Genomic DNA, 102,391 nt, shown 5'->3' with positions numbered 1-102,391 from the left:
AAGGTTGGCTGAGCTGCGGGGAGGTATCGGAGGAATGTTTCTGGATCACCGTCCAAGGCCGGGAAGACCCAGGACGGTGAAGATTTCCAAAACCCGATATCCAGTGGATCGTAAGGCTGCTCCGCTTAAGTGAACAGCATTACGGCGAGTGCCGGGCTTTTTCTTGTATATGGTGGAGGGCCAGGGATTCGAACCCTGGGAACGCTATTAACGTTCGCCGGTTTTCAAGACCGGTGCATTCAACCGCTCTGCCAACCCTCCAGGTCGACATGAAATGCGTCGGCTCGCCGAAACATTCCTTTGCAACCTTGCAGGCTGCGGGCGGCATCTTACCGGAACGCAACACACTGTCAAACACTCTGACTTGGCAGTACCCAAGGCTCTGTTAAGATGCTTCTCGACCTTGGTCACGGACCAACAGCATTTACTAGGAGTGTCGCCATGCGCGAACAAGATTACGCACATAGCCCTTCACGGGTTGAACAAACCGCAGTCAGCAGCGTTCTGCGCAACACATACGGTTTGCTGGCCCTCACCCTGGCATTCAGCGGCATCGTGGCTTTCATGGCGCAGCGCGCCAATGTCCCCTACCCGAACATCTTCGTGGTACTGATAGGCTTCTACGGTCTGTTCTTCCTGACCGCCAAGCTGCGTGATTCCGGCTGGGGCCTGCTGTCGACGTTCGCCCTCACCGGCTTCATGGGTTACACCCTGGGCCCGATTCTCAACCGTTACCTGGGTATGGCCAACGGCGCCGAAGTCGTCAGCTCCGCATTCATGATGACGGCCGTTGTGTTCTGCGGCCTCTCGGCTTACGTGCTGACCACCCGCAAGGACATGAGCTTCCTGAGCGGTTTCATCACCGCCGGCTTCTTCGTTCTGCTCGGCGCGATCCTGGCCAGCTTCTTCTTCCAGATCAGCGGCCTGCAACTGGCGATCAGCGCTGGCTTCGTGCTGTTCTCATCGGCCTGTATCCTGTTCCAGACCAGCGCGATCATTCATGGTGGTGAGCGCAACTACATCATGGCGACCATCAGCCTGTACGTATCGATCTACAACCTGTTCGTCAGCCTGTTGCAGATCTTCGGCATCATGGGCGGCGACGACTGATCGTCACCCGCAAACAAGAACCCGCCTTTATGGCGGGTTTTTTATGGCCTGGAAAAATTACTGCTGGGCCTTTTGGCGCATGCCCTTGAGCGTATTGAAGGGCGCCTCGACCACGAACTTGTTGGACAGCCAAGAAGGCACGCTGCCACCTGGGTCAGTATGCGCTTCGTACACCACCTCAACCATGCCGTCGGGCTTGGGCGTCATCGTCCAGTGGCCTTCGACACTGGCAACGCGTACATAGCCCTTTTCCTCAGGGCGGTAATCAGGCACGCCGTGAAGGGTGCGGATCACGCTGCCATCGGCGCCCTGCTCGGTGGTGACCTCGATGATCGAATCCCGAGGCGTCACCGGCCATGGCGTGTTGAAGCGGGTGTAAGTCCAGCTCTTGCCACCTTCGTGCTTGAGCAACCGCTGCTCCTGACACTCGTGGATCCAGGCACAGGAAGCCACCACGTCCTCCTGCAACGCCCTGAGCTTGGCCACGTCGGTCTTGATCAGGGTTACGCCGCGGTAAGCCTTGTAGGGAGAGCCGGCCACTTCGCTGAGGTAGACCTTGATGCCCTCCTCGTCTTTGGCCAAGCGCCAGTCCTCGGCATGGGCGGCAGAGGCGATGCACAGCGCCGTACTTGCTAGCAATAAACGGGTCAACGACATTTTATTCTCCGGAGTTTGCCTGTAGAGCGTCAGACAGCCGTTGCCGTAGCACCTTCCAGCCAGGCCAGCAGGCGGATGGCTTCTTCACGGCTATTACCGCAGACAGCGAAATCCGCTGAAAATGCGGCGCACACGGCGGGTCGATCCTCGCGCCCGAAGATCGAACAACGGTTGTCCTCGGCCAGATTCACGCAGCGCTCGCCAGCAGCCTTGCCATTGGGCATGCCGGGAATGAAGGAACTGATCGACGGGGAGATGCAGCAGGCGCCACAACCAGGACGGCATTGCATGGAACGGACCTCGAACAAGAAGCATGCAGCAGACGGCGGCGATTCTAGCCTGCCGCTTCACCGGCCGGCAGCCCCTCAGTCAGTTCAGGTCGAAGCGAATCCTGAAGCGCGATCCCTCTCCCGGTGTGCTGTCGACTTCCAGTTCGGCACCGAGCACATCCACCGCCAGCTGATGGGTGATGTGCAAGCCCAGGCCGGTACCACCCTGGCCGCGCCGGGTGGTGAAGAACGGGTCGAATATCTTGCCCAGCAGTTCCTCGTCCATGCCCCGACCGTCGTCGATGATCTCGATGACGCATTGCCCTCGTTCGTCATCGACCTGGCCACGCACGATGACCAAGCCTTTCACACCAGGGTCGAAGGCATGAACCAGCGCATTGTCGACGAGGTTCTGCACGACTTGCCCGAGGGGCCCCGGGTAGCTGTCCAGCACTATGTCCGGGGCAACCTCCACCGCGATCCGGTGGTCGTTCTGACGTAATTTCGGTTGCAGCAGCAATACCACCTCATCCACCAGCTCGCGCAGGCCGAAGCGACGCCGTTCCGTACTGGCGCGGTCGGTAGCCAGTTGCTTGAATGCACGGGTCAGCTGCGACATCCGCTCCAGACTGATCAGAATGATGCTCAGGCCATCATCGGTACGCTGCACGAAACGCTCCAGGGTAGTGCGCTTCAGCCCTTCGCGCATCGCCACCTGAAACTCCTGGCTGGCTCGCTCCAGGGTCGACGCTGCCACGCTGGCGGCGCCAATTGGCGTATTCAATTCATGGGCGACGCCGGCGACCATGGTACCGAGGGACGACAGCTTTTCAGCCTGCAACAAGGCGCGGCGTGTGCGCTGCAATTGTTCGACGGTACGCTGCAGCTGCTCGTTGCTGGCTGCCAGCGCCCTGCTGCTCACATGCAACCCGTGCTCGGCCCGCAAGCGTTCAGCTTCATCGATGGCTCGCCTTACGCTGATCAGAAGCCCGACTCCTTGCAGCACGCTGAAGAACAGTAGAACGCGCCACACCACATCCCAGCGCAATTCGCTCAAATTCCGGGCAGGCAAGTGAGACAGCAACAGCCAATGGTCCGCGGCGTTCGAGGTTGCCGAAGCGGCATCGCTCGGCCGGAAGTGACTGTAGGCCCAGAAGCCTGCCGCATCGATGAACGAGCCGCGCTGTTCGTTCTGCAAGCGCCGCCAGCTTGATGGCTGGTGGCTGGCAAGGGTCAGATCGGGCTTGCCAAGCAAGAAGCCCCAGGCGTGCTCCGGGCTCTCGCCCAGCATCCAGTAGCCTTCGTGATCGAGCAGTTGTAACGATCCTCCATATGCCACGGATGTTTCGCGCAAACGCTCCAACATCCGTTCGGCACGGTAGTCGAGGATCAGGATGCCGCGCCGCTCACCGCGCTCGCTGAACACCGGCACCGCCGCGCGCAGGATTGGCACCAGGGTCTCGACGGAACCATCAGGCCGGTAATGACGTTCCAGGTCGAAACGCGACAGGTACGACTCGCCTTTGTAGAGATGCATGGTTTCCACGAAGTAATAGGCAGCCGAGTCATTCTGCAAATCAGCCAACTCGACCTGGCGCGCCTTTCCCGACACGTTGTCGATGCGCACCCGCTCCATTCCGTGTTCATCGAGCCAGCGAATATGCTGGTAGTTACCACGGCTATTTGAAAACTCGGCGAACAGCTCACTCAATGCAGCGTAGCTATCATCGGAGGCATGCCTCACGGCCCGGTTCAGCAGGGGCTGCTGACTGAGGAACTGCAAATCACCGCGCAAGCTCGACAGATGCCGTTCCAGAACCGCCACGCCCTCGTTCAAGCTGTCGGTCTGCGCCTCGAGCAGCGGTTCCAGCCGGTCATTGAGCATGCGATCGTAGAGCAACAAGCTGAGCACGATGATCAGCAGGGACCACGGCAGGAACAGCACCAGCAGGTTACGCGGCAGCGGCCTGGACAGCGCCGTTCGCCAACCGGCGATGCGGCGACCCATCACCGTTGCGAACGCTCGCCCAGCCAGCCTAACAGCCGCTCCAGCGGCATTGGCCTGGCGTACAGATAGCCCTGGGCCTCCAGGCAATCATGGCGTTTCAGCCATTCGGCCTGTTGCTGGTTTTCTACCCCTTCGGCAATCACTGTCATACCGACCCGTCGGGCAATGTGGATGATCGCTTCAGCGATCGCCTGGCCATCGTCCTCGGCACGCAGTTCCTCGACGAAACTGCGGTCGATCTTCAAGCGATCCGCCGGTAACTGGCGCAGGTAGCTGAGCGACGAGAAGCCGGTGCCGAAGTCGTCGATGGCCACCTTGACGCCCATGGCACGCAGCGCCAGCAGTTGCTCGCAAACCTGCTCGAACGAGCGCATGGCCACCGACTCGGTGATCTCCAGCTCGACCTGAGCCGCACTCACGCCAGCGGCCTCCAGATGCAGGGTGAACCGCTCGATGAAATCGCGCTGCAGCAGTTGCGTCGCCGATACATTGATCGCCACGCGGATGTCGCGATAGCCGGCTTCAGCCAGGCGTCGGGCCGCCTGCAAGCCCAGGCGCATGAGCAGGTCGCCCAGCGGCAGGATGTAGCCAGTGGCCTCGGCCAGTGGAATGAACTCGAGCGGCGCAATGGCTTTGCCGTCGGCTTGGTACCATCGGGCCAAAGCCTCTACGCCGGTGACCACGCCAGTGCGCAGATCCACCTGGGGTTGCAGTTCGATGCTGATCAGGTCGCTGGCCACTGCGTCGCGCAGCGCCAGCAGCAGCCGAAACGACTCGGCATGGGCGCTCTGCAGTTGGCGGTCGTGCACCACATGCTGATCGTGGCCCAGCTGCTTGGCCTGCTTGAGGGTCAGCCGCGCATCCTGCAGGGCAACGCTGGCGGTGTCCTCGAAATCGCGCAAATACAGGGTGACGCTGCTCAGGCTGTGCACTTGGCCCAGCTCGTAAGGCCGGTTGGGGCGCCGGAACAAGGCCACGATATCTTCGGCACGCACCTGATCCTCCGGGCCCAGCACAGCGAACAGGTCATCGCGCACGCGGGCGATCAGCACGTTGCCGTCGAACGCATCACGCAGGCGGTTGGCCACCAAACCGAGGATGAAATCCCCGTAGCCGGTACCGAAAGCGGTGTTGGCGCCGGAGAAGTTGTCGATATCGAGCAGCACCAGCACCCGCTCGTTCTTGTTCGGGCTGCTCAGGGTCATGTCGAGCATGCGGATCAGCGCATTGCGATTGGGGATCTTCAGCAAATCGTCCTGGTAGGCCATCTCTTCGAGGCGGCTGAACAGCGCCACGTTGTAGAGCCCTCGGCTGATGCTGGCGCTGAACACTTCGAGCAGTTCCAGCTCGGTGTCGTCCAGCGTGCGCTCGGTGGCCACGTAGCAGGCGTAGTCCGCGCCCGCCTGAAAGCGTGGGAAGAACAGCACCGTGCAATCATCGAAACGCAACGTGGCCTGTTTTTGCAGAGAGCAGCGCAGCGCACTGGCCACCGCGTCGTCGCCAAGACCATTGAGATTGCCGTCGATGGAGCCGTAAAAGCGGCCACTGGCACTGATCACATAGGCGTCGGGAAGCTCGCCGGGGCTGGCATCATGGGCCTTTACGCAGACGATGCCTTCAGCCTGCAGATCGAGCAGCGAGGCGATTTCGGAAAGAATCTTGGCCGACAGTTCACGGGTGTTCTTCGAGCAGAACAGCGCATTGCTGGACTCGACGATCATCTGCAGGCCGCGGCGTGCCCGCGCGGTAGCCCTGAGTTGCGAGTAGCTGCGCAGCCCGGCGGTGAGCACGGTGCGCAGGCGTTCGGCGCTGAGTTCGCTCTTGGACCAGTAGTCGTTGATGTCGTAGTCGCGCATCACGCTCTGCACCGGCGCCATGCCCGGTTCGCCGGTCAGCAGCACGATACGGATCTCGGCGTTGCCGATGACTTCGCGCAGGGTCTTGACCAGGCGCAGGCCGGCGTCTTCGGTTTCCATCACCACATCGAGCAGTACCAGGGCGAAATCCTGCTGCTCGGCCAGCAACATGGCGGCTTCGCGGTTGCTGAACGCCTGCTGGATCTCGACACGCCGGCCGAGGATATCCATCTCGCTGATCGCAAAGGCGGTTGCGCGCTGGAAGTCAGGATCATCATCAACGGTCAGGATGCGCCACGCCGGATGGCTGTTGTCACCAACCGGCTCGTCATCTGAAAACACCACGGAATCATCCATGAACACACTCACCTATCACGCGGAAATAGAGAACCACGATCTTGCGTACGCAAGTATAGCCAGCGCCGCAAAGACACAATGTCCATGATGGCATTTCGTATATGGCACGAATCGCACCACTCGTCGGTCTGAGCACTGAGCGAACATGACCGGACGACAGCAGACAAGGAGAGGCAATGGGGTATTGGCTGGTCATCGACCTGGAAGCCACCACCGAAGAAGGCGGCTGGCCGGTGGAGCATATGGAGGTCATCGAGATCGGTGCCAGCCTGGTCAACGCCAGCGGCCACGAGATCGATCATTTCCAGCGTTTCGTGCGGCCCATGCGCCGCCCCCTGCTCACCCGCTTCTGCCGGCAACTCACTCACATCAGCCAGGCGGAGGTGGATGGCGCCGTCACCTTGCCGGTGCTGTGGCCGCAATTCGAGCGCTGGCTGCAGCCCCATCACCCTCGGCTGCAGGGTTGGTGCAGTTGGGGCGATTATGATCGCCAGCAGCTCGAACAAGACTGGCAGCGCCATGACCTCGCCAGCAGCCTGCAGGCGCTGCCGCATCTCAACCTCAAGCGCCGCTTCGCCGAAGAACGGCAGCTGCCCCGCCCCGTTGGCCTGAACGCGGCGCTACAACTGGCCGGTTTCAACTTCAGCGGCCAGCAGCACCGCGCCCTGCACGATGCACGCAATACCGCTCGTCTGCTGCCCCTGGTGATGACCGAGCGAAGCGGCGCGCGCAATACGTGACGCCGTCCAACGCCTTGGGCATACTTGCCAGCCCTTTATTCTGCCGCTCACGAGGATGCACATGTTCAAGGTCAACGAGTATTTCGACGGCACCGTCAAATCCATCGCGTTCGGCATGGCAGAAGGCCCGGCCACCATTGGCGTGATGGCGGCGGGCGAGTATGAATTCGGCACCGGCCAGCTGGAGATCATGCACGTGATCGCCGGCGCCCTGACCGTCAAGCTGCCGGGCAGCGACAACTGGGAAACCTTCACCGCCGGCAGCCGTTTCACCGTGCCGGCCGACAGCAAGTTCCAGCTCAAGGTCGAACAGGACACCGCGTACCTGTGCGAATACCGCTGATAGCTCCTGCAACAAGAAGAAGCCCGGCCAAGTGCCGGGCTTCTTGCATTAATGAGGCCTACTCGCGCCCCGTCAGACGCGCAGCTCCATGCCTTCCTTGAGAAAGCGTGGCGCGATATAGCGTTCGAAGTGCGCCTCGGACAGCAGGAAGAACTCGCGGTCGATGGCATCGCGCAGATCGGGCAACTCCCAATCGCGAAATTCGGGTAGCAACACGATGCCGTATGCCTCGAGTTGGGAAATCACCCGCGCGCCGCGTGCCAACAATTGATAAGCCCAACAGTACGCCGACTGCTGAGGAACGAAGCGAATCTGCCGCTGTTGCAGCTGCTTGAGCAGCAGCGCCTCGTCGAACACCTCCAGCTTGGCGGTCATCACCTGTACCAGCAGCATTTCCAGGCGCAGCCACACCGACTGTTTTTCCTCGTCGCTGTAGCCGTTCCAGTTGATCACCTCGTGGTGGAAGCGCTTGCAGCCACGGCATACGGAATCCCCGAAAACCGTGGAGCACAGGCCTATGCAAGGCGTCTTGATACGTTGATTGGGCATGCGTTGAATCGATACACCGGACAATGAAGGATGCATCTTAGCCCTTTGTCTAATGGGGATCACCCCAGAGGCCGATGGGTCTTTCACTTAACTTCGCGCGAAGATTCGGCTAGAATCAGCGCGCCTTGCGAAAGGCGCCAATGTCCGTTGGAAGCTGTTTTCAAAGCGTCACGAGCACAGTCGATCCTGCAGCACGATAGTTGGCGTGGTCACCCTCAGGCCATGCCAGCCCTCATCAGACCCCGTTCTGCAGGCGTAAAACTTTGAAAGCAGCTTCCGGATGGAAGTATCGAAACCATCGTGCTCAGCCCATGAGGCTGCGCGACGGATGTGTTTGATGCATTCCTGCATGCGTCCCGGACTTCCCATTTGGGACCACTGATGAGGGTAATAACTGTGCTTGAAGCCTACCGCAAACACGTAGCAGAGCGTGCCGCCCAGGGTATCGTGCCCCAGCCGCTAAACGCCGAACAAACTGCCGGTCTCGTCGACCTGCTGAAGAACCCGCCGGCCGGCGAAGAAGAATTCCTCCTCGATCTGATCACCAATCGCGTGCCCCCAGGCGTCGACGAAGCGGCTTACGTGAAGGCCGGCTTCCTGTCCGCCATCGCCAAAGGTGAAGCCACTTCCCAGCTGCTCGACAAGAAGCGCGCCACCGAACTGCTCGGCACCATGCAGGGCGGCTACAACATCGCCACCCTGGTCGAGCTGCTCGATAGCGCCGAATTGGGCGCCATTGCCGCCGAACAGCTCAAGCACACCCTGCTGATGTTCGACGCCTTCCACGACGTGGCCGAAAAGGCCAAGGCCGGTAACGCCAATGCCGAGGCCGTGCTGGAATCCTGGGCTGCCGGTGAGTGGTTCACCAAGCGTCCGGCGATTGCCGAGAAGTACAGCCTGAGCGTCTTCAAGGTACCGGGCGAAACCAACACCGACGACCTATCGCCGGCTCCGGACGCCTGGTCGCGCCCTGACATCCCGCTGCACGCTCTGGCCATGCTGAAAATGGCCCGCGACGGCATCGTTCCCGAGCAGCCTGGCTCCATCGGCCCGCTGAAGCAGATCGAAGAAGTACGCGCCAAAGGTTTCCCGGTCGCCTACGTCGGTGACGTGGTCGGTACCGGCTCCTCGCGTAAGTCCGCCACCAACTCGGTGCTGTGGTTCTTCGGCGACGACATTCCTTATGTGCCGAACAAGCGCGCCGGTGGCTTCTGCTTCGGCTCCAAGATCGCTCCGATCTTCTACAACACCATGGAAGATGCCGGCGCCCTGCCGATCGAGTTCGACGTGTCGAACATCGAAATGGGCGACGTGATCGACGTCTATCCGCACGCTGGCAAGGTCTGCAAGCACGGCACCGACGAAGTCATCACCACCTTCGAACTGAAGACGCCGGTTCTGCTCGATGAAGTTCGCGCTGGCGGCCGTATTCCGCTGATCGTCGGCCGTGGCCTGACCGACAAGGCTCGTGCCGAGCTGGGCATGGGCCCGACCGACCTGTTCGCATTGCCGGAAGCGCCGGTCGACACTGGCAAGGGCTACACCCTGGCGCAGAAGATGGTCGGCAAGGCCTGTGGCCTGCCGGAAGGCAAAGGCGTTCGCCCGGGCACCTACTGCGAACCGAAGATGACCACCGTCGGCTCCCAGGACACCACTGGCCCGATGACCCGCGACGAGCTGAAAGACCTGGCGTGCCTGGGCTTCTCCGCTGATCTGGTCATGCAGTCGTTCTGCCACACCGCGGCCTATCCGAAGCCGATCGACGTCACCACCCACCACACCCTGCCGGACTTCATCCGCACCCGTGGCGGCGTGTCCCTGCGCCCTGGCGACGGCATCATCCACAGCTGGCTGAACCGCATGCTGCTGCCCGACACAGTCGGCACCGGTGGCGACTCGCACACCCGTTTCCCGATCGGCATCAGCTTCCCGGCCGGTTCCGGCCTGGTCGCCTTCGCCGCTGCCACCGGCGTCATGCCGCTGGACATGCCCGAGTCGATCCTGGTTCGCTTCAAGGGCAAGCTGCAGCCTGGCATCACCCTGCGTGACCTGGTTCATGCCATCCCTTACTACGCCATCCAGAAGGGCCTGCTGACCGTCGAGAAGAAAGGCAAGAAGAACGCCTTCTCCGGCCGCATCCTGGAAATCGAAGGCCTGGACGAGCTGACCGTCGAGCAGGCGTTCGAGCTCTCCGACGCCTCGGCCGAGCGCTCCGCTGCCGGTTGCACCATCAAGCTGCCGGAAAAGGCCATCGCCGAGTACCTGAAGTCGAACATCACCCTGCTGCGCTGGATGATCAGCGAAGGCTACGGTGATGCACGCACCATGGAGCGTCGCGCGCAGGCCATGGAAGCCTGGCTGGCCAACCCGGAACTGCTGTCCGCCGACGCCGATGCCGAGTACGCCGAAATCATCGAAATCGACCTGGCCGACGTCAAGGAGCCTGTGCTCTGCGCGCCGAACGACCCAGACGACGCGCGTTTGCTGTCGACCGTTCAGGGCGAGAAGATCGACGAAGTGTTCATCGGCTCGTGCATGACCAACATCGGTCACTTCCGCGCTGCCGGCAAGCTGCTCGACAAGGTCAAGGGTTCCATTCCGACCCGTCTGTGGCTGTCGCCGCCGACCAAGATGGACGCTCACCAGCTGACCGAAGAAGGCTACTACGGCATCTACGGCAAGGCCGGTGCCCGCATGGAAATGCCGGGTTGCTCGCTGTGCATGGGTAACCAGGCACGTGTGGCGGCGAACTCCACCGTGGTATCGACCTCGACGCGTAACTTCCCGAACCGTCTGGGCGATGGCGCCAACGTGTACCTGGCATCGGCCGAACTGGCCGCTGTCGCTTCGATCATCGGCAAACTGCCGACCGTCGAGGAGTACATGGAGTACGCGAAGAACATCGACAGCATGGCTGCCGACGTTTACCGCTACCTGAGCTTCGACCAGATCGCCGAGTTCCGCGAAGCCGCGGCGAGCGCGAACATCCCGGTCGTTCAAGCCTAAGGCGTCACCCGCGTCAAAAGGAGCCCCGCCCAGTGCGGGGTTTTTTTATGGCTCTTCGCAATACGCCGGGCACCGAATGACATGGGAGCGGCTTCAGCCGCGAGCCCTTCACAGGCTGTGGCGGATGCCCGGCCCGCTCCCCACAAGGACACATTTCCCCTGAGAATTAGCGCGAACTGTACCGGATACAGCTGTGCTGGCCGTCCCGCTGTAGGGGACATGCAGCCGTGGGCTGTATCTGACAGGTAGCCACGGCCCTCGGTTAGGGTTGCATATCGCCGCCACCTGCCGAGACCCGCCCCATGCGCAACGCCGAACACGCCCTGCTGACCGACGCCGACCGCCGCGCCATCGCCTATAACGACTCCCTGGAGCAGCGCCGGGTCTATCCCCACGAGAGCGCCATCGCCGCCCTGGATGCCTTCGACCAGCCTCTGCCAACCACGGGAGAAGATGCCGGACAGGTGCTGCACGCACTCGATGAACTCGGCTCGCCCGCCACCGTTACCAGTAACGGGCCGCGCTATTTCGGCTTCGTGATCGGCGCCACCCTGCCTGCCGCCGCAGCCGCCGAACGGATGGTGCTGGCCTGGGATCAATGCGCGTCATCCGCGGACGGCTCGCCCATCGCCGACAAACTGGAAAAGGTCGCCGCCCACTGGGTCTGCGAGGCACTCGGCCTGCCAGGCGAAAGCGCCGTCGGCTTCGGCACCAGCGCCACCGCCTGCACCCTCGCCTGCCTGGCAGCCGCACGTCGCACGTTGCTGGCCAGGCAGGGCTGGGATTTCGACCAAGACGGCTTGATCGGCGCCCCGGAAATCCGCGTGGTGATTTCCGAAACCGCCCATATCACCGTGAAGAAGGCGCTGCGCGTGCTGGGTTTCGGCATGCGCCGGCTGCTTCTGGCACCGGTGGATCAGTACGGTCGCATCGATCCGGCCCGGCTCCCCGAACTGGACGAGCGTACCGTGCTGATTCTGCAGGCTGGCGAGGTCAATACCGGCGAGTTCGACCGCTTCGCCGAACTGATCCCCAGGGCCAAGGCCGCTGGTGCCTGGGTGCATGTCGATGGCGCCTTTGGGCTGTGGGCGCGGGCGTCGTCCTCGGCCGGGCTGGCCGACGGCGTGGACCTGGCGGACAGCTGGACCACCGATGGCCACAAGTGGCTGAACACCCCCTACGACAGCGCCATGGCCATCTGCCGTGACGGTGACGCCCTGGCCGCTGCGATGAACAGCGACGCCGCGTACGCCATGGCCTCGAAGGACTCGCAAAAGAACCTGACCCTGGAGTTCTCGCGTCGCGCGAGGGGCGTGGCGATCTGGGCAGCGCTGGCCAACCTGGGCCGCGATGGCCTGGCCGAGATGATCGACCGGCACATCCGCCAGGCCGGGCGCCTCGCCAAGGCGCTTCGTGCCGGTGGATACCAGGTGCTCAACCGGGTGCGCCTCAACCAGGTGCTGGTACGCGCCGATTCGGACGAACAGACCACGGAGATTCTCCAGGCCGCCCAGGCGTCTGGTGAAGCCTGGTTCGGGTCAACCGTCTGGCAGGGGCGGCCGGCCTTTCGCCTGAGCGTCAGTTCCTGGCGCACCACGGACGCCGATATCGACGCCTTGATCGCCCTGCTCCTGCGCCTGAAAGACGCCTGAGCCTCAACGGTCAGCTTTCAAGACCTGCTGCAGCAGCTTGAAGGACGCATCGACCCGGGCCTCGAGCGGCACGTTGCGGTTGGCCAGCAGCACCACGCCGATGCGCTCGTCCGGCACGAAGGCAGCGTAACCGCCAAAGCCGTTGGTCGAGCCGGTCTTGCCGAACAGCACGCCCTGCTCGCTCGTTTCAGGCTCAGGCAGACGGGTAGCCGGTTGCGCCTCAAGCGCCATCGAAGGCGCGTTGCCCGCCAGCAGTTGCTCACGGGAAACGGGCCAGGGATAGCGCTCCCACACCATCGCCTGGGTGAAGCGCTCGGTGCGAGTCACGCCCTGATGCGTCGTCTTTATCGCGGCAGCCAGTGGCGCTGGTACCTGGGTTTCGCCCAGGTTGATATCGACGAAACGCAGCATGTCGTCGATGTTGGACTTCAGGCCATAAGCCTCGGCATCCAGCACGCCAGGGCTGACGCGAATGGCCTTGTTGTCCTGCCGCGCATAGCCATAGGCGTAATTCGGCATCTGCGCCGCAGGCACCTGAACATGGGTATGGTTCAGCGCCAGCGGAGCGAGCACCTGATCGTGCAACGCCTTGGCATAGGACTCGCCGAACGCCTGGGCGGACACCCGCCCCAGCAGGCCGATGCTGACATTGGAATAGGAGCGCTCGTGACCGGCGCCCGTGGTCGGTTTCCATTGCCGCAGCCAGTTCAGCAGGCCGTTGTCATCCTTGACCTGATCCGGCACCTGCAACGGCATACCGCTGCTCTGGTGGGTGGCCAGATCCATCAGGCTCAGCTCACCTGCGGGGCTTCCCTGCAGCGACGGCATGCGGGCAGCGAGCCGGTCATCGAGCGACAGCAGCGAGCGCTGCCGAGCCAGCGCCGCCAGGGTGACGTTGAAGGTCTTGCTCAACGAGCCCAGCTCGAACAGTGTCTCGCGGGAAACCGCCCTGGCCGCCTCACGGTTCGCCAGGCCTTTGGTGAACACGTAGTGCTTGCCTTGCCAGGTCACGCCAACCGCGAGGCCAGGTATGTCGTACTCGGCCATCAGTGGCGCGAAGAGCGTGTCGGCCTCGGCCTGAAATTGCTGCTCGGTCAGGGCCGCGGCCGGCAGTGTCACGACGAGGCCGGCGGCGAGCAGGCCCAGAGCGATAGTGCGGTGAGTCATCGGGTAAGTTCTCTGTCCTGTTTATGGCGGCAACGGACCTGTCGCCGCCAAGGAGATGGGTCAAGATTCGAGTGGCGGCCAAGCATATCGTTCGAGGCGACCAGCAGACACTGCAGGAAAAGCTTTTGCAGGCACTCGACAAAGCCTGCGCCTGCCCTTATTGTCCGGCCAGGCCACCCCATGTGGCCAACGTCGCTCGGACGGTTCCGGGCGCTTACGTCTCTCGAGGAAAGCATGGCTGACCAGGCTTCGCGCCGCTTTGCGCGCATCGATCGTCTCCCCCCTTACGTTTTCAACATCACCGCTGAATTGAAGATGGCCGCCCGCCGCCGTGGCGAGGACATCATCGACCTGAGCATGGGCAACCCCGACGGCGCCACACCGCCGCATATCGTGGAGAAGCTGGTGCAGGTCGCCCAGCGTGAAGACACCCATGGCTATTCCACCTCCCGAGGCATCCCGCGCCTGCGCCGGGCCATTTCGCACTGGTACAAGGATCGCTACGAGGTCGACATCGACCCCGAAAGCGAAGCCATCGTCACCATCGGCTCCAAGGAAGGCCTGGCGCACCTGATGCTGGCCACCCTGGATCACGGCGACACGGTGCTGGTACCCAACCCCAGCTACCCGATCCACATCTACGGTGCAGTGATCGCCGGCGCCCAGGTGCGTTCGGTGCCGCTGGTGCCGGGCGTGGATTTCTTCATCGAGCTGGAACGGGCGATCCGCGAGAGCATCCCCAAGCCGAAGATGATGATTCTCGGCTTTCCGTCCAACCCGACCGCGCAGTGCGTGGAGCTCGACTTCTTCGAGCGCGTGGTGGCCTTGGCCAAGCAGTACAACGTGCTGGTGATCCACGACCTGGCCTACGCCGACATCGTCTACGACGGCTGGAAAGCCCCGTCGATCATGCAGGTACCGGGCGCCAAGGACATCGCCGTGGAGTTCTTCACCCTGTCCAAGAGCTACAACATGGCCGGCTGGCGGATCGGCTTCATGGTCGGCAACCCTGAGCTGGTCGGCGCCCTGGCGCGGATCAAGAGCTACCACGACTACGGCACCTTCACGCCGCTGCAGGTCGCGGCCATCGCTGCCCTGGAGGGCGACCAGCAGTGCGTGCGCGACATCGCCGAGCAATACCGCCAGCGCCGCAACGTGCTGGTCAAGGGCCTGCACGAGCTGGGCTGGATGGTCGAGAACCCCAAGGCCTCGATGTACGTGTGGGCGAAGATTCCCGACGCCTACGCTCATCTCGGCTCCCTGGAATTCGCCAAGAAGCTGCTGGCCGAGGCCAGGGTCTGCGTGTCGCCGGGCATCGGCTTTGGCGACTATGGCGACGATCACGTGCGCTTCGCGCTGATCGAGAACCAGGATCGCATTCGTCAGGCGGTGCGCGGCATCAAGGCGATGTTCCGTGCCGACGGGCTGATCGACGCGCCTGCAGTGAAAACCCCGCGCAAGGCCAGCGAAGCGGGCTGACCGCCACGGCGCGGCACCGCAAGGGTGCCGCGCCGCGTTATGATCGGCGCTCACCCCGCAGACGAGCGCGCCATGCAGGACCTCGGCAACTACCCCCACATTCGCCAGTCGGCCATCCGTTCGCTGTTCGAGATCTTCGAGCAATCCAGCGAAGGCACCATCATCGTCGACCGCGACGCCCATATCGTCTGGATGAACGAGCGCTACGCCCAGCGCTTCGGCCTGCAAAGCGCCAGCGAAGCCATCGGCCGCCCGTGCGAAAGCGTGATCCCCGGCAGCCTGTTGCGCGATGTGGTGAACAGCGGCAGGCCGATCCTGCTGGACATGATGGACACGCCCCGCGAACCGCTGGTGGTCATGCGCCTGCCCATCCATGACGACGCCGGCCAGGTGATCGGCGCCATCGGCTTCGCCCTGTTCGACGAACTGCAATCGCTGTCACCCCTGCTGGCCCGCTATCAACGCATGCAGCAGGAACTGGCCTCGACCCGCTCGCAGCTCAAGTCGCGCCAGGCCAAATACAGCTTCGCGCAGTTCATCGGTACCAGCGCCCGCAGCCTGGAGGTCAAGCGCCTGGCACGGCGCAGCGCGACCAGCGACTCGGCGGTATTGCTGCTGGGCGAGACCGGCACTGGCAAGGAACTGCTGGCCCACGCCATTCACAATGCCTCGCCACGGGCCAGCAAGCCGTTCGTCAGCCTGAACACCGCGGCGATCCCGGAAACCCTGCTGGAAGCCGAGTTCTTCGGCACCGCGCCGGGCGCCTTCACCGGCGCCGACCGCAAGGGCCGCGCCGGCAAGTTGCAGATCGCCCACGGCGGCACGCTGTTTCTCGACGAGATCGGCGACATGCCCCTGCCCTTGCAGAGCAAACTCTTGCGGGTGCTGCAGGAAAAGGAGTTCGAGCCGGTGGGCTCCAATGAGGTGCTGCGCAGCGATGTTCGGCTGATCGCTGCCACGTCAATCGATCTGGAAGCGGCGGTGCGCAAGGGCATCTTTCGCGCCGACCTGTACTACCGGCTCAACGTGCTGACCCTCGACGTGCCGCCGTTGCGCGAGCGCCTGGAGGACTTGCCGGCGCTGTGCGAGGCGATCTTCGATGCGCTGCAGGGCCGCCACGAGCTTCACCCCGAAGCCATGGCCCTGCTCGGTCGCCACGCCTGGCCGGGCAACGTGCGTGAGCTGCACAACGTACTGGAGCGGGCCTGCGTGCTCAGCGACGACACCATGCTCGACGCCGCGGCTATCGCCACCGCGATCGGCACCCTGCATCCGTTGCCAGAAAACCAGGACATCGTTGCGCAAACCGATGAAGTCGAAGACTTCCATCAGGCCCGCGCCAATTTCGAACGGGAGTTGATCCGCAGGGCGCTGGCTGTCACCGCGGGCGATGTGCCGCAAGCTGCGCAGCGCCTGGGCTTGGGGCGCTCCACCCTGTACCGGAAAATGCTTGAGCTGGGTCTTTCGTCCTGATTTCGGGACTCGTCCCATTTCAGGGATTGACGTGAATACCACGCTGGCCGGGGTCAACTCACTGTTTCCGTCCTGAAGTTGGGACAAGGGAAGCCGTGTACTAGCACCAGGTTAATAAAACCTTTTAAATTCAGTAATTTAAAAACTGGCACAGAACTCGCTATAGCCAGACTGCGGGCTTACCCGCCGCCGACAACAAAAACAAAAGCGCCCACAGCGCCTGAGCGAGTTACTCGAAGGCTAACGGCAGCCTGTCGATTCGCCGCGTTGCAGGGTCAGGAGATCGTCGATGAGTGTCATCATCGCCCTCGCTGCACTGGCTTTACTGATGCTGGCTGCCTACCGCGGCTACAGCGTCATTCTGTTCGCCCCCATCGCTGCGCTCGGCGCGGTACTGCTCACCGATCCCAGCGCCGTGGCACCCGCGTTCACCGGGGTGTTCATGGAGAAGATGGTCGGTTTCATCAAGCTTTACTTCCCGGTATTCCTGCTCGGCGCCGTGTTCGGCAAGCTGATCGAGCTGTCCGGCTTCTCACGCTCGATCGTCGCCGCCGCCATTCGCCTGCTGGGTACCGGCCAGGCGATGCTGGTGATCGTGCTGGTGTGCGCCCTGCTCACCTACGGCGGCGTATCACTGTTCGTGGTGGTGTTCGCGGTCTATCCGTTCGCCGCCGAGATGTTTCGCCAGAGCAACATTCCCAAGCGGCTGATTCCGGCGACCATCGCCCTCGGCGCGTTCAGCTTCACCATGGACGCCCTGCCCGGCACCCCGCAGATCCAGAACATCATCCCCACCACCTTCTTCAACACCACCGCCTGGGCCGCACCCTGGCTGGGCCTGATTGGCAGCCTGTTCGTGCTCGGCGTCGGCATGCTCTACCTGCGCCGCCAGCTGGGCAAGGCCTTGCGGGCTGGCGAGGGCTACGGCACCGAGCTGCGCAACGAGCCGGAAACCCCGGACGACATCAAGCTGCCCAGCCCATGGTTGGCCATCGCGCCGCTGATTCTGGTGGGCGTGGCCAACCTGCTGTTCACCCACTGGATTCCCGAGTTCTACGGCAAGACCCACAGCCTGCAATTGGCCGGCATGGCCGCGCCGCTGCAGACCGACGTCAGCAAGCTCACCGCCATCTGGGCCGTACAGGCCGCGCTGCTGCTGGGCATCCTGATGGTGCTGGTCAGCGCCTTCGGGGTGATCCGCGACAAGCTCGCCGAAGGCACCAAGAGCGCTGTCGGCGGCTCACTGCTGGCAGCGATGAACACCGCGTCGGAATACGGCTTCGGTGCGGTGATCGCCTCGCTGCCAGGCTTCCTGATCCTCGCCGATGCGCTCAAGGGCATCCCCGATCCGCTGGTCAACGAGGCGGTCACGGTCACCTTGCTGGCCGGCATCACCGGCTCGGCCTCGGGCGGCATGAGCATCGCCCTGGCGGCCATGTCCGACACCTTCATCGCCGCGGCCAACGCCGCCAACATTCCGCTGGAAGTCATGCACCGAGTCGCCTCCATGGCCAGCGGCGGCATGGATACCCTGCCCCACAACGGCGCGGTGATCACCCTGCTGGCGGTCACCGGGCTGACCCACCGCGAAGCCTACAAGGACATCTTCGGGATCACGATCATCAAGACCCTCGCGGTGTTTTTCGTGATCGGCGTCTTCTACACCACCGGCATCGTTTAGTCTGGTTGCGATCAGCTGCGCGTCGGCCCTGCAGGGCTCTAGCTCGCAAGATCGTTACGAGGCTCCTAACCCAACAGCGAAGCAATGCTTACTGCTAGTAAGGAGTTGTTATGAACCTCAAAGGCAAGACCGCACTGGTCACCGGCTCCACCAGCGGCATCGGCCTGGGTATCGCCCAGGTGCTGGCCGAAGCCGGCGCCGATCTGTTGCTCAATGGTTTCGGTGACGCTCAGGTGGCCATCGACAGCGTGGCCGCATCTGGCGGCAAGGTGCTTCACCACCCCGCGGACATGAGCGACCCAGAGCAGATCGAGGCAATGATCGCCTACGCCGAGCGCGAGTTCGGCACCATCGACATTCTGGTCAACAACGCCGGCATCCAGCATGTCTCGCCGGTGGAGGATTTTGCCCCGGAACGCTGGGACGCGATCATCGCCATCAACCTGTCCTCGGCCTTCCACACCACCCGCCTGGCGCTGCCCGGCATGCGCCAGCGCAATTGGGGGCGCATCATCAATATCGCCTCGGCCCACGGCCTGACCGCCTCCGCCGGCAAGAGCGCTTACGTGGCGGCCAAGCATGGGCTGGTCGGCCTGAGCAAATCGGTTGCGCTGGAAACCGCCACCACCGGCATCACCTGCAACGCCATCTGCCCCGGCTGGGTGCTGACCCCGCTGGTGCAGGCGCAGATCGACGCGCGCGCCGCCGAAAGCGGTGACAGCGAGGGTGAACGGCGCAATCTGCTGGCCGAGAAACAGCCCTCGCTGGAGTTCGTCACACCCCGGCAGCTCGGCGAGCTGGCGCTGTTCCTGTGCAGCGACGCGGCTGCTCAAGTGCGCGGCGCAGCCTGGAACATGGATGGCGGTTGGCTGGCGCAGTGACGCGCTAGACTGCAGCTCAAAACGACAAGAACCAAGAGGTAACCCCATGCAGCAACCGCTTTGGACGCCCACGGCAGCACGCATCGGCACCACCCGGATGGACGCCTTCCGGCGCTTCGTCAACAGCCGCCATGGCCTGGAACTAGCCGATTACCCGGCGCTGCACGCCTGGAGCGTGAGCGAGCGCGAGGCGTTCTGGCAGGCCATAGTCGAGGTCTTCGACGTGCGCTTCGACCAAGCGCCGCGGGCGGTGCTCGAAGAAGGCCCGGCGATGCCCAGCGCCCACTGGTTTCCGGGCGCTACGCTGAACTTCGCCGAACACCTGCTGCGCCGCCGTGACGACCACCCGGCCATCATCGCCATCGGCGAAGACGGCAGCCGCGAGCAACTCAGTTACGCACAACTGGCCACCCATGTCGCCGGCTTGCAGCGCAGCCTGCGCGCGGCTGGCGTGGGCATTGGCGATCGGGTCGCGGCCTTTATGCCCAACACTTGGCAAACGTTGGTCGGCATGCTCGCCACCGCGAGCCTGGGCGCCACCTGGTCGAGCTGCTCGCCGGACTTCGGCACTCAGGGCGTGATCGACCGTTTCGGGCAGATCGAACCCAAGGTGCTGATCGCCTGCGCCGGCTACCGCTACGCCGGCAAGAACCTCGACCTGACCGGCAAGCTCAACGAGATTCTCACCCACCTGCCGACCCTGCAGCAGTTGGTGGTGGTGCCCTACGCCAATACCAGTTGCCAGGCCGAAGACTTCAAGACCCAGGCGCAGGTCGCCTGCTGGGAGGATTTCTACCAGGCCCAGGGCGAGCCGACCTTCACCTCGGTGCCGTTCGCGCACCCGCTATATATCCTCTACTCCAGCGGCACCACCGGCGTGCCCAAGTGCATCGTCCATGGCGCTGGCGGCACGCTGCTGCAGCACGTCAAGGAGCTCGGCCTGCACAGCGACGTGACGGCCGAGGACACCCTGTTCTACTACACCACCTGCGGCTGGATGATGTGGAACTGGCTGGTTTCCGGCCTGGCTCTGGGCGCCACTCTGGTGCTGTACGACGGCTCGCCGTTCCATCCCGAGCCCACGCGGCTGATCGACCTGATCGACGCCGAACACATCAGCGTGTTCGGCACCAGCGCCAAGTTCATCGCCGCCCTGGAAAAGGCCGGTGCCAAGCCGCGAGAAACCCACGAACTGAGTCGCCTCAAGGCGATTCTCTCCACCGGTTCGCCCCTGGCCCACGAAAGCTTCGATTACGTGTACCGCGACATCAAGGCCGATGTCTGCTTGTCGTCCATTTCCGGCGGCACTGACATCGTCTCCTGCTTCGCCCTCGGCAACCCGGTATCGCCGGTGTACCGCGGCGAGATTCAGTGCAAGGGCCTGGGCATGGACGTGCAGGTGTGGGACGACGCCGGCAAGGCGGTGGTCGGCGAAAAAGGCGAGCTGGTCTGCGCCAGGCACTTCACCTCCATGCCGGTCGGCTTCTGGAACGACGCCGACGGCGAGAAGTTTCGCAGCGCCTACTTCGAGACCTTTCCCGGCGTCTGGGCCCACGGTGACTACGCCGAACAAACGCCCCACGGCGGGCTGATCATTCATGGCCGCTCCGACGCCGTGCTCAACCCAGGCGGCGTGCGCATCGGCACCGCCGAGATCTACCGCCAGGTGGAAAAGGTCGAGCAGGTCCTCGAATCCATCGCCATCGGCCAGGAGTGGGACGGCGACGTACGCGTCGTGCTGTTCGTGCGCCTGCGCGACGGCGTGACACTCGACGAAGCGCTGCAGAAACGGATCTGCCAGGTGATCCGCGCCAACACCACGCCGCGTCACGTGCCGGCACGCATCGTTGCGGTGGCCGACATTCCACGCACCATCAGCGGCAAGATCGTCGAACTGGCGGTGCGCAACGTGGTGCACGGCAAGCCGGTGAAGAATACCGATGCCCTGGCCAATCCCCAGGCGCTGGAGCTGTATCGCGACCTGCCGGCGCTGCAAAGCTAACGACCGCCCCCCGGCGCATGCCGGGGGATCACCTTGTCGGTGGCTGAAACATGAAGCGCTTCCCTGCCACCCTGCCAACGGTTCACAGATATCCTGCGCGACAGCTCCTATACTCGCGACATCCCCTCAAGGAATGCTCGCGTTGCGCCTTCTTGCATGCCTTCTGTCATTGCTGCTGCCCTACTCGCTAGCTGCCGAGCCACGCGCTATCCAGTTGTACATGCCGGATGCCGCGCCATTGGCACTGCACGGTGACGACGGCAATGGCATCACCGGTGACATCGCCATCATGGCGTTGCAACGAGCGGGCTATCGCGCCGTGGTTGAGAATGCCCCCTGGCCGCGCGCCCAGAAGCGTACCCAGGAGGCGCGTGACGTGATGATCGTGCCACTCTCGCGCACCCTGGAACGTGAAGAGCACTTTACCTGGGTCGCCAATATCCAACCGCTCTATCGCGCCTTCTTCACCCTCGGCAATCCGGTTTCCAGCCTGGAAGAAGCGCGCCAGCGTTATCGCCTGGTGGCTGTCGGTCTGGGCTCGGCGCAGGAAGAAATTCTCAGACGCGCCGGCTTCACCAGCGACCAGCTCTATCCCTTGAAACTGGGCGACCGGCCGATGCAGCTGGTCAGGCGCGGACGCGTGGATGCCTGGTTCACCACCGAACTGGAAGGCCGCCACCAGTGGGACAGCGGCCCGGCGCTGGCGATGAGTGCGCTGCTGGCGCCGCTGGACATGTACATCGCCTGCTCGCTGCAATGCGACCCGCACCTGGTCCAATCGGTCCACGACGCCCTCGAAGGCATGCGCGCCGACGGCAGCCTGCAGCGCATCATCGAACGCTACGTGCCGGACCGCTAAGGACCACCTTTAAGAATCTGCTGATAGTCTTTCAGCCCAGGTTCGCTGATTTTGGCAGGTAAGTGGCGAAAATGGACGGCCGACAGCCACTTGTGGGAACGGGCGGGGACGCCTAGTCCATGCCCGTGATTTCGCGGGCATGGACTAGGCGTCCCCGCCCGTTCCCACAGGTACTGCATCGATGTCCGCTGCTGCCTTGTTGTTGCCGCTTCAGGCGCACAAGGATCGTGACAGATTCTAAGTCGGTTGCCGCATTCAGGCTTTGCTGCTGGAATGCAGCACCGTCTCACAGGAGCCCCTCATGCCCAGTTATCAGGACCTTATCGCCATCGGCGAGCGTTTCGAGGCCTTCGCCAGCCGCGGGCTGCCTGCCGAAATCGAGACAGTACGAACCGCTCAGGCCCTGCTCCTCCGGGCCGACGCCCTGAGCGCCGACATGCATCGACGGTTGGCCGCGATACAGGGCCGTTACTACCTGTTGGCTGCCGGGGAAATGTGGTGCCCGGACTGCCAGCTGAATCTGGCAGCGATGGATCACCTGCAGCGTCTGCAGCCCAAGGTGAGCCTGGCCATCATCTCCAAGGCCCGCGCCGAGCACGCGTTGAAAACGCCGTTGAATCTTGAGCGCATCTCGATTCCGCTGGTGCTGGTACTCGACGACAAGCTCGAGTCGATCGGCCGTTTCGTCGAGCAGCCGCAAGCAGTAGTTGAAGGCGGCGAAGCGGTGAAAGCTGACTACCGCGCCGGCCGTTATCTACAAAGTACCCTGACAGAGCTGCTGACCATCATCGAAGCCCACGAGAGCCCGAACACGACTGAGCACTGAGCACTGAGCTGAGGAGCCGCATGCAGCGCCGCAGTGCACCTTCGGCTCAGATGCCGTGGCGGCCCGGGTCCTCGGGTGGCGTGTCGTCCTCGATGTCTTCCAGCTTCAGCTCCAGCCCCCAATCCGCCGGCTCGGCAGATTTGGCCGGGCGCGCCTCAACCTTGGGAGCAGCAGGCTCCGCGACGGCGGTGTTCTCGCGATACAGCTTGAGCTTGAGGCACACGTTGTTGGCCGAGTCGGCATTCTTCACCGCCTCTTCCTCGTCGATGGCGCCTTCGTTGACCAGGTCGATCAGCGCCTGGTCGAAGGTCTGCATGCCAAGGTTTTTCGACTTTTCCATGATCTCCTTGATCTCGGAAAACTCGTTGCGCTTGATCAGGTCACGGATGGTCGGCGTGCCCAGCAGCACCTCGACTGCGGCGCGGCGCTTGCCATCGACCGTCTTGACCAGGCGCTGGGAAACGAACGCCTTGAGGTTGTTGCCCAGGTCGTTGAGCAGTTGCGGGCGGCGGTCTTCGGGGAAGAAGTTGATGATGCGGTCCAGCGCCTGGTTGGCGTTGTTGGCGTGCAGGTGGAAATCGCCAGATGCCCGGTGTCGGCGAAGGCCAGAGCGTGTTCCATGGTTTCCGGTCGCGGATCTCGCCGATCAGAATCACGTCTGGTGCCTGGCGCAGGGTGTTCTTCAGTGCGGCGTGGAAGCTGCGGGTGTCCACGCCGACCTCGCGCTGGTTGATGATCGATTTTTTGTGCCGGTGCACGTATTCCACCGGATCCTCGATGGTGATGATGTGGCCGCCGCTGTTGCGATTGCGGTAGTCGATCAGTGCAGCCAGCGACGTCAACTTGCCCGAGCCGGTACCGCCGACGAACAGCACCAGGCCGCGTTTCTCCATCAGCGTCTTGAGCAGCACTTCGGGCAGTTTCAGGTCCTCGAAGCGGGGAATGTCGAGCTTGATGTTGCGCGCGACGATGGACACCTCGTTGCGCTGCTTGAAGATATTGATGCGAACACGACCGACGCCATTGAGCGAGATCGCCAGGTTCATTTCCAGCTCGCGCTCGAATTCCTCGCGCTGGGCGCTATCCATCACCGCATCAGCGATTTCCGCCACCGCCCCGGCCTTCAACGGTTCGCTACTCAGCGCCTTGAGTACGCCGTTGAACTTGGCGCAGGGCGGCGCACCCGTCGACAGGTACAGGTCAGAGCCGTCCTGGCTGGAGAGGATTTTCAGCATTGCGTGCAGATCCATGAGCAGCGTTCCCGTCGACTGAAGCTATTACGTTAGCCAAGATTCATTAAAGACAACGGCCCATACAGGCCACGTAAATGGCGCCATTTAGCTGGCGCCGCGAATACTGGCACAATACGCGCCCAATAATTGAGGAACCCGTCATGGCAAAGGCAATGGCCCGCCACATCCTGGTCAAGACCGAAGCGGAAGCCGCTGCTCTGAAGAAGCGCATCGCAGGCGGCGAGGCGTTCGATGTACTGGCGCGCAAGCACTCGACCTGCCCATCCGGCAAGAAAGGCGGCGACCTGGGCGAAGTCCGGCCCGGGCAGATGGTGCGCGTGATCGATCAGGTGATCTTCAAGAAACCGCTGCGCGAAGTGCATGGGCCGATCAAGAGCCAGTTCGGCTATCACCTGGTGCAGGTGTTCTTTCGCGATTGATCGCGTTCTATGCATAGGCACAATCGGTCTGCTACAGGCGGGCGCCAGGGGCTGCGCCGCCCGCTTCAAGCTGGCAGGATGAACGCCAACGCTGCGAAAGGAGAAGAAGGATGACGTTTGGACCCCTGGTAACCACCGACTGGCTGGCCAATGAAGGCAATGCTGCGGACGTGCTGCTGTTCGACGCCAGCACCTACCTGCCCAACGAAGCGAAGAATGGCCGCGCCGAGTACTTGAAGGCGCATATTCCCGGCGCCCGCTTCTTCGATATCGACGCCTTCTCTGACCCCGATACCCCGCTGCCCCACACCGTACCGTCCCAGGGCCGCTTCGCGCGACTGATCGGCGCCGAAGGCGTGGGCAACGATACCCGCGTGGTGGTCTACGACCAGAAGGGGCTGTTTTCCGCCGCCCGCGCCTGGTGGCTGTTTCGTTACTTCGGCCACCAGAAGGTCGCGGTGCTCGATGGCGGTTTGCCCAAATGGCTGACCGAGCAGCGCGCCACCGAAAGCGGCGAACCGACAGCCGCCAGCGAGCGCAGTTTTCAGGTCAATGTGCACGCCCGCAAGGTGCGCGGCCTCGGTGACGTGCTGGAGGCAATCGAGCGTGACGATACGCTGATTCTCGACGCCCGCGCCGCCAATCGCTTCGACGGCAGCACCGCCGAAGCGCGTCCGGGTGTGGCCAGCGGACACATCCCAGGCAGCCACAACCTGCCCTACAGCCGCCTGCTGCGCAGCGATCAAACCCTGCAACCGCCCCAGGCCCTGCAGGCGCTGTTTGCCGAGGCGGGTGTAGATAGCAAGAAGACGGTGATCACCAGTTGCGGCAGCGGCGTAACCGCAGCGGTACTGCTGCTGGGCCTGGAAGTCGCCGGGCTGCCGGAAGGCGCCTTGTACGATGGCTCCTGGACCGAATGGGGCAGCCGCACCGATACGCCGAAGGCCACTGGCGTGGTGTGATGCCCAAGCGCCCGCCTGCAACGGCGGGCGCTTGGAGCCTGCTCAGGGTCTGCATGCCGGGTTTTATTTCCTTTGGCTGCAACACGGCCATAAGCACCTGCTCATGATCTTTCTGGGCATGCACACGAGCTATTAGAGATTGTTGTTTTACCGGTGGGAACGGGCCATGCCCGTGATTTTTCGCGGGCATGGCCCGCTCCCCACAGATACTGCGCTGCTATAGCGCATGGGATTGGTACAGCTCCGTCAACGCCTCGCCGCGCAACTGTCCCAGCTGCGGCGAACGTCGATCACGGGGACGCGGCAACTGCACCGCCAGCTCACGCTGCAAACGGCTGGGCGCACCGCCGAGAATCAGCACGCGATCGCTCAGGTAGAACGCCTCGTCCAGGTCATGGGTGACCAGCAGCACGGCAATCCCGTAGCGGGCAGCCAGTTCGGCCACCAGGTCCTGCAATTTCATCCGCGTGAAGGCATCCACCGCGCTGAACGGCTCATCGAGCAGCAGCACCTGGGGTTTGCCGTACAGCGCCCGGGCAATCGCCACGCGCTGCGCCTGGCCGCCGGACAACTGCTTGGGCAAGGCGTCACCGCGCCCCTGCAGGCCGACGTCACGCAGTAGCTGTTGTACCCATTTGTCCTCGGCGATCCAGCCATCGGCAAAGCCGACGTTCTGGGCCACGCTCAACCAGGGCATCAGCCGCGGCTCCTGGAACACCACACCGATGCCATTGCCGCGCCCGCGCGGCAGGTGTGCGCCGAGTTGCAAATCGCCCTGGTATTCACGATCCAGCCCCGCGGCGATGCGCAGCAAGGTGCTCTTGCCGCAGCCACTGGGGCCGAGCAGGCTGACCACTTCGCCGGGAGCGAGGCTCAGGCTGACGTCTTCGAGCACCCGCACATCGGCGAAAGCCTTATGAATATTCTGTAATTGCAAAAGCGTATTCATGCTCCACCCTCCCCACCCTGATAGCTGTCACGCCAGCGCAGGGCCCGGTTTTCCCAGGCTTTGAGCAGGCTGTCGCTGAGTTTGCCGAGCAGCGCCAGCAGCAGAATGGCGGCGATCACCAGATCCGGGCGCGAGGTTTCCCGACCATCGCTGAGCAGATAACCGAGGCCACGAGTAGCGGCGATCAGTTCGGCGGCGACCAGGAACATCCAGCTCAGGCTCAGCGCGCCACGCAGACCGGTGAACAGGCTTGGCAGCGCAGCCGGCAAGAGAATTCGGCGCACCAGGGTCAGTGGCGGCAGGCCGTAGAGCTGTCCCACTTCCACCAACTTGCGATCGATGTTGCGGATACCGGCCAGCAGCGCCAGGTACACCGGAAAGAATGCGCCCAGGGCGATCAGTACGATCTTCGGCGTTTCGTCGATGCCCAGCCAGAGCAGCAACAACGGCACCCAGGCCAGGCTGGGAATCGCCCGCAGCGCCTGGAAGGTCGGCTCCAGATACGCCTCGGCGCGCCGGCTCAGCCCGACCCAGGTGCCGATGACGATGGCCAGCGCGGCGCCGATCACGAAGCCGGCCCCGACCCGCAACAGGCTGGCACTGAGATGACGCCACAACTCGCCGCTTTGCGCCAAGAGGTAGAGGGTTTGGGCCACTTGACTGGGCGCCGGCATCTGGTGGCTCGGCAGCACGCCGGTGCGCACCAGGGTTTCCAGCAGCGCCAGCAACAGCAGCGGCACCACCCAGCCACGCAGGTCGTTCAGCCTGGGCCGAGAGGTGGGCAGGCCGCGGCTGATGACGAGCCCTAGCGCCCTCATCATCAGTTACCTGCCTTGGCCACGGAGCGAGCGATCACTTTGGCCGCCAGTTGCGGCGTGATCAGTTGATCGACCACCCCGGCGACGTCGGTACCCGGGCGCACCAGCCCCTCTTCGAGCAGGATCGGCGCCGCCGCCTTCAGTGCGTTGATGTGTTCGGCGCCTGGCTGCGAGTTGCTGAAGTCGGTACGCGACAGCTGCAGCTTGGCGACTTCCAGCGGCAGCTTGGCTTCCTCGGCGAGCAACTGGGCCAAGGCATCCGGGTTGGCAATGGCCCACTGGCGGGCCTGCTCATAGGCGGCGATGACCTGCTCGATCAACGCTGGCTGCTGCTTGGCGAAGGTTTCGGTCACGCTGAGCACGCTGTAACTGTTGAAATCGCGATTGCGATACAGCAGGCGCGAACCGGCCTGCAACTCGCTCGACGCCATCAGCGGGTCAAGCCCGGCCCAGGCCTGCACGTCGCCACGCTCCAGGGCCACGCGGCCATCGGGGTGCTGCAGGTGGACGATCTCCACGTCGTTCTTGTTCAGCCCGGCTTTCTGCAGGCTCTGCAGCAGGAATAGGAAGGGATCGGTGCCCTTGGTGGCCGCCACCTTCTTGCCCTTGAGGTCAGCCACGGTCTGGATCGGCGAATCCTTGGGTACCACCAGCGCCGTCCATTCCGGGCGGCTGGCCACGTAGACGGTCTTGATCGGCGCGCCATTGGCACGGCTCAGCACCGCGGCCAGGCCGGCGGTCGAGGCGAAATCGGTGCTACCGCCATTGAGGTATTCCAGCGAGCGGTTGCTGCCCTGGCTGAAGACCCATTTGACGCTGATGCCCTGGGGCTCGAGCGCTTTTTCCAGCAAGCCTTGCTGCTTGAGCACCAGGCTGGTGGGCGCGTAATAGGCGTAGTCCAGGCGTACTTCCCTGGGCGGCGCGGCGTAGGCGGCGATGGGCAGCCAGGCAGCGAACAGGGCGGCGAGCCCGACACGCAAAGCGGTTTTTTTCATGATCTTGTCCTTGTGAACGATGCTGGCGGACCAATACCGCCCGCCAGCTCATGGCGATTACGGGCGGCTTACAGCAGCGTCAGGGTGTAGCTTAGAATCAGACGATTCTCGTCGGCATCGGTGGCGACGTTGCCGCGCTGGGTCGCATTACGCCAGGACACGCCCAGGCCCTTGAGTGGCCCGTCGAGCAGGGTGTAATCCAGGCGCAGGTCACGCTCCCACTCTTTGAGGTCACCGCTGACGGAATCGACGTTGTCACCCTTGAGATAGGCGACGCTGGCCTTCAGGCCCGGCACGCCCAGCTTGGCGAAGTCGTAGGCGTATTCGGCCACCCAGGTGCGCTCTCCGGCACTGGCGAACTTGCCGATCTGCCGATCGGTGATCAGGTAGGACGACGAGCCGCCACCCTGGTTGAGGAACGGGAAGGCGCTGTCACCTTCGACCTGCTGGTAACCCAGGCCGGCGGAATGGCCGCCCAGGGTGTAGGTGAACAAGGCGCTCCAGGTCTGATTGTCCACCTCGCCGGCGGTCACGCCGTTGCCGTAGTAGCCGGTGCTGGTGTAACCCTGGGCGCGCCCCGCTGCGCTGCCGTTCTTGCCATCGGAATTGCTGTCGAAGTAACGCAGGTCGCTCTTCAGCGAACCCGGCCCGATGGCCCAGTTGTGTACCAGGCCGAGGAAGTGCTGTTTGTAGAAATCCTCCAGATTGCCGTAGTAGTACTGCAGCGTCAGGTCCTTGGTGGCTTTCCAGTCGCCGCCGGCGAAATAGAACTTGTTGGTGTCGGCCTCGCCTGAGGCGCCAGCGATACGCAGGCCGATGTCGTCGGTGGAGCTGCGGGTCTTGGTGCTTTCCAATTGGCCGGCGGTCAGGGTCAGGCCGTCGATCTCGCTGGAGGTCACCTGCCCGCCTTCGAAGGTCTGCGGCAGCAGACGACCATCGTTGAAGGTCACCACCGGCAGCTTGGGCTGCAGCGTGCCGATACGCGCCTCGGTCTTGGACAGCCGCAGTTTGGCGGTCACGCCGGCCTTGCTGTAGTCGTCCACCGCGCTGCCGTCGCTATCGAGCGGGAACAGCTGGCCTGGAGTGCGATCACGGCCGGCCTTGCCAGCCCGGCCACCGGAATCGAGTTTCACGCCGAGCAGGCCGATGGCATCAACGCCAAAGCCGACGGTGCCCTGGGTGAACCCGGAGGCGTAGTTGAAAATGAAACCCTGCCCCCACTCCTGCGCCTCGCCATTGTTGTTGGCGGTGTTCTTGGTGTTGAGGTCGTAGTAGAAATTGCGCAGGCCGATGCTGGCCTTGCTGTCTTCGATGAAGCCAGCGGCGCTCGCTTCGGTGGCCAGAGCGGCCAGGGCGACGGCCAATGCCAGGGTGGACTTGTTCATGCTCGATGCTCCAGTGCAAGGGTGTGCTGTTATGAGCGGGCACGGCACAGGGGCTCGACATCACCGACACGAAGACGTTGGCAGAGAGCCCCTGGTTCGGGCCCGATGCGGTGGTCCGCTGTCGGCTGGTGGCTAATTTACGAGAGCTTTGGTAATCCCTAAAAAGAATTATTTTTCACTTTGTAGTAACTATTTTGCATATCAAGCCAGCGAGTTCATCGACCTAAGCTAATATCTAGAAATTATTTATTAATCACTTTTTATATCGATTAGCTTCTCGACACCGGACCACCGGACTTCTATCGCTCATTCATGAAGTACGTGTGATCGTCCCCTGCATGGCCGCCACGCGTTTTTGTCGAGGTCCTGCCATGTCATTGCCGCACACCCTGCACCGCCCCATCACTGCCTTGTTACTGGTTCTCGGCCTGGCTGCTGCGCCGCTTGCCAATGCGGCTGAACAACTGCGCATCGGCTATCAGAAATCATCGACCCTGATCAGTCTGCTGAAGAGCCAGGGCACCCTGGAAAAGGCGCTGGCCGATCAGGGCGTCACCATCAGCTGGCACGAGTTCCCCAGCGGTCAGCCGCTGCTCGAATCGCTCAATGTGGGCAATATCGACCTGTCCGCGGATGTCGCCGACACCGTGCCGGTGTTCGCTCAAGCAGCCGGCGCCGACCTCGCCTACTTCGCCCAGGAGGCACCCTCGCCTCACGCCCAGGCCATCGTGGTGCGCGAGGATTCACCGATCAAGAGCCTGGCCGACCTCAAGGGCAAGAAGGTCGCCGTCACCAAGGCTGCCGGCGTGCACTATCTGCTGATCGCCGCGCTCGCCAAGGCAGGCCTGAAGTTCAGCGACATCGAGCCGGCCTACCTGACACCCGCCGACGGACGCGCCGCTTTCGAGAATCGCAAGGTCGATGCCTGGGTGACCTGGGAGCCCTTTCTCAGTGGTGCCCAGCAGCAACTGCCCACACGCATCCTCGCGGATGGCGAAGGCCTGGCCGACTACCAACGCTATTACCTGACCAGCGCCAGCTTCGCCAGGAATCATCCGCAGGTGCTGCAGATCGTCTTCGCCGAACTGGTGAAGACCGGCGACTGGCTGCGCGCCAACCCGAGCCAAGGCGCCGAGGTGCTGGGCCCGCTGTGGGGCAACCTGGCTCCCGCCATCGTCGAGAAGGCCAATGCCAAACGCAGCTATCAGGTACGTCTGGTCAAGCCTGACAGCCTTGCCGAGCAACAGAAGATCGCCGATGCCTTCCTCGCGGCCGGGCTGCTACCCAAGGCTGTGGACGCCCGCCAGGTGAACATCTGGAGCCCGGCACCATGATCAGCCAGGCACTCGCTCATTCCCGCCAGCCGGAAGAACCGCTGTTCGCCGCGCATCTGTTCCCGGCGGATTTCGGCAGCCGCAGCACCACGGTCGAACACCTGGCACGGCAGTTGGCCGCCAGCGTCGTGGAGCGCGACCGTGCCGGCGGCAGCGCGCAGGCCGAACGCGATCTGCTGCGGGGCAGCGGTCTGCTGACCCTCGCCGTGCCGCAGCAGTACGGCGGCCAGGGCGTGGCCTGGCCGGAGATCTATCGCATCGTGCGCTACCTCGCCGCCGCCGACAGCTCGCTCGCCCACCTGTTCGCCTTCCAGCATTTGCAGGTGGCGACCATCCAGCTGTTCGGCAGCCCCGAGCAGCAGCGTCAATGGCTGACCCGCACCGCGCAGGACAACTGGTTCTGGGGCAACGCCACCAATGGCCGCGACGTGGGGTTGCATCTTACCCAGCGCGAGGAGCACTTCGAACTCAATGGCAGCAAGTCGTTCTGCTCCGGCGCCCTGGGCGCCGATGCCCTGGTAATTGGCGTGCAGCGCAGCAAGAAACCCGATGATCGGGTGTTCATCGTATTGCCCAGCCAGCGCGAAGGCCTGGCGGTGAATCAGGACTGGGACGGCTTCGGCCAGCGCCAGACCGACAGCGGCACCGTGCAGTTCGAGCAGGTGTTCGTGGACAGCAGCGAGTTGCTCGGCCCCGTCGGCCCCAGCCCGCGCACCACCCTGCGCTCGTGCCTGTCACAGCTGATCCTCACCCAGCTCTACTTGGGCAACGCCCAGGGCGCGCTGGACGCCGCGCTGCGCTACACCCGCGAACAGAGCCGCGCCTGGCCGGCCTCCGGCGTGGCCCAGGCCAGCGATGACCCATTCATCCAGCACCGCTACGGCGAGCTGTGGTTGCGTTATCGCGCCGCACTTCCGTTGGCCGAACAAGCCGCACAACGCTTGCAGAGCGCCTGGGAAAAATCCGCACTTACCGCCGCCGAGCGCGCTGAGGTCGCTCTGGCCATCAGCGAGGCCAAGGTGGTGGCAGTACGTGCTGCCCTGGATATCACCAGCCAGATCTTCGAGAACATGGGCGCCCGCGCCACCAGCTCGCGATACGGCTTCGATCGCTTCTGGCGCAACGTGCGGGTGCACAGCCTGCACGATCCCATCGACTACAAGGTACGCGACCTCGGTCACTGGCTGCTCAGCGGCCAGGGCCCGCAACCCTCGCTTTACAGCTGATCGTGCTCGTTACGCACGCTGTCCGCCAGCGGGCCACCGGAGCCTAGCTTTCTCGCCGTGGCGCGCCCATCCCCGCGCTCCTGCGGTACATCCACACGATGAGGTTCACATGACACGTCCGATTACCCTTGAGGACAGCGCATCCGATCAGGACGTCGCCCCACCGCTACACCCCGCCGCCATTCTGTCCAGCGACGCCGACGCGTTGGAGGCCGCACACGCCCTGGCCAACGCCGCCGAAGCCGGCGCCATCCAGCGTGACCGTGAGCGGCGCCTGCCGTGGGAGCTGGTTGAGCGTTTCACCGCCAGTGGCCTGGGCAGCATCGCCGTGCCGCGCGTCTTCGGTGGCCCTCAGCTGTCGTACGTGACCATCGCCGAGGTGTTTCGCATCATCAGCGCCGTCGACCCGGCGCTCGGGCAAATTCCGCAAAACCACTTCGGCCTGCTCGGCCTGCTGCACGCTGCTGCCAACCCAGCGCAACAGCGGCGCCTGTTCGCCAGCGTGTTGGCCGGCTGGCGCATCGGCAACGGCGGCCCGGAGCGTGGCAGCAAGCACACCCTGGATCTGCGCGCACGCCTGATCCAGCGCGACGGGCGCTGGCTGCTCAGTGGCGAGAAGTTCTACTCCACCGGCGCCCTGTTCGCCCACTGGGTCACCGCCAAGGCGCTGGATGATCAGGGCCGCCCGTGGCTGGCCTTCATCCAGCGCGGCCGGCCGGGCCTGCGTATCGTCAACGACTGGTCCGGCTTCGGCCAGCGCACCACCGCCAGCGGCACCGTGCTGCTCAATGAGGTAGAAGTCGATGAGAACGACCTCGTGCCGCTGTGGCCTTTGGCCGACAAGCCAAGCATCCAGGGCGCGTTTTCCCAGCTGATTCAGGCGGCCATCGATCTCGGGATTGCCGATGGCGCGGTGCGCGACGCCATTGCCTTCGTGCGCGAAAAATCCCGGCCATGGATCGATGCCAAGGTCGAGCGCGCCGGTGACGACCCGTACGTGATCGCCGACGTCGGTCGCCTGCACATCGAACTGCACGCCGCGCAAGCGCTGCTGCACAAGGCCGGCCGGGTGCTCGATGAAGTGGCCGCCGCGCCTATCGATGCCGACGGCGCGGCGCGGGCCTCCATCGCCGTGGCCGAAGCCAAGGCGCTGAGCACCGAGCTCAGCCTGCAGGCCAGCGAAAAGCTGCTGGAGCTAGCGGGCAGCCGCGCCACCCTGGCCGAGTTCGGCCTCGACCGCCATTGGCGTAACGCCCGCACTCACACCCTGCACGACCCGGTGCGCTGGAAGTACCACGCCATCGGCGCTTGGCACCTCAACGGCACCCGCCCCAACCGCCACTCCTGGATTTGAGCCCATGAACGCCCACACCCAACCTGGCGTGCCGCTACTGCGCGACGACGCCCAAGCCCTTGCCGTCGCCGAGCGCCTGGCCGAGCGCTTCGCCGACGGTGCCGCCGAGCGTGACCGCGATCGGCAGTTACCCCACGCCGAACTGGCGCAGTTCTCTCACTCCGGCCTGTGGGGCATCAGCGTGCCCACCGCCTTTGGCGGGCCGGGCCTGGCTAGCGTCACCATCGCCAAGGTCATCGCCCGTATCGCCCAGGCCGACGGCTCGCTCGGGCAGATTCCGCAAAACCATTTCTACGCCTTGGAAGTGCTGCGGGTAAACGGCAGCCAGGCGCAGCAGCGCCGCTTGTATGCCGAGGTGCTGGCCGGCGAGCGCTTTGGCAATGCCCTGGCCGAACTGGGCACCAAAACGGCGCTGGACCGCACCACCCGCCTGACCCGCATCGCCGATGGTTACCGCATCGACGGGCGCAAGTTCTACTGCACCGGCGCCCTATTCGCTCAACGCATCCCGACCCTAGCCATCGATGAAAACGGCATCGGCTTTCTCGCCTTCGTGCCGAGCCACGCCAGCGGCCTGCAGGTGATCGACGACTGGAGCGGTTTCGGCCAGCGCACCACCGGCAGCGGCAGCGTGGTGTTCGACGGCGTGGCGGTGGACACCGATGACGTGCTGCCATTCCAGAGTGCCTTCGAGCGCCCGACCACGGTCGGCCCCTTCGCCCAACTGCTGCACGCCGCCATCGACACCGGCATCGCCCGTGGCGCCTACGAGGACCTACTGCAGTTCGTGCGGCACAAGTCGCGGCCGTGGATCGACGCCGGCATCGAAAAGGCCAGTGAAGACCCACTGACCCAGCAGGAAATCGGCAAGCTGCGCGTGCGCCTGGCCGCAACCGAAGCGCTACTGGAGCGGGCCGGCGAATTCGTCGACCACGCCCAGGCCGCGCCAGATGCCGACAGCGTGGCCGCCGCATCGATTGCCGTAGCCGAGGCCCGAGCCATCAGCACGGAAACCTCGCTGCTGCTCGGCAGCAAGCTGCTGGAACTGGCTGGTAGTCGCGCCACCCTGGCCGAACACGGCCTCGACCGCCACTGGCGCAACGCCCGCACCCACACCCTGCACGACCCGGTGCGCTGGAAGTACCACGCCGTGGGCGACTTCTACCTCAACGATCGCCTACCGCCGCGTCGGGGGACCATCTGATGAGCAAACAGATTCTTCTCAACGCCTTCAACATGAACTGCGTCGGGCACATCCATCACGGCCTGTGGACGCACCCCGACGATCAGTCGGTTAACTTCAACCAGCTGAGCTACTGGACCGATCTGGCCCAACTGCTGGAGCGCGGGCTGTTCGACGGTCTGTTTATCGCCGACATCCTCGGCGTTTACGACGTGTACCAGAACGGCATCGACTTGCCGCTGCAGGAGGCCATCCAGCTGCCGGTCAACGACCCGCTGCTGCTGGTCTCCGCCATGGCCGGCGTCACGCAGCACCTCGGCTTTGGGGTTACTGCCAACCTCAGCTACGAGGCGCCGTACACCTTCGCCCGCAGGCTCTCCACCCTCGATCATCTGAGCAATGGCCGCATCGGCTGGAACATCGTCACCGGCTACCTGGAAAGCGCGGCCAAGGCCATGGGTCTGAGCCAGCAGGTCGAGCACGACCGCCGCTACGACCAGGCCGACGAATATCTGGAGGTGCTCTACAAGCTGCTCGAAGGCAGCTGGCAGGACGACGCCGTGCTCGCCGACCGCCAGCAACGTGTCTACGCCCAGCCCGGCAAGGTGCACAAGGTGCGCCACCACGGCGAGTTCTATCAGGTCGAGGGTTACCACCTCAGCCAGCCTTCGCCACAGCGTACGCCGCTGCTGTTCCAGGCCGGTTCGTCAGCACGCGGCTCGCGCTTCGCCGGCCAGCACGCCGAATGCGTGTTCATTGGCGGTAATGGCGTCGAGGCGGTGCGCGCCCAGGTCGAGCAGGTGCGGGCCAGCGCCGTGGCGGCCGGGCGCAAGGGCGACGCGATCAAGGTGTTCATGGGCATCGCCGTGATCGTCGCGCCCACCCAAGCCGAGGCCCGCGACAAGCACGCCGAGTACCTGCGCTACGCCAGCCCGGAAGCCGGCATCGCCCACTTCTCCAGCTCAACCGGTATCGACCTGGCGGCCTTTGGCCTCGACGAACCGATCATGGCGCGCAAGACCAACGCCATCGAATCGGTAGTCAAGACCTTCACCGGCTGGACCAAGCGTCGCCTGCTGGAACAGCACGCCCTGGGCGGCCGCTATCCAGTGCTGGTCGGCTCGCCCGGCCAAGTGGCCGATCAATTGGTCGATTGGATCGACGCCACCGGCCTGGACGGTTTCAACCTCACGCGCATCGTTACCCCGCAAAGCTACGCCGACTTCATCGACCTGGTGATTCCCGAGCTGCAACAGCGCGGCCGCTACAAGACCGCCTACGCCCAGGGAGCCCTGCGCCACAAGCTGTTCGGCCAGGGTCCCAGGCTGCCGGCCGATCATCCGGCTGCCGCCTGGCGCGACCCTGCCCGCCTGCAACACGCCAACGCCATCCCCCATGAACTGCGAAACCTCAGCGCCAATGCGCTGAACCTGCTCTGACCCCACAAGGACGCCGCCATGCTCAAACCGTTGAAAACCCTGACCCTCGTCGCTCTGTTCACGGCCAGCACCCTGGCCCAGGCCGAGCCCGCTCTCAAGCTGGGCACCACCGCGGCATTCGCCCCACCGCTGGAAGTGGCCGTGGCCGAAGCCAGGAAACAGGGGCTGGAGGTGGAGCTGATCGAGTTCACCGACTGGATCGCCCCCAACGTCAGCCTCGCCAATGGCGACATCGACGTGAACTACTTCCAGCACATTCCCTTTCTGGAAAACGCCAAGGCCGAGGGCGGTTACGACCTGGTGCCAGTGGCGCGCGGGGTGATCAACAACGTCGGCCTCTACTCCAAGCAACACAAGGATTTCGCCAGCCTCCCGGATGGTGCCAAAGTGGCCATCGCCAACGACCCGGTCAATGGCGGGCGCGGCCTGCAACTGCTGCAAAAGGCCGGGCTGATCGAACTCAAGCCCGGTGTCGGCTACAAGGCGACCCAGCAGGACATCACCGCCAACCCGAAGAACATCCGCATCATCGAACTGGAAGCCGTGCAGTTGGTGCGCGCCTATGACGAGGTCGATCTGGTGCAGGGCTATCCGGCCTACATTCGCCTGGCCAAGACCTTCGATCCGGCCTCGGCCCTGCTGTTCGATGGCGTCGACCATCCCGAGTACATCATCCAGTTCGTCGCCCAACCGGCGAAGGCGCAGGACGCGCGACTGCTCAAGTTCATCGATATCTACCAGCACTCACCAGCAGTGCGCGCTGCGCTCGACAAGGCACACGGCAACCTCTACCAGGCCGGCTGGGAGAGCTGACATGAGCGGCTTCGATCCCCACCTGCAGCAAGCCGCCGCAGCCAGCCGCATCGCTCAGGCGCACCTGCGCTTCGAGCGGCTGGGCAAGACCTACGAGGGCGCCCAGGGCCCGGTGCATGCGCTGCATGACATCGAGCTGTCGATCGAGCGCGGCGAAGTGTTCGGCATCATCGGCCGCAGCGGCGCGGGCAAATCGTCGCTGCTGCGCACCATCAATCGCCTGGAGCGACCTAGTAGCGGCCGCGTGCTGATCGATGGCAGCGACATCGCCGACTATGACGATGACGCCCTGGTGGCGCTGCGCCGGCGCATCGGCATGATCTTCCAACATTTCAACCTGATGTCCGCCAAGACCGTTTGGCAGAACGTCGAGCTGCCGCTAAAAGTTGCCGGCGTGGCGCGCGAAACCCGCCAGCACAAGGTGCGTGAATTGCTCGAACTGGTCGGCCTGGCGGACAAGCACGGCGCCTACCCGGCGCAGCTCTCCGGCGGACAGAAGCAACGCGTGGGCATCGCCCGCGCCCTGGTGCACGACCCGCAGGTTCTGCTCTGCGACGAAGCCACCAGCGCTCTGGATCCGGAAACGACCCAGGCGATCCTCGGCCTGCTGCGCGAGATCAACCGGCGCCTGGGCCTGACCGTGGTGCTGATCACTCACGAGATGGCGGTGATTCGCGAGATCTGCGACCGCGTGGTGGTGCTGGAACGCGGTGAGGTGGTGGAACAAGGCCCGGTCTGGCAGGTATTCGGCGCGCCACGCCACGAGGTCACCCGCACCCTGCTGGCACCGCTGCAACATGCCCTGCCGGCGAGCTTGCAACAGCGTCTGCACGACTCACCCGGCGAGCGCGACGACCTGGTGCTGCGCCTGCACTTCGCCGGTACGGGCCTCGAGCCGGATTTGCCGGCACTGGGCGCGGCCCTGGGCGGCCGCGCCACCTTGCTCGACGCCAGCCTGGAACAGATTCAGGGTCACGCCGTGGGCCACCTGATCCTGTCCGTAGGCCCGTCAGCTCTCGGCCATGCAGCGCTGATCGAAAACGCCCGCGCGCTGGCCGACCATGTGGAGGTACTGGGTTATGTCGCTGCTGTTTGAACGCCTGTGGCAAGGCCTGCTCGACACCCTGCTGATGGTCGGCGTGTCCTCCGTGCTCGCCCTGCTGGCCGGTATCCCGCTGGCGGTATTTCTGGTCACCAGCAGCCGCGGCGGCATCTTCGAGGCGCCGCGGCTGAACCGCGTGCTCGGCGCCATCGTCAACCTGTTCCGCTCCATCCCGTTCCTGATCCTGATGGTTGCGCTGATTCCCTTTACCCGCCTGGTGGTCGGCACCACCTATGGCGTCTGGGCCGCCGTGGTGCCGCTGACCATCGCCGCTACACCGTTCTTCGCGCGCATCGCCGAAGTCAGCCTGCGCGAAGTGGATCACGGTCTGATCGAAGCCGCCCAGGCCATGGGCTGCCGCCGCCGGCATATCGTCTGGCACGTACTGCTGCCCGAGGCCCTGCCCGGCATCGTCGGCGGATTCACCATCACCCTGGTCACCATGATCAACTCCTCCGCCATGGCCGGCGCCATTGGCGCAGGCGGCCTGGGTGATCTGGCTTATCGCTATGGCTACCAGCGCTTCGACACACAGGTGATGCTGACGGTGATCGTCGTACTGGTGGTGATGGTCAGCTTCATTCAGTTAGGTGGGGATCGATTGGCGCAGCGGCTGAATAAGCGGTGAGGTGGAGTTGTCACTGCACATGAAAACCCCGGATTTCCGGCGTCTTTTTGGCTCGAGGCTGCTCACTCAACGCCTGTCGGAGACTTTCGAATCTTGCTATGGGATCGAAATAACTGCGTCGTAGTGAGCCGTTCACCAACTGTATTGCCCATGCTGTCTTATTGATAACTCATGGTAAACGTTGCCATCGCGTTAGCGCTGCCAGCTCGAACGGTGTCGGTACTGACGTACTCTATGGTGAACGGAATCGATACATATCCTGCGGCTGAGGCCGTGCCAACATGAATCTGATTCGGATTGCCTGCCAGAGCCGAGTCGGGGCCATAACGAACCACCGACGCATTGTGTCTTACCCGATAACCGATGCCTCTGGCACTCGATCCGGGAGTTAACGACAGTATGTCCGAATCATTACCGGGATTACTGGAGTCCGTGAGCGTAACGTTCAGCCCAACTGCCGAATTACAGTTGATTCCAATGACAAATGGCGTGCGACCATAGCTCGAGCCTACGGCAGGGAAACGCTCAGTGGAGGCTGCGGGCATGGATACGTTGATATTGGGGGTGGTGACTTCGCAAGTACCCGCCGTCACGGATGCGTTGTTGTTGTTCAGGCTAAGCTGTGCGGTCATGGCATCGCCGTAGTACTCGGCGCCCAAAATCACCGGCAGTTGTAACTGGCCGCTTCTCACCGGCCCCGTATAGATCAACTGAACACGGCCCGCTCCAGATTGTGGGCCATAGGCGGTACTGGCAGTAGATCTCACTGTGCGTGCAGGATGCGTTAATACTCTAGCCAGCTCATTCACATAAGCACGAATGCCAATTCCTGGCACAGCCGTTTGGTAGACATCCGGGAGATTCGTCGCCAGCAATGGAGCAAGTGACCATCTGACCTCGGACACGGTATAGCAATGGCTCCTGGGCCTGGAAGTACCCGGAACCCATTGACTATCCCAAAGAACATCCCCAGGAGAATAACGGGCATTGACTGGGATGGATAAATTATCAGGCAAGGTGACATTTATGTAAGAGGTTTCACTTTGGAGTATGCATCTGGCAAGTACAGACTGCGAAAAAAACATCATTGAAAAAATCACACTGCCGCCAAGCAAAACCTCCAAGCATCTCCTGGCCTTGAAGACACCAAAAAATCTCTGACACGCTAAATACGAAAATTGCATAAGCCTGAGTCCCTCGCCTCATGCCCGCGGCACAATGGCTGCTATTTTCAAACATGGAAATATTTATGGGCTGATACTGCTCGTCACTCGCTAATGGCAAAGCAATTCCTGCACCTAGCGGTATATCGGGCGTATTTAATACTCAAAGCGAGCCTGGCTTACATTCTTCTTCGGTAACTCAAGCGCATACGCAACCTGACATTGCTGGTCGGCCGACTCAACACCATCTGATGAGCAGAGAAGCACTACTCTCCACGCAACCATTCTGTTACCCTGCCGCACGGCCCTAGGTCGGTACCTTGGAGAGTCAATACTTTGATACCGATGGCATACCGTGAGAGGCTGATCTCGGCATATCCTGAAAATTACACACCGGCTCTCCTTCACTGTAAAAAACTTCTCAACGACAACATGTCTCTTGATGCCAGGCGTTCATTGATAACTCATGGTGAATGTCGCCATTGCGTTTGCACTGCCAGCTCGGACGGTGTCGGTACTGACGTACTCTATGGTGAACGGAATCGATACATATCCTGCGGCTGAGGCCGTGCCAACATGAATCTGATTCGGATTGCCTGCCAGAGCCGAGTCGGGGCCGTAACGAACCACCGACGCATTGTGTCTTACCCGATAACCGATGCCTCTGGCACTTGATCCGGGAGTTAGCGACAGTATGTCTGAATCATTACCGGAATTACTGGAGTCCGTGAGCGTGACGTTCAGTCCAACTGCCGAATTACAGTTGATTCCAATGACAAATGGCGTGCGACCATAGCTCGAGCCCACGGCAGGGAAACTTTCAGTGGAGGCTGCGGGCATGGATACGTTGATATTGGGGGTGGTGGCTTCGCAAGTACCCGCCGTCACGGATGCGTTGTTGTTGTTCAGGCTAAGCTGTGCGGTCATGGCATCGCCGTAATACTCGGCGCCCAAAATCACCGGCAGTTGTAGCTGGCCGCTTCTCACCGGCCCTGTATAGATCAACTGGACACGCCCCGCCCCGGACTGCGGCCCATAGGCGATCCCAGCACCGGATCGATCAGTACGTGCAGGATGCGTTAATACCCTACCCAGCTCATTTACATAAGCCCGAATACCAACTCCTTGCACAGCCGTTTGGTAGACATTCGGAAGACTTGTTGCTTGCAAAGGAGCGAGAGGCCAGCGGACTTCTGTCACTGTAAAGCAATGACTCCGAGGCCTGGACGTGCCCGGAACCCATTGACTATCCCAAAGAATATCCCCAGGAGAATAGCGGGCATTGACTGGGATGGATAAATTATCAGGCAAGGTGACATTTATGTAAGAGGTTTCACTCTCGAGTATGCAGTTAGCAGAGGCAGATTGTGTGAACGACATCAACGAAAGCATCGCACTGCCACCAAGCAGAATACTCAAGCGAGTCTTGATTTCCAACACGCCGAAAAACGCGCGACAAACTAATTTTAAATAATGCAAGCTTCTAATCTCCCACTTCACGTCCGCGGCATAACCCGATGCCGATTTCGAAACGCGAGAATTCCATTTAATCCGATACCCATGTGTTTCAATGCTCACTCATCGCAACAGGCATTTCTGTACGCGGCGGTGTGCAGGGCGCGCTGAGGTGTTCGAAACGAGTTCGGCTTACATTTTTCTTTGGTGGTGCCAAGGTATAGAAAACCTGACATTGCTGATCGGCAGACTCCCCCCACCTGATGATCAGCGACCCACTGCCGTCGAGGCCACGAGCGATCACCCTGCTGCCCTGTCCGACAACCCCGACGCTGGTGCCTTCAACCGTCGATACTTGAGTACCAAAGGGTACTGAAACACCTTTCGGAAGTTGCAAGTCGATAACGGCTGCCTGACCGCTGACCGTTTCAAATTTCTTGACTACGATGGCACCCGCTGTAGGCACCAACTCTTTACTGGTCGATCTCAACTCCACATAGGAGGAAGTCCCTTTGGGATCGATTTCGACTCTATTGCGACGGTAGGGTGTCAGATAAGGCACGACCGCATAGCCTCGGCCATCGACTTTCACACCATTTTGAGAGACTACCGAGGCCCCCTGCGCTCCCGGCACCTCGATGATTGCCAGCGTTTCACTGACGGGCTGACCCAGCGTGATGCCGCCAGAATGCCCTACAACAGAACCGCTAACCCCTAAAGAAGCCTGTCGATAGTCCTCACCACGCCCCAGTGAAGCGTTGAGCATGCCATTGGAGCCCCGGTAACTCCCATGTGCGCCAACAGCACCGTTGTCATTGTGATCCTTGGTTGCGCTGGTGCCCCATGTATATTGGTTATTCGCACCTGCCGTTCCATTCAGAACGCCTCGAACCGTTGATCCTTTGTCGCTGAAACTGGCAGTGGAGGAGGCAGTCGTACGACCGCCGATCGGGATCGAGAGCGTTGCATAAACCTCGTTATTGCCCTTGCCTTGGGAGTCGGTGGAACGCATAGCCGACACCGAATAGCTCAAATGGCGAAGGCTCCCGTTGTAGCCCAGCTGGTACTGCGTGGAAGGTTTTGAATGGCCCCAGTAGTTGCGCCGAATTCCAGTCATGAAAATCGATCCCTTGTCGCCCAGGGATTGGTTCAGCGTCAATTGCATGGTGCTGCGCTGGCGCTTTAACTGAAAGTCCCAATCCTTGTATCTGTCCAATGAATAGCTGGCCTCGCTTTCACCATCGGAGCGCGTATCGACGGAGAATCTCCTGCGTTCGTCGTTCATCGCCAATACGGCATCTGAAAGGTTGTAAAAGCCACTGGTGGAATAGCGGTAGGCTGCAATCGAAACGGTACTACCAGTCTCTGGTAGTGTCTTACTGAATGACAGGCGTGCGCTCTTTCCTGTCTGCGTTCCAGCACCAGCAGTCGAATGCGAGGGAAGTTTGGTGGTCGCATGGGCGACATCAAGGCCGAATGCACCGACAGGCGTGTTCATGGCCGTTCCGATCATCGGCGAATGATAGCCGCGGGTGGCTTGCAATCCGGCGTAGGCGGTGAACATGTTGCTCAACCCGTGCTCGTAGGTGAATTGCCCCACTGGTTGATCTGATTTGGTATCGAACCCATCACGATACTGTCCTATCGCTGCGCTATAGCGGTAGGCCCCTGGTCGCAGTAGACGAACGACCGAAGAGTAAGGTACTGAAAATTTGCGAACTTGGCCGTCGGCCTCGGTGACCTCCACGTTTAGGTCGCCGCCGTAACCAGACGGATAGAGGTCCTTGATTTCAAAGGGCCCAGGCGCCACGTTCGTCTCGTAGATGGTGTAGCCATTCTGCGTAACCGTCACCTTGGCGTTGCTATTTGCCTGCCCGCGAACCACGGGAGCATAGCCGCTGAGGGAATCCGGCAGCATCCGATCATCACTTGAAAGTTGTGCACCGCGCAGGGAAAACGAGTCGAACAAATTACCGTTGCTCGATAGATCACCAAGCGTCAATTGGGATTTGAGCGCCTTTATATCTCGCTGGGCATACAGTTGGCGATTTTGCCAGCGGCTATCGTCATCGTTCCGCTCATACGAGGAAATCGAGCGCAGACGCCAATCCCCCAGGTTGAAGCCAGCTGTCAAACCAAGGTAATTTTGTGTGCCGCTTCGCTGCCGACTGCTGTAGAAACTGTTGTAGTTGTAATTTAGGAGCCCAGCGGTAACGCCCCTGTCCCATTGGGAGGGATCGACATATCCCTGGACATTACGGCGTAAATAAGCCTGTGGCACGCTAATATTCAGCCGATGCTCAGCGCTATCATAGTACACACTGGCCAGGTCAACGCTGGCTTCGAGATCGACACAGGACTGCTGCCCCCCCGGAGCAATGCTCGGAAGTTTGAGCACGTCCACACCGATGCGCCCCAGTAATTCATAAGTCAGACACGGTGTTGCACTCTCTTCGCCCGGTAGCAAGTAAAAATCGACCATGTCGCGGCCAATCGCTATGTCGTTGGCAACAATGTCCAACGAATAAGTTCCCGGCTCGACCAAATGGCCTCTTGAAAATTTCGCAAGCTCGCTGGCGCCAACTCCGCCCTGCAGAAATGACTCTTCGAATTCGTGGTTTTCCCTGGCATTCGCATATTGACTGGCGACAATCGATAGCAATGAAAAACCTAAACGATAGACACTGCGAACTATGCGTCGTGAACCTGACACATTCGATAATTCATTCATAGAAATCCTGGAGATGACTGCAGAGCCTTGCTCTTGAAAGCGTCCCTATAATAAGAGAATCACTCGTATTATTTTCTTGAGCCGTTACGGCTGTAAGTCGCTATAGACCACCCGGACTGCACCAAAATCGTCAATCGCCGACAGTCTTACTCTGGCTCCCCTGCTTGGTCGCTCGTTCAGTTTTAGACTCAGCGCTTGCAACGGAGCAACCATGCCCTCTCCTACCTGAGTGAGCTTGCCGTTTGCATCCAAGGCCACTTCACTCATAGAGACGTGATAAGGCGTAGGATTCGAAGCTTTGAGGTAAGCGACACCATGGTCTTCAACTATGGACCAGGTCATTTTCGCTGGAGCTTCGATTGACCTTCCCTGAAGCCTATCAGGCCGAAAGAAAAGTTTGATTCTGGTACGCAGCGCGACTTGCACATAGTTCTCCCCCTCTTTGGCATTAGCTTTCGGGGGAATTTCCAGCACATTAAGGTAATAGATCGACTCACGATCGCTGGGCAGTTGCTCACCGGTATACATCAGTCGCAATGTTTGACCTTGGCCTGGCTCGACCCGGGCCATGGGTGGCATCAACATGAATGGAACTTTGAGCTGACTGGGATCTTGATTGATCTCGCCGTCATCAATCCAGGACTGAACAATGGACGGGCTTGCTCCATTGTTGACAAGCCTTACACTGGTTTCGGCATCGCTGGCGTTGTAAACCACTCGTGTATTGCTCAAAACGATTGTCGCGGATGCCGGCAGGGTCATAAGACTGCCAAAGAGCATACCGACGAAAATTGAAAAAAGACGTACTTTTTTTCCCATTGCGCCCTCGAATGACGATCTGAGCCAGGAGGGGAAAACCCCCTCCTGTGCCATCCGTTACGGATAGATGATGCTGTAAGTCACGGTGCTGTTTGCAGTACCAGGCGTTGCGGCACCTGTCGCGTAGTAACCGACGAGATAGTCCAGAGTGGCCGTACCATTCTCGACGGTTGTGCCTTGGATGGTGCTGCTGTCGCCAATTTTGATGACGGAGTTGTCGGGGTTACGCAATTGCAGTTCTACGTTGCTTGCCGCGTCAGCGGCCGGCAACACTTTCAAACGACCAGTGGCGATATTGGTCGTCGCGCCCGCCTCGAAGCCCGCCTTGACAAGACCAGCAGCGGTGCAGTCGCTCAGCGTGATGGTAAAGGGTTTGAACCCGGCTGTTTGACCCGCAGCATGAAGGGTGTTGGTACCTGTGCGATCCAGGTTGACCGTGATATCACCGCCAGCTCCGTTGCCCGTTACGGTGCACGTATTGCCAGTCACCGAGCCATTGATGGTGATCGTTCCGTCGGAGGCCATTGCCGAGCCGAATACCAGTACGGAGGCAGCGGCGGTAAGGGCCAGCGACAAGCTTTTTAGTTTCATTATATATTTTCCACTGATATGTAATTTATGTACTGCATCGGCAGCCACCTCGTAGTGATCGGTCACAGAGTCGACTGCCGCATACAATTAAACTTTGATACAGGTTAGATCTTGAAACTCGCTCAACTATCGATACACCTCCACGCTCGGCAACAGAATCTCATCTCGACATGCAAAATTTGATGCAACTCATTGCAAAAGCAAATCAAGCTCTCAACAACAAGACCCTAAAGATAGAGCCACCGACACGCCTCAAGCGGACAAAAAGTTGATGATTCCTGCCAGAACATTACTTAATAATTGACGGACAACTCGCTAATTCCGCGCACCATCTAAAAATTGACGAAGTCATCTCGTCGGCCAACTTACCCAGATCGAGCGGATTTCTAAAACCTTGAGCGGCGATCATTTTTTATTAGTATCAAGCTGACTCATACGACATCCGTTATCGCACCAAATCAGCCTTTCCTTGATTACCTTTCAGTAAGCAGCGCAATACCTGCGGTTTGCAATCGATCACTCTGATCGATAACAAACTCTGCATGTTCTGCAAAAATTACTGCGCTTGCGGCGGCTATGGCCAAGAAGGGAACAATCCGAGAATTACGGCTTTTCCGCATCGCCATACTTATTTATGAGAGTTGGAGAAATTCAAGACGACACTCAAGATCTTTGTCTTGGCCGTTGTTAACGGTAGTGTCCGCGATGAGAAAACGCTGAATTAACCTGCCGAACCTGCTGAGGCAGTATTTGAAAGTCGGCTGGGTTGTCAGCCCAGCCGGAATGCTCACTCACAATTCTTAAACGCTGCCTGTATGCTATGCGTTGCCACGCTCACGATTCACTCGGCGACTTTCGTGCAGCTTCAGAGATCGTGTGCGGGCCGCCACTCGACCCGGTTACGCCCTGCTCGCTTTCCTCGATAAAGCGCAGAATCCGCCAGTTGCAAACACTCATCAACTGCTTGCGTGCTGGCGAACGAGTCCGAAACCCCAATGGTCACAGTACAACGGATTGACTGCTTTCGATCAGAGCTGCGCAGCTCAAGAGTTTCGATTTCTGCACGCATGCGCTCTGCCAGTTGAAGCACACCTGCTTTGTCAGAACCCAATGCGACCACCACGAACTCCTCGCCCCCCAGCCGGCAAATCAGATTGCCCTGGCGGGCGGCATGCTTGAGCGTATCGGCGACATGGCACAACACCAGGTCACCCGTCTTGTGGCCGTGGGTATCGTTGATACGTTTGAATTGGTCGATGTCGACGATCAGTAGAAAGCCAGGTTCTGCAGTACCGGAGCGAAAGTGTGCTTCCAGAACGTCCATCAGCCCACGCCGATTGAGCAGGCCCGTTAGCGGGTCGCGGGCCGCCAGGCTGCGTAGCTGATCAGTAAGACGGCGTAGCACCAGCCATACCGCGCAGGGCGGCAACACCGTAGCGAGGAATGACATATACAAATAGAAGATTTTCTGAAAGTTGCCGCCCATGTCCAGCGCGGCCAGACCACCGCCAACGATCATCATGAACTTGGCGGCGTTCAGCACGCAGATGCCACGGATAAGCGCGGCAATTACCAGCATTTCAATCCGCAAATCCCTAGCAAAAGTCCGGCTGGCGTGCACCGCTGCACACGACATCAGCAGGAAGAGCAGCGCACAGGAACCGGCCAGCAGCGCATGGCGTGCTTCACTGCCTAGCGCTAGATGCACCAGCACTTGAGCGACTGTGTAAGTGACAGCCAAGGCGAGCAGCGGGCGCAGCACCGGTGTTGGACGCTTGAAGAACCGCATGGCGCCGATGGCATAGGTGACGGGTGCGCACAGCGTCAGGGTGTGGTTGACGACACTCATCGCGCTCCAGCCAGGTGCTCCACCCAATAGCTGAAGCATATAGGCAAGCCCGAGCAACAGGTTACCCAGCGCGAACACGTCCATGCCCATTTTCTGGTCGGCAAGACGTGTGCTGATCACCAAGAACATCACGCAAAAGCACAGCAGGTACACGCAGAGCATGCCGATAATGACGGTAGTGACCATGGAATTCGCGCAGGTGAGAGTACGATTAGGACCGAACACGGGAGGACTGGCAGGGCGTGATCGCTGAAAGATGCCTACCGGGCATTCGGTACAGCCATTTGATGTTGCGAATCGTATTGAAGGCCCGCGTTGAAAGGCATTTGCCTCTCAGTGGCCCGTTGTCGCAGTAGACGAGCGCTTCGGGTTCAAAGCCATTCCAATGCACTCGGATGGCGCAGTGAGAAACCCTAGCAAGCACTCGTATGGCCGGCCTTCAAACACCCAATCCCGCGCCTTGCGGGTCTTGGATGTTTGCTGACCAACTCGCCAGAGCACTATCACCTATCAGAAGCGATAGGTCAGGCCGAGGCTAAACGCCTGGGTTGTCAAATCGGCCCTCCCCCTGATGCCCGCTGCGGCGCTACCCGAACCAGAGGCGAAATCGTAGTCGTCTTTTCCGGAGCGCTGGGCCATGAACGAAGCGCGCTCATAGTCTGTATAACTGTACTCGGCGCGGGCCAGCACGCGATCCGACAAGGCGTGTTCGACGCCGACGCCAGCGGTCCAGCCAAATAGCGTCTCGGAAACGGTTTCCTTACGGTCAGGGCCGAAACAAACAAAGCCTATCGGCCCCCTACAAGTGGTCGTCGCTTTGAGCTGGGTGACCGCAACACCGGCCGCGCCATACAGCAGCGTAGTCGGCGTAACCATATAGCCCAGCCGGCCCCGCAGTTTTGCATCCCAATCGGACTTCAGGGTAGTAGCGGCAGCGGTTGGCAGCACCCCGTCGAAAACAGGGGTCGGCGGTAGGTAGAGGGGATTGGCCGAGGATTCATTGCCGGCATAGCCGGCGGACAGTTCGACGCCGGCAATCACTTGACTACTGATGAGCCAGTTGTAGCCCGCATAAACGCCCGCGTAGGCAGCCCGATCACGCGAGCTACGGGTGAAGTGGCTGTCCATGAGATACGGACCCTCGGTGTCGTAGAGGCCGGTTTGTGCCCAATCGGCAATCAGCGTGCGTTGCCCGATGGACAGGCCGCCGTAGAACCCCTCCCAGCTATCGTAGGCGCTCGCGTTGGCCGGCCCGACAAGGCTCAGCGTGGCGAGGGCGATTAAAAGAGTGGGTTGCAAGCGCATCGTAAGCTTCCTATATAGTTCCAAGACCCTTCCGTGGGCCAGACCAGATAGGCAACGAAACGGGTAACCGTGGGTTATCGTTGTACTGGAAGCGCGACACGTCAGATGTAGCTTCGAACAGTTGCTTATCTGAGCAAATCACTGTTCAAAATTGAGCTGTAACAATAAAGCCATTGATGCTCGCCTAATGGACAAAAAATTGATTGTTCTCGCCAGTCCGGCAGGCGGCGGGTAGTAATCAGATTACAAGGACTGCCCTGTGCCCAGTAAGTCGATACAAATTGTTTCGTATTCCGGCATCAGCCTGCTCGACCTTGCAGGCCCTCTCGACGTTTTTCTTGCAGCGAACATGTTTGCGCCGTCGACCAGACCGCCCTATTCAATATCGGTTATCGCACTGGAAGAGAGAACCGACGTGTTTTCAGGACTGTCATTGAATACCAGCCTGCTCGATGCTGAAACGCCGAAGCCGCATACCCTGGTCATTCCTGGTGGGTTGGGCATTCATGATCTGTGCAAATCCCCGCGTTTCATCGAACTCGTGGCACACATGAACAAGGCGCAGCGCCTGGTTGGTGTGTGCATCGGCACGTTCGCACTGGCAACCGCCGGCAAGTTGAAAGGGCTGAAGGCGACTACGCACTGGTCAGCCTACGACGAGTTGGAGCAGCGGTTCCCTGACGTCTCCGTACAGCGAGGCCCCATCTACATCAAAGATGGCAATATCTGGACGTCCGCAGGCATAACTTCAGGCATCGACCTGGCACTATCTCTGGTTGAACAAGACCTGGGGCACTCCGTGGCACTGGCAGTGGCGAGGCATCTGGTGATGTTTCTGAAGCGCCCCGGCGATCAGGAACAATTCAGCTCGTCATTGAAGTTACAGGCTGAAAGCAGTCACTTTTCCGATCTACACGCCTGGATAACCAGAAACCTCGATATGGATCTGTCGATTTCAATGCTGGCCAACTTCATGAATATGACCGAGCGTACGTTCATTCGCAAATACACGGCGGAAACAGGACGCACGCCGAAGAAGATGGTCGAACAACTGCGCCTGGACGCCGCCCGGCATCTCCTGGTGACCTCGAACAGGCCGCTCAAGGAGGTGGCCTGCAAGACTGGATTCAATAATGAAGCCACGCTGATTCGGCGCTTCACCAAAGCATTTGGCGTGACGCCCAAGGAGCACCGTGAGCACTTTCGAGCCAGTTGAAATTAGCGTGCACCTCACGCGGCAGCACAACCGAGGCGCCATGCACTCGAGCAAACCGACTGGATGCACGTCGGCCCTCGTTTTCCTGAACTAGAGTGCAAGGTGTACAGCCCCATAAAGGGCTGCCCATAGAGAAATGGAGAATCACTATGCCAAAAACACTCATCACTCTGGCTGTCGCCTTGTTCGTTTCTGCGACGGTCATCCCGGCGGCCATGGCAGAAAGCCCGGCCGAAAAGAGCATCCGCGAGGAGGCCCGGGATGTCGAGAAGGATGCTAAACACGATGCCCACGAGGTAGACAAAGGCGAGCATCACAGCGCCGAGGAAATCGACAAAGGCATCGACCATGACAGCAAGGAGCGGCACAAGGCAGACAAGCATATTGACAAGGAACTGAAGAAAGACCTTTAAATGTCAATGGCGGTAATCCGGCAAGCGAATTACCGCCCACCTCTGCTCTTGGACGATCCGGCGATGGCGTAAAATGCCAATCTCAGCGATCTCAACGTGGCAACGCTGTCACTCTTGCAGCCGCCAGAAGCGCTGTTCGCTCTACACGGTCGTCACCATTTCAACGCATACGAGTACATATGGGCCAGCGCCAAACACAGATATTGAAGCAAGATCTGAAAGCCGTTGCAGAAGACCTGCGATGGGTCTCCGTCGACCTGTTGAAGATCGCCGAGCGTTTGCGAGGGACGGAAAATGAGGCGGACGCCTGGGCCATTATGCGCATGGTCGGAGTACTGACCAACGACGAGGATCGGCTCAACAAATATGCGGGCGAGATCAAGGCTGGCCGTATCGTTCGCTCCAAAAGCGCCTGAGAAAATCTGAGGGAAGGTAATCCTTTGGCCTGGAGCGCACAGAGACGAGCGGCGGCCATAGAGCCGCCCACGCCCGTCAGATCGCCTGCGAGGTATTGAGCTGGCTCAACGCGAACAAGGATTTGGCCGATTCGCTGCTGATCACCGGCGTGTCATCCGGGCTTTCCTCGCGCTGCAACTGCAGGAAGGCGCGGAAATCGTCGGCAGGTACGGGAGCAGCGATGCCCTGGAACCAGCCACCTTCGACTCGATACAGCCCGCAGGTGCGACAGTCACACGCCGCGTAAGTGCCCGTTTTGGAAATCAACCAGGCGTCGTCGCCACAGATAAAGCATCTCACTACTGTCACCTCATCGACATGCGTGGGAAATACCGCGTCTGTAATTAGTGACAGAGGCTCTGTGGTGGGGATTCAGGAAACTTTGTAGCTTTTCAGCTGAACGGCACTCCGCGCGCCGAGAATCGACTTGCCACTGTGCAGCCAGCCGCTGGAGAGACCAAAACGTTCGTAGGACGCCATACAACTGCTGACACAGCTATGCGACAATAGCTGCAATCAGGCTTGTAACCCTGCCTTACTGCCCTGCAGCTCGGTCGAAGCGAACGAACGCTGCCCTCAATCTCTGCGCAAATGGCCCCAACTCGACCCTATACCGGATGGCGGCAACCATTAAACCCATGCTCACAGAGCACCTCTCAGGGCTTTACGCCTAACTGGGCGCCGGGCGCTCCGTGCTATCGTTTTGAGCTCGCTCGAAACGAAGGTCAGGAGACCAGGCTGATGAGAATTGATAGATCTGTTCAGCGAGCGGTGCTCGAAAGGCTGGCCACGGCCTATCCGAGGCAGGTCGATTTCAATGGGCTGGCAGATATTTTCGATGAAAACGAAGACATGGCGTGGTGTTGCAAATACCTGCATGAGCACGGACTGGTGCGCGCAAAAATCACCGACTACATGGACGGCACCCAAGCTGTCCTGTTTGCGCAAATAACTGCAAAGGGCTTGGATTTTCTGGAGGATGACGGCGGGCTTTCCGCGATCCTTGGCGTGGTCACGATCAAGTTTCATGAGGACGCGATCCGTCAGATGATCGAGACACGGATCCTTCAAGCTGATCTGCCAGAGCCGGATAGGCAGGGGATACTCCAAGCTCCCCGGCAAGCTCCCGCCGATTCCATAAAACACCGCACTTCGAGATGATTTCGGACAACCCGACACACAAGGATCGGATCGTTCGAATCGACGAGACCTATATCCAAGTCAAGACTCTGCTGGTCTGGCACGCGACGCGGGTGTGAGCCCGACAAAACAAGGATGTGTATGAGTTACGAGTTTCTCCTCTCGATGGTCGCGGTAATCGCGGCAGGCGCTTGGCACTACGGCTCATCTGGACCCGATAAGCGCGAGAATTTTCGAAGGTGGCTCTCTGAGCACACTAAGCGTGCAAAGCCGGTCGTTGCCAGCTCCGCGCTGCGTCTATTGTTTTTGTGCATGCTTGCAGGTGCGGCAACAATCACCTGGTCTTCAGCTAAAGAAATCTATGAGTTCCGAGTCAGCGCGGAACCGATATCACGCAAAGACGTGTTCATGCTGATACTGAACACATTCAACGTAATCGCGTATGCCGGCGCGTCCGGGGCGTTTCTTCTGCTGGCAGTCAAACCATTTCCCAAGCAGCGAATGCCGCTGATTCTCACTGAGGGCAAGCCTGTCAGAATCTGCCTGCGGGGCTCGACTGACGCCGAGGCGCTGAAGAAAGCCTTGCATGAAGGAATCACCGTAACCGTCAGCATCGACAGTAAGCGGCAGGTTCACATCGAGGCAGACAATCTGGACGGCATCTCTCTGAGCCAGGTACCCGATGCCTCAGCCACGCCCAATACGATCAAGGACTGATGATGCTCCGCCGCATAGCCATCGTTTCAACTGCACTCCTCCTTACTGCCTGCACGAACATCGAGCACAAATCACCTGAAGTCCGGGAGCAAATCAAGCGAGACCTGAAGATCGACCAGATTGTCGATACCGCGCTCACTAGCTTCTGCTGGCTTGCCATTGATGGAGTTGCCAGGTGCAAATATACGCCTGGGTATAGCGTTCTCACGCCTGATAGCCTGTATCTAACGGACTATGAAAAAGGGGCTTTCGTGCAGAAAGACGTCATCAAAACTGAGGACGTGAAGTGCATCAGTGATGCTGACGGACAGAATTTCTATGTCTTCAAAGACAAGCTGGCCGTGTCGCTGATCCCCTATACCGAAGTGCACAGAGCTCCCCTGGAAAACAATCCGGAATACCGCGCCAAAGTGATCAAGATGCTGCTCAGCAATGGTCAGCCATACCTGACAGGTAAAGATGCGACGATCACCAGAGGGACCGGCCGGAAGGAATACGGCGTCCACAATGTCTACGCCCCTAGCGGTCCTGTTCCCATCGTGGTTGGCTCAGAGGTGATACAGATTTTCAGCCCCTGTCCATGATTTACCAGATGATTATCAATCAGTAACGAATTACTCAAAGGATTTCCAGCGTCTTAGCTGGCCGCTCAAGGATCGACCATGAATCGCAAACTCGTCATATACCTGCTCAGCGCCGCCACCCTGTTCGGCCTGGTCGCCTACAAGGCCGTCTACATTGACCGCGACCCAGAAAAGCTGGCCGCTGAAGCACTGGAGAGCGCTACAAAGGTAGCGGAGGCAACTGCCTTCATGGTGAACAGGGAAGCGCCAAACATGGTCGACGACGAAACCCGCCTCGAAAAAGCTGAGGCAGGGCCAGGTGCCCTAGTGACCTTCCATTACACGTTCATCAACTACGACGGAGATGAATTCCCCGAAGACGCGGTAGCTGAAATGCGCTCTGATTTGATGAATCACACTTGCACCGACGCGGAGCTCCGTAAGACCCTGAACGGGGGCCTGACATACGACTACGTGTACGCCAACAACCTAGGCGCGACCGTGGTCACTGCCTCAGTGTCGGCTGATATCTGCCGTGCATCTGGGCTCTGAGCTGCCGCTACGGATTGGGCACCTGGACTGAGGCATTAATTGGCACGGTCCAAGGACATCAGCCAGCTGCTGCCGCATCAGTGGGTACAGATGTAACTCATGTGATCTATTGTCCACTGTGAAACACATGTAAATCACACTTGGTAGGTGAGGGAAATGGATATCCGTCTAGAAATTTTAGCGCTTGAACAGCTGTTGCTAGAGCCGGATGCGAGAAAGAATGATCGACTGCTCAAACAGCTGCTTGCCGAAGACTTCGTTGAGTTTGGAGCTATCGGCAAAAGCTGGACGAGAGCGGAAGTGATCGTGGGACTAAAGTCCCAGACCTGGATCAAAAGAACAATTGAGGATTTCAAACTGCGTGTACTTGCAGATGGTGTCGCGTTAGCAACGTACCGATGCCGTCATCAAAACGCTAATGGCGATGAGTCCTTATCAATGCGTAGCTCTGTTTGGAAAACCTACGAGAGTGGTTGGCACATGGTGTTTCACCAAGGTACGGGGGTCTCCGAGTAGATATCGATACCAACGCTAATGTGCATGAGGCGGTACCTCACACATATGAATCGATTTTTTTGCTGATACGGCTCAATCTAAGTAAAGGTGTACTAGCCGTACGCTTACGACTCGCGCGCTCCCAGTGCATGCCCACAAGAGATGATGGAGCATCGCGGCCGGCCGCATCTCTCAGCCCCGTCAGAACGGAGCCTCATGATTGCTGCGATCCGCTTTAGTGCTGCCTTCGACAAGCGTCATTGCCAGGTCGCCACACGACTCTCGCTGCAGGATAACTGAGCCCGTTTCTTCGAAGCTCCTTTGCAAACTGCTCGGGACATCCAGCCACTCTATGACCTCGTCGTACTCGGCCAGCGACTATTTATACCCGGTCACACTGTGCCGACCGAGTACTTCACCTTTCAGCACCATTGCGCAGTTGGCCAATGACTATAATTCCATCTGCACTTTTTACAACCTGTTCGGGCGTAAGGTAATGGCCTGGCGCCAATAGCAACTCATCTTCAGAATCTAACCGGTCTTCGCTCTCGCCAAGAGCTACTTTGGCAGCATTCACACTCATGCCAGCAGCGTTGCTAGACTTCATATAAAACAGCACAGATCCGGTATTGCAGTTCCCGCTTTCAAGTTCTTTTTTCAACTGCCTCCTCAGCACTTCGTTCTCCATATCGCTCTTGGTCAAGTCCACAACGTATTCCGGCTCGCCCATTCCGCTGCTCGCCATCCGCCCCGAGAATTGCATGGCTGCGTGGTAGGACGATGTCGTACTCAAGAAGCCATTAAAGTTGATGCACTCCCCGTCAAGAATTGCATTGAGAAAGCGCCCACCTTGTAGCTTTGTAGTTACCGCATCTTCAGAACTCGTTGCCCCCTTCAACAAGGGAACCCCATCAATCTTCGGGGCATGCTGCAAAATATCTTTCAACACTTGACTTGGCGCCTGCAGCGTATCTTCCAAACGCATTCTAAGGGCGTCCATTTCCTCCTCAAGCTCGCACATTCCAGTAAACGCGCCATAATGATGTCCAAACTCCTCGACGAATTCATCAATGTCATTCGATTGCTCACCCTCATCAGGTGTGAGGTGACGTAGAAATTGAGGCAGCGATTCAAATCCCATTGCAGCCAAGTTCATGAAGAAATTGTCGCCGTACGCCTGCTGATAATAATCCAAGGCTTCAGCCAGTTCGCTTTTATGAGCGCGAGACAAAGAGCTGACATATTCCCGGCTTTGGGTATGAATCATGGTGCGAGAATTGGGCAAATCGTTCAGCGTCATTCCCTTGATAGAATCTGCCATTGCTTGAGCGTGTTGCCTCAAGTATGCCTTCTGAGCAAGCAAATGCCTGGCATCATTGACACTTAATTGCTGACGACCTCTTTGTTGAATCTCTCGAGAGGCGGGCGCTTCGAAAGATGACGTGAAACCAGCTCTGCTCACAGGTTTTAGCTGCACCGGCATACCGCTGACGGAGATAATCCCCTCACCAGGCTGCTCGAGCCTGGCTTGTGGTTGCGCGATTTGTAATGGCTGATGTTGGCCACGCAATAAGGTCAGACTAGGGTTGAAGTGCGGGTTGCTGATAGGCGTTGGCATAGGTGATCCATTCAACTGGTTGCTCTTCAGCTAAGTGGGCGCCAGTTCCATCCGGTTCCATGCCATCGATTGTTGCCATCTAATACCAACACCATCAAAACGGAACTGCTTCCTTATCAGCTGGCTGTAGCTGCAATACGCTTTTTTCCACCGAACACCGAAGCCATATCACCTTGCTTCTCCCACTGTAGAATCACCGAGCCTGCCTCGTCGAAGTCCATCTGCAACCCGCCTATAGCTGCCAGCTGATACATCACCTGACCCCACTCCGCGTCGCCGTCGGTTTCCAACCGATGTATCCGTACGCGCTTGCCCAGCCATGCCACCGGCAAATCGACCATCGCCAGCACTCCGCGCGCCAATTGATATGAGCCTGTGCTGATCGACGCCATATCTTGTGCCTCTGCTGCTTGCCTACCCATGCCGCCCTCCTGAATTCTTTGCCTTACCAATTCCGCAATCCGCGAGCACCTAAAACGGCGCCTCTTCCTCAACGGGCGCCACCGCCTCGCTACGCTCTGCACCATCCTCTGGCTCGCCGGCTTCCCAGGTAATCACCGCGTGCTCCTCTACATCGAAGGCCAGCGCCAGGCCGTCGGTATCCGCCAGCAGCGTCATGATCCCGTCCCAGGCCTCATCGGTGTCCGTTTCCAGGCGGTGAATCACCGCCCTCCTCTCTAGCTGCGCCTGTGGCGATCCGATCATTGCCGACACCCGCAGGCCTACGCATCCATGATCACGAGCAGGCCGAGGCACAGAAGCGCCAGGCTGCAAAGGCCCAAGCCAAGGAAGCGGCGGCACCGGTTGCCCCGGCCAGTCAGCCGGAGCCCGCAACGCAGGCTCAGCAGTCAGCGCCAGTTACGCATGCAGCGCATTCCCCAGCCGCTGCCGTCGACGATGGCCAGCGCATCAAGCTCGGCGACATCAACGGCCGGTTGCGCTCCAACCTGACCGGCGACTTCCCCCGCTCAATCGGCTTCGAGGCCGTTGGCCGTTAGCGTGCCGCCGTCTTGTATCGCGCCGCAGACTTCCCGGCAATCTGCTCGGCGCTGATCAGCCATATCCAGCAGGCTCAGCAGAGCCGCATCGCTGCGTGAGGTGCCTATGCTTGCAGCAACCAGCATCCAACTCCGCGCTCCCGAGCGCGACGAACTGGCAGCCCTGCAGGAGCAGTTCCTGGCCTCTGGCGGCCAGGTCGACAAGCTGGCTATCACCGACCGCCTGCCCGAACCCGTCGGCAAGCTGCGCGACCGAGTCCGCACCTAGCTGCACCAGCCGGCGCGAGCTCGACCGCAAGGACAATGACCTGGCGCAACGCGCGGCAGCACTGGCCGCGACCGGCCTGGGCTCTCAGCACATTCGCAAGAATGTTGGGACTTGGACCCGTAGCGTTCGAGCAGTTCATGGCGCGGCACGGCATCCCGCTTCCTGGATCGAGGAGCGTTTGATGGCCAAATCCGCGACCCGACGAAAGCAGGAGCAGCGGGAGCGCGACAAGCTGGCCGAAGAGGAACGCCTGGCCAGGCTGCTGTCGTGCACCATCAAGCTCGACCTGTTCAAGGCCACCGATGCTCAGCTGATCCGCTCCATGGAGCGGCTGGGCATCGAGGAGCCGCAAGACCTCATCAGCCGTTTGATCTGCGGCGCCGACTGCTTTGATGACGAAACCCTGCTCGAAATCACCGATATGTGACATAGAGGTGTGACATGTACGGGCGCGCGTGGGCTAATCGACACTGCCCTGCTGCTGGGCATCGGCTTCCAACGGACTTTAAAATCCAACTGGCACTCAGCTTCGCCTGACCAACCTGAGGAACATTGCATACCCAATCATGTCACCAACCGTATTCAGGCGACGACCGCAGTCATATATTCGATGCTCGATGAAAGCGGCTAGGTCGACTTCGCAAAGATCATTCCTTTTCCAGGTGAATGGCCCTGGGATGACGTAAGCGAGGCAGCCCAAGCCGCGGCGGATATTGCGCTCAACGTGCCGCTTCACGAGAACGTCACGATCGCCAACTGGCAGGCCAAAAACCGCGAAAGCTCCAGCATTGCGGCTCTGCCCGAACGGGATTTCGAGCAGTTCATTCAGATGCTACGCAACTTCCGAGCAACCGGCTTCATGCATTACCTGTCTTTCACCCGGGAGAACTGGGGTACCAAGTGGAATGCCTATGAGCAGGAAATCGACGCAGCAGCAGGCAAGGTCAAATTTGACACAGCTTGGAGCTGCCCTATCCCGGTTTTACAGGCACTGAGCGCCAGCCATCCGACTGAGCTGATCGAAGTACAGTTCGCCGATGAAGACCTCGGTAGTAACTGTGGAACCATCCATTTCAAGGCAGGTGAGATAGTGCATCACGACGTTTCGCCCGGCTGGCAGCAGCTCAACGAGGAGGGTCAGAAACGCTGGGAAGCCTTTGCCTATGAGGTTAAAGGGTACGACCCGGAAGACGACCAGTGGTGACCTCGCCATACTCACCCAGTCCCACTGCGCTCGCCATCGCGCGCGACGAAATCCAATAATCGGAAAACGTGGCACGGCGCTTCATCGAAGAGAGCGAGCTGCGGCGGGATTCCGAGACTGATGCCGCGGCTCAGGCCAGACGTACCAACGCCTCGCTGTGAGCCTCGCCAATCTCCCTGATCGCGTTGGTTACATGGGGATGCCCGACATGCCGGAGGGGGGGTGTTGCCGAGCAGGAGCGTTCCGGCGTGATCAGCCAACTCCTTCTCATCCCAGCCCTTGTGCTTAGCAGCCGATCAAGGCAATGAGCGCCTGCTCCAAAGCGATTTCACGATCTGTAGCCATCACACCTCCTAGATCCGGCCTCATGCCGGTTAACTGTAATAGCCCACCCACACCAATCCGCCACCGGCCTGTCCCCGCAGCCGACGGCGAAGCTATGCCCATAACTGAGGTATCCGCCACGCCGATTCGCGTTATTCACCATATCGACAAAAAACCGGACGGAACCCCAGCGGTGCTGCATCACGCCCCAGCCGAGCGGCCTGCTGGCGAGCTAATTGAAGGCGTGCTGGGCCGACCTCAACGAAAATTACAACGCCAGGCAGGGCAAAGCCTGGGGCTTCTTCCATGAAGAATCCGGCGCGTACCCCTTCAGCCGCTGGCTGAACGAATACCTGCAGCAGTCGTTGTCTTTCATCGATTTCAGCCTTGACGCGGCCGTGCACTTGGCCAACCTGATGGAGGAATCGAACCTCACCACCGGTGGCTAAGTGTTCTTCGCCCACTACCAGCAGGGCACGACGGACTACCTCGCGATTGCCCTTCTCCACCATGCCGACGGTGTAGCTCTGGATGATTCGCTGCAGCCGGTACCAGCCAAGCAGCTCGACCTGGGCCAACTGCATCTGGCATCGCGTATCAACCTCAGCGAGTGGCGCGACAACAAGCAATCGAAGCAGTACATTTCGTTCATCAAGGGAAAGAACGGCCGCAAGGTGAGCGATTATTCCCACGATTTCATTGGGTGTCAGGAAGGGATCGACGCGCCAACGCTGCTCAAGGCTTTCAGCGATTCGTCGAAGCCGAGGATCTGCCGGAAGAGCATGCACTCGCCCAGGCCAAGATAAGCGAGCCGATCACCCTGGACGAACTGTCCGAGGTGCCGGATGAAGATCGCCCGAAGGCCTTCTACGACCACATCCGCAACAAGGACTACGGCCTGTCGCCTGAGATACCGGCGGACAAGCGAACGCTCTCAGGGCTCCGGATTTCAGAGGCGCTCGCGCTTAGGTGAGAAGACATCAACTGGGGACAGCGCAGCGCTCACTTCCGTCGCACGGTTGCGCTGGGCCAGGAAGAAGAGAGAACGAAGACGGGCCATGAACGGTTCGTGCTGCTGAATCAGAGGGCTCTCAGAGCGCTGTGGTTCGCCAAGGCATACGCTGATCGCCGCCTGCTCGGCATCGGGCGTATCAAGTCGACGCACTACATATTTCCACCGTCGAAGGGCCAGGAATACGTTCGACTAACCTCCAATATCCACTACAAGTGGCGCCCGACCCTGAATGACCTGGGCATTCGCTACAGGCGGCCATATAACTGCCGTCACACGTATGCGACAATCTGCTTAATGTCGGACATGAAACCCGCCTTTATCGCCCAGCAGCTCGGCCATTCCGTGCAGATGCTGCTCTCCACATATGCGCGCCGGATCAACTCAACCTCGGACTGGGGGGAGATGAGCAAGCTTGATATTGGTATCAAATCGGTATCGATTCAAGAAACGCGCAGCTAAGTTACTGATAGGTAAGCACTTTGATCTCCACCGCTAATATCACCATGCAGTTCGGCGCCAAGCCGCTGTTTGAGAACGTTTCCGTCAAGTTCAACAACGGCAACCGCTACGGCCTGATCGGCGCCAACGGCTGCGGCAAGTCGACCTTCATGAAGATTCTAGGTGGCGACCTCGAGCCATCCGGCGGCCAAGTGATGCTCGAACCGAACGTGCGCCTGGGTAAGCTGCGCCAGGATCAGTTCGCCTACGAAGAATTCAACGTGATCGACACGGTCATCATGGGTCATGAGGAGTTGTGGAAGGTCAAGGCCGAGCGCGACCGTATCTACTCGCTGCCTGAAATGAGCGAAGAAGACGGCATGAAAGTCGGCGAACTCGAGGGCGAGTTCGCCGAGATGGACGGTTACACCGCCGAGTCCCGCGCCGGCGAACTGCTGCTGGGCCTGGGCATTCCGCTGGAACAGCATTTTGGTCCGATGAGCGAAGTCGCGCCCGGCTGGAAGCTGCGGGTGCTGCTGGCCCAGGCGCTGTTCTCCGATCCGGACGTGTTGCTGCTCGACGAGCCGACCAACCACCTGGATATCAACACCATCCGTTGGCTGGAAACGATCCTCACAGCGCGCAACAGCACCATGATCATCATTTCCCACGATCGTCACTTCCTGAACTCGGTCTGTACCCACATGGCTGACCTGGATTACGGCGAACTGCGCCTCTTCCCAGGCAACTACGACGAGTACATGACCGCCGCGACCCAGTCACGCGAGCAGCTGCTGGCCGACAACGCCAAGAAGAAGGCGCAGATCTCCGAGCTGCAAAGCTTCGTCAGCCGCTTCTCGGCGAACGCCTCGAAGGCCAAGCAGGCAACCAGCCGCGCCAAGCAGATCGACAAGATCCAGCTGGCCGAGGTCAAGCCGTCGAGTCGCGTCAGCCCGTTCATTCGCTTCGAGCAGACCAAGAAGCTGCACCGCCAGGCCGTGACCATCGAGAAGCTCAGCAAGGCGTTCGATGACAAGGTGCTGTTCAAGAACTTCAGCTTCACCGTCGAAGCTGGCGAGCGCGTGGCGATCATCGGCCCCAACGGGATCGGCAAGACTACCCTGCTGCGCACTCTGGTTGGCGAAATGAAACCGGATGCCGGTGCGGTGAAATGGACGGAAAGCGCCGAAGTCGGCTACTACGCCCAGGATCACGCCCACGACTTCGAGGACGACGTGAGCCTGTTCGACTGGATGGGCCAATGGACCACCGGTGAGCAGGTCATTCGCGGCACCCTGGGCCGCATGCTGTTCTCCAACGACGAAATTCTCAAGTCGGTGAAGGTCATCTCCGGTGGTGAACAGGGCCGCATGCTGTTCGGCAAGCTGATCCTGCAGAAACCCAACGTACTGGTGATGGACGAACCGACCAACCACCTGGATATGGAATCCATCGAAGCGCTCAACCTGGCGCTGGAAAACTACCCGGGCACGCTGATCTTCGTCAGCCACGACCGTGAGTTCGTCGGTTCCCTGGCCACGCGTATCATCGAACTGTCGGACAACGGCGTGACCGACTTCAGCGGTACCTACGACGACTACCTGCGCAGCCAGGGCATCATCGTTTGATCGACTGAGCCAGTGTGACCAGAAGCCCCGTCATCCGCTGGATGGCGGGGCTTTTTGTATGGGCTGATAGTAGCGTCGCAGGTTGCAGCCTGCGGACCCACCGGTGGTAGCCGATAACGGATTTCCCCCTGTGGGAGCGGCTTTAGCCGCGAGGCTATCGGCGAACGCAAGGCTTATCGCGGCTGAAGCCGCTCCCACATTTTTGCAGCGTGCCTCTCGGCATGTCCTGCACACCCATATGTGCACCGCGCCTGACGGCGTAGCCTGGGTTGAGCATCGCGATACCCAGGCTACCGAATCGAAAGAACCAGGCTGCAGATACAAAAACGCCGCTCAATCGAGCGGCGCTTTTGGGTTACGGCTGAATGATCAGGCTGATAGTTCGACCAGCAGCTTGTTCAGGCGCTGCACATAGGCGGCCGGATCCTTCAGGCTATCGCCTGCTGCCAGGGCCGCCTGGTCGAAGAGGATGTGCGACAGGTCGCCGAAACGATCTTCGTCCGGCTCGGCGTCCAGCTTCTCGATCAGCGGATGGCTGGGGTTGAATTCGAAGATCGGCTTCGAATCCGGCACCTTCTGCCCGCTGGCCTCGAGGATCTGGCGCATCTGCAGGCCCAGGTCCTGTTCGCCGATGGCCAGAATGGCCGGCGAATCGGTCAGACGATGGGAAACGCGAACCTCGGCGACCTGCTCGCCCAGGGCGGTTTTCAGGCGTTCGACCAGGCCTTCCTTGCTCTTGGCGACTTCCTCCTGGGCCTTCTTGTCTTCTTCCGAGTCCAGCGAGCCCAGATCCAGATCACCCCGCGCCACGTCGATGAACGACTTGCCGTCAAACTCGGTGAGGTAGCTCATCAGCCACTCGTCGATGCGGTCGGTGAGCAGCAGCACTTCGATGCCTTTCTTGCGGAAGACCTCCAGGTGCGGGCTGTTCTTGACCTGCGCGTAGGATTCGCCGGTGAGGAAGTAGATCTTGTCCTGGCCTTCTTTCAGGCGGCTGACGTAATCGCCCAGGGAAACCACCTGCTCGCCCTCGCCTTCGGCGGTCGAGGCGAAACGCAGCAGCCCGGCGATTTTTTCCTTGTTGGCGAAGTCTTCCGCCGGGCCTTCCTTGAGGACCTGACCGAAGTTCTTCCAGAAGGTCTTGTACTGCTCGGGCTCGTTCTTGGCGAGTTTCTCCAGCATGTCGAGCACGCGCTTGGTCAGCGCCGACTTCATGGAGTCGATCACCGGATCCTTTTGCAGGATTTCGCGCGAAACGTTCAGCGACAGGTCGTTGGAGTCGACCACGCCCTTGATGAAGCGCAGATACAGCGGCAGGAACTCGTCGGCCTGGTCCATGATGAACACGCGCTGCACATATAGCTTCAGGCCGCGCGGCGCTTCACGCTGGTACAGGTCGAACGGTGCGCGGCCCGGCACGTACAGCAGGGAGGTGTACTCCAGCTTGCCTTCGACCTTGTTGTGGCTCCAGCTCAGTGGATTGTCGTAGTCGTGGGAGACGTGCTTGTAGAACTCCTGATACTGCTCGTCGGTGACCTCGGTGCGCGGGCGCGTCCAGAGCGCGCTGGCGCGGTTGACCACCTCCCACTCCGGCTCGGCGGGCTTGTCCTTCTCTTCGCCGTGGAATTCTTTCGGCAGCTCGATCGGCAAGCCGATATGGTCGGAGTACTTCTTGATGACGTTGCGCAGGCGCCAGCCATCGGCGAACTCTTCTTCGCCGCTCTTCAGGTGCAGGACGATACGGGTGCCGCGCTCGGCTTTCTCGACGGTGGCGATCTCGAACTCGCCTTCGCCCTTCGAGGCCCAGTGCACGCCTTCGCCGGCGGCCAGGCCTGCGCGACGGGTGAACACTTCGACCTTGTCGGCGACGATGAAGGCCGAATAGAAGCCCACGCCGAACTGGCCGATCAGGCTCGAATCCTTCTTCTGATCACCGGAGAGGTTCTTCAGGAAATCGGCGGTGCCCGACTTGGCGATGGTGCCCAGGTGCGCGATGGTCTCTTCGCGGCTCATGCCGATGCCGTTGTCTTCGAGGGTGACGGTCTTGGCGTCCTTATCGAAGCTCACACGGATCTTAAGCTCCGAACCGCCCTCGAGCAGTTCGGGCTTGGCCAGCGCTTCGAAACGCAGCTTGTCGACGGCGTCCGATGCGTTGGAGATCAACTCGCGCAGGAAGATTTCCTTGTTGGAATACAGCGAGTGAATCATGAGGTGCAGCAGCTGCTTCACCTCTGTCTGGAAGCCCAGGGTTTCTTTTTGAGTTTCCACACTCATGGTCATCTAACTCCACATTGATGGCTAAGCCGCGGTACGGCGGATGACCATCAGGTGGGGGCGGCGTGGAAAAATTCAAGTCATTCGTCGACGCGCTCCACGTGCACGACATTGGCCGGCAACAGGGTGAAGCGTGCTTCGCCCGAACCATTCAGGCGTTGACGCAGCACCAGCTGGCCCTGTTCGTCGATACCGGCGAACTGGCCCTGAACCGCCGTGCCCTTTTCGCTGAACAGGCGCATGGGCTGGTTGACGTAGTGCTGCGGCTCGGCGAGCAACCGCGCCAGAGTCAGCTCCTGGCGAGGATCCGGCTGCGCCGATGGTGCGTTTACCGCAGCCTTGGGCGCGGCGGCGATCGGCGCAGCCTCGGATGCCTCTGGCAATTCCGGGAAACGGTCATCGTCGATTCGCCAGCCAAGTTGCGGATGTTTGCTCAAGCGCACCGGAACGCGCTGTTCCTGGCCGCCCACGCGCGCCTGTACGTCGAGCGCCAGATTGCCGGTGGTCACGTCGTGCAGCGGCAACGGCGCGAGCTGGACGTCACGGGTGGCGAAGCGCCGCTGCAGGTAATCGGTGATCAGGTAAGCCAGGGTGTCGCGTGAATCCACAGTACGGTCGACCTGGCCTTGCTGGTAGCGCAAGCCGTTGCGAAACAGCTCGACTTTGCCGGTCAGAGTGGTCTGGAACTGCGCCGGCAGCACCAGGTGAAATTCACCTACCAGGCGGTTCGGTTGCTCGGGGTGCAGGTCCAGATGCAGCGTATAGCCGCCCTTGAGCTGACGTGCTTCGGGCAGATCCTGATCGGGCAACAACCAGCTCAATTCGATTTCCGGCAGTTGCCCGGGATCATCGGGCAGCACATCCAGGCGCAAACCATCGACGCCGACCGGCAGGCCGCGAATACTGAGCTCGCGACGCGCGAAAAAATCCTGGCCTTCACGCAGGCTGAGCACGCCATCGACCAGTTCGCCTTCCTGGGGCGTGAAGGGCTCGCCGTTGAGCTGACCGTGCAGCTGGATATTCAGTTCGCCGGCGGCTGGCTGCTCGGGCTTGAGCCACTGCAGTCCGATGATCGCCTCCAGGCGTTGCGGATCCTGCCCGGCCATCACCGCAAGCCCGACGATCAGCGGGATCATGCCCAAAGCGCAGCAACCCAGTGCATGCTTGGCACGTCGCCAGTGCCGCACGATGAACAGCAGCGTCAACGGCGGCAACAGGCAGGCCCACCCCCACAGCAGGCTGGTGGCGAAACCGCGCATCACCAACAGCACCAGGCCGACGAGGATCAGCAGCAGGCCGCCCAAGATCAACAACGCATCCATTCGATTTCCTTAGATCAGTAACCGGCGTCGATCAACCGCGCAAAGAGCGCAACGATAATGATCGCCGCACTCGGGTTCCATCGACGCGTCGAGCCTTTTCGCTTTTCGTGGCAGGCCCTGGATTGGTGCTTGCGCCTGCTTGGATGAAGCAAAAAAGCGCATCGACGCAAAGGCAGTGAACTTATCGTGCCCTCGACGCCTCGAAAAACGGTAATGGTCTTTACCCAAAGGAGAAACACCACCATGCAAAAATCAGTCGCTTACGCCTTCATGCTGGCTGCCACGCTGGGCCTTGCGGCCTGTGACAAGCCGTCCGAAAACAAAGCTCAAGATGCTCAGGAAGCCCGTACTGAAGCTCAAGAGTCGATGAACGACGCTGCTAAAGAAAGCAACGAAGCTGCACAGAAAGAAGCAGAGGCCGCTCAAGAAGCCGCCAAAGAGCAACAGGAAGAAGCTCAGACTCCACCAGCCACTGCCCCGGCCGAGCCTGCAGCCCCTGCAGAACCAGCCGCGACTGACGCGCCAAAGCAGCAATAAGCTGACAGTTTCACGTTACCCGCAGTCCGCTGCGGGTAACGCCCTTCCCCCCTGCTCCCGTCTGGTTCAACGCATCGCCGGTGTCAGCATCAGCAACAGCGTACATCCCATCCCTATCGCCCATACCAGGCTGCGCTGCCAGTGCAGATCGGCCCAGTAGAAGATCAGATACAGAACCCGCGCGATCACGAAGATCACCGCCAGCCAATCGACCAGCCAGCCACTGCTCTGGGTGACGTGCGCCATCAGCACGCCCACCGCGAACAGCGGAAAGGCTTCGAAGCTGTTCTGATGCGCCGCCAATGCCCGCGCACCGAAACCGGTCAAGCGCGCCTGCTGAGCCCGCGGATGGTGATTGTCGTACGTGCCGCCCTCCTGCTTCATCGCCCTGGCTACCGGCGCTTTAGCGATGAAAATCAGCAAGGCGCTGATGAAGATGCACCAGAATGGAATGCTCACTCGCTCTTCTCCTTGGCCGGCTCGAAGGTCGGCGTTTGTGTGTACACCATGACTTCCAGTACATCCGAATGAAATTCGCGGCGGTACAACACCACCACGACCCCTGCGCTCACCATCATGAAGAACCAGGGGTTGATGAACCACGCCAGGGTGGCCATGCCGAAATAATAGGCGCGCAAGCCATAGTTGAACTGGTTGGCCGCCATCGAGATGACGCGCGCAGTGCGCTCGGCGAACGCCTTGCGTTCCTGCTCGGTAACGTGACGCTCACCGATCATCGGTGCCGAGCCCACCAGCACGGCGGCAAAGTTGTACTGGCGCATGCACCAGCTGAACGTGAAGAAGGCGTAGACGAACACCACGCCCAGGCACAGCAGCTTGACCTCGGAGATGCCACGGCTGGCCGACTGCACGAACGGCAGGTCGGCGAGTAGTGACACCGCGCGATCCGAGGCGCCAAGTACGGTGAGGATACCGGCCAGAATGATCAGCGTACTGGATGCGAAGAACGAGGCATTGCGTTCCAGGTTGCCGATCACGTTGGCATCGGCGATGCGGTTCTCGCGCAGCAACATGCGCCGCATCCAGTCCTCGCGATACAAGTGCAGTACGCTGGCCAGGCATGGCGTGGTGCGGCCCTTGGCATGGGCATAACGGGTGTAACCCGCCCAGCACAGAACGAACCAGCAGGCGGCAATCAAGTGGTGGAGATAGTCTTCGCTGATGGACATGCAAATTCCTTGTGGGGCGAGGGCCTGCCGGTGATCGCGCCCTCCTCTTCGAGTGGCGAGGAAACGGCAGCAGGCCTGCGAATTATAGCCACGCAAGACAGCAAAAAGCCGCTCCAGGGAGCGGCTTTCGTTCACGCGTTAAGGCCTAGGCCATGACTTGCTGGGGCTTGCCGCGCAACCAGTCGTAGCCGCTGGCGAGCGCCAGCATCAGCGCCGAGGGCAACAGCCAAGCCAGGCCCTGCTCGGCCAGCGGCAGGCTGGTCAGCCAACCTGGTAGCCAGCCGTCCAGGCCCGCTGCTTTCAAGCCATCGACGATACCGAACAGCGTCGCTACCAGCATCACCGGGCCAACAACGCGCGCGGCCGCGTTCCACAGCCCCCAGCAGAAGCTCAGCGCGATCAGTACGATGCACGGCGGGTAGATCGCCGTGAGCACCGGCACGGAAATCTGGATCAGCTTGGTCAGACCCAGGTTCGATACCAACAGCGAGAACGCTGCCAGGATGATCACCAGACTGCGGTAGGACAGCGGCACCAGACGGCTGAAATACTCCGCGCAGGCGCAGGTCAGGCCGACCGCGGTGACCAGGCATGCCAGGGAAATCAGCACTGCCAGGAAGCCGCTGCCCAGGCCGCCGAAAGTGTGCTGCACATAGGCATGCAGCACGGCCGCACCGTTGGTGGCGCCTTCGGCAATGGCATGGCTGCCGGCACCGAGGCGGAACAGGCTGATGTACACCAGCGCTAGGCCTACGCCGGCAATCAGCCCGGCGATGATCGCATAACGGGTGATCAGCTGCGGTGACGTGACGCCGCGCGAGCGGATGGCGTTGACGATCACGATGCCGAACACCAATGCGCCCAGCGTATCCATGGTCAGGTAACCATTGATGAAGCCCTGGGAGAATGGCGCAGCCTGGTAGGCCGGCGTCGCCGAACCCACGCCATCGGGCGTCAGCACGAACGCCGTGCCACCGAGGATCAGCAGCGCGAGAATCTTCATCGGCCCGAGCACCCGGCCGACCGTATCGAGCAGTCGGCCCGGATAGAGCGACACACCCAGCACGATGGCGAAGTACACCAGGCTGTAGATGAACAGTGCCAGCGGGCTCTCACCGGTCAGCGGTGCCAGGCCCACTTCGAACGACACCGTGGCGGTGCGCGGAGTGGCGAACAGCGGGCCGACCGCCAGGTAGCAGACCACGCCCAGCAGCACACCAGCGGCGCGCCCGATGGGCGTGCTGAGGGCGTCCATGGCGCCGCCGACCTTGGCCAGCGCGACCAGGGTAATGACCGGCAGCCCCACGGCGGTGATCAAAAAGCCCAATGCAGCCAGCCAGACATGCGGCCCGGCCTGCAGACCGACGATAGGCGGAAAAATGATGTTGCCGGCCCCGACGAACAGGGCGAACGTCATGAACCCCAGGGCGAGCACGTCCTGGCTTTTCAGGGAAGTCATCTAAGGAAATACCACATCACTAAAACGGAGTTGAGAGAGGGAGTCCCGATGGATAGAGGGAAACGTCATTCGCCCTTGTGGCGCGAACCTTGTTGCGGGCCCATTTCGGATAGAAACGAAACCCATTAGTTGCAAGGCTAACGATTTTGCCGCAAACGCCCCATCCGTTCCAGCCCGGCTGACGGCTGGCTGTAATGTGCTGTCGCTTGGGCAACAATTTTCGACTCTAGCAATTGCTTCAAAGCAATTTGGAGACGCGGCCTCCACATGATTCTGCCGCTTCGTCATCACCGGCGATTATCGCTATCCGTCATCAAATAGTGAGATCCATCACAGCCGCCTCTTCCCTCTATCTCGCACTGAGTCCATGCTTGGCCACTGGCGCAATGCCACCCTGAAAGTCCAGCTTGATCATACGGAAATGCAATACTGCGAAGGAGTGCAGCAGGATGCGAGTGCTTTTCATACACCAAAATTTCCCTGGGCAATTCCGACATATCGCCTCCAGCTTGGCGCGCCGGAAAGACGTCGAAATTCTGGCCATCGGTCGGGAGCAGGCGCCTGGGCTGCAGGGTGTGAAGCTGCTGCGCTACAAGCCTCATCGCAAGGCAAGTCCACAGACGCACCCCTACGTGCGCAGCTTTGAAGATGGTGTGTTGCATGGCCAGCAGGTGCTGCGCCTGCTACTGGATCTAAAGGGCAAAGGTTATCGCCCAGACGTGGTGATCGCGCATCCTGGGTGGGGGGAAAGCCTGTTCGTCAAAGAGGCATTCCCATCGGCGCGTTTGATTCATTTCTGCGAGTACTACTACCAGGCCCAAGGCGCAGATGCCGGGTTCGACCCTGAGTTCCCATTCGACACTAACGGTGCCGCAAGCATACGCAGCCGCAACGCACTGCACTTGCTCAACCTGGAAAACTGCGACCAAGCCATCACGCCGACACACTGGCAAAGAAGTCTGCATCCAGCGGCGTACCGAGATGGCATTCAGGTTATCCACGAAGGGATCGACCTAGCCGGCCTTGGGTACGATCCTGAGGCTACGCTGGAGCTGCCAACGGGGCGGGTGCTGAAGGCCGGGCAACCAATCTTGACGTACGTCGCGCGCAACCTTGAGCCCTATAGAGGCTTCCACAGTTTCATGCGCGCCTTGCCGCACATCCTCGAGGCACATCCAAGCTGCCAGGTCGTAGTGGTCGGCGGCGACGACGTCAGTTACGGCAGTCGGCCTAAGGACTCAGCCAACTGGCGCAGCAAACTACTGGCAGAGAATTCTTTCGACAGGTCGCGCGTACATTTTCTCGGCAAGCTGCCCTACCCCACCTACAAGCGAGTACTGCAGGTCTCTGCCGCCCATATCTACCTCACCTACCCCTTCGTGCTGTCCTGGTCACTGCTGGAAGCGATGGCCAGCGGCTGCCTGATCATCGGCTCAGACACCGCGCCAGTGCGTGAGGTGATCGAGGACGGACATAACGGCGTGCTGGTGGACTTCTTCGACAGTGGACAAATCGCCGAAAAGGCTCTGCTGGCCCTAACACAGCCTGATCGCTTTCAGCCCCTCAGACGGCTGGCAGCGATCACCGCCCAGAATTACTCGACGGACAACGGGGTCGCTGGATACCTGAAGGTGCTCGGCATCGACCTGGCAGCGATACCTGCCTGAATGCATTGGAGGCGTTAAGCCTTTTAAAACCACGCCCACGGTCTTGGCTGACATCTCCGCCGAGACCGTGGGCGTGTTCGATTGTGGTGATCCATCTAAGGAGTGGCTATGGATATTCAAGGCACGAACGGCAACGACACCCTGATCGGCATCGATGTAGCAGACCAGATTTCCGGCCTGGGAGGTGATGACCTTCTGATTGGCGGCGCCGGTTCTGACACGCTGGCCGGCGGCTTGGGCAACGACACACTGCGGGGCGGCCAGGGCGCGGATACTTATCGCTTCAGTCGCGGTGGCGGGCGTGACGTGATCGACGACGCGGAGGGTGACGGCTTCGTCAATCGTCTCGAATTCGACGCGGGCATCATGCCGGACGATGTCAATTGCCGACGTATCGGCGATGACCTGGTGCTAAGTCTGACCAACTCGAATGACCAAGTCATTGTGCGCAACTACTTCTCCACCGCGGGCCTGCCGGAAATCACGGAGATCGTCTTCGCCAATGGCCTCCATTGGCCACCTCACGAAGTAAGGATGAGAGTAGAGAGCGCCCCTCAGGGGACGCTTATGGTCGGTACCGCTGAAGCGGATACATTGTTCGGTGGTGCCACAGCAGACACCTTAGAAGGTGGTGCTGGCGATGATCTACTCAACGGTGGGAGCGGCGATGACCTACTGCTAGGCGGCGACGGAAACGACACATTGGTCAGCGTTCTTGGCTTCGACACCCTGGTGGGCGGCCAGGGCAATGACACCTATCGCCTCGTAGGTGACTGGGGCCAAGTACTCATCGACGAACAGGCCAGCAGTGGCTTCGATGTGGTCGAGATATTCAATGTGCCGTCGATCAACATGCAGCTCCAGCGAGTTGGCAATGACCTGATTTTGCTCCGACGAGACACAAGTGACAGAGTCACTATCAGCAACTATTTCAGCACAAGTGCTGACGGCCAAAGTGCCATCGAAGAGATTCGTTTCTCCGACCAGAGCTGGAACCGTACCCACGTTATCAATTTGCTGAGCGCTGGTACACCTTACAACGACAACCTGACAGGAACCGAGGCACCAGACTATCTGTTCGGAGGCTTGGGCGACGATCAGCTGTCTGGCCTGGGCGGCAACGACCGCCTGGAAGGCGGCGCGGGTAATGACACGCTGTACGGTGGTGCGGGCGACGATACGCTCATCGGTGGTGATGGTGATGACTGGCTCGATGGCGGCGAAGGCCACAACCAGCTCATCGGCGGTATGGGCAATGACACCTACGTAGTCGATCAACCCAGCAGTTTCATTCAGGAAGACGCTGACGGCGGTATCGATACGGTACGCAGCAGCACGCACCACTGGCTTAACTACGCCCTCGAAAACCTTATCCTGACCGGCAGCGCGAATAGCGACGGTTTCGGCAATGACCTGAATAACGAATTAACCGGCAATGCCGGCAACAACTACCTCGATGGTAAAGAGGGCAACGACCTCATCAACGGTATGGACGGTAACGACGTCCTGCAAGGAGGCATGGGTAACGACACCCTCTATGGCGGCGCAGGCAACGATACCCTCAACGGCGGCGACGGCGACGACTGGCTCGATGGCGGCGAAGGCTATGACCAGCTAATCGGTGGTATGGGCAACGACACTTATGTCATTGGCCAAGGCTACAGCTCCATTATCGAAAACAATAACGGCGGTATCGATACAGTACGCAGCAGCACGACCCACGTGCTTGGTTACGCCCTCGAAAATCTTGTCCTGACCGGCAGTGCCCATATCGATGGCAACGGCAACGAGTTGGACAACGAAATCACTGGTAATGCCGGCAATAACCGCCTCAAGGGCGAAGCCGGTAACGACCGCCTCTATGGTCTGGACGGCAACGACACGCTGGAGGGCGGCGCGGGCAACGACAGCCTTTATGGTGGCTCAGGCGACGACGAATTGCTCGGCGGTGATGGTGACGACTGGCTCGATGGGGGAGACGGATTCAATCGGCTGATTGGCGGGATGGGCAATGACACCTACGTCATCGACCAAAACAAATACTCGATTTACGAAGCCCCCGACGGCGGGCTGGACACAGTACGCAGCAGCATCAGCTTCGGCCTGGGCTATGCCCTTGAAAATCTCGTTCTTACCGGTACCGAGAATATCGACGGTTTTGGTAACGAGCTGAACAATGAGGTCACTGGCAATGCGGGCAACAACAAGCTCGAAGGCGGCGCAGGCAATGACTATCTCGACGGTGGCGCCGGTAACGACCAGCTCAGCGGAGGCATCGGCAACGACACCTACTTCTTCAGCCGAGGCTGGGGGCAAGACATCATCGCCGATAATGGCAATGGGCTGGACGTCATCCGGTTCGCTACCGGCATCCTGCCGAGCGATATCCAGGCGCTGCATCAGAGCGGAGACCTGATTCTCAAACTCAAGAATTCGACGGACTCTGTCCGCGTGGTCGGCTATTTCCTCAACAACGGTACGGGTAGCAACGCCATCGAAGAGATCCGCTTCGCCAATGGCCAGCTCTGGAGCTTCGGCCAAGTGCGCGCCCTGACACTGCGAGGGGAGAACGGAGACGATCTGCTCAACGGCTTCAACACCGCCGATACGATGGATGGCGGGACGGGAAACGACACCCTCAACGGTGCGGAAGGTAACGACCTGTTATACGGCGGTGACGGCAACGACCTTTTGAACGGCGGGACCGGCAACGACACCATGCGCGGCGGCCTTGGTAACGACACCTATGTGATCGATTCGCTTGGTGATGTAGTCCTAGAAAATCCAAACGAGGGTATCGACACCATCGAGTCCAGCATCAGCATTACCAGTGCGCTCAACGCCAATATTGAGAACCTGCGCCTGACTGGCAATGGCAACCTGACCGGCATTGGCAATTCCGCGAACAACCTGATCACTGGCAATCAGGGGGCCAACTACCTTGTTGGCAATGCCGGCAATGACACGCTGAGCGGCGAAGGTGGCAATGACACGCTTGAAGGCGGCATTGGCAATGATGTTTATCGCTTCGCCCGGGGCTGGGGCGCAGATACGGTGCAGAACTACGAGTCCACCTCTAATGGCTTCGATACCATTGAGTTCGCTGCGGACATCCAACCAGGCGACATCCGCGCCTCACGAAGTGGAAGCAACCTGGTGCTAAGCCTCAATGGCAGCGCAGATCGCATCACGGTTATCAATTACTTCCAGAACGATGGCGCCACCTCCTTCGCGGTGGACGAGATTCGCTTTGCCAACGGTACACGCTGGAGCATCTCGACCATCAAGGGGATGGTCCTACAGGGCACCAGCGGAAACGATACGCTCACTGGCTATGCCAGCGCCGACGTGATCAGCGGCGGCGCCGGCAATGACAGCATCATCGGTGGCAGTGGCAACGATACGCTCGACGGTGGCAGCGGTAACGATCTAATCGCCAGCGGTATTGGCGATGATCGCTTGGTGGGCGGTGCGGGCAACGACCAGCTGCAAGGTGGCTCGGGTAATGATCTCTATGTCTTCGCCCGGGGCTGGGGCCAGGACGTGATCGACGACTCGGAGGGGGCACTGGATGTCATCGAGTTTGCAGCAGGGATCACGCCTGGCGAAATCATGGTCAGCCACGAAGGCGAAGACCTGCTGCTTAAGTTGCTGGGCAGCACCGACAGCATCCGTGTCGTGGGTTACTTCACAGCCGAGGGCCTTGGCACGTTGGAGCAGATCCGCTTCGTCGACGGCACTCAATGGCTGCCAGAGCAGCTCCGATCGCGAGTGCTCCAAGGCGATGCCGGTAACGACAACCTGATTGGATTCGCCAGTGCAGACCTGCTCAACGGCTACGCCGGTAACGATAGCCTGTACGGCCTGGCAGGCAACGACACGCTTTACGGTGGTGCGGGGAACGACCTGCTGGACGGTGGAGATGGCGATGACCTGCTAAGTGGCGACACCGGCGCCGATACGCTGATTGGTGGCGCCGGCGATGACCGCTATTGGGTGGATGCAGATGACGTTGTGATCGAGGCTGTGGATGGCGGCATCGACACGATCGAATCACACGCCTCCTGGACCTTGGGCGACAACATCGAAAACCTGACCCTCATCGGGCCAGCGGTAGAAGGCATCGGCAATGCGCTGAACAATGATATCCGCGGTGGAGACGGCAACAACCTGTTGTGCGGTGAAGCCGGTGATGACCGCCTTAACGGCGGGTTTGGCAACGACACCTTGGTAGGCGGTACGGGTAACGATACCTACGTGTTCGACAACGACTGGGGGCAGGATGTCATCCACAACCAGGACGATGGTGTGGGCAAGCACGACGTCATCGACTTCGCGGCCTTCAATCCCGAGCACATCAGCTTCCGCCGTATCGGAGGCGACCTGGTATTCAGCCGCAATAACACTCAGGACACAATCACTGTCGTCGGCTTCTTCGAAGGTGATGGCAAGGGCCCGGCCTCGATTGAGGAGGTCCGCTTCGCCAATGGCATCGTTTGGACAGGCGACTACATCCGCAACAGCACGCTGCGGAGTTCTTCCGGCAACGATACCCTGCTGGGCTTCTCTACTAACGACAGCCTTTCCGGTGATGAGGGTAACGATGAACTGCATGGCTTGGACGGCGATGACACCCTCGACGGCGGTGCAGGTGATGACAGGCTGTTCGGCGGTGCTGGAAACGACCGCCTGATCGGTGGCTTGGGCAATGACAGCATGGAAGGCGGAGCCGGGGATGACATCTACCAGGTCGACTCCCTGGAAGATGCAGTGATCGAGAGCGCGGATGCGGGCATCGACACTATCGAGTCCAGCGTAAGTCTGACCCTCGGTGCAAATATCGAAAACCTACTGCTCACCGGTACCACGGCCATCAATGGCACAGGCAATGCGCTGGATAATCTGCTAATCGGCAACGAGGCGGCGAACAGGCTCAGCGGCGGCGCGGGTGCTGATCGCCTAATCGGTGGCGCCGGCAACGATACACTCAGCGGCGGAGCAGGCAACGACACTTATGTGTTCGAGCGAGGCTGGGGTCAGGACACGCTGAACAACTTCGACTCCAGCGCCGGTAAACGCGACACCATCGAGTTTGGCATGGGGATATCTCCCAGCGACATCGTCGTCCGAAAGTCTGGGTCAGACCTACAGCTGACGCTCAAGGGCAGCGATGACCGAATCACCATCACAAATGCGCTCGTCAGTGGCTGGAGCGCCACGAACATCGTGGATGAAGTCCGTTTCGCCGACGGCACCGTTTGGAACGCTGAGCAGTTACGCACCCAGTCGATGCATGGGGGTGATGGAAACGATTGGCTGGGCGGATACAACTTTGATGACCTGATTGTCGGCGGCCTCGGCAACGACTCTCTGAGCGGGCTGGGTGGCAACGATACCCTTGATGGAGGGCCTGGCAACGACAACCTGCAGGGCGGTTACGGTAACGATGTTTATCTCTTTGCCCGTGGATGGGGCCAGGACACCATCGCCGACGTGGATGTAGCCTCTGGCAGTGCCGATGCCATCGCATTCGGCGAAGGCATTACAGCCGAGGACATCCTATTCAGCCACGCGGATGGCAATCTCAACCTGCAGCTCAAAGGCTCGACCGACAGCATTAGCGTGTACGGCTACTTCCGCTTCGACACCCATGTGATCGAGGAAATACGCTTTGCAGACGGAAGTGTCGTGACCTATAAACAGCTCCAGCAATCATTTCTTACTGGGGGCGATGACAATGATGTCCTGACGGGCTTCCCACTGAGCGACCTGATGACGGGCGGCCTAGGCAACGACACGCTACGCGGCATGGACGGCAATGACACTTTGCTGGGTGGCGCGGGAGATGACTGGCTGCATGGTGGCTTCGGTAACGATCTACTTCAGGGCGGTGCTGGAAACGATACCCTTATAGGTGGCGCCGGTTCGGACACCTACCTGTTTGGCCGCGGTGACGGACAGGATAGAATCGACAACTCCGAAGCGACTGCCGACAGCTTAGACACCTTGTCATTCGGCGAAGGTATATCAGCAGAGCAGCTCTGGTTCCGCCAAAGTGGCAACAACCTGGATGTCAGCCTAATCGATGGCACGGAGCGGATAACCATCTCGAACTGGTACAGCGGCAGCGCCTATCAACTCGACCAGTTCAAGTCTGCCGATGGCAAGACCTTGCTGGACAGCCAAGTACAAGGGCTGGTGGATGCGATGGCCGCTTTCGGCGTTCCAGCGGGGGCAGAGGGTAATCTCACCACTGCCCAACGAGATGAGCTGAATCTGGTGATCGCTGCCAACTGGCAGTAATCGAGTGAATGGCTTGGCGAGCAACTCGCCAAGCCACCACAAGACGCCGTTTAAGTTTTTGAACAGCGAACCAGTAGAATCCCAAAGCGAAGGCCGCAGCCCCTGCCAAAGCAGGAGCTACGGCCCTTTTGGGTTTTACTGCCAGTTAGCAGCTATAGCAACATTGAGCTGATCTCTCTGCGCTTGCGTCAGATTGATCTCACCTCCAGCAGGTGCGCCGAAAGCAGCCATGGCGTTGACGAGGTTATCGACCTGATTGGCGTACAACGAAGAGCTTCCAGCCTGGATGACATCCAGACGTTGAGCCGTATTGGTATACCAATCCTGAACAGTGACACTGTCCGCTGAACCGCGTACGTCAATAACCAAGTTATTACCTTGGCGAGACAGCCAGAGGTTCTCCCGGCTAATACCTTCGATACTTAGCACATCATTATCCGCCGGCGTATTGGACAGGTTGTTGATCACATCCTGCCCGTCACCAGCAGCGAAGTAATAGGTATCGCTACCGTCACCGCCGAGTAGGTAGTCATTACCCTTACCTCCGCGTAGCTTGTCATTGCCCGCTCCGCCGTCGATCAGGTCTGCATCAGATGATCCTAGGATATTCTGATCCCCTGCTTGGCCAACCAGAATGGTCCCGAAGCTTCGCTCGTCAGGCAGTCCCTGATAGTTAGGCGAACCTTTGGTATCCGGGTTAGTAAGCTTGAAAGCGCTAAACACTTGAGCCGCGGTCAACTGGCCACCGGAGGCGAAGCTGATTACATCGACGACGTAATCACCGCCCAGGAACCAGTTCTTGATTGTGACCTGATCACTGCCTCCGCTGACTTTGAGCACCAAGTCATTACCACTCTTCATCAACCCGCTGGAGACTTGACTTGAGGTAATGCCATCGAAACGCAGCGTATCGAATCCACCGCCGACGTTATCGATGACGTCCTGACCACCACCTGCTGCAAATACATAGGTGTCATCACCACGACCACCGATAAGCGTGTCATTACCGGCCCCACCGTTGAGCGTATCGTTGCCATTGCCACCTTCGAGGCGGTCATTGCCAGCACCGCCGAAAAGTTGGTCATTGCCATTGAAGCCTTTTAACAGGTCACGCTGCGCGGTGCCGTTGAGCGCAGCATCATTACCAGACGTCCCCTGAACAGTGGTGTCGAATGCCGAAGCAGGAGCCGTCGGCACAGCCAGACCAAACGCGTTGAAGATCTGCGCGGAAGTGATCTGCCCCCCGGTTTCGAAGGTGAAGGTCTCAACCAGATTGTCACCACCGAGGAAAAAGTCTTTGAGGGTGACCTGGTTTGCAGCGCTGCCATTCACCTTGAGGATCAGATCATTGCCAGATTTGCTCAGACCAGAAGAGACTTGGTTGAAGGTAATACCGTTAGCGAAACGCAGCGTATCGTTGCCACCAGACTCCTCGATTACATCCTGGCCGGCCGTGTACACATAGGTATCGTCTCCAATACCTCCCAGCAACAGATCATTACCCGCGGCGCCGTTCAACGTGTCATTACCAGCACCGCCAATGAGGACGTCATTCGAAGCAGTACCAGTGATGACGTCGTTGCCACCCAACCCTGCGACCGGAGGTTGCTCGCCACCTGGGTTGGTGCCCCCCCCGGGCTGACCACCACCGCCCGGGTTTTCACCAGTCCCTGGGCTGCCAGTGCCAGGCAATGCGGTCAGCAAACTGGCTATCTGAGCAGTGGTGATATAACTGCCACCATCAGGCTGAACGTAATCAATGGCGTAGTCCCCTCCCAAGAAGTGGTCGGTTACTTTGACCTGCTGCTTGAGATCTCCATCCACCAGAATTAGCAGATCGTTACCCTCGCGATGGAAGCTCAGCCGAGTACGCGCGATACCGATGAAAAACGCGCCGTCAAAGCCGCCACCACTGTTGTCGATCACATCCACACCGCCACCAGCGCGGTAGTAGTACTGGTCATCACCAGCGCCGCCGGCAAGTCGGTCGTTGCCATCCTCACCATCGAGCACATCGTTGCCATTGCCGCCGATCAAGGTGTCGTTACCTGAACCTGCCTGCGAGCCATTACCGCCGGAGAGGTAATCATTGCCATCGCCCCCCTCAAGCTGGTCATCGCCCCCCATGCCAAACAATGTGTCGTTTCCGGCCAGGCCACGCACCATGTCTTTACCCTGTCCTCCAACGAGCTGCTCCCCAGCAGTAGTTCCTTCTACAAGGGTTTCAAATGCTCCTGGGACGCTACCAGCAGCAATGATCTGACCTATGCGGGTGGCACTGATCATGAAGCCCCCATCAGGCTGTACATAGCTGATGGCCTTATCACCGCCAAGGAAATGACCTAATACTCGCACTGATTGCGAGGCATCCTTATCCACCAGAATCAGTAGATCATTGCCATCACGCTTGAAGGTCAGGCGCGCTTCGTCAATACCCCCGCTGAAGAACACTCCATCATTGCCGCCACCGGTATTGTCGATGGTGTCTACGCCGCCATTTGGGAAGTAAACATACTTGTCATCGCCGGCGCCCCCCACCAGCAGGTCATTACCGCTGCCACCCATCAACTGGTCGTTGCCCAGCCCCCCGTAGAGGGTGTCGTTACCTACTTCGCCATCTAGATAGTCGTTGCCCCCCTGGCCATGAATAACATCATCACCAGCGCGACCCCATGCCTGGTCATCGCCCTCGCCTAAGTTCATATGGTCATTCAGGTCGCGATAGCCGATGAAGCGGTCGACTTCGGAAGTCCCCTGCCAGACCACTCGACTCTCCACATCCACCTGGCTCAACTTACTGCCGTCGGCGAAAACGAATTGCTCCAGCTTGAAGTGATCGGTAGGTTCTTGGAACCAGTTCTGCACCGTGATCGAGTCAGTACCGTTGGCATGCTCGATGATCAGATCCAGGCCACGACGGTAAAAACTCAGGTCTGTGGCGCGAATGCCCTGGCCAAAGCTCAGCGTGTCGAAACTCGGTGCAATATTGCTGTACGCCTCGTTGGCGCGTCGCTCGATCAGCAGGTCTTTACCGTCACCCAGATTGAACAGGTAGGTATCATCGCCGAAGGAGCCGTAAAGCGTGTCATTGCCGGCGCCGCCTTCCAGGGTGTTGCTGCCTTGGTCCCAAGGGTTGCTGTATGCAACCAGGGTATCTGCGCCGGCGCCGCCCAACAGGGTATCGAAGCCTTGCCCTTGGAGTTCGTCATCGCCATTGCCGCCTTCGAGCAAACCAGAGCCTGTCAGGCTATCGTTGCCTTCGCCACCGATGAGATGCCCAGAGCCCTGGATCGTGTCGTTACCAGTACCGCCGTCCAGGACACCATTACCGGTTAGGATATCGTCACCGGCTTCGCCGAAGAGCTGGTCATCTCCCTCGTCACCATTCAGGGTGTCATTACCGTCACCACCGTAGACCAGATCGTTGCCAGAAGAGGCGTTGATAAGATCGTCACCAGCATCACCAAAAAGCTGGTCATTACCTTCCGCTCCTTGCAGGGTATCGTCACCTTCGTTGCCGTGAATGACATCGGAGCCACCTACACCAATAAGGGAGTCATTACCCAAGCCGCCATTGATGATGTCGTTACCGGAGAACCCGTAGATAACATCGTCGCCATCGGTGCTACGCAATGCCTGCAACTTGATCTGTTCATAGTCCCACACGGTACCGTCAGAGAAAACGAACTGCTCGATCTGAGTACTCCCTACCATGCCGGACCAGTAATCGACATGGCCGCGAATGAGCAGCTCATCACCAGTAGCTGTATTTACGACACGCAAGTCTGAGAGGTCGCGACGTAGCAATAGGTCTGCAGGCGAAACATCGAAGTAAACGGTATCGGAACCGTCACTATCGATGATCACATCTCGGCCCCAGCCAGCTGAGAACACATAGGTGTCATTGCCCCCTCCGCCCCGGAGTTCATCATTGCCACTGCCGCCCTCCAGGCGGTCGTCGCCATCACCGCCGTTGAGCGTGTCGTTACCTGCGTTGCCATGCAAAACATCGTCGCCCAGCTCGCCGTTCAGGGTGTCGTCGCCATCTCCACCGCTGACCGTGTCGTTACCATTGCCAGCGAACACCAAGTCATTGCCAGCACCAGCGTCGAAGATATCGCTGTCAGCGTGACCGTATATGGTGTCGTTTTGCGCAGTTCCCTCAAGGGCTTTTTGCTTGATGGTCGCGTAGTCCCAGGTGCTGCTATCGGCGAACACAAACGACTCGATGGCACTGCCGGGGACCTGACCAGCGCGGTCGGAGAACTGCCCAGCGATGCGTAACTGATCGCCAGTCACAGAGTTACGGACAACCAAGTCGTAACCATCGCGGCGTAGTAAGAGGTCGCCTGGTGCGACGTCGGAAAACATCACGCTGTCCACGCCGGAGGTGTCGGATAGCTCATCCGACCCCCAGCCCGTGGCAAGCAAATAGTGATCGTTGCCATCACCGCCGGCGAGAAGATCATCACCGCTGCCGCCATCGAGGGTGTCGTCGCCAACCCCTCCGTACAGCACATCACTACCAAGGCCGCCGGTGATAATGTCATTACCAGCGCCTGCGTAGATGGTGTCATCGCCATCCAGGCCATCAATGGCATCGTCACCCGAATAGCCATAGATAAGGTCAGCGTACGCAGTGCCAGCTAGGGTCAGGTCATGCAATTGCGCTGCATCAATAAACGACTGAACCCCATCACCGTATTGAAGCATGATGCCGCTAAAGGGAATCTCGTCACGGAAGAACGAGCGCAGGCTTATACGATCATCCGGGCTGCTGAGGAAAGTGACTTCCAAACTGGTGCCATTGCGTCGGAATACCAGTTCTTCAAGAGGCAGCCCGGATACGTAGATGGTCACCACGCCTTCATAGGCATCGACAATTTCGTCCTTGCCATCGCCTCTGGCAAAAAGGTAACTGTTGGTGCCGTTGCCACCGTTCAGCAGGTCATCGCCCTTACCGCCTGCCAGGAAGTCATCACCCGCGTCACCGTATAGATAATCGCTGCCGTCACCGCCGCGCAGGGTGTCACGCCCAGCACCACCGATCAGACGGTCATTACCGGCACCACCAATCAGCGTGTCGTCACCGGTACCGCCATCCAGGTAGTCGTCACCATCACCACCGCTGAGCAAATCGTTGCCGTCTTCACCGAAAAGCGTGTCATAACCCTCTTCGCCATAGAGCTGATCGTCGCCAGTACCGCCGCGCAACGTATCATTACCGTCACCGCCGAGCAGGGTGTCATTGCCACCGTTGCCAAACAGTTGGTCGTTACCAGCCAGCCCGGAAAGGGTCTCGCCGGCTTCGTAGCCGTGCACGACGTCATTCCCGGCCGTGGCTTGTAGCGCCTTGGCTTTGATGTCTGCGATGGTCCAGACCGTACCGTCGTGGAACTCGAAGCGCTCCACCGCAGTACCATTGGTAGCCTCGCTAACAAAATAGCCGGTAAGCCGGATGCTATCGGTAGCCGAGGTGAAAACGATCAGATCGGTGCCACTGCGCTTAACAGTGACCGCCGTCGAATCAATCCCCTGACCAAACACCACACGATCAACCTTGCCACTGGCCTCGCCAGCATTCTCGATAACATCGATACCATGGCCTGCGTCAAACACGTACGTATCGCTGCCCTTACCACCGATGAGCGTGTCGTTACCAATGCCACCATTGAGGGTGTCGTTACCGTCATCCCCCATCAAAATGTCATTGCCTGCACCACCGCTGAGTTGGTCGTTACCAGCCAGGCCATGGACCTGGTCGTTGCCTGCCAGTGCATCGATGACATCGCCTTGCGCCGCGCCAAAAATCAGATCGTCGCCTTGCGTAATCGCCGCTTGGGTAAGCAGCGTGACGATCTGCTGCTGGCTAAGGCTCGAGCCATCAGCAAAATGGATCAGCTCAATAGCGCCGAAGTCCAGCGTACCGTTGAAGTCGAAGAAGTTATCGATGCGTACCGAGCCGGAAGGCGTGCCATCAGCGTTATTGACGTTGATCCAGACAGTCGTGGTATTGCGGGTAAAGACAAGGTCGGCCTGCCTGATGCCTGCACCAAACACAATCTGGTCCAGCCCACCACGGTCGAGGATCACATCATCACCTTGGCCACGAGTAAAGTGGTAGGTGTCGCCGCCAGTAGAGCCATACAGACGGTCGTTGCCCCCCTGACCATAGAAAATGGTGCCAGCGGTCACGCCATAAAGGTTATCTGCACCAGCAGTTCCGATCTTTGCAGAGAAATCAAAGAATGGAGCCAGGTCTAGATCAAGCGTGGCAATGGCCTGAAACGCGGCATCGCGTTGGGCGCGGTAGGCTGGGGAGTATGTTCCGAGGTCAGTCAGAACGGTGATGATGCCGGCAATACGATCAGCTTTGCCTTCTGCCTGCAGCGTATCGAGAATGCCGTGCAGCTTGTCCCATTGCACAACGATACTGGCGGCATCAGAACCGAAGGCCGAACGGATGATGCTTAGTTCAGAACGGTATTCGGTCTGCGCTAGAATTTGTGCAGCCGTGAATTTCTTGAACTCCAGGTATTCCGCCACAAGCAAAGGTGCAGCCTGACCGTGTGGGTTGGGATCACGCTCTCCCCAACACCAAGTGCCTAAGTAAGGTCGGCCAACGAGGTTTTCCAGCGTGACCAGCTGGCGCGCGTCCATAACATGGCCATAGATTTTCTTCGGGTCGCGACTGTAAGGATCGACACCATCCGCACCAGCCCAGCGGTAAATAAGGTTGTCGAGTAAGGCATCTCGGCTAGCGGCATCTGTCGCTGACGTGTACTGAGTCAAGAGCGCTTTCAACTCAGGATCAAGTGCCATGGCCTGATGAAGATCATGTACTTTGCCGAACCCTTTAGAGTTGGCAAGGAAATAGATATCCGGCGTAAGCTCGATATCGCCACTATTTATCCGCTTTCCGCTATCGACCCTGAACCACACATCGGCGGCCGTAGAAGCCGTGCCATTATTCAACATCACCGTTGCTATTTGTCGATGCTCATGGCCATGAGCATCGACATGGCCTGAGTTTTTATAGCCAGTACTGATGGAGACTACACCCGCATCGGCCAGGCTCTGCAACTCGCCTTCTTCGCTAATACCATTGCCATTTAAATCTCGCCATACTTGCAGCGATGCGTATGAGGCATCTTGAGCGTCGACTACCCCATCACCGTTATTATCGTACTCAGCGAGAGCTTGAAAACCATTCTGGGCAGTCTCACCGTTGCTGAGTAAGCTGTGGTTACCAAACAACTCTGTACCATTACTAATCCGTCCATTACCGTCTCGATCATGGACAAGCAAACCATCGTCGCTACTGACCCACCCCGTACTTTCGCTAAGGCCATCGGCATCAAGGTCAAAGAACTTTTCACCAATGGGTAGCGTCTCTACACCATCACCGTCGAGATCGATTATGATAGGAGATGTTTTCGTTTCTGCACCGCCCGTGCTAGGACCGCCATCAGGCGGAGGCGGCGGACTCTCCTCTTCCTCCTCATCAGTAAGTACAATGTGAAGAGAGCTTTGATTTTTGTCGTAATTATTGATAGTCAAGCCACCATTAATTACTAACGTAGTACCACTAAGTACATAGGTATTTCCACCACCACGGTACGTATTCTCTGGATCCGACTCCTTGCGAGTCCCTCCCGTTAAAACTTTACCATTGAGAACAACATTCCCTAAGCCATCAAGATCGCTGATGGTGTCTTTGCTATCTACAATGTAGACATCATAACCCGTCCCACCAAACAAATGATCAGCATCAGCTCCGCCATCGAGGAAGTCATGTCCATCTCCACCTTCAATGGTGTCCGCCCCTGCACCGCCATAAATTTGATCGTTATCACCCTCGCCGTAGAGAATATCGCTATCATTACCCCCGCGAATTACATCATCACCAGAACCACCATATATAGTATCCGCACCACCAAACCCATATATGAAATCTGACTTCTCATCACCTCGAACTAAGTTACCAGCACTATTACCATGAATTAAATTATTACCACTCGACAATAGCTCGCTAGCATCTATATCTATTTGGCCTTCACGCAAAATATATGCAGCATCTAGATGCGCCCCACCTGCATAAGTCGATGACAAACTCGAAAGAGCAGGCGCAATGGATGACTTCAGGTCTCGCAACAACTCTGGAGGCAAACCTGAAACCTTATTAAAAAGCGTATTTTGTTGTCCCGCCGAGTTGATATGGATCCCGCGCAACAAGTAGTCGACAGTAGAGAAGGCTTCCTCAGAACTTGCGCCCCCCGTAGTAGCATTATCAAAAAGACCGAACGCATCAGATTCTCTGACCCTCCTAGCTCGATAATCACTTGATGATGTAGTGAAATACCTGATTTCCGCCCATATCTTTGCTCTAGTATTATCCTGGGATTGTTGAACAGTTCCGTTTGCAAGCCCTATCAATGTTGGCGAATTAGGAATCTGGTATAGAACACTTAGAATTGCTGCGCGCTCCTTTGATGCTGGCATAGAAGCCAACGAGACGCGAGTTTCGACTCCGATCTGCAAATGGTGGGCCAGCATTTCATTTGCGTCTTGAATATTTCCAAGACGTAGCTCCAAACGATTGGCATAATTACGCATGACAGCTGTATATTTGGCAAGCAGCGTCGCATTAGCAGGGACACCCAAAGCATTTGCAGCTATGACGCCATCTAGATTCTGATGTTTCTGCGCATCAGTATTATTAGCCTTATAAAAAGCTCTGACCGATCTAGCCTCACTCAACAGCGAAGCATCATTATTAGATAGCGGTTGAAGCCCTGCTGCGGCGAGATAACTATTAATCTCAGCAGTGCCGCGCACCAGCAAGTCAGTACCATACCCTATAGCGATACTTTCACTACCATCGTAATGAGACGCCAGATCAGCCCCTTGTACTGTGCCATTCAGCTCCCTAAGAAAAACCGGCTGATTCTCGCTTGATTTAATAAACGCCAACAAATAGTTTTCATAACTACCGTAGTCCCTATTAAATGCATCTACAGGGTGTCCAGAAAGCACATACGACTGACTTGTATTAACTGCCATATCCTAACTCTCCATTTTCTTATCAGAAGGAACACCGAAGCACCAAAAATTTATTTTCTACAAGCTCAGCCACAATGTACCGAGGAGAACTTTCCACCGAACTCGACTCAATCAAAATATAATTCTTTCCGCTAAAAAAAAAGGGATACAAATAATACTTGTAAGAAAAATCTTTTACCCCACCAACGAAAGCCAAATTTCTGTAGCCCAATTCAATAGCCTCCCTGACCTGGTCGAAACTTACATTTTTTTCACTCCCTGCCCACGCCTCACCATATATCCAGAAAATATCACCATCACCTTCATCAACCTCAGCGTAGGATCCTGCAACGATCTCAACAGTTCGAGGATGACCACTATTATCAAGATCAAGCGTATAATATGAAACTTGGCGCACGCTTACCCCACCTTGCTTCTCTACTAACACCTTATCCTTATTAAACTTGTAAAAAACCACACCATTGGCTTCGCCTTCTCGAGACTGAAGAGAACCATTAACCCACGGCCTCAACACATTGTGCAGAAATTGGCCTTCACTACTCGAAACAAGCTGTTTGACACCACTATTCACATCAAGGCAAATTTGATCTTTTACCTCCTCCCCCTGACCTAGCCAAACTGTGATAGATTTAGAGATAGATAAATCATATCGCCCAGAAGTAAAATCCGACCTTGGCAACGATTCCTTTGCAAAAGCCTTGAACTCAAAAGTCAGCGAAAAGAAAATGGGAACCACAAGAAAAACATAAAAAAAACATCGAGCAACCAAACCATACAAACTAATCATCAAGCATTGCTCCTAAATTTAACTTTTCCAACAGCTTCTCAAAAAGCCCTTTCAACATTAACCATCCAACTTCAAGCTCAGCAAGTATTAAAAACAGCAACTAACAGCACCATTCAACAAGGTCCAGCCATGCATATAAGGCGAATCGCTTTATCGTTCAACTAAGCTCTCCGCCGCGTGCTGCCGTAGTGGGCTTAAAAAATAATCGATTATCTTCCGCTTATCCGTCTTTACTTCTGATCGCACAGCCATACCTGGCGATAGCGAAATACTGCTATCTCCTACCTGAATGGTATTTTTCTTTAGCTGTATCCGTGCGCTGTAAACCAAACCCAGCTTTTCATCCTCAATCGCATCACTTGATATGCTCACCACAGTTCCGTCTACCACGCCGTACTTTGTGAAGTTAAAGGTCTCGACTTTCACTTCTACGGCCTGGCCAGGGCGTACGAAACCGACGTCCTTGTTCTCCAGCATCGCCTCAACTTCCACAGGCTGATCGCTCGGGACAATCACCATCAGAGGCTGGGCCTGAGTCACGACACCGCCTTGGGTATGGATCGCCAGTTGCTGGACAGTCCCATCAACGGGAGCAGTGAGTTGCGTGAGTCGGTTACGTTGCTCAGCCTTCCGCAGTTCTTGAGTGAGGCTTGCAGCACGAACGTCCGCATCATTCTGCAGATCGAGCATCGCCCTGCGCGTTTGGGCCAAGACACCTGTGCGCTGCTGCTGCGCGGCCTTCAACGCGGCTTCCAGCTCGCTGATTCGCGCTTTTTGCTGGGCCAGCTCACGCTCTTGATCGAGCAGAATCTGCTCTTTCTCCAGGTAGGCGTGTTTGGCGACAAATTGCTTGTCGAGCAGGCCACGGTAATCGGCTGCCAGCTCACGGGAGATAGGAAGCGTTTTGCTGAGCGCAGTGATAGAGGCGCGGAGAGAACGTACTTCAGCCTCTCGCTGCTCGATCTGAGCATCGCTTTGGTCGAGGGCTGCACGCAGCTCGAGATACTGACCTTGTACCCATCGCTGCAGACTTTCTTGCTGCGCGGGAGTGGCGTTCGCGATAAACCGGGAAACCGATGCGGGCTCGGTCTTATCCTTTATCGCCTGCAGAAGCAGTCGAGCCCGAGCGCTATCGACCTGAGCGGCGAGCAGCTCGCTGTGGAGTCGCTCAACATCCGCTCCAGTGATCTGGCTATCGAGTTCAACGAGCAGCTCACCTGCCTTCACCTGCTGGCCATCATGAACATAGATGGCCTTTACGACGGCGACCTCATTGGGCTGGATCACCTTGGTCTTGCCGCTCGGCACGATCTTGCCAGTCGCGGTGGCCACGACATCAATCTCGCCGACACAGGCCCAGACCAAGGCGAGTGCCGCGAAGACCATGATCGTCCACTGGATATAACGTGGTGCCGGGTGCACTGGCTTTTCCTGCAACGCCAGAGCAGCGGGTAGAAACTGAACTTCGTGACTTAGCCGAGGCGGCACATCCATCGCCTTGCGGTTACGCCATGAGTGTCGCCAGGCACTGCGGTAACGATTCAGTAACTCACGCTTAGCGCCCATGGCATTGCTCCTTTGCCAACGGCAGTACGCACGACGCTAGACAACTGCTCATGCCACATCCCCCTGCTGCAACCGATGCAAGCGCGAGTAATGCCCTGCCTGGTGAGTCAGCAACTCCGAGTGACTGCCCTGCTCCACGATCAGGCCACGATCCATTACAACGATACGGTTTGCATCGCGTACAGCAGAAAGCCGATGAGCGATGATGATCACCGTCCGCCCCTTACAGATGGCCTGCATGTTCTGCTGAATGACGCGCTCGGATTCGTAGTCGAGGGCACTGGTGGCCTCGTCGAAAATCAGGATGCGCGGGTTGCCGATCAGGGCCCGGGCGATGGCCACCCGTTGCCTTTGACCACCCGACAGCGATGCTCCGTGCTCACCGACGACAGTGTCATAGCCCTCCGGTAATTCGAGGATGAAGTCATGGGCCCCCGCCATCTTGGCGGCCTGCATCACAACCTCGATAGGCGCACCAGGATCGGTCAGGGCGATGTTTTCCCGGATGCTGCGTGCGAACAGCATATTGTCCTGCAGCACCACGCCGATCTGCCTACGCAGCGACGACACGTCTGCCAAAGCGAGATCCATACCGTCGACCAGCACACGGCCCCGTTCCGGGGTGTACAAACGCTGCAAGAGACGTGTCAGCGTACTCTTGCCCGAGCCCGATCGGCCCACGACACCGATCACTTCGCCCGCCTGGATCCTTAAGCTGACTCCGCGCAACACTTCAGATCCATCTGGCCGGTAGCGAAACTGCACCTGGTCGAATTCGATATCGCCTTTAAGGGGAGGCAGCGCACTGCGCGAGGCTTGGGACATTTCTGTTCGCGTGTTGAGAATGTCGCCAAGGCGCTGTACCGAGACGCCGGTTTGCTGGAAGTTCGTCCATAGCTGAGCGAGGCGCATGATCGGCTGCGACACCCGGCCAGCCAGCATGTTGAAGGCGATCAGTTGACCTACGCTCAATTGGCCTTCGATCACCAGTCGAGCGCCCAGCCATAGGGTCGCTACCGTCACCAGCTTGCCAATCAAACCGACGCTTTCGTTGGCCAGGTTCGACAGGTTCTGAGTCTTGAAGCTTGCGGCCACATAGCCGGCAAGCTGGTTATCCCACTTACGATTGACCTGGGGCTCGACGGCCATGGATTTGAGGGTGTCGATACCATTGACGGTTTCTACCAGAAACGCCTGATTTTCTGCCCCGCGTGTGAAGCTCTCGTTCAACCGCGCACGCAACACAGGCGTAATCAGCAGCGACACGATGAAATACAGCGGCAGTGACAGAATGACGACCAGAGTCAGCCAGCCGCTGTACATGAACATCACGGCGATAAACACCACCGAGAACAACACATCCAGCACCAGCGTTATCGCGTTGCCGGTCAGGAAGCTACGGATGTTTTCTAATTCCCGAACTCGGGCGACCGAGTCACCCACCCGGCGCGCCTGGAAGTAAGACAGCGGCAAGGTGACCAGATGACGAAACAATCGTGACCCCAGCTCCACATCGATTCGGCTGGCCGTGTGGGCGAAAACATAGCTTCGTAAGCCCGACAGCAATGTTTCAAAAATCATGATGCCGAGCAGGCCGATGGCAATCACGTCCAGAGTGGTCAGGCCGCGGTGCACCAGCACCTTGTCCATGACGACTTGGAAAAACAGCGGCGTCAGCAAGGCGAAGATCTGCAGGACGAAGGAAACGAGCAGCACCTCCCCTAACAGCTTGCGGTATTTGACGATCGCGGGGATGAACCAGGTGAAGTCGAAGCGCGAAAGCTCCCCCGCCATCGAGGCTTCGGATCGGATCAGCAGCAGTTCGCCCGTCCAGCGTGCCTCAAGGTCTTCTTGGGTGAGCACTTCTGGGCGCTGCGCGCGGGGATCATGAATCAGCGCCTTGCCTTCATCCATCCGGGCGATGATGAAAAAGCGTCCATCGTTATCGACGGCGATGGCAGGCAATGGCGTCTGGGTCAGTCGCGAAAGCGAGCTACGCGCGGACTTGGCTTTCAGTCCAAGCTTTTTCGCGGCCAGTAGGATTTCAGGGCGACCAAACAGTCGGCCGTCTTCGGCGTATTCGTGAGTGAGTTGTTCAGGAGAAGCGGCAACGTTATGAAAGCGCGCCAACATAACCAGGCAGGCAAGACCTGTATCCAGCTCTGCGGCTGGTCCGTGGGCAGCTGAATCGTTCAGCATTTGTGCATCCATGCATGTGGGATGGCGAAGCGCCATAGCTCATGCGGATTTTACTCGTGCGCGGCTCTAGAGCAAGATCCATAATCGCGAATTGTTCACACTATTTACTGACGATATTTACACCTGAAGAAGCCCCCACGACGCCCTCATGGTGAAGCGATTATGGTTTGAAGTAGCTGGGGTTAACGGCGATTCTCGTCAGGACCTACCGTCGGCAGGAAGTCGCGGTCAGGATCGTAATCCGCCTTCAGGTAGCCAGAAAACTCCTCCAGATCACCAACACTCAGCATGCCGGCAGCTTGCTTGAGCTTGAAGTTATCGATGATGTAGTCATACCGAAAATTGTTGTAATCCCGGACAGCCGCGTAGAGCTGCCGCTGAGCGTTCAGCACATCGGCCATATTGCGAGTTCCCACCCTCAAGCCAACTTCGTTGGCTTCCAGCGACATCCGGCCAGACTTTATGGCCTGCAGCCGCGCTGCAATTTGCTCCACTCCTACGTTGATCGCTCGATGAGAGCTTCTGGTCAGCAAAACCACTTCACGCCTCGCGTTTTCGCGATCATCTTCGCTCTTGGCCAAGAGTTCCACAGACTGGCGAACCTGCGAACGAGTCATGCCACCACTGTAGAGCGGAACGTTCAGCTCGATGCCAATGCTGCTCTGCGCGACATCATCGCGATAATCGCTGCGACCAAAATCAGATGGGTTGTTGTAGCCGAAACTGTCGTTGTCGCCTTTTCGATAGGACGCGACCACATCTACCGTCGGTGCATAGCCTGCCTTGCTCTGCCTGACTTTCTCCTCCGCGAAGGTGACCGCGTGATCGCTCGCAAGCAGGTTGAGGTTCTGCTTGGTAGCCGAATCGACCCATGACGCTGGATCGTTGGGAAATGGCGGGTTTACCGGCATGGAGTGGGCTACACCATCGATATCGATATAGTCTCGTGTAGTCAGCCGATACAGCACATCGAAGGCCTCGTCGACGTTGCGCTGAAACACCTTGGAATTCGCCCGGGCAAGGTCATAGGCAGCCTGCGCATCCAGCACGTCGGTGATGCTGGCGACACCGCCTTCGAGGCGCCCTTGCGCCTGGGCCCGCTGCTCGAGCAGAGCCGATTCCTCGGCTCGCGATGCGGCAAGGGCATCAAGTTGACGCAGCGTTTCGAAATACGCTTCAGCCGCCCGCAAGATCAGAGCTTGCTCCTTGGACGCAAGCTCCATCTCGGCCTGGGCAACTTCAGCGTGGGCAGCCTTGAGCTCGAACCAGCGGTCAAGGCGAAATAACGGTTGAGTAAGGCTTGCGCGAAGCGTCGTGCCACTTCGGGAGCGAATGAGTGAAGGGCTATCTCTATCAAGCCGGGTCGATTCGCTAACCATTCCTGCGGTGATGCTCGGCAGCAACCCCGAACGAGCTTGGGGGGTAGCCTCGGTGCGCGCCCGATACTCATGGCGTGCGGCCGAGAGTTCAGCGTCATGTAACGCCGCCTGGGTATAGACGGAAAGAAGGCTGGCCCGTGTGGGAGACGGCCTATCGGAGGCCTGGGCAAAAGATGCTATAGGTGCCAGCAATACGGCAAACAAGCCCAGGAAGCCAGAGAGATATCGCATTAACAATCCTTGTCAAAAGCCTCGGCGAGATGGCTCGCGAATCCTAAAAGATTCAAAAATCACGTCAAGCTCAAAAACTCGCTGTCGTGATCAACTTACGTATTCCAAGTGGAGTTTTTTATTGAGTGGCCCATGACCTTGGATTTTTGGATCAACGGCGAGACGACCAACAGACGAAGTACAAAGAAGTTGGAATTATTCCGGCCAAAAAGAAGGCCACCCGAGGGTGGCCTTCTTTCGTCAGATCAGAATGGCTTACGCCTTCTTCACTTCCCAACCGGTCAGCTCGGCCAGGGCCTTGCCGATGTCAGCCAGGGAACGCACGGTTTTCACACCAGCGTCCTGCAGCGCAGCGAATTTCTCGTCTGCAGTGCCTTTGCCGCCGGAGATGATGGCGCCAGCGTGGCCCATGCGCTTGCCGGGCGGAGCGGTCACACCAGCGATGTAGGAAACTACAGGCTTGGTGACGTTAGCTTTGATGTAGGCAGCCGCTTCTTCTTCAGCCGAACCGCCGATCTCGCCGATCATGACGATCGCTTCGGTCTTCGGGTCTTCCTGGAACAGCTTCAGGATGTCGATGAAGTTGGAGCCCGGGATGGGGTCGCCACCGATGCCCACGCAGGTGGACTGGCCGAAACCGGCGTCGGTGGTCTGCTTGACGGCTTCATAGGTCAGGGTGCCGGAACGCGACACGATGCCTACCTTGCCTGGCAGGTGGATGTGACCCGGCATGATGCCGATCTTGCACTCGCCGGGCGTGATCACGCCCGGGCAGTTCGGGCCGATCAGGCGAACGCCCAGCTCGTCACACTTGACCTTGGCGTCGAGCATGTCGAGGGTCGGGATGCCTTCGGTGATGCATACGATCAGCTTGATGCCGCCGAAAGCCGCTTCCAGGATCGAGTCCTTGCAGAACGGAGCCGGAACGTAGATGACCGAAGCGTCGGCGCCAGTGGCTTCAACGGCTTCTTTCACGGTGTTGAACACCGGCAGGCCCAGGTGAGTGGTGCCGCCTTTGCCCGGAGTCACGCCGCCAACCATCTGGGTGCCGTAGGCGATGGCTTGTTCGGAGTGGAAGGTACCTTGCGAACCAGTGAAACCCTGGCAGATAACCTTGGTGTCTTTATTGATCAGGACGCTCATTACTTGCCCTCCGCAGCTTTGACGACTTGCTGAGCAGCGTCGGTCAGGCTGGTTGCCGCGATGATGTTCAGGCCGCTGTCGGCCAGTACCTTGGCACCCAGTTCAGCGTTGTTGCCTTCCAGACGGACGACAACCGGAACCTTCACGCCAACTTCTTTCACTGCACCGATGATGCCTTCGGCAATCATGTCGCAACGAACGATACCGCCGAAGATGTTCACCAGAACGGCAGCGACGTTGCTGTCGGACAGGATGATCTTGAATGCTTCGGTCACGCGCTCTTTGGTCGCGCCGCCGCCAACGTCCAGGAAGTTGGCCGGCTTGCCGCCGTGCAGGTTGACGATGTCCATGGTACCCATGGCCAGGCCAGCGCCGTTGACCATGCAGCCGATGTTGCCTTCGAGGGCAACGTAGTTCAGTTCGAACTTGGCAGCGTGGGCTTCACGGGCGTCGTCTTGCGACGGGTCGTGGAAAGTCTTCAGCTTGGGCTGACGGTACATGGCGTTGGCGTCGATGTTGATCTTCGCGTCCAGGCAGTGCAGATCGCCGTCGGCCTTGATGACCAGCGGGTTGACTTCCAGCAGAGCCAGGTCGTGATCTTTGAACAGCTTGGCCAGACCTACGAAGATCTTGGCGAACTGAGCGACTTGCTTGCCTTCCAGGCCCAGCTGGAAAGCCAGCTCGCGGCCCTGGAACGGCTGAGCGCCGACCAGCGGATCGATGGTTGCCTTGAGGATCTTCTCGGGGGTTTCGTGAGCGATCTTCTCGATGTCCACGCCACCTTCGGTGGAAGCCATGAACACGATACGGCGGCTGGAGCGGTCAACGACTGCGCCCAGGTACAGTTCCTTGGCGATGTCGGTGCAGGACTCGACCAGGATCTTGGTGACAGGCTGGCCATTGGCGTCAGTCTGATAGGTCACCAGGCGCTTGCCCAGCCAGTTGGCAGCGAAAGCCTTGGCGTCTTCCTTGCTCTTGACCAGTTTCACACCGCCCGCTTTACCGCGGCCACCAGCGTGTACCTGAGCCTTGACGACCCACTCGGTACCACCGATTTTTTCGCAGGCCTCAGCGGCCTCTTCCGGGGTGTCTACGGCGAAGCCCTTGGATACGGGCAGGCCGTATTCAGCGAACAGCTGCTTACCCTGATACTCGTGAAGATTCATGCTTGTCTACCGTCTTCGTTTAGGTATTGCGCATCGGCGCCGCACTCACGTGCCGCACCACCTGTGACCACCATTAGGCAGTCCGGCGCACATTCCGTGTCGAGCCGAGCCCGACCCAGGCAACGCGCCGTGGTTCTATGCCAGAGAACGCCTGAAAAACGCCGGCCCGAAGGCCGGCATGCGACGTCTTAGCGCTTCTTGCGGTTGGCGATGTGAATCGCGCCACCGTTGACTGCCAGCGCGGCTTCGTGCAGCGCCTCGGACAGGGTCGGGTGCGAGAACACCATCATGCCCAGGTCTTCGGCACTGGTACCGAATTCCATGCCGATGGCGCCCTGCTGTACCAGCTCGGCCGCGCTTGGGCCGATGACGTGAACGCCCAGCACGCGGTCGGTGTTGGCGTCAGCGATGACCTTGACGAAACCGCCGGTATCGTTGGCAGCCATGGCGCGGCCGCTGGCGGCGAACGGGAAGGTACCGACGTTGACGGCAACGCCTTCGCTCTTGAGCTGCTGCTCGGTCTTGCCGACCCACGCGATTTCCGGGTGAGTGTAGATGACCGACGGGATCAGGTCGTAGTTCATCTGGGCCTTGTGACCGGCGATGCGCTCGGCGACCATCACGCCCTCTTCCGAGGCTTTGTGGGCGAGCATCATGCCGCGTACCACGTCACCGATGGCGTAAACGCCCGGAACGCTGGTGGCGCACTGGTCGTCGACGAAAATGTAGCCACGCTCGTCCAGGTCCACGCCGCTGTCCGAAGCCAGCAGATCGGTGGTTACCGGGCGACGGCCAACCGCAACGATCAGCTTGTCGAAGACGATTTTCTGTTCGCCAGCCGAGTCGGTGTAGTTGACGGTGACTTGCTTCTTCTTGACTTCGGAGCCGGTAACGCGCGCACCCAGCTTGATGTCCAGGCCCTGCTTGGTCAGGGTCTTGAAGGCTTCCTTGGCGACTGCTTCGTCAGCGGCCGGCAGGAACTTGTCCAGCGCTTCGAGAACGGTCACTTCTGCGCCCAGGCGAGCCCATACGGAGCCCAGCTCCAGACCGATGACGCCAGCGCCGATGACGCCCAGCTTCTTCGGCACGGCCTGGAATTCCAGGGCACCGGTAGAATCGACGATGACGTCCTGATCGACCGGAGCCGGCGGGATGTCGATCGGACGCGAGCCGGAGGCCAGGATCACGTTCTCGGCTTCGACGACGGAAGTCTTGCCATCCTTGTCGGTGACTTCGACTTTCTTGCCGGCCAGCAGTTTGCCGTGGCCTTCGAGCAGGGTCACGCCGTTGGCCTTGAACAGGCCGGCAACACCGCCGGTCAGGTTCTTGATGATGGTGTTCTTGCGACCGACCATGGCCGGTACGTCGATGCTCACGCCCTTGGCGCTGATGCCGTGAACGGCGAAACCGTCCTGGGCTTCATGGAATTTCCAGGAGCTGTCCAGCAGCGCCTTGGAGGGAATGCAACCGACGTTCAGGCAGGTGCCGCCCAGTGCGATCTTACCGTCCTTGTCCTGGTACTTCTCGATGCACGCGGTCTTGAGACCGAGTTGAGCGGCCTTGATGGCGGCAACATAGCCGCCAGGGCCGGCACCGATGACTACCACGTCGAATTTCTGGCTCATAAAAGATTCCTTTTAGCGTAAAGCTTCGAGCTCGAGCCGCGGACGAAGGCCCTGTAGGGCGCAGCGTCCACGACCCGCAGCTGCGTTTAGATGTCCAGCAGCAGACGCGCTGGGTCTTCCAGCAGGTTCTTGATGGTCACCAGGAAGGTCACGGCTTCTTTACCATCGATCAGGCGGTGATCGTAGGACAGCGCCAGGTACATCATCGGGCGAATGACCACTTGGCCGTTCACGGCAACCGGGCGCTGGATGATGTTGTGCATGCCCAGGATCGCGGCTTGCGGCGGGTTGACGATCGGCGTCGACATCATCGAACCGAAGGTACCACCGTTGGTGATGGTGAAGGTACCACCGGTCATTTCCTCGATGGACAGCTTGCCGTCGCGGGCTTTCTTGCCGTAGGCGGCGATACCGGCTTCGATGTCGGCCAGGCCCATCAGTTCGGCGTTACGCAGAACCGGAACAACCAGGCCACGGTCGCTGGAAACGGCTACGCCGATGTCCTGGTAACCGTGGTAGACGATGTCGTTGCCATCGATCGAGGCGTTGACCGCCGGCAGACGCTTCAGCGCCTCGGTAGCCGCCTTGACGAAGAAGGACATGAAGCCCAGGCGAGTGCCGTTGTGGGCTTTCTCGAACTGATCCTTGTACTTCGAACGCAGCGCCATGATCTCGGACATGTCGACTTCGTTGAAGGTGGTCAGCATCGCCATGTTCGACTGGGCTTCGACCAGGCGACGGGCAACGGTGGCGCGAACGCGAGTCATCGGCACGCGCTTCTCGGTACGGTCGCCAGCGCCGGTTACTACCGGGGCTGCGGCAGCGGCGGTTGCAGCAGGCTTGGCAGCAGGAGCGTTCTTCTTGGCTTCAACGGCGGCGACTACGTCTTCCTTGGTCACACGGCCGCCCTTGCCCGAACCGCTGATGCTGTTCGGATCGATGCCGTTCTCTTCAGCCAGCTTGCGAGCGGCTGGCGAGAGGATCTGGTCGTCACCGCCAGCAGCGGCCGGCGCAGCGGCAGCCTGGGCCGGCGCAGCAGCGGCTTGAGCAGGTGCGGCGGCCGGAGCGGCAGCGCCACCTTCGGTCAGCTTGCCCAGCACTTCGTTGGAGAGGACGGTGTCGCCTTCGTTCTTGACGATCTCGGCAACCACGCCATCGGCCTCGGCCAGCACTTCGATCACGACCTTGTCGGTCTCGATGTCGACGATCAGCTCATCGCGCTTTACCGCTTCGCCCGGCTTCTTGTGCCAGGTGGCCACGGTGCCGTCGGCGACCGATTCGGGGAATGTAGGGGCTTTGATCTCGATAGCCATTGTGTTCTGTTCCTTAAATTCGGTGGTTTCGAGGAAGCGGCCTCAACGGGCCGCCTCCTTCGCGATGGCATTAAACGGTGAAGGCATCCTGCAGCAGTTTTTCCTGCTGTTCGGCGTGCATGGACGCATAACCACAGGCCGGAGCGGCCGAGGCATCACGCCCGGCATACTCGAGCACCAGCGACTTCTTGTGCGCCGAAGCGGCACGACGCATATGGTGCTGGCTGCAGTACCAGGCGCCCTGGTTCATCGGCTCTTCCTGACACCAGACGATGTGCTTGAGGTTCTTGTACGGTGCGAGAACCTCGGCCAGGTCGTCTTCCGGGAACGGATACAGCTGCTCGATACGCACGATGGCGATATCTTCGCGGCCTTCGGCGCGGCGTTTTTCCAGCAGGTCGTAGTAGACCTTGCCGCTGCACAGCACCAGACGCTCGACCTTTTTCGGGTCGATGGCATCGATTTCCGGGATGACGGTCTGGAACGAACCTTCGGCTAGATCCTCCAGAGTCGATACGGCCAGCTTGTGGCGCAGCAGCGACTTGGGCGTCAGCACGACCAGCGGCTTGCGCAGCGGGCGAATGACCTGACGGCGCAGCAGGTGGTAGATCTGCGCTGGCGTGGTCGGTACCGCGACCTGGATGTTCTGCTCGGCGCACAGCTGCAGATAACGCTCCAGGCGTGCCGAGGAGTGCTCCGGGCCCTGCCCTTCATAACCGTGCGGCAGCAGCATGGTCAGGCCGCACAGACGACCCCACTTGGTTTCGCCGCTGGAAATGAACTGGTCGAACACCACCTGGGCGCCGTTGGCGAAGTCGCCGAACTGAGCTTCCCAGATCACCAGCGCATTTGGCGTGGTGGTGGCATAACCGTATTCGAAAGCCAGTACCGCTTCTTCCGACAGGAAGGAGTCGTACAGGTCGAAACGCGGCTGACCTTCGTACAGGTTCTGCAGTGGCAGGTAGGCCGAACCATCCTTCTGGTTATGCAGTTGTGCATGACGGTGCGAGAAAGTACCGCGACCCACGTCCTGACCGGTGATACGGATCGGGTGACCTTCGACCAGCAGGGTCGCGTAGGCCATCGTCTCGGCGTAGCCCCAGTTCAGCGGCAGGCCACCGGCGCCCATCTTGCCGCGGTCTTCGTAGATCTTGCCGACCTGACGCTGAACCACGAAACCGTCCGGAGTCTGCAGCAGTTTGCTGGACAGCTCTTGCAGGGTCTTGAGGTCGAAGCGGGTGTCGTGACGCGCGGTCCAGGCATGGCCCAGGTACGGACGCCAGTCCACGAACAGTTCCTTGTTCGGCTCCTTGACCAGGCTCTTGACCACGTGCTGACCGTTGTCGAGCGCCGTGCGGTACTCGTCCACCGGAGCCTGCACCGCTTCGGCGGTCAAACGACCACCGCCGGTCAGGGCGTCGGCGTACAGTTCGCGCGTGGTGCGCTGTTTGGCGATCTGCTGGTACATCAGCGGCTGGGTGCCACTCGGCTCGTCGGCCTCGTTGTGGCCGCGGCGACGGTAGCAGACCAGGTCGATCACCACGTCACGCTTGTACTGCATGCGGTAATCGACGGCCAGTTGGGTAACGAACAGCACGGCTTCCGGATCATCGCCATTCACATGGAAGATCGGCGCCTGGATCATCTTGGCGACGTCGGTGGCGTACTCGGTGGAACGCGCGTCGTCGGCCCGGTTGGTGGTGAAGCCAACCTGGTTGTTGATCACGATGTGGATGGTGCCGCCCGTCTTGTAGGCACGGGTCTGCGACATCTGGAAGGTTTCCATGACCACGCCCTGACCGGCGAATGCCGCGTCACCGTGGATGGAAATCGGCACGACCTTGTCGCCGGTCGCGTCACTGCGACGATCCTGGCGAGCACGTACCGAACCTTCGACCACCGGAGAAACGATCTCCAGGTGCGACGGGTTGAACGCCAGCGCCAGGTGCACTTCGCCACCCGAGGTCATCACGTTCGAGGAGAAACCCTGGTGGTACTTCACGTCACCGGAGCTCAGGCCTTCGACCTTCTTGCCTTCGAACTCGTCGAACAGGTCGCGCGGGTTCTTGCCGAAGGTGTTGACCAGCACGTTCAGACGGCCACGGTGGGCCATGCCGATGACGATTTCCTTGGTGCCGTAGGAGCCGGAGCGCTGGATGATCTCGTCCAGCATCGGAATCAGGCTCTCGCCACCTTCCAGACCGAAGCGCTTGGTGCCCGGGTATTTGGTGCCCAGGTACTTTTCCAGACCTTCAGCAGCGGTGAGGCGCTCGAGCAGGTGGCTCTGCACCTCGGCGGAGATCTGCGGGCGACCACGAACGCTTTCCAGACGCTGCTGGAACCAGCTGCGCTGATCGGAATCGACGATGTGAGTGAACTCGGAGCCGATGGTGCGACAATATGTCTGATGCAAAGCGTCGCGGATTTCCCGCAAAGTTGCTTCTTCTTTGCCGATTGCCAGACCACCCGTGCGGAAGGTGGTATCCAGATCCGCGTCGGTAAGGCTGTAATGGCTGATCGACAGATCAGCAGGAACAGGACGCTGCCACAGCCCAAGCGGATCGAGCTGAGCCGCCTGGTGGCCACGCATGCGGAATGCCTGAATCAACCGCAACACTTCGACCTGCTTCTTCTCGTGTTCGCTGCTCACTGTCCCGGCAGAAGCCGGCTGAGCGCGACGCTGGTTCTTGGCCAGCAACACGAAATGATCACGAATCGTCGAGTGCGATACGTCATTGGCGGTGCTGCCTTCGGACGGCAACTTATCGAAATAAGTGCGCCACTCTTCCGGCACGGCGTTGGGATCGTGCAGGTAGAGCTCATAGAGCTCCTCCACGTAGGCAGCGTTACCACCGGATAGGTGGGCACTGTCCCACATGCGCTGCATCACGCTTTCTTGCATGCTTGGTCACCCTCGGTAAGGGGACACCACCGGCGAGGACACCGACTGGCTTTCGAAGTCATGTTGCAGCGACTTCAACAAGCCACCAAGAATCCCGCAGATAGTCCGGGCACCAGCCCGAATGCCCCTGCTGGTCGTCATATTTTTCGTATGAGGGCGTTGGCGGCTAGGCCAACGTCCTGGCGATACTGCAACACCGACATTACGTCGGTGCGGCAGGTGTTACGGGTACAGCTAAAGAACGGTGAATCAGGTGCCGCTTTGCAGCAGCATGTTGCGTACGTGACCGATGGCCTTGGTCGGGTTCAGACCCTTGGGGCACACGTTCACGCAGTTCATGATCCCACGGCAGCGGAACACACTGAATGGATCATCGAGCGACGCCAATCGTTCCGCGGTCTTGGTATCACGGCTGTCGGCCAAGAAGCGATAGGCCTGCAGCAGTGCAGCCGGGCCCAGGAACTTGTCCGGGTTCCACCAGAACGACGGGCAGCTGGTCGAGCAGCATGCACACAGGATGCACTCGTACAGGCCGTCGAGCTTCTCGCGCTCTTCCGGCGACTGCAGACGTTCGATGGCCGGAGCCGGCGTGTCGTTCTGCAGGAACGGCTGCACCTTCTCGTACTGTTTGTAGAAGATGCTCATATCGACGACCAGGTCACGAATGACCGGCAGGCCAGGCAGCGGGCGGATCACCAGCTTGTTGCCCTTGACCACGCTGGAGATCGGCGTGATGCAGGCCAGGCCGTTCTTGCCACTGATGTTCATGCCGTCGGAGCCACAAACGCCTTCACGGCAGGAACGACGGTAGGAGAAGCCTTCGTCCTGTTCTTTGATGAGCGCCAGGATGTCCAGCACCATCAGGTCTTTGCCGTCGATGGTGATGTCGAAGTCCTGCATGAACGGCGCTTTGTCCGCTTCCGGGTTGTAGCGATAAACGCTGACTTTCAAGCTTTTGCCAAGAGACATGGTAGCCACCCTTAATAAGTACGAACTTTGGGTTCAAACGCCGGTACGGTCTTCGGCGAGAAGTTGACATCGCGCTTGGCGACACGTTTCTCACCCGGGAAGTACAGGCTGTGGCACAACCAGTTGGTGTCGTCACGGTCTTCGAAGTCTTCACGGGCGTGAGCACCGCGGGACTCGGTACGGGTGTCAGCTGCGATGGCAGTGGCTTCGGCGACTTCCAGCAGGTTCTGCAGCTCCAGCGCTTCGATACGCGCGGTGTTGAAGGCCTGGCTCTTGTCGTTGATCTTGACCTTGGCGATGCGCTCGCGCAGGTCGGACAGCTGAGCGATGCCCTTCTTCATGTATTCGCCAGTGCGGAATACGCCGAAGTAGTTCTGCATGCACGACTGCAGTTCGCGCTTGAGCGTGGCAACGTCTTCGCCACTGCTGCGCTCGTTGACGCCAGCCAGACGGCTCAGCGACAGCTCGATGTCGGTTTCGCTGGCACCACGGACTTCCACGCCTTCTTTCAGCGCTTTTTCCAGGTGCAGGCCAGCGGCGCGGCCGAACACCACCAGGTCGAGCAGCGAGTTGCCGCCCAGACGGTTGGCACCGTGAACCGATACGCAAGCCACTTCGCCTACGGCGAACAGACCTTCGATGATCTTGTCGTTGCCGTTGGCATCCTGGGTGATCGCCTGGCCATGAATGTTGGTGGCAACGCCGCCCATCATGTAGTGGCAGGTCGGAATGACCGGAACGGGCGCGACGACCGGGTCGACATGGGCGAAAGTCTTCGACAGTTCGCAGATGCCTGGCAGGCGGCTGTGCAGCACTTCCTCGCCGAGGTGGTCGAGCTTGAGCAGTACATGGTCCTTGTTCGGGCCACAGCCGTTGCCGGCGATCACTTCCTTGACCATGGAACGGGCCACAACGTCGCGACCGGCGAGGTCTTTGGCGTTGGGCGCATAACGCTCCATGAAGCGCTCGCCATGGGCGTTGATCAGGTAACCACCTTCACCACGGCAGCCTTCGGTAACCAGTACACCAGCGCCGGCGATACCGGTCGGGTGGAACTGCCACATTTCGATGTCCTGCACCGGCACGCCAGCACGCAGGGCCATGCCCACGCCGTCGCCAGTGTTGATCAGGGCGTTGGTGGTGGAGGCGTAGATACGCCCAGCACCGCCGGTGGCCAGAACCACGGCTTTGGAGCGAATGTAGACGGTTTCGCCGGTTTCGATGCAGATGGCGATGACACCGACGATGGCGCCGTCCTGGTTCTTCACCAGGTCGACTGCGTACCACTCGTTGAGGAACGAGGTGCCGGCCTTCAGGTTGGCCTGGTACAGGGTGTGCAGCAGCGCGTGACCGGTACGGTCGGCAGCGGCGCAGGTACGAGCGGCCTGAGTCGGATTGTCCGGACCCTTGGACTGGCCACCGAACGGACGCTGATAGATGCGGCCCTGCTCGGTACGGGAGAACGGCAGACCCATGTGCTCGAGCTCGAACACCGCTTCCGGGCCGACGGAACACATGTATTCGATCGCGTCCTGGTCGCCGATGTAGTCGGACCCCTTGACG

The 102,391-nt window shown here is 59.6% G+C and carries 76 protein-coding genes, 1 tRNA gene and 4 pseudogenes (1 of these 81 cut by a window edge); 41 read left to right on the top strand and 40 right to left on the bottom strand.

The features are described 5' to 3' along the window. Positions 1 to 170: 170 nt before the first annotated feature. Positions 171 to 261, bottom strand: a tRNA-Ser gene (locus tag BVH06_RS01075). A 180-nt stretch (positions 262 to 441) separates the two neighbouring features. Between BVH06_RS01075 and BVH06_RS01070 the strand changes: the two genes are divergently transcribed. Further along, a complete protein-coding gene (locus BVH06_RS01070) occupies positions 442 to 1,110 on the top strand; it encodes a Bax inhibitor-1/YccA family protein (protein ID WP_075932881.1) in 669 nt (222 codons plus the stop codon). Positions 1,111 to 1,167: 57 nt separating this feature from the next. Here BVH06_RS01070 and BVH06_RS01065 read toward each other — a convergent pair whose 3' ends face one another. The 4 genes from BVH06_RS01065 to BVH06_RS01050 all read right to left on the bottom strand — a co-directional run bounded on the left by BVH06_RS01065 (position 1,168) and on the right by BVH06_RS01050 (position 6,257). Beyond that, positions 1,168 to 1,767: an START domain-containing protein gene (locus BVH06_RS01065; protein ID WP_075932880.1), complete on the bottom strand. Its 600-nt coding sequence runs from the start codon at positions 1,765 to 1,767 to the stop codon at positions 1,168 to 1,170. 29 nt (positions 1,768 to 1,796) lie between these two features. Next, complete coding sequence (locus tag BVH06_RS01060) at positions 1,797 to 2,057, bottom strand: YkgJ family cysteine cluster protein (RefSeq protein ID WP_070887505.1); 261 nt, start codon at positions 2,055 to 2,057, stop codon at positions 1,797 to 1,799. Positions 2,058 to 2,136: 79 nt separating this feature from the next. Further along, on the bottom strand, positions 2,137 to 4,044 hold the full coding sequence (locus BVH06_RS01055; RefSeq protein WP_075932879.1) for a sensor histidine kinase: 1,908 nt from the start codon (positions 4,042 to 4,044) through the stop codon (positions 2,137 to 2,139). After that, on the bottom strand, positions 4,044 to 6,257 hold the full coding sequence (locus BVH06_RS01050; protein ID WP_075932878.1) for an EAL domain-containing protein: 2,214 nt from the start codon (positions 6,255 to 6,257) through the stop codon (positions 4,044 to 4,046). The genes BVH06_RS01055 and BVH06_RS01050 overlap by 1 nt, the downstream gene beginning before the upstream one ends. Before the next feature lie 176 nt (positions 6,258 to 6,433). On the opposite strand from BVH06_RS01050, the gene BVH06_RS01045 reads away from it, so the two are divergent. Together BVH06_RS01045 and BVH06_RS01040 are read left to right on the top strand one after the other, a co-directional pair. Then, positions 6,434 to 6,997 carry an exonuclease domain-containing protein gene (locus BVH06_RS01045; protein ID WP_075932877.1) on the top strand — a complete coding sequence of 188 codons (564 nt, stop codon included), beginning with the start codon at positions 6,434 to 6,436 and terminating at the stop codon, positions 6,995 to 6,997. A gap of 61 nt (positions 6,998 to 7,058) precedes the next feature. Beyond that, entirely contained in the window at positions 7,059 to 7,340 is a 282-nt protein-coding gene (locus tag BVH06_RS01040) for a pyrimidine/purine nucleoside phosphorylase (protein WP_070887319.1), read from the top strand. Positions 7,341 to 7,412: 72 nt separating this feature from the next. On the opposite strand, the gene BVH06_RS01035 is transcribed toward BVH06_RS01040, so the two are convergent. After that, positions 7,413 to 7,889, bottom strand: coding sequence for a DUF1289 domain-containing protein (locus tag BVH06_RS01035; RefSeq protein WP_075930165.1), 477 nt, complete (start codon positions 7,887 to 7,889; stop codon positions 7,413 to 7,415). Positions 7,890 to 8,285: 396 nt separating this feature from the next. On the opposite strand from BVH06_RS01035, the gene acnB reads away from it, so the two are divergent. Together acnB and BVH06_RS01025 are read left to right on the top strand one after the other, a co-directional pair. Continuing rightward, positions 8,286 to 10,895, top strand: a complete 2,610-nt coding sequence (gene acnB / locus BVH06_RS01030; protein ID WP_075932876.1) for a bifunctional aconitate hydratase 2/2-methylisocitrate dehydratase — start codon at positions 8,286 to 8,288, stop codon at positions 10,893 to 10,895. Positions 10,896 to 11,197: 302 nt separating this feature from the next. Then, on the top strand, positions 11,198 to 12,547 hold the full coding sequence (locus BVH06_RS01025) for a pyridoxal-dependent decarboxylase (protein ID WP_075932875.1): 1,350 nt from the start codon (positions 11,198 to 11,200) through the stop codon (positions 12,545 to 12,547). Between the two features lie 3 nt (positions 12,548 to 12,550). On the opposite strand, the gene ampC is transcribed toward BVH06_RS01025, so the two are convergent. Beyond that, complete coding sequence (ampC, locus tag BVH06_RS01020; protein ID WP_075932874.1) at positions 12,551 to 13,714, bottom strand: class C beta-lactamase; 1,164 nt, start codon at positions 13,712 to 13,714, stop codon at positions 12,551 to 12,553. A gap of 234 nt (positions 13,715 to 13,948) precedes the next feature. On the opposite strand from ampC, the gene alaC reads away from it, so the two are divergent. From alaC to BVH06_RS00985, 7 genes are all read left to right on the top strand, one after another. After that, a complete protein-coding gene (gene alaC / locus BVH06_RS01015) occupies positions 13,949 to 15,193 on the top strand; it encodes an alanine transaminase (protein WP_075932873.1) in 1,245 nt (414 codons plus the stop codon). A 72-nt stretch (positions 15,194 to 15,265) separates the two neighbouring features. After that, positions 15,266 to 16,666 (top strand): sigma-54-dependent Fis family transcriptional regulator, encoded by a 1,401-nt coding sequence (locus tag BVH06_RS01010; protein WP_075932872.1) that lies wholly within the window; start codon positions 15,266 to 15,268, stop codon positions 16,664 to 16,666. Between the two features lie 289 nt (positions 16,667 to 16,955). Beyond that, a complete protein-coding gene (locus tag BVH06_RS01005; RefSeq protein WP_075932871.1) occupies positions 16,956 to 18,347 on the top strand; it encodes a GntP family permease in 1,392 nt (463 codons plus the stop codon). A gap of 110 nt (positions 18,348 to 18,457) precedes the next feature. After that, a complete protein-coding gene (locus tag BVH06_RS01000; protein WP_075932870.1) occupies positions 18,458 to 19,228 on the top strand; it encodes a 3-hydroxybutyrate dehydrogenase in 771 nt (256 codons plus the stop codon). Positions 19,229 to 19,274: 46 nt separating this feature from the next. Then, positions 19,275 to 21,230, top strand: a complete 1,956-nt coding sequence (locus BVH06_RS00995) for an acetoacetate--CoA ligase (RefSeq protein WP_075932869.1) — start codon at positions 19,275 to 19,277, stop codon at positions 21,228 to 21,230. Between the two features lie 142 nt (positions 21,231 to 21,372). Further along, on the top strand, positions 21,373 to 22,089 hold the full coding sequence (locus BVH06_RS00990; protein WP_168172873.1) for an ABC transporter substrate-binding protein: 717 nt from the start codon (positions 21,373 to 21,375) through the stop codon (positions 22,087 to 22,089). 301 nt (positions 22,090 to 22,390) lie between these two features. Next, positions 22,391 to 22,915 (top strand): thioredoxin family protein, encoded by a 525-nt coding sequence (locus BVH06_RS00985; RefSeq protein ID WP_075932867.1) that lies wholly within the window; start codon positions 22,391 to 22,393, stop codon positions 22,913 to 22,915. Positions 22,916 to 22,961: 46 nt separating this feature from the next. Here the strand turns inward: BVH06_RS00985 and BVH06_RS00980 are convergent. Continuing rightward, positions 22,962 to 24,165 (bottom strand): annotated as a pseudogene (locus BVH06_RS00980) (PilT/PilU family type 4a pilus ATPase). A 143-nt stretch (positions 24,166 to 24,308) separates the two neighbouring features. Between BVH06_RS00980 and BVH06_RS00975 the strand changes: the two are divergent. After that, complete coding sequence (locus tag BVH06_RS00975) at positions 24,309 to 24,587, top strand: peptidylprolyl isomerase (RefSeq protein ID WP_013791549.1); 279 nt, start codon at positions 24,309 to 24,311, stop codon at positions 24,585 to 24,587. 110 nt (positions 24,588 to 24,697) lie between these two features. Beyond that, the gene (sseA, locus tag BVH06_RS00970) at positions 24,698 to 25,549 is read left to right on the top strand and encodes a 3-mercaptopyruvate sulfurtransferase (RefSeq protein WP_075932866.1); all 852 of its coding nucleotides are present in this window, start codon (positions 24,698 to 24,700) and stop codon (positions 25,547 to 25,549) included. A gap of 217 nt (positions 25,550 to 25,766) precedes the next feature. Here sseA and BVH06_RS00965 read toward each other — a convergent pair whose 3' ends face one another. The 4 genes from BVH06_RS00965 to BVH06_RS00950 all read right to left on the bottom strand — a co-directional run bounded on the left by BVH06_RS00965 (position 25,767) and on the right by BVH06_RS00950 (position 29,696). Further along, a complete protein-coding gene (locus BVH06_RS00965) occupies positions 25,767 to 26,498 on the bottom strand; it encodes an ABC transporter ATP-binding protein (protein WP_075932865.1) in 732 nt (243 codons plus the stop codon). Continuing rightward, complete coding sequence (locus tag BVH06_RS00960) at positions 26,495 to 27,316, bottom strand: ABC transporter permease (RefSeq protein WP_075930998.1); 822 nt, start codon at positions 27,314 to 27,316, stop codon at positions 26,495 to 26,497. Before BVH06_RS00960 ends, BVH06_RS00965 begins: the two co-directional genes overlap by 4 nt. A gap of 2 nt (positions 27,317 to 27,318) precedes the next feature. After that, positions 27,319 to 28,311: an aliphatic sulfonate ABC transporter substrate-binding protein gene (locus tag BVH06_RS00955; protein ID WP_075930151.1), complete on the bottom strand. Its 993-nt coding sequence runs from the start codon at positions 28,309 to 28,311 to the stop codon at positions 27,319 to 27,321. 68 nt (positions 28,312 to 28,379) lie between these two features. Beyond that, the gene (locus BVH06_RS00950) at positions 28,380 to 29,696 is read right to left on the bottom strand and encodes an OprD family porin (RefSeq protein ID WP_075932864.1); all 1,317 of its coding nucleotides are present in this window, start codon (positions 29,694 to 29,696) and stop codon (positions 28,380 to 28,382) included. A gap of 371 nt (positions 29,697 to 30,067) precedes the next feature. Between BVH06_RS00950 and BVH06_RS00945 the strand changes: the two genes are divergently transcribed. From BVH06_RS00945 to BVH06_RS00910, 8 genes and pseudogenes are all read left to right on the top strand, one after another. Next, positions 30,068 to 31,030 (top strand): aliphatic sulfonate ABC transporter substrate-binding protein, encoded by a 963-nt coding sequence (locus tag BVH06_RS00945; protein ID WP_075932863.1) that lies wholly within the window; start codon positions 30,068 to 30,070, stop codon positions 31,028 to 31,030. Continuing rightward, positions 31,027 to 32,256, top strand: a complete 1,230-nt coding sequence (locus BVH06_RS00940; RefSeq protein WP_075930148.1) for an acyl-CoA dehydrogenase family protein — start codon at positions 31,027 to 31,029, stop codon at positions 32,254 to 32,256. Before BVH06_RS00945 ends, BVH06_RS00940 begins: the two co-directional genes overlap by 4 nt. A gap of 109 nt (positions 32,257 to 32,365) precedes the next feature. Next, positions 32,366 to 33,610 carry an SfnB family sulfur acquisition oxidoreductase gene (locus BVH06_RS00935; RefSeq protein WP_075930147.1) on the top strand — a complete coding sequence of 415 codons (1,245 nt, stop codon included), beginning with the start codon at positions 32,366 to 32,368 and terminating at the stop codon, positions 33,608 to 33,610. A gap of 4 nt (positions 33,611 to 33,614) precedes the next feature. Continuing rightward, positions 33,615 to 34,814 (top strand): SfnB family sulfur acquisition oxidoreductase, encoded by a 1,200-nt coding sequence (locus BVH06_RS00930; RefSeq protein WP_075932862.1) that lies wholly within the window; start codon positions 33,615 to 33,617, stop codon positions 34,812 to 34,814. Next, entirely contained in the window at positions 34,814 to 36,232 is a 1,419-nt protein-coding gene (locus BVH06_RS00925) for an LLM class flavin-dependent oxidoreductase (protein WP_075932861.1), read from the top strand. Before BVH06_RS00930 ends, BVH06_RS00925 begins: the two co-directional genes overlap by 1 nt. Positions 36,233 to 36,250: 18 nt before the next feature. Further along, positions 36,251 to 37,045 carry a MetQ/NlpA family ABC transporter substrate-binding protein gene (locus BVH06_RS00920; RefSeq protein ID WP_075930144.1) on the top strand — a complete coding sequence of 265 codons (795 nt, stop codon included), beginning with the start codon at positions 36,251 to 36,253 and terminating at the stop codon, positions 37,043 to 37,045. Positions 37,046 to 37,100: 55 nt separating this feature from the next. Beyond that, positions 37,101 to 38,141 (top strand): annotated as a pseudogene (locus tag BVH06_RS00915) (methionine ABC transporter ATP-binding protein); the annotation flags it as partial. After that, a complete protein-coding gene (locus BVH06_RS00910; protein WP_168172872.1) occupies positions 38,125 to 38,775 on the top strand; it encodes a methionine ABC transporter permease in 651 nt (216 codons plus the stop codon). The pseudogene BVH06_RS00915 and the gene BVH06_RS00910, both read left to right, overlap by 17 nt. A gap of 158 nt (positions 38,776 to 38,933) precedes the next feature. Here BVH06_RS00910 and BVH06_RS25015 read toward each other — a convergent pair whose 3' ends face one another. The 7 genes from BVH06_RS25015 to BVH06_RS00875 all read right to left on the bottom strand — a co-directional run bounded on the left by BVH06_RS25015 (position 38,934) and on the right by BVH06_RS00875 (position 48,688). Continuing rightward, positions 38,934 to 39,899 carry a fimbrial protein gene (locus BVH06_RS25015; protein WP_168172871.1) on the bottom strand — a complete coding sequence of 322 codons (966 nt, stop codon included), beginning with the start codon at positions 39,897 to 39,899 and terminating at the stop codon, positions 38,934 to 38,936. Positions 39,900 to 40,391: 492 nt separating this feature from the next. Beyond that, on the bottom strand, positions 40,392 to 41,516 hold the full coding sequence (locus BVH06_RS25010; RefSeq protein ID WP_139315526.1) for a fimbrial protein: 1,125 nt from the start codon (positions 41,514 to 41,516) through the stop codon (positions 40,392 to 40,394). Further along, positions 41,506 to 44,124: a fimbria/pilus outer membrane usher protein gene (locus tag BVH06_RS00895; protein WP_083651802.1), complete on the bottom strand. Its 2,619-nt coding sequence runs from the start codon at positions 44,122 to 44,124 to the stop codon at positions 41,506 to 41,508. Before BVH06_RS00895 ends, BVH06_RS25010 begins: the two co-directional genes overlap by 11 nt. Positions 44,125 to 44,208: 84 nt before the next feature. After that, positions 44,209 to 44,943 (bottom strand): fimbria/pilus periplasmic chaperone, encoded by a 735-nt coding sequence (locus BVH06_RS00890; protein WP_075932856.1) that lies wholly within the window; start codon positions 44,941 to 44,943, stop codon positions 44,209 to 44,211. Positions 44,944 to 45,000: 57 nt separating this feature from the next. Beyond that, the gene (locus BVH06_RS00885) at positions 45,001 to 45,600 is read right to left on the bottom strand and encodes a fimbrial protein (protein ID WP_218189097.1); all 600 of its coding nucleotides are present in this window, start codon (positions 45,598 to 45,600) and stop codon (positions 45,001 to 45,003) included. A 799-nt stretch (positions 45,601 to 46,399) separates the two neighbouring features. Next, positions 46,400 to 47,569 (bottom strand): GGDEF domain-containing protein, encoded by a 1,170-nt coding sequence (locus BVH06_RS00880; RefSeq protein WP_075932855.1) that lies wholly within the window; start codon positions 47,567 to 47,569, stop codon positions 46,400 to 46,402. A 324-nt stretch (positions 47,570 to 47,893) separates the two neighbouring features. Next, positions 47,894 to 48,688: an outer membrane protein gene (locus tag BVH06_RS00875; protein WP_075932854.1), complete on the bottom strand. Its 795-nt coding sequence runs from the start codon at positions 48,686 to 48,688 to the stop codon at positions 47,894 to 47,896. Positions 48,689 to 48,947: 259 nt separating this feature from the next. On the opposite strand from BVH06_RS00875, the gene BVH06_RS00870 reads away from it, so the two are divergent. From BVH06_RS00870 to BVH06_RS00860, 3 genes are all read left to right on the top strand, one after another. Next, a complete protein-coding gene (locus tag BVH06_RS00870) occupies positions 48,948 to 49,904 on the top strand; it encodes a GlxA family transcriptional regulator (RefSeq protein WP_075932853.1) in 957 nt (318 codons plus the stop codon). Between the two features lie 149 nt (positions 49,905 to 50,053). Continuing rightward, the gene (locus BVH06_RS00865; RefSeq protein ID WP_075932852.1) at positions 50,054 to 50,317 is read left to right on the top strand and encodes a hypothetical protein; all 264 of its coding nucleotides are present in this window, start codon (positions 50,054 to 50,056) and stop codon (positions 50,315 to 50,317) included. A 179-nt stretch (positions 50,318 to 50,496) separates the two neighbouring features. Further along, positions 50,497 to 50,733 (top strand): hypothetical protein, encoded by a 237-nt coding sequence (locus BVH06_RS00860; RefSeq protein WP_075930134.1) that lies wholly within the window; start codon positions 50,497 to 50,499, stop codon positions 50,731 to 50,733. A gap of 76 nt (positions 50,734 to 50,809) precedes the next feature. Here the strand turns inward: BVH06_RS00860 and BVH06_RS00855 are convergent, their stop codons facing one another. Beyond that, the gene (locus BVH06_RS00855) at positions 50,810 to 51,073 is read right to left on the bottom strand and encodes a hypothetical protein (RefSeq protein WP_075930133.1); all 264 of its coding nucleotides are present in this window, start codon (positions 51,071 to 51,073) and stop codon (positions 50,810 to 50,812) included. A 441-nt stretch (positions 51,074 to 51,514) separates the two neighbouring features. On the opposite strand from BVH06_RS00855, the gene BVH06_RS00850 reads away from it, so the two are divergent. From BVH06_RS00850 to BVH06_RS00830, 6 genes and pseudogenes are all read left to right on the top strand, one after another. Further along, positions 51,515 to 51,934: a hypothetical protein gene (locus tag BVH06_RS00850; RefSeq protein ID WP_075932851.1), complete on the top strand. Its 420-nt coding sequence runs from the start codon at positions 51,515 to 51,517 to the stop codon at positions 51,932 to 51,934. Next, positions 51,922 to 52,032, top strand: a pseudogene (locus tag BVH06_RS25945) (Cro/Cl family transcriptional regulator); the annotation flags it as partial. The gene BVH06_RS00850 and the pseudogene BVH06_RS25945, both read left to right, overlap by 13 nt. Positions 52,033 to 52,054: 22 nt before the next feature. Continuing rightward, the gene (locus BVH06_RS00845; RefSeq protein ID WP_075932850.1) at positions 52,055 to 52,630 is read left to right on the top strand and encodes a hypothetical protein; all 576 of its coding nucleotides are present in this window, start codon (positions 52,055 to 52,057) and stop codon (positions 52,628 to 52,630) included. 2 nt (positions 52,631 to 52,632) lie between these two features. Continuing rightward, positions 52,633 to 53,214 carry a hypothetical protein gene (locus BVH06_RS00840; RefSeq protein WP_075930130.1) on the top strand — a complete coding sequence of 194 codons (582 nt, stop codon included), beginning with the start codon at positions 52,633 to 52,635 and terminating at the stop codon, positions 53,212 to 53,214. Positions 53,215 to 53,292: 78 nt separating this feature from the next. Beyond that, a complete protein-coding gene (gene gspS2 / locus BVH06_RS00835; RefSeq protein ID WP_075930129.1) occupies positions 53,293 to 53,745 on the top strand; it encodes a type II secretion system pilot lipoprotein GspS-beta in 453 nt (150 codons plus the stop codon). Positions 53,746 to 53,901: 156 nt separating this feature from the next. Continuing rightward, positions 53,902 to 54,261, top strand: a complete 360-nt coding sequence (locus BVH06_RS00830; RefSeq protein ID WP_075932849.1) for a DUF4440 domain-containing protein — start codon at positions 53,902 to 53,904, stop codon at positions 54,259 to 54,261. 394 nt (positions 54,262 to 54,655) lie between these two features. On the opposite strand, the gene BVH06_RS25005 is transcribed toward BVH06_RS00830, so the two are convergent. The 3 genes from BVH06_RS25005 to BVH06_RS00815 form a co-directional block, all read right to left on the bottom strand. Continuing rightward, positions 54,656 to 55,858 (bottom strand): hypothetical protein, encoded by a 1,203-nt coding sequence (locus BVH06_RS25005; RefSeq protein ID WP_139315525.1) that lies wholly within the window; start codon positions 55,856 to 55,858, stop codon positions 54,656 to 54,658. A gap of 116 nt (positions 55,859 to 55,974) precedes the next feature. Continuing rightward, entirely contained in the window at positions 55,975 to 56,280 is a 306-nt protein-coding gene (locus BVH06_RS00820) for a DUF1654 domain-containing protein (protein ID WP_075930127.1), read from the bottom strand. A gap of 49 nt (positions 56,281 to 56,329) precedes the next feature. Next, a complete protein-coding gene (locus BVH06_RS00815; RefSeq protein ID WP_083651795.1) occupies positions 56,330 to 56,563 on the bottom strand; it encodes a DUF1654 domain-containing protein in 234 nt (77 codons plus the stop codon). Between BVH06_RS00815 and BVH06_RS25000 the strand changes: the two genes are divergently transcribed. From BVH06_RS25000 to BVH06_RS00785, 7 genes and pseudogenes are all read left to right on the top strand, one after another. Continuing rightward, positions 56,563 to 56,856 (top strand): hypothetical protein, encoded by a 294-nt coding sequence (locus BVH06_RS25000; protein WP_083651793.1) that lies wholly within the window; start codon positions 56,563 to 56,565, stop codon positions 56,854 to 56,856. The genes BVH06_RS00815 and BVH06_RS25000 overlap by 1 nt on opposite strands. A 106-nt stretch (positions 56,857 to 56,962) precedes the next feature. Then, on the top strand, positions 56,963 to 57,124 hold the full coding sequence (locus BVH06_RS25665; RefSeq protein ID WP_168172870.1) for a hypothetical protein: 162 nt from the start codon (positions 56,963 to 56,965) through the stop codon (positions 57,122 to 57,124). Between the two features lie 181 nt (positions 57,125 to 57,305). After that, positions 57,306 to 57,551, top strand: a complete 246-nt coding sequence (locus BVH06_RS00810; protein ID WP_075932848.1) for a hypothetical protein — start codon at positions 57,306 to 57,308, stop codon at positions 57,549 to 57,551. Between the two features lie 297 nt (positions 57,552 to 57,848). Next, positions 57,849 to 58,328, top strand: a complete 480-nt coding sequence (locus BVH06_RS00805; protein ID WP_256575101.1) for a hypothetical protein — start codon at positions 57,849 to 57,851, stop codon at positions 58,326 to 58,328. A gap of 439 nt (positions 58,329 to 58,767) precedes the next feature. Further along, positions 58,768 to 59,598, top strand: a pseudogene (locus tag BVH06_RS24995) (nucleoid-associated protein); the annotation flags it as partial. A 123-nt stretch (positions 59,599 to 59,721) separates the two neighbouring features. Continuing rightward, on the top strand, positions 59,722 to 60,126 hold the full coding sequence (locus BVH06_RS00790) for a hypothetical protein (RefSeq protein ID WP_075932845.1): 405 nt from the start codon (positions 59,722 to 59,724) through the stop codon (positions 60,124 to 60,126). Between the two features lie 20 nt (positions 60,127 to 60,146). Beyond that, entirely contained in the window at positions 60,147 to 61,733 is a 1,587-nt protein-coding gene (locus BVH06_RS00785; RefSeq protein ID WP_075930119.1) for an ABC-F family ATPase, read from the top strand. Positions 61,734 to 62,102: 369 nt separating this feature from the next. On the opposite strand, the gene htpG is transcribed toward BVH06_RS00785, so the two are convergent. Beyond that, a complete protein-coding gene (htpG, locus tag BVH06_RS00780; RefSeq protein ID WP_075932884.1) occupies positions 62,103 to 64,007 on the bottom strand; it encodes a molecular chaperone HtpG in 1,905 nt (634 codons plus the stop codon). Positions 64,008 to 64,087: 80 nt separating this feature from the next. Next, on the bottom strand, positions 64,088 to 65,329 hold the full coding sequence (locus tag BVH06_RS00775) for an MFS transporter (RefSeq protein ID WP_075932844.1): 1,242 nt from the start codon (positions 65,327 to 65,329) through the stop codon (positions 64,088 to 64,090). 243 nt (positions 65,330 to 65,572) lie between these two features. Between BVH06_RS00775 and BVH06_RS00770 the strand changes: the two genes are divergently transcribed. Next, on the top strand, positions 65,573 to 65,866 hold the full coding sequence (locus tag BVH06_RS00770) for a hypothetical protein (protein ID WP_075930117.1): 294 nt from the start codon (positions 65,573 to 65,575) through the stop codon (positions 65,864 to 65,866). Positions 65,867 to 65,932: 66 nt separating this feature from the next. Here BVH06_RS00770 and BVH06_RS00765 read toward each other — a convergent pair whose 3' ends face one another. The 3 genes from BVH06_RS00765 to brnQ form a co-directional block, all read right to left on the bottom strand. Then, positions 65,933 to 66,325 carry an MAPEG family protein gene (locus tag BVH06_RS00765; RefSeq protein WP_075930116.1) on the bottom strand — a complete coding sequence of 131 codons (393 nt, stop codon included), beginning with the start codon at positions 66,323 to 66,325 and terminating at the stop codon, positions 65,933 to 65,935. Continuing rightward, on the bottom strand, positions 66,322 to 67,056 hold the full coding sequence (locus BVH06_RS00760; RefSeq protein WP_075930115.1) for a DUF599 domain-containing protein: 735 nt from the start codon (positions 67,054 to 67,056) through the stop codon (positions 66,322 to 66,324). Before BVH06_RS00760 ends, BVH06_RS00765 begins: the two co-directional genes overlap by 4 nt. A 145-nt stretch (positions 67,057 to 67,201) precedes the next feature. Continuing rightward, entirely contained in the window at positions 67,202 to 68,515 is a 1,314-nt protein-coding gene (gene brnQ, locus BVH06_RS00755) for a branched-chain amino acid transport system II carrier protein (protein WP_075932843.1), read from the bottom strand. Between the two features lie 449 nt (positions 68,516 to 68,964). On the opposite strand from brnQ, the gene BVH06_RS00750 reads away from it, so the two are divergent. Together BVH06_RS00750 and BVH06_RS25190 are read left to right on the top strand one after the other, a co-directional pair. Beyond that, positions 68,965 to 70,182 carry a glycosyltransferase family 4 protein gene (locus BVH06_RS00750; protein WP_075932842.1) on the top strand — a complete coding sequence of 406 codons (1,218 nt, stop codon included), beginning with the start codon at positions 68,965 to 68,967 and terminating at the stop codon, positions 70,180 to 70,182. Between the two features lie 108 nt (positions 70,183 to 70,290). After that, positions 70,291 to 76,485, top strand: coding sequence for a calcium-binding protein (locus tag BVH06_RS25190; protein ID WP_139315523.1), 6,195 nt, complete (start codon positions 70,291 to 70,293; stop codon positions 76,483 to 76,485). Between the two features lie 135 nt (positions 76,486 to 76,620). On the opposite strand, the gene BVH06_RS26130 is transcribed toward BVH06_RS25190, so the two are convergent. The 12 genes from BVH06_RS26130 to sdhA all read right to left on the bottom strand — a co-directional run. After that, the gene (locus BVH06_RS26130; RefSeq protein WP_139315522.1) at positions 76,621 to 85,548 is read right to left on the bottom strand and encodes a calcium-binding protein; all 8,928 of its coding nucleotides are present in this window, start codon (positions 85,546 to 85,548) and stop codon (positions 76,621 to 76,623) included. A gap of 22 nt (positions 85,549 to 85,570) precedes the next feature. Further along, positions 85,571 to 86,335 (bottom strand): hypothetical protein, encoded by a 765-nt coding sequence (locus BVH06_RS25180; RefSeq protein WP_139315521.1) that lies wholly within the window; start codon positions 86,333 to 86,335, stop codon positions 85,571 to 85,573. A 150-nt stretch (positions 86,336 to 86,485) separates the two neighbouring features. Further along, positions 86,486 to 87,901, bottom strand: a complete 1,416-nt coding sequence (locus tag BVH06_RS00620) for an HlyD family type I secretion periplasmic adaptor subunit (protein ID WP_075932839.1) — start codon at positions 87,899 to 87,901, stop codon at positions 86,486 to 86,488. A gap of 48 nt (positions 87,902 to 87,949) precedes the next feature. Further along, the gene (locus BVH06_RS00615; protein ID WP_075932838.1) at positions 87,950 to 90,100 is read right to left on the bottom strand and encodes a type I secretion system permease/ATPase; all 2,151 of its coding nucleotides are present in this window, start codon (positions 90,098 to 90,100) and stop codon (positions 87,950 to 87,952) included. Between the two features lie 182 nt (positions 90,101 to 90,282). Then, positions 90,283 to 91,710 (bottom strand): TolC family outer membrane protein, encoded by a 1,428-nt coding sequence (locus BVH06_RS00610; RefSeq protein ID WP_075932837.1) that lies wholly within the window; start codon positions 91,708 to 91,710, stop codon positions 90,283 to 90,285. Positions 91,711 to 91,965: 255 nt separating this feature from the next. Further along, entirely contained in the window at positions 91,966 to 92,853 is an 888-nt protein-coding gene (sucD, locus tag BVH06_RS00605; protein WP_070887729.1) for a succinate--CoA ligase subunit alpha, read from the bottom strand. Then, on the bottom strand, positions 92,853 to 94,019 hold the full coding sequence (sucC, locus tag BVH06_RS00600) for an ADP-forming succinate--CoA ligase subunit beta (protein ID WP_070887730.1): 1,167 nt from the start codon (positions 94,017 to 94,019) through the stop codon (positions 92,853 to 92,855). The genes sucD and sucC overlap by 1 nt, the downstream gene beginning before the upstream one ends. A 188-nt stretch (positions 94,020 to 94,207) precedes the next feature. Then, positions 94,208 to 95,644, bottom strand: coding sequence for a dihydrolipoyl dehydrogenase (gene lpdA / locus BVH06_RS00595; RefSeq protein ID WP_075930113.1), 1,437 nt, complete (start codon positions 95,642 to 95,644; stop codon positions 94,208 to 94,210). Between the two features lie 86 nt (positions 95,645 to 95,730). After that, positions 95,731 to 96,957, bottom strand: coding sequence for a 2-oxoglutarate dehydrogenase complex dihydrolipoyllysine-residue succinyltransferase (gene odhB / locus BVH06_RS00590; protein WP_075932836.1), 1,227 nt, complete (start codon positions 96,955 to 96,957; stop codon positions 95,731 to 95,733). A gap of 70 nt (positions 96,958 to 97,027) precedes the next feature. Beyond that, positions 97,028 to 99,859 carry a 2-oxoglutarate dehydrogenase E1 component gene (locus BVH06_RS00585; RefSeq protein WP_075930111.1) on the bottom strand — a complete coding sequence of 944 codons (2,832 nt, stop codon included), beginning with the start codon at positions 99,857 to 99,859 and terminating at the stop codon, positions 97,028 to 97,030. Positions 99,860 to 100,108: 249 nt separating this feature from the next. Further along, positions 100,109 to 100,828, bottom strand: coding sequence for a succinate dehydrogenase iron-sulfur subunit (locus BVH06_RS00580; RefSeq protein WP_013791587.1), 720 nt, complete (start codon positions 100,826 to 100,828; stop codon positions 100,109 to 100,111). Positions 100,829 to 100,839: 11 nt separating this feature from the next. Beyond that, positions 100,840 to 102,391, bottom strand: partial view of a succinate dehydrogenase flavoprotein subunit gene (sdhA, locus tag BVH06_RS00575; protein ID WP_075930110.1) — the 3' portion only. Its footprint extends 221 nt past the window's final position; only the last 1,552 of its 1,773 coding nucleotides appear in the window; its start codon lies off the right edge, out of view; it ends in the stop codon at positions 100,840 to 100,842.

The sequence above is a fragment of the Pseudomonas sp. PA27(2017) genome (assembly GCF_001945445.1).
Classification (GTDB): Bacteria; Pseudomonadota; Gammaproteobacteria; order Pseudomonadales; family Pseudomonadaceae; genus Aquipseudomonas.
Note: the sequence above shows the minus strand (reverse complement) of the source record. Positions and strands in the feature narration are given on the sequence as shown.

Bases quoted from the DNA above. Each gene is read 5' to 3' on its own strand.
- BVH06_RS01070 (WP_075932881.1), top strand. From the start codon at position 442: ATGCGCGAACAAGATTACGCACATAGCCCTTCACGGGTTGAACAAACC.
- BVH06_RS01065 (WP_075932880.1), bottom strand. From the start codon at position 1,767: ATGTCGTTGACCCGTTTATTGCTAGCAAGTACGGCGCTGTGCATCGCC.
- BVH06_RS01060 (WP_070887505.1), bottom strand. From the start codon at position 2,057: ATGCAATGCCGTCCTGGTTGTGGCGCCTGCTGCATCTCCCCGTCGATC.
- BVH06_RS01055 (WP_075932879.1), bottom strand. From the start codon at position 4,044: ATGGGTCGCCGCATCGCCGGTTGGCGAACGGCGCTGTCCAGGCCGCTG.
- BVH06_RS01050 (WP_075932878.1), bottom strand. From the start codon at position 6,257: ATGGATGATTCCGTGGTGTTTTCAGATGACGAGCCGGTTGGTGACAAC.
- BVH06_RS01045 (WP_075932877.1), top strand. From the start codon at position 6,434: ATGGGGTATTGGCTGGTCATCGACCTGGAAGCCACCACCGAAGAAGGC.
- BVH06_RS01040 (WP_070887319.1), top strand. From the start codon at position 7,059: ATGTTCAAGGTCAACGAGTATTTCGACGGCACCGTCAAATCCATCGCG.
- BVH06_RS01035 (WP_075930165.1), bottom strand. From the start codon at position 7,889: ATGCCCAATCAACGTATCAAGACGCCTTGCATAGGCCTGTGCTCCACG.
- BVH06_RS01025 (WP_075932875.1), top strand. From the start codon at position 11,198: ATGCGCAACGCCGAACACGCCCTGCTGACCGACGCCGACCGCCGCGCC.
- ampC (WP_075932874.1), bottom strand. From the start codon at position 13,714: ATGACTCACCGCACTATCGCTCTGGGCCTGCTCGCCGCCGGCCTCGTC.
- alaC (WP_075932873.1), top strand. From the start codon at position 13,949: ATGGCTGACCAGGCTTCGCGCCGCTTTGCGCGCATCGATCGTCTCCCC.
- BVH06_RS01010 (WP_075932872.1), top strand. From the start codon at position 15,266: ATGCAGGACCTCGGCAACTACCCCCACATTCGCCAGTCGGCCATCCGT.
- BVH06_RS01005 (WP_075932871.1), top strand. From the start codon at position 16,956: ATGAGTGTCATCATCGCCCTCGCTGCACTGGCTTTACTGATGCTGGCT.
- BVH06_RS01000 (WP_075932870.1), top strand. From the start codon at position 18,458: ATGAACCTCAAAGGCAAGACCGCACTGGTCACCGGCTCCACCAGCGGC.
- BVH06_RS00995 (WP_075932869.1), top strand. From the start codon at position 19,275: ATGCAGCAACCGCTTTGGACGCCCACGGCAGCACGCATCGGCACCACC.
- BVH06_RS00985 (WP_075932867.1), top strand. From the start codon at position 22,391: ATGCCCAGTTATCAGGACCTTATCGCCATCGGCGAGCGTTTCGAGGCC.
- BVH06_RS00975 (WP_013791549.1), top strand. From the start codon at position 24,309: ATGGCAAAGGCAATGGCCCGCCACATCCTGGTCAAGACCGAAGCGGAA.
- sseA (WP_075932866.1), top strand. From the start codon at position 24,698: ATGACGTTTGGACCCCTGGTAACCACCGACTGGCTGGCCAATGAAGGC.
- BVH06_RS00965 (WP_075932865.1), bottom strand. From the start codon at position 26,498: ATGAATACGCTTTTGCAATTACAGAATATTCATAAGGCTTTCGCCGAT.
- BVH06_RS00960 (WP_075930998.1), bottom strand. From the start codon at position 27,316: ATGAGGGCGCTAGGGCTCGTCATCAGCCGCGGCCTGCCCACCTCTCGG.
- BVH06_RS00955 (WP_075930151.1), bottom strand. From the start codon at position 28,311: ATGAAAAAAACCGCTTTGCGTGTCGGGCTCGCCGCCCTGTTCGCTGCC.
- BVH06_RS00950 (WP_075932864.1), bottom strand. From the start codon at position 29,696: ATGAACAAGTCCACCCTGGCATTGGCCGTCGCCCTGGCCGCTCTGGCC.
- BVH06_RS00945 (WP_075932863.1), top strand. From the start codon at position 30,068: ATGTCATTGCCGCACACCCTGCACCGCCCCATCACTGCCTTGTTACTG.
- BVH06_RS00940 (WP_075930148.1), top strand. From the start codon at position 31,027: ATGATCAGCCAGGCACTCGCTCATTCCCGCCAGCCGGAAGAACCGCTG.
- BVH06_RS00935 (WP_075930147.1), top strand. From the start codon at position 32,366: ATGACACGTCCGATTACCCTTGAGGACAGCGCATCCGATCAGGACGTC.
- BVH06_RS00930 (WP_075932862.1), top strand. From the start codon at position 33,615: ATGAACGCCCACACCCAACCTGGCGTGCCGCTACTGCGCGACGACGCC.
- BVH06_RS00925 (WP_075932861.1), top strand. From the start codon at position 34,814: ATGAGCAAACAGATTCTTCTCAACGCCTTCAACATGAACTGCGTCGGG.
- BVH06_RS00920 (WP_075930144.1), top strand. From the start codon at position 36,251: ATGCTCAAACCGTTGAAAACCCTGACCCTCGTCGCTCTGTTCACGGCC.
- BVH06_RS00910 (WP_168172872.1), top strand. From the start codon at position 38,125: ATGTCGCTGCTGTTTGAACGCCTGTGGCAAGGCCTGCTCGACACCCTG.
- BVH06_RS00895 (WP_083651802.1), bottom strand. From the start codon at position 44,124: ATGAATGAATTATCGAATGTGTCAGGTTCACGACGCATAGTTCGCAGT.
- BVH06_RS00890 (WP_075932856.1), bottom strand. From the start codon at position 44,943: ATGGGAAAAAAAGTACGTCTTTTTTCAATTTTCGTCGGTATGCTCTTT.
- BVH06_RS00880 (WP_075932855.1), bottom strand. From the start codon at position 47,569: ATGGTCACTACCGTCATTATCGGCATGCTCTGCGTGTACCTGCTGTGC.
- BVH06_RS00875 (WP_075932854.1), bottom strand. From the start codon at position 48,688: ATGCGCTTGCAACCCACTCTTTTAATCGCCCTCGCCACGCTGAGCCTT.
- BVH06_RS00865 (WP_075932852.1), top strand. From the start codon at position 50,054: ATGCCAAAAACACTCATCACTCTGGCTGTCGCCTTGTTCGTTTCTGCG.
- BVH06_RS00860 (WP_075930134.1), top strand. From the start codon at position 50,497: ATGGGCCAGCGCCAAACACAGATATTGAAGCAAGATCTGAAAGCCGTT.
- BVH06_RS00850 (WP_075932851.1), top strand. From the start codon at position 51,515: ATGAGAATTGATAGATCTGTTCAGCGAGCGGTGCTCGAAAGGCTGGCC.
- BVH06_RS00845 (WP_075932850.1), top strand. From the start codon at position 52,055: ATGAGTTACGAGTTTCTCCTCTCGATGGTCGCGGTAATCGCGGCAGGC.
- BVH06_RS00840 (WP_075930130.1), top strand. From the start codon at position 52,633: ATGCTCCGCCGCATAGCCATCGTTTCAACTGCACTCCTCCTTACTGCC.
- gspS2 (WP_075930129.1), top strand. From the start codon at position 53,293: ATGAATCGCAAACTCGTCATATACCTGCTCAGCGCCGCCACCCTGTTC.
- BVH06_RS00830 (WP_075932849.1), top strand. From the start codon at position 53,902: ATGGATATCCGTCTAGAAATTTTAGCGCTTGAACAGCTGTTGCTAGAG.
- BVH06_RS25005 (WP_139315525.1), bottom strand. From the start codon at position 55,858: ATGCCAACGCCTATCAGCAACCCGCACTTCAACCCTAGTCTGACCTTA.
- BVH06_RS00820 (WP_075930127.1), bottom strand. From the start codon at position 56,280: ATGGGTAGGCAAGCAGCAGAGGCACAAGATATGGCGTCGATCAGCACA.
- BVH06_RS00815 (WP_083651795.1), bottom strand. From the start codon at position 56,563: ATGATCGGATCGCCACAGGCGCAGCTAGAGAGGAGGGCGGTGATTCAC.
- BVH06_RS25665 (WP_168172870.1), top strand. From the start codon at position 56,963: ATGCTTGCAGCAACCAGCATCCAACTCCGCGCTCCCGAGCGCGACGAA.
- BVH06_RS00810 (WP_075932848.1), top strand. From the start codon at position 57,306: ATGGCCAAATCCGCGACCCGACGAAAGCAGGAGCAGCGGGAGCGCGAC.
- htpG (WP_075932884.1), bottom strand. From the start codon at position 64,007: ATGAGTGTGGAAACTCAAAAAGAAACCCTGGGCTTCCAGACAGAGGTG.
- BVH06_RS00775 (WP_075932844.1), bottom strand. From the start codon at position 65,329: ATGGATGCGTTGTTGATCTTGGGCGGCCTGCTGCTGATCCTCGTCGGC.
- BVH06_RS00770 (WP_075930117.1), top strand. From the start codon at position 65,573: ATGCAAAAATCAGTCGCTTACGCCTTCATGCTGGCTGCCACGCTGGGC.
- BVH06_RS00760 (WP_075930115.1), bottom strand. From the start codon at position 67,056: ATGTCCATCAGCGAAGACTATCTCCACCACTTGATTGCCGCCTGCTGG.
- brnQ (WP_075932843.1), bottom strand. From the start codon at position 68,515: ATGACTTCCCTGAAAAGCCAGGACGTGCTCGCCCTGGGGTTCATGACG.
- BVH06_RS00750 (WP_075932842.1), top strand. From the start codon at position 68,965: ATGCGAGTGCTTTTCATACACCAAAATTTCCCTGGGCAATTCCGACAT.
- BVH06_RS25190 (WP_139315523.1), top strand. From the start codon at position 70,291: ATGGATATTCAAGGCACGAACGGCAACGACACCCTGATCGGCATCGAT.
- BVH06_RS26130 (WP_139315522.1), bottom strand. From the start codon at position 85,548: ATGGCAGTTAATACAAGTCAGTCGTATGTGCTTTCTGGACACCCTGTA.
- BVH06_RS25180 (WP_139315521.1), bottom strand. From the start codon at position 86,335: ATGATTAGTTTGTATGGTTTGGTTGCTCGATGTTTTTTTTATGTTTTT.
- BVH06_RS00620 (WP_075932839.1), bottom strand. From the start codon at position 87,901: ATGGGCGCTAAGCGTGAGTTACTGAATCGTTACCGCAGTGCCTGGCGA.
- BVH06_RS00615 (WP_075932838.1), bottom strand. From the start codon at position 90,100: ATGCTGAACGATTCAGCTGCCCACGGACCAGCCGCAGAGCTGGATACA.
- BVH06_RS00610 (WP_075932837.1), bottom strand. From the start codon at position 91,710: ATGCGATATCTCTCTGGCTTCCTGGGCTTGTTTGCCGTATTGCTGGCA.
- sucD (WP_070887729.1), bottom strand. From the start codon at position 92,853: ATGAGCGTCCTGATCAATAAAGACACCAAGGTTATCTGCCAGGGTTTC.
- sucC (WP_070887730.1), bottom strand. From the start codon at position 94,019: ATGAATCTTCACGAGTATCAGGGTAAGCAGCTGTTCGCTGAATACGGC.
- lpdA (WP_075930113.1), bottom strand. From the start codon at position 95,644: ATGAGCCAGAAATTCGACGTGGTAGTCATCGGTGCCGGCCCTGGCGGC.
- odhB (WP_075932836.1), bottom strand. From the start codon at position 96,957: ATGGCTATCGAGATCAAAGCCCCTACATTCCCCGAATCGGTCGCCGAC.
- BVH06_RS00585 (WP_075930111.1), bottom strand. From the start codon at position 99,859: ATGCAAGAAAGCGTGATGCAGCGCATGTGGGACAGTGCCCACCTATCC.
- BVH06_RS00580 (WP_013791587.1), bottom strand. From the start codon at position 100,828: ATGTCTCTTGGCAAAAGCTTGAAAGTCAGCGTTTATCGCTACAACCCG.